At 41.2% G+C, this 115,343-nt stretch carries 91 protein-coding genes and 1 pseudogene; 49 read left to right on the forward strand and 43 right to left on the reverse strand.

Annotated features, from left to right (window positions below; genetic code table 11):
• Positions 1-150: 150 nt before the first annotated feature.
• The 3 genes from VB620_RS09155 to VB620_RS09165 all read right to left on the reverse strand — a co-directional run bounded on the left by VB620_RS09155 (position 151) and on the right by VB620_RS09165 (position 3,218).
• Complete coding sequence (locus VB620_RS09155; RefSeq protein ID WP_323195840.1) at positions 151-1,566, reverse strand: RNA polymerase sigma factor; 1,416 nt, start codon at positions 1,564-1,566, stop codon at positions 151-153.
• A gap of 154 nt (positions 1,567-1,720) precedes the next feature.
• Complete coding sequence (rsmG, locus tag VB620_RS09160; protein WP_323195841.1) at positions 1,721-2,470, reverse strand: 16S rRNA (guanine(527)-N(7))-methyltransferase RsmG; 750 nt, start codon at positions 2,468-2,470, stop codon at positions 1,721-1,723.
• Between the two features lie 73 nt (positions 2,471-2,543).
• On the reverse strand, positions 2,544-3,218 hold the full coding sequence (locus tag VB620_RS09165) for an ABC transporter ATP-binding protein (protein ID WP_323195842.1): 675 nt from the start codon (positions 3,216-3,218) through the stop codon (positions 2,544-2,546).
• Positions 3,219-3,517: 299 nt separating this feature from the next.
• Between VB620_RS09165 and VB620_RS09170 the strand changes: the two genes are divergently transcribed.
• The 3 genes from VB620_RS09170 to VB620_RS09180 all read left to right on the forward strand — a co-directional run bounded on the left by VB620_RS09170 (position 3,518) and on the right by VB620_RS09180 (position 5,539).
• Positions 3,518-4,456: a Sll0314/Alr1548 family TPR repeat-containing protein gene (locus VB620_RS09170; protein WP_323195843.1), complete on the forward strand. Its 939-nt coding sequence runs from the start codon at positions 3,518-3,520 to the stop codon at positions 4,454-4,456.
• A 144-nt stretch (positions 4,457-4,600) separates the two neighbouring features.
• Positions 4,601-5,053 (forward strand): DUF3531 family protein, encoded by a 453-nt coding sequence (locus VB620_RS09175; protein WP_323195844.1) that lies wholly within the window; start codon positions 4,601-4,603, stop codon positions 5,051-5,053.
• Between the two features lie 54 nt (positions 5,054-5,107).
• A complete protein-coding gene (locus VB620_RS09180) occupies positions 5,108-5,539 on the forward strand; it encodes an NUDIX hydrolase (protein ID WP_323195845.1) in 432 nt (143 codons plus the stop codon).
• 156 nt (positions 5,540-5,695) lie between these two features.
• On the opposite strand, the gene VB620_RS09185 is transcribed toward VB620_RS09180, so the two are convergent.
• The 6 genes from VB620_RS09185 to dnaJ form a co-directional block, all read right to left on the reverse strand.
• Positions 5,696-6,028, reverse strand: a complete 333-nt coding sequence (locus VB620_RS09185; protein WP_323195846.1) for a hypothetical protein — start codon at positions 6,026-6,028, stop codon at positions 5,696-5,698.
• Entirely contained in the window at positions 6,028-6,414 is a 387-nt protein-coding gene (locus tag VB620_RS09190) for a hypothetical protein (RefSeq protein WP_323195847.1), read from the reverse strand. Before VB620_RS09190 ends, VB620_RS09185 begins: the two co-directional genes overlap by 1 nt.
• Positions 6,415-6,688: 274 nt before the next feature.
• On the reverse strand, positions 6,689-8,281 hold the full coding sequence (locus VB620_RS09195; protein ID WP_323195848.1) for a glycoside hydrolase family 57 protein: 1,593 nt from the start codon (positions 8,279-8,281) through the stop codon (positions 6,689-6,691).
• A 225-nt stretch (positions 8,282-8,506) separates the two neighbouring features.
• Positions 8,507-9,571 carry a small ribosomal subunit biogenesis GTPase RsgA gene (rsgA, locus tag VB620_RS09200; RefSeq protein ID WP_407674189.1) on the reverse strand — a complete coding sequence of 355 codons (1,065 nt, stop codon included), beginning with the start codon at positions 9,569-9,571 and terminating at the stop codon, positions 8,507-8,509.
• 20 nt (positions 9,572-9,591) lie between these two features.
• On the reverse strand, positions 9,592-9,849 hold the full coding sequence (locus VB620_RS09205; protein WP_323195850.1) for a sulfurtransferase TusA family protein: 258 nt from the start codon (positions 9,847-9,849) through the stop codon (positions 9,592-9,594).
• Positions 9,849-10,985 (reverse strand): molecular chaperone DnaJ, encoded by a 1,137-nt coding sequence (gene dnaJ, locus VB620_RS09210; protein WP_323195851.1) that lies wholly within the window; start codon positions 10,983-10,985, stop codon positions 9,849-9,851. The genes VB620_RS09205 and dnaJ overlap by 1 nt, the downstream gene beginning before the upstream one ends.
• A gap of 169 nt (positions 10,986-11,154) precedes the next feature.
• Between dnaJ and VB620_RS09215 the strand changes: the two genes are divergently transcribed.
• Complete coding sequence (locus VB620_RS09215) at positions 11,155-11,307, forward strand: hypothetical protein (protein ID WP_323195852.1); 153 nt, start codon at positions 11,155-11,157, stop codon at positions 11,305-11,307.
• Between the two features lie 108 nt (positions 11,308-11,415).
• Here VB620_RS09215 and dnaK read toward each other — a convergent pair whose 3' ends face one another.
• Positions 11,416-13,389, reverse strand: a complete 1,974-nt coding sequence (gene dnaK, locus VB620_RS09220; protein WP_323195853.1) for a molecular chaperone DnaK — start codon at positions 13,387-13,389, stop codon at positions 11,416-11,418.
• Positions 13,390-13,681: 292 nt separating this feature from the next.
• The gene (gene grpE / locus VB620_RS09225) at positions 13,682-14,431 is read right to left on the reverse strand and encodes a nucleotide exchange factor GrpE (RefSeq protein WP_323195854.1); all 750 of its coding nucleotides are present in this window, start codon (positions 14,429-14,431) and stop codon (positions 13,682-13,684) included.
• 395 nt (positions 14,432-14,826) lie between these two features.
• On the opposite strand from grpE, the gene VB620_RS09230 reads away from it, so the two are divergent.
• The 4 genes from VB620_RS09230 to VB620_RS09245 all read left to right on the forward strand — a co-directional run bounded on the left by VB620_RS09230 (position 14,827) and on the right by VB620_RS09245 (position 20,021).
• Complete coding sequence (locus tag VB620_RS09230) at positions 14,827-16,842, forward strand: GspE/PulE family protein (RefSeq protein WP_323195855.1); 2,016 nt, start codon at positions 14,827-14,829, stop codon at positions 16,840-16,842.
• 63 nt (positions 16,843-16,905) lie between these two features.
• Positions 16,906-18,024: a type IV pilus twitching motility protein PilT gene (locus VB620_RS09235; protein WP_323195856.1), complete on the forward strand. Its 1,119-nt coding sequence runs from the start codon at positions 16,906-16,908 to the stop codon at positions 18,022-18,024.
• Positions 18,025-18,066: 42 nt separating this feature from the next.
• The gene (locus tag VB620_RS09240) at positions 18,067-19,281 is read left to right on the forward strand and encodes a type II secretion system F family protein (RefSeq protein ID WP_323195857.1); all 1,215 of its coding nucleotides are present in this window, start codon (positions 18,067-18,069) and stop codon (positions 19,279-19,281) included.
• A gap of 188 nt (positions 19,282-19,469) precedes the next feature.
• Positions 19,470-20,021 (forward strand): hypothetical protein, encoded by a 552-nt coding sequence (locus VB620_RS09245; RefSeq protein WP_323195858.1) that lies wholly within the window; start codon positions 19,470-19,472, stop codon positions 20,019-20,021.
• A 4-nt stretch (positions 20,022-20,025) separates the two neighbouring features.
• Here VB620_RS09245 and bioU read toward each other — a convergent pair whose 3' ends face one another.
• Entirely contained in the window at positions 20,026-21,030 is a 1,005-nt protein-coding gene (gene bioU / locus VB620_RS09250; RefSeq protein ID WP_323195859.1) for a (S)-8-amino-7-oxononanoate synthase BioU, read from the reverse strand.
• A 495-nt stretch (positions 21,031-21,525) separates the two neighbouring features.
• Between bioU and VB620_RS09255 the strand changes: the two genes are divergently transcribed.
• From VB620_RS09255 to VB620_RS09265, 3 genes are read left to right on the forward strand one after another with little or no spacing between them, the layout of a single operon-like run.
• Positions 21,526-21,795 carry a hypothetical protein gene (locus tag VB620_RS09255; RefSeq protein WP_323195860.1) on the forward strand — a complete coding sequence of 90 codons (270 nt, stop codon included), beginning with the start codon at positions 21,526-21,528 and terminating at the stop codon, positions 21,793-21,795.
• 37 nt (positions 21,796-21,832) lie between these two features.
• A complete protein-coding gene (locus tag VB620_RS09260) occupies positions 21,833-22,210 on the forward strand; it encodes a type II toxin-antitoxin system VapC family toxin (RefSeq protein ID WP_323195861.1) in 378 nt (125 codons plus the stop codon).
• A gap of 54 nt (positions 22,211-22,264) precedes the next feature.
• Positions 22,265-23,212: a hypothetical protein gene (locus tag VB620_RS09265; RefSeq protein WP_323195862.1), complete on the forward strand. Its 948-nt coding sequence runs from the start codon at positions 22,265-22,267 to the stop codon at positions 23,210-23,212.
• A gap of 7 nt (positions 23,213-23,219) precedes the next feature.
• Here the strand turns inward: VB620_RS09265 and VB620_RS09270 are convergent, their stop codons facing one another.
• From VB620_RS09270 to VB620_RS09280, 3 genes are all read right to left on the reverse strand, one after another.
• Positions 23,220-23,492 carry a DUF2442 domain-containing protein gene (locus VB620_RS09270; protein ID WP_323195863.1) on the reverse strand — a complete coding sequence of 91 codons (273 nt, stop codon included), beginning with the start codon at positions 23,490-23,492 and terminating at the stop codon, positions 23,220-23,222.
• Positions 23,464-23,727: a DUF4160 domain-containing protein gene (locus tag VB620_RS09275; RefSeq protein WP_323195864.1), complete on the reverse strand. Its 264-nt coding sequence runs from the start codon at positions 23,725-23,727 to the stop codon at positions 23,464-23,466. The genes VB620_RS09270 and VB620_RS09275 overlap by 29 nt, the downstream gene beginning before the upstream one ends.
• Positions 23,728-23,828: 101 nt before the next feature.
• Positions 23,829-24,074: a UPF0175 family protein gene (locus tag VB620_RS09280; RefSeq protein WP_323195865.1), complete on the reverse strand. Its 246-nt coding sequence runs from the start codon at positions 24,072-24,074 to the stop codon at positions 23,829-23,831.
• Positions 24,075-24,172: 98 nt separating this feature from the next.
• Here VB620_RS09280 and VB620_RS09285 point away from each other — a divergent pair, with 98 nt between their 5' ends.
• The 5 genes from VB620_RS09285 (at position 24,173) to VB620_RS09305 (ending at position 26,777) form a co-directional block, all read left to right on the forward strand.
• On the forward strand, positions 24,173-24,637 hold the full coding sequence (locus tag VB620_RS09285) for a hypothetical protein (RefSeq protein WP_323195866.1): 465 nt from the start codon (positions 24,173-24,175) through the stop codon (positions 24,635-24,637).
• Positions 24,637-25,248, forward strand: coding sequence for a PIN domain-containing protein (locus VB620_RS09290; RefSeq protein ID WP_323195867.1), 612 nt, complete (start codon positions 24,637-24,639; stop codon positions 25,246-25,248). Before VB620_RS09285 ends, VB620_RS09290 begins: the two co-directional genes overlap by 1 nt.
• Positions 25,249-25,683: 435 nt before the next feature.
• Positions 25,684-25,893, forward strand: coding sequence for a DUF2997 domain-containing protein (locus tag VB620_RS09295; protein ID WP_323195868.1), 210 nt, complete (start codon positions 25,684-25,686; stop codon positions 25,891-25,893).
• 39 nt (positions 25,894-25,932) lie between these two features.
• Positions 25,933-26,319: a DUF1257 domain-containing protein gene (locus VB620_RS09300; protein ID WP_323195869.1), complete on the forward strand. Its 387-nt coding sequence runs from the start codon at positions 25,933-25,935 to the stop codon at positions 26,317-26,319.
• Positions 26,319-26,777: a ferredoxin gene (locus tag VB620_RS09305; RefSeq protein ID WP_323195870.1), complete on the forward strand. Its 459-nt coding sequence runs from the start codon at positions 26,319-26,321 to the stop codon at positions 26,775-26,777. Before VB620_RS09300 ends, VB620_RS09305 begins: the two co-directional genes overlap by 1 nt.
• 72 nt (positions 26,778-26,849) lie before the next feature.
• On the opposite strand, the gene VB620_RS09310 is transcribed toward VB620_RS09305, so the two are convergent.
• From VB620_RS09310 to polA, 4 genes are all read right to left on the reverse strand, one after another.
• The gene (locus VB620_RS09310) at positions 26,850-28,454 is read right to left on the reverse strand and encodes a DUF4335 domain-containing protein (protein WP_323195871.1); all 1,605 of its coding nucleotides are present in this window, start codon (positions 28,452-28,454) and stop codon (positions 26,850-26,852) included.
• 27 nt (positions 28,455-28,481) lie between these two features.
• Positions 28,482-29,087, reverse strand: a complete 606-nt coding sequence (locus VB620_RS09315; RefSeq protein WP_323195872.1) for a DUF3038 domain-containing protein — start codon at positions 29,085-29,087, stop codon at positions 28,482-28,484.
• A 242-nt stretch (positions 29,088-29,329) separates the two neighbouring features.
• Positions 29,330-31,777 carry an endonuclease MutS2 gene (locus VB620_RS09320; RefSeq protein WP_323195873.1) on the reverse strand — a complete coding sequence of 816 codons (2,448 nt, stop codon included), beginning with the start codon at positions 31,775-31,777 and terminating at the stop codon, positions 29,330-29,332.
• A gap of 345 nt (positions 31,778-32,122) precedes the next feature.
• Positions 32,123-35,026 carry a DNA polymerase I gene (gene polA, locus VB620_RS09325; protein WP_323195874.1) on the reverse strand — a complete coding sequence of 968 codons (2,904 nt, stop codon included), beginning with the start codon at positions 35,024-35,026 and terminating at the stop codon, positions 32,123-32,125.
• A gap of 81 nt (positions 35,027-35,107) precedes the next feature.
• On the opposite strand from polA, the gene VB620_RS09330 reads away from it, so the two are divergent.
• Positions 35,108-35,968, forward strand: coding sequence for a Cof-type HAD-IIB family hydrolase (locus VB620_RS09330; RefSeq protein WP_323195875.1), 861 nt, complete (start codon positions 35,108-35,110; stop codon positions 35,966-35,968).
• Positions 35,969-36,103: 135 nt separating this feature from the next.
• Here VB620_RS09330 and VB620_RS09335 read toward each other — a convergent pair whose 3' ends face one another.
• On the reverse strand, positions 36,104-36,973 hold the full coding sequence (locus VB620_RS09335) for a glutamate acetyltransferase (protein WP_323195876.1): 870 nt from the start codon (positions 36,971-36,973) through the stop codon (positions 36,104-36,106).
• A gap of 332 nt (positions 36,974-37,305) precedes the next feature.
• On the opposite strand from VB620_RS09335, the gene VB620_RS09340 reads away from it, so the two are divergent.
• Positions 37,306-38,025, forward strand: coding sequence for a Crp/Fnr family transcriptional regulator (locus VB620_RS09340; RefSeq protein WP_323195928.1), 720 nt, complete (start codon positions 37,306-37,308; stop codon positions 38,023-38,025).
• 271 nt (positions 38,026-38,296) lie between these two features.
• Here VB620_RS09340 and VB620_RS09345 read toward each other — a convergent pair whose 3' ends face one another.
• The 3 genes from VB620_RS09345 to VB620_RS09355 all read right to left on the reverse strand — a co-directional run bounded on the left by VB620_RS09345 (position 38,297) and on the right by VB620_RS09355 (position 42,478).
• Complete coding sequence (locus VB620_RS09345) at positions 38,297-39,685, reverse strand: ABC transporter substrate-binding protein (RefSeq protein WP_323195877.1); 1,389 nt, start codon at positions 39,683-39,685, stop codon at positions 38,297-38,299.
• Between the two features lie 112 nt (positions 39,686-39,797).
• Positions 39,798-41,240: a serine/threonine-protein kinase gene (locus tag VB620_RS09350; protein ID WP_323195878.1), complete on the reverse strand. Its 1,443-nt coding sequence runs from the start codon at positions 41,238-41,240 to the stop codon at positions 39,798-39,800.
• A 224-nt stretch (positions 41,241-41,464) separates the two neighbouring features.
• Positions 41,465-42,478, reverse strand: coding sequence for a LysR family transcriptional regulator (locus tag VB620_RS09355; RefSeq protein WP_323195879.1), 1,014 nt, complete (start codon positions 42,476-42,478; stop codon positions 41,465-41,467).
• Positions 42,479-42,745: 267 nt separating this feature from the next.
• Between VB620_RS09355 and VB620_RS09360 the strand changes: the two genes are divergently transcribed.
• The 4 genes from VB620_RS09360 (at position 42,746) to VB620_RS09375 (ending at position 48,295) form a co-directional block, all read left to right on the forward strand.
• Positions 42,746-43,459: an NnrU family protein gene (locus VB620_RS09360; RefSeq protein ID WP_323195880.1), complete on the forward strand. Its 714-nt coding sequence runs from the start codon at positions 42,746-42,748 to the stop codon at positions 43,457-43,459.
• A 402-nt stretch (positions 43,460-43,861) separates the two neighbouring features.
• Positions 43,862-44,248: a thioredoxin family protein gene (locus VB620_RS09365; protein ID WP_323195881.1), complete on the forward strand. Its 387-nt coding sequence runs from the start codon at positions 43,862-43,864 to the stop codon at positions 44,246-44,248.
• A gap of 203 nt (positions 44,249-44,451) precedes the next feature.
• Complete coding sequence (locus VB620_RS09370) at positions 44,452-46,497, forward strand: NAD(P)H-quinone oxidoreductase subunit 5 (protein ID WP_323195882.1); 2,046 nt, start codon at positions 44,452-44,454, stop codon at positions 46,495-46,497.
• A 223-nt stretch (positions 46,498-46,720) separates the two neighbouring features.
• On the forward strand, positions 46,721-48,295 hold the full coding sequence (locus VB620_RS09375; protein WP_323195883.1) for an NAD(P)H-quinone oxidoreductase subunit 4: 1,575 nt from the start codon (positions 46,721-46,723) through the stop codon (positions 48,293-48,295).
• Positions 48,296-48,474: 179 nt separating this feature from the next.
• Here the strand turns inward: VB620_RS09375 and VB620_RS09380 are convergent, their stop codons facing one another.
• On the reverse strand, positions 48,475-51,840 hold the full coding sequence (locus VB620_RS09380) for a HEAT repeat domain-containing protein (RefSeq protein WP_323195884.1): 3,366 nt from the start codon (positions 51,838-51,840) through the stop codon (positions 48,475-48,477).
• 170 nt (positions 51,841-52,010) lie between these two features.
• On the opposite strand from VB620_RS09380, the gene VB620_RS09385 reads away from it, so the two are divergent.
• A complete protein-coding gene (locus tag VB620_RS09385) occupies positions 52,011-52,244 on the forward strand; it encodes a hypothetical protein (RefSeq protein ID WP_323195885.1) in 234 nt (77 codons plus the stop codon).
• A gap of 54 nt (positions 52,245-52,298) precedes the next feature.
• Here VB620_RS09385 and VB620_RS09390 read toward each other — a convergent pair whose 3' ends face one another.
• Both VB620_RS09390 and VB620_RS09395 read right to left on the reverse strand, forming a co-directional pair.
• Entirely contained in the window at positions 52,299-52,808 is a 510-nt protein-coding gene (locus VB620_RS09390; RefSeq protein ID WP_323195886.1) for a phosphate-starvation-inducible PsiE family protein, read from the reverse strand.
• A 90-nt stretch (positions 52,809-52,898) separates the two neighbouring features.
• Positions 52,899-53,846 (reverse strand): tetratricopeptide repeat protein, encoded by a 948-nt coding sequence (locus tag VB620_RS09395; protein ID WP_407674190.1) that lies wholly within the window; start codon positions 53,844-53,846, stop codon positions 52,899-52,901.
• A gap of 213 nt (positions 53,847-54,059) precedes the next feature.
• On the opposite strand from VB620_RS09395, the gene VB620_RS09400 reads away from it, so the two are divergent.
• The 3 genes from VB620_RS09400 (at position 54,060) to VB620_RS09410 (ending at position 60,927) form a co-directional block, all read left to right on the forward strand.
• A complete protein-coding gene (locus VB620_RS09400) occupies positions 54,060-55,304 on the forward strand; it encodes a hypothetical protein (RefSeq protein ID WP_323195888.1) in 1,245 nt (414 codons plus the stop codon).
• A 908-nt stretch (positions 55,305-56,212) separates the two neighbouring features.
• Positions 56,213-59,680: a response regulator gene (locus tag VB620_RS09405; protein ID WP_323195889.1), complete on the forward strand. Its 3,468-nt coding sequence runs from the start codon at positions 56,213-56,215 to the stop codon at positions 59,678-59,680.
• Between the two features lie 29 nt (positions 59,681-59,709).
• Positions 59,710-60,927 (forward strand): hypothetical protein, encoded by a 1,218-nt coding sequence (locus tag VB620_RS09410; RefSeq protein ID WP_323195890.1) that lies wholly within the window; start codon positions 59,710-59,712, stop codon positions 60,925-60,927.
• 200 nt (positions 60,928-61,127) lie between these two features.
• Here VB620_RS09410 and radC read toward each other — a convergent pair whose 3' ends face one another.
• On the reverse strand, positions 61,128-61,859 hold the full coding sequence (radC, locus tag VB620_RS09415; RefSeq protein WP_323195891.1) for a RadC family protein: 732 nt from the start codon (positions 61,857-61,859) through the stop codon (positions 61,128-61,130).
• A 178-nt stretch (positions 61,860-62,037) separates the two neighbouring features.
• Here radC and VB620_RS09420 point away from each other — a divergent pair, with 178 nt between their 5' ends.
• A complete protein-coding gene (locus VB620_RS09420; RefSeq protein ID WP_323195892.1) occupies positions 62,038-62,514 on the forward strand; it encodes a hypothetical protein in 477 nt (158 codons plus the stop codon).
• A 42-nt stretch (positions 62,515-62,556) separates the two neighbouring features.
• Here VB620_RS09420 and thrC read toward each other — a convergent pair whose 3' ends face one another.
• A complete protein-coding gene (gene thrC, locus VB620_RS09425; protein ID WP_323195893.1) occupies positions 62,557-63,648 on the reverse strand; it encodes a threonine synthase in 1,092 nt (363 codons plus the stop codon).
• 397 nt (positions 63,649-64,045) lie between these two features.
• Here thrC and VB620_RS09430 point away from each other — a divergent pair, with 397 nt between their 5' ends.
• Positions 64,046-64,231 (forward strand): hypothetical protein, encoded by a 186-nt coding sequence (locus tag VB620_RS09430; protein WP_323195894.1) that lies wholly within the window; start codon positions 64,046-64,048, stop codon positions 64,229-64,231.
• Positions 64,232-64,389: 158 nt separating this feature from the next.
• On the opposite strand, the gene VB620_RS09435 is transcribed toward VB620_RS09430, so the two are convergent.
• From VB620_RS09435 to VB620_RS09445, 3 genes are all read right to left on the reverse strand, one after another.
• Positions 64,390-66,729 carry a hypothetical protein gene (locus VB620_RS09435; protein WP_323195895.1) on the reverse strand — a complete coding sequence of 780 codons (2,340 nt, stop codon included), beginning with the start codon at positions 66,727-66,729 and terminating at the stop codon, positions 64,390-64,392.
• 1,002 nt (positions 66,730-67,731) lie between these two features.
• Positions 67,732-68,640 carry a glycerate kinase gene (locus tag VB620_RS09440; protein WP_323195896.1) on the reverse strand — a complete coding sequence of 303 codons (909 nt, stop codon included), beginning with the start codon at positions 68,638-68,640 and terminating at the stop codon, positions 67,732-67,734.
• A complete protein-coding gene (locus VB620_RS09445; RefSeq protein ID WP_323195929.1) occupies positions 68,640-68,972 on the reverse strand; it encodes a DUF565 domain-containing protein in 333 nt (110 codons plus the stop codon). The genes VB620_RS09440 and VB620_RS09445 overlap by 1 nt, the downstream gene beginning before the upstream one ends.
• Before the next feature lie 478 nt (positions 68,973-69,450).
• On the opposite strand from VB620_RS09445, the gene VB620_RS09450 reads away from it, so the two are divergent.
• Together VB620_RS09450 and VB620_RS09455 are read left to right on the forward strand one after the other, a co-directional pair.
• Positions 69,451-70,044 (forward strand): hypothetical protein, encoded by a 594-nt coding sequence (locus tag VB620_RS09450; RefSeq protein WP_323195897.1) that lies wholly within the window; start codon positions 69,451-69,453, stop codon positions 70,042-70,044.
• Positions 70,045-70,195: 151 nt separating this feature from the next.
• Positions 70,196-72,025, forward strand: a complete 1,830-nt coding sequence (locus VB620_RS09455) for an ArnT family glycosyltransferase (protein WP_323195898.1) — start codon at positions 70,196-70,198, stop codon at positions 72,023-72,025.
• Positions 72,026-72,035: 10 nt separating this feature from the next.
• On the opposite strand, the gene VB620_RS09460 is transcribed toward VB620_RS09455, so the two are convergent.
• Complete coding sequence (locus VB620_RS09460; RefSeq protein ID WP_323195899.1) at positions 72,036-75,515, reverse strand: ATP-binding response regulator; 3,480 nt, start codon at positions 75,513-75,515, stop codon at positions 72,036-72,038.
• A 950-nt stretch (positions 75,516-76,465) separates the two neighbouring features.
• On the opposite strand from VB620_RS09460, the pseudogene VB620_RS09465 reads away from it, so the two are divergent.
• The 6 genes and pseudogenes from VB620_RS09465 to VB620_RS09490 form a co-directional block, all read left to right on the forward strand.
• A pseudogene (locus VB620_RS09465) lies at positions 76,466-76,801 on the forward strand (KaiA family protein); the annotation flags it as partial.
• Positions 76,802-76,803: 2 nt separating this feature from the next.
• On the forward strand, positions 76,804-77,121 hold the full coding sequence (gene kaiB, locus VB620_RS09470) for a circadian clock protein KaiB (protein WP_323195900.1): 318 nt from the start codon (positions 76,804-76,806) through the stop codon (positions 77,119-77,121).
• Between the two features lie 86 nt (positions 77,122-77,207).
• Positions 77,208-78,767, forward strand: a complete 1,560-nt coding sequence (gene kaiC, locus VB620_RS09475) for a circadian clock protein KaiC (protein ID WP_323195901.1) — start codon at positions 77,208-77,210, stop codon at positions 78,765-78,767.
• A gap of 105 nt (positions 78,768-78,872) precedes the next feature.
• Positions 78,873-80,945, forward strand: a complete 2,073-nt coding sequence (locus VB620_RS09480; RefSeq protein WP_323195902.1) for a TolC family protein — start codon at positions 78,873-78,875, stop codon at positions 80,943-80,945.
• 143 nt (positions 80,946-81,088) lie between these two features.
• Positions 81,089-81,769, forward strand: coding sequence for a HEAT repeat domain-containing protein (locus VB620_RS09485; RefSeq protein ID WP_323195903.1), 681 nt, complete (start codon positions 81,089-81,091; stop codon positions 81,767-81,769).
• A 61-nt stretch (positions 81,770-81,830) separates the two neighbouring features.
• Entirely contained in the window at positions 81,831-82,397 is a 567-nt protein-coding gene (locus VB620_RS09490) for a phycobiliprotein lyase (protein ID WP_323195904.1), read from the forward strand.
• 222 nt (positions 82,398-82,619) lie between these two features.
• Here the strand turns inward: VB620_RS09490 and VB620_RS09495 are convergent, their stop codons facing one another.
• The gene (locus VB620_RS09495) at positions 82,620-84,095 is read right to left on the reverse strand and encodes a site-2 protease family protein (RefSeq protein WP_323195930.1); all 1,476 of its coding nucleotides are present in this window, start codon (positions 84,093-84,095) and stop codon (positions 82,620-82,622) included.
• Positions 84,096-84,273: 178 nt separating this feature from the next.
• Here VB620_RS09495 and VB620_RS09500 point away from each other — a divergent pair, with 178 nt between their 5' ends.
• Positions 84,274-84,927: an MBL fold metallo-hydrolase gene (locus VB620_RS09500; protein ID WP_323195905.1), complete on the forward strand. Its 654-nt coding sequence runs from the start codon at positions 84,274-84,276 to the stop codon at positions 84,925-84,927.
• Here the strand turns inward: VB620_RS09500 and ctpA are convergent.
• Positions 84,917-86,227, reverse strand: a complete 1,311-nt coding sequence (gene ctpA, locus VB620_RS09505; RefSeq protein ID WP_323195906.1) for a carboxyl-terminal processing protease CtpA — start codon at positions 86,225-86,227, stop codon at positions 84,917-84,919. The genes VB620_RS09500 and ctpA overlap by 11 nt on opposite strands.
• A gap of 380 nt (positions 86,228-86,607) precedes the next feature.
• Between ctpA and petB the strand changes: the two genes are divergently transcribed.
• The 5 genes from petB to VB620_RS09530 all read left to right on the forward strand — a co-directional run bounded on the left by petB (position 86,608) and on the right by VB620_RS09530 (position 90,492).
• Positions 86,608-87,255 carry a cytochrome b6 gene (gene petB, locus VB620_RS09510; protein ID WP_323195907.1) on the forward strand — a complete coding sequence of 216 codons (648 nt, stop codon included), beginning with the start codon at positions 86,608-86,610 and terminating at the stop codon, positions 87,253-87,255.
• 290 nt (positions 87,256-87,545) lie between these two features.
• Positions 87,546-88,028 (forward strand): cytochrome b6-f complex subunit IV, encoded by a 483-nt coding sequence (petD, locus tag VB620_RS09515; RefSeq protein ID WP_323195908.1) that lies wholly within the window; start codon positions 87,546-87,548, stop codon positions 88,026-88,028.
• 312 nt (positions 88,029-88,340) lie between these two features.
• Entirely contained in the window at positions 88,341-88,784 is a 444-nt protein-coding gene (locus VB620_RS09520) for an ATP-binding protein (protein ID WP_323195909.1), read from the forward strand.
• 39 nt (positions 88,785-88,823) lie between these two features.
• On the forward strand, positions 88,824-89,993 hold the full coding sequence (locus tag VB620_RS09525; protein ID WP_323195910.1) for a glycosyltransferase: 1,170 nt from the start codon (positions 88,824-88,826) through the stop codon (positions 89,991-89,993).
• A gap of 115 nt (positions 89,994-90,108) precedes the next feature.
• Entirely contained in the window at positions 90,109-90,492 is a 384-nt protein-coding gene (locus VB620_RS09530; RefSeq protein WP_323195911.1) for a hypothetical protein, read from the forward strand.
• A gap of 292 nt (positions 90,493-90,784) precedes the next feature.
• Here VB620_RS09530 and VB620_RS09535 read toward each other — a convergent pair whose 3' ends face one another.
• From VB620_RS09535 to petM, 7 genes are all read right to left on the reverse strand, one after another.
• On the reverse strand, positions 90,785-93,415 hold the full coding sequence (locus VB620_RS09535) for a DNA polymerase III subunit alpha (protein WP_323195912.1): 2,631 nt from the start codon (positions 93,413-93,415) through the stop codon (positions 90,785-90,787).
• A gap of 325 nt (positions 93,416-93,740) precedes the next feature.
• Positions 93,741-97,592, reverse strand: a complete 3,852-nt coding sequence (locus VB620_RS09540) for an ATP-binding protein (protein ID WP_323195913.1) — start codon at positions 97,590-97,592, stop codon at positions 93,741-93,743.
• Between the two features lie 307 nt (positions 97,593-97,899).
• Positions 97,900-98,265, reverse strand: a complete 366-nt coding sequence (locus VB620_RS09545) for a DUF2237 family protein (protein ID WP_323195914.1) — start codon at positions 98,263-98,265, stop codon at positions 97,900-97,902.
• Positions 98,266-98,292: 27 nt separating this feature from the next.
• Entirely contained in the window at positions 98,293-98,979 is a 687-nt protein-coding gene (nblR, locus tag VB620_RS09550; protein ID WP_323195931.1) for a response regulator transcription factor NblR, read from the reverse strand.
• 201 nt (positions 98,980-99,180) lie between these two features.
• A complete protein-coding gene (locus VB620_RS09555; RefSeq protein ID WP_323195915.1) occupies positions 99,181-100,098 on the reverse strand; it encodes an NAD(+) kinase in 918 nt (305 codons plus the stop codon).
• 401 nt (positions 100,099-100,499) lie between these two features.
• On the reverse strand, positions 100,500-101,504 hold the full coding sequence (locus VB620_RS09560; protein WP_323195916.1) for an SDR family oxidoreductase: 1,005 nt from the start codon (positions 101,502-101,504) through the stop codon (positions 100,500-100,502).
• Positions 101,505-101,789: 285 nt separating this feature from the next.
• Positions 101,790-101,894 (reverse strand): cytochrome b6-f complex subunit PetM, encoded by a 105-nt coding sequence (gene petM, locus VB620_RS09565; RefSeq protein ID WP_063872377.1) that lies wholly within the window; start codon positions 101,892-101,894, stop codon positions 101,790-101,792.
• 310 nt (positions 101,895-102,204) lie between these two features.
• Here petM and pdxA point away from each other — a divergent pair, with 310 nt between their 5' ends.
• From pdxA to VB620_RS09600, 7 genes are all read left to right on the forward strand, one after another.
• A complete protein-coding gene (pdxA, locus tag VB620_RS09570; protein WP_323195917.1) occupies positions 102,205-103,287 on the forward strand; it encodes a 4-hydroxythreonine-4-phosphate dehydrogenase PdxA in 1,083 nt (360 codons plus the stop codon).
• A gap of 236 nt (positions 103,288-103,523) precedes the next feature.
• Positions 103,524-105,251 carry a diflavin flavoprotein gene (locus VB620_RS09575; RefSeq protein WP_323195918.1) on the forward strand — a complete coding sequence of 576 codons (1,728 nt, stop codon included), beginning with the start codon at positions 103,524-103,526 and terminating at the stop codon, positions 105,249-105,251.
• Between the two features lie 46 nt (positions 105,252-105,297).
• A complete protein-coding gene (locus VB620_RS09580; RefSeq protein ID WP_323195919.1) occupies positions 105,298-105,807 on the forward strand; it encodes a phosphate-starvation-inducible PsiE family protein in 510 nt (169 codons plus the stop codon).
• 165 nt (positions 105,808-105,972) lie between these two features.
• Positions 105,973-107,703, forward strand: a complete 1,731-nt coding sequence (locus tag VB620_RS09585) for a diflavin flavoprotein (RefSeq protein ID WP_323195920.1) — start codon at positions 105,973-105,975, stop codon at positions 107,701-107,703.
• Between the two features lie 607 nt (positions 107,704-108,310).
• Positions 108,311-110,170, forward strand: a complete 1,860-nt coding sequence (locus VB620_RS09590) for an NAD(P)H-quinone oxidoreductase subunit F (protein WP_323195921.1) — start codon at positions 108,311-108,313, stop codon at positions 110,168-110,170.
• A 121-nt stretch (positions 110,171-110,291) separates the two neighbouring features.
• Complete coding sequence (locus tag VB620_RS09595; RefSeq protein WP_323195922.1) at positions 110,292-111,794, forward strand: NADH-quinone oxidoreductase subunit M; 1,503 nt, start codon at positions 110,292-110,294, stop codon at positions 111,792-111,794.
• A 92-nt stretch (positions 111,795-111,886) separates the two neighbouring features.
• Entirely contained in the window at positions 111,887-113,200 is a 1,314-nt protein-coding gene (locus VB620_RS09600) for a CO2 hydration protein (RefSeq protein WP_323195923.1), read from the forward strand.
• A gap of 135 nt (positions 113,201-113,335) precedes the next feature.
• On the opposite strand, the gene VB620_RS09605 is transcribed toward VB620_RS09600, so the two are convergent.
• Both VB620_RS09605 and VB620_RS09610 read right to left on the reverse strand, forming a co-directional pair.
• On the reverse strand, positions 113,336-113,965 hold the full coding sequence (locus tag VB620_RS09605; protein ID WP_323195924.1) for a ribonuclease H-like domain-containing protein: 630 nt from the start codon (positions 113,963-113,965) through the stop codon (positions 113,336-113,338).
• A gap of 87 nt (positions 113,966-114,052) precedes the next feature.
• Positions 114,053-114,601 (reverse strand): CAP domain-containing protein, encoded by a 549-nt coding sequence (locus VB620_RS09610; protein ID WP_323195925.1) that lies wholly within the window; start codon positions 114,599-114,601, stop codon positions 114,053-114,055.
• Positions 114,602-115,343 lie beyond the last annotated feature (742 nt).

The following is a 115,343-nucleotide window of genomic DNA, read 5'->3' on the forward strand; positions in this document are numbered from 1 at the left end:
TTAGCTACTTTCCTAATTGAGATGTTTTTCTCAAGATGTGCTGCAACTATTTTTTCTCTAAGATCGACAGAGTATGACTTCATTTAAAAATATTTATATTTTAATCTAGTGTACCTCATTACAGACGTAAGTGCTGTATTCTAAGTTATATCACTGAGGTGTTAAGTTAAGTCTAAGACGAACTTTGTAAGTTCCCGCAGGTAATACACTATTCAAGTTGGCAATGGTCAGATCAACCTGATAATCTTGATTAACTACTGGTGTTTGAACTTCACTTGGTGTCCCCAAGGGAGAAACTACATCTGCTGTTCCACTAGGTGAAGTATCAGCCTGAACAACTATATTATTACTATCCTTAATTTCAGCCCCGACAAAATCCAGATCGTTGTATGTTTGATTGCCTGATAAGATAGTACCGTTGTCAATAATATTGGTGATGCTGAAAACTATACTGGTGTTAGCAGTTACGGTCAGGATTTCAGATAAACGAATCTGACGCTCACTGACAATATCTAAGCTAGTGGGGTTATTGGAACTTCTATTGCTTTCAATGGTGATAACAGGTTCTATATTGCCAGAGAAGTCAACGTTAGCATTCTGGGCTTGGGCTGTGGAAGTGTAAGCAAAACCACTGAGAACAGCAAAACTGCTAACTAAAGCAAGAGGAAGAGGATTCATTATTTTTAATAATATGTAATTAATTCTTGTGGCGTGGGTAGATAATTGATTTTTTGCTATTTTACAAAACTCGAAAACATCCGGTAAAGACAGATACTGATCATTGGCATCAGAGATTTTACCAACCTCTTCAACTTCGCCATCACATTGATTATCCACCACAACAAGCGGCAATACAATAACCGTTTCTTCCTGATGCAAAATTTGTTCTGGTTTTAACTCATCAGATAACGCCAAAGTCTCACTAATAGGGGCTTCTGCTAGCAAAGTATTTTGAGGTTTACTAATTTCTAGAGACTGGGAAGAAGTCTGAGATTGACACTGGTTTAAATCTGTTGAGTATCCATCCTCTCCACCAATAAAATCTTGATGATATTGCTGTTTTAAAATCGCCCGTGTTTGGGAAATACGCTTACGGACATTAGCATAAGAAATATTCAGTTTTTCCGCAATTTCTTGATATGAAAATTCTTCCTGAAAGTGCAGAGTAAAAGTTTCTCGCAGTCTGGGTGGTAATTCATCAATAGCAAGGGAAAACATTTGTTTCAGTTCTTTTTGTGTAGCATAAAGAACTGGGTTTTCTTCCTGACTCACTAATTCTTGCTCAAGTTGTATTACTTCCCAACTCTGAATGTTTTTTCTAGCTCGGTGACGTTCTCTATGGATATCCATGCAGAGATTATAAGTTAATCGGCTCACCCAACTTTTAAAGTTTTGAATTTGTACCGTAGAATTACGTATTTTATCCCAGGCTTTGAGCATGGCTCGACTAAGGGCATCTTCTGCATCAATGGCATTATACATCCATTTGACACAACAATGGGACAGATAGCTCTGATACTCTTGCCATAGCTGCCAAAAGTTCGATCTGATATCGGTATAATGCACGGATATTAAAGAATAAACGTAAGATGATATATACAGATAGTAGCTTAATCAACCTGGGGTAATTTTGTAACAGTATAAATACCAAAAAGCTGGTGTAGTTATATTTACGGAAACTTTACAAAAATGACTCCGTAACAGTTATTGGAGAAGGTTTTTACAAAGGATTTTGAGTGGGTATACCAATAGCACGAGGAAAATTAGGTGGGGTATTGACGACTTTACGTAACTGAATACAATGACGAATGCTTTGAGTTAAAGGTGTGGTAAATTCATCAATTAATTCAATTACACCACCTAGTTGGTTTACAGGATTTTGCAAAGATTTAGTTTCTTCCTGTGTCCAATTACCACGATAAATTATGGCTAAACCACCAGTTTTTAGTAATGGTAAAGTATATTCGGCGCAGACAGCAGCATTACCAACAGCGCGAATTAAGGCGATATCGTAGGTTTTGCGGTGCTGGGGATGATGTCCGATTTCTTCGGCTCTATCAATGCAAGTTTTAGCATTAATCAGAGTTAATTCCTTCAAGCTTTCGTTAATAAAATTAATTTTTTTACGAGTTGAATCTACGAGAGTAATTGTAGAATTAGGGATGGCTATTCCTACGGGTAAACCGGGAAAACCCGCACCTGTGCCAATATCAATTATAGCAGCATTTTCTGAGAGAGATGGGATAAATTTTCCTTGTGGTGCTATTCCTCTCAGTGAGTCCCACAGATGTTTTTCCCAAAATTCTTGGGGTTCGGTAATGCGAGTTAAGTTTAACTGTTGATTACCTAGCAAAATTAATTCATACAACTGCTGAAATTGTTGCTGCTGTTGTTGGTTGGGTTGCCAATTTAGGGTTTCTTGCCAAATTTCTGTCATTTCTGGCAATATGGGAATTGTGGAGTTTGTCATTAGTTATTGGTGATGGTGGGTTACGCTGTCGCTAACCCACCCTACGTTTTTGGGGTAATTGATTATTTATCTGTTATCGCTCTGACACAGGTTCTTGAATTTTCGCTTTCAGTATGGCTGGGTCTACTGATTGTAGTTCACCGTGGTTAAGTGTCCAACATTGGTCTGCGATCGCTAGCATATCTCCAGCATCATGTGTCACTACCAACAGTGTCCAATCTTTTTTCAGCTTCGCTAATAAATTTACCAGTTGCCGACGCATTGACCAATCTAATCCCGCCGTCGGTTCATCTAATAACAATAAATTTGGCTGACGAATCAATTGTACAGCCAAAGCCAAACGCCTCTGCTGTCCACCACTCAAAGCATTAGGTGCAGCCGAAAGTGATAAATGCTCTAATCCTACTTCGTTTAATGCTCCCCAAACTCGTTCTGACCCTAATTCCGGATGTCCTAAGCGCAATTCTTCTAAAACACTACCACCGCAAAAGTGCCGTTCTGGGAACTGAAATACTAACCCAGCCAATTGTTGTAGTTGTTCCGCTATCAGTTGCTGTTCCCGCCAAAAGAGTGCGCCGGAAGTAGGTTCGGCTAATCCAGACAACAGTTCTAGTAGGGTACTTTTACCGGAACCACTAGGACCAATAATCATACCTAGCTGCTGGGGTACTAATTCCAGATTAATTGATTTGAGAATCGCTGTTGGGCTGGCTGTGGGATGATAAGTTAAATTTCGGAGAGTGAGCATTTTTAGGGACTACTGAAAAGTTGGCGGATAATTTGTTAACTTAGATTAACTAGAAAATGAAGTTTCTCAAATTACAAGTTTGTTGGGAAAAAATTTGCTGAGTATATACCTGTTGTTAGATTTTAGGGGATTTTATTTTACCTTGAACACAAGGTGCAGAAATGGGAACCTGTCTACATAAACCTAGTTAACCCCTGTAAAATATTTGGGCGGAAACTAGGACAAATTATAGTTAACTGTTTTTGCCATTCTGAGTAACAGATACAACAATTTTAACCACAACTTTTATAAGGGTGACAATGAATAAACGGTTTTCCAGTTTGAAATCTATCGGGTTGGGTCAATTTTCTAAGCTGACTCAGACTAGTTTTGCATCTGTAATTGCACTGACTTGTTGGGTAAATCCCTCTCTCGCTGGCGATCCCTTCCGGACTAATGAACTGCGTAATATTGGGGATAATACAGAAGCGGCTTTTAAGGCGATTTTCCAACAAGGTGATTATCCCACCGCCGCCAGTTACCTAGAAAAAGCCGTCTCTAATGAACCTAATGAGCCTTTAGCTTATGCATTGAAGGCTTCTTTAGCTTATGTGAATAAGGATGTGGCTAAACTTGATACTTACAGCAAAAAAACTCTCGCAATGGGAGAAAAACTAATTGCTACAGACGAATTACGTGGTAATATATACACGGCAGTAGGTCATTTTTTTGAAGGTGCAACCATTCTCACCCGTGAAGGAACACTGAAAGGAGCGCCCCAAGCTTTAACTCGGCTGCGTCAAGTTTATCAACATTTAGACAAGGCGGAAGCGATCGCACCTCGAGATCCAGAATTAAATTTACTCAAGGGTTATATGGATTTAATGCTATCTGTGAATTTACCCTTTGCAAATCCTAATGATGCGATCGCCAGATTAAAAGCCAATGCTGGTCCCCAATACTTAGCAGATAGAGGTATAGCCCTCGCTTATCGGGATTTAAAACAGTATTCTCAAGCTTTAGAATATGTCAACAGTGCGTTAAAATCCACATCCGAACACCCAGAGTTATATTATCTCAAGGCTCAAATTCTCAGAGAACAAGGACAAAAAGCCAAAAGTCGGTCAATGATTGAAGAGGCGATCGCGCATTTCGATAAAGCCTTAACTAAAAGATCCCAACTTCCCAGCGATTTAGTCAGACAAATTGAAAAGGAACGCAACAGCACCGTTAATAACCTGAATAATTTAGGTCGTTAATTCAGATTAATTTTTCTAGAGGCGTTCCATGTAACGTCTCTACTGAGTCGGAGATATTTCTCTGATCTAGAGTTTATCTCGTCTCTCCATTAACTATGCTAGTATGCTTATTTCTATAGATAGTAATTAAGATATTTTCACCCAATGCAAATTCAGTTCCGTGAAATTAACCCTTTTGATTTGTGGATTTGGCTGAAATTCACTACAATTCCTTCTGGACGGGAAAAACAATATGTAGAAGAAGTCTTTAATTCCTGGTTTTATTTAGGAAAATTGGGTGCATTTAATGCTGAAAATCTGCAAGTTCAAGAAACCGGACTAGAAATCAGCTATATGAGTTATGACCCAGAAGGTTATGATAAAAGCTTATTAGCACTCATGCATAACATGGGCGAGTTTGAGTATGAAGGACAGTGGGCGCGTTGTTGGTTAGATACGGGAACTGCTGATGCGATCGCACTTGACATTCTCATCAACGCCTTAAAACAATTAAATCAGGAATACGTCACCATTGAAGAATTATATATTGGTGGTGAAAACGAAGATTGGCCTGTAGAAGATAGTGACAATCCAAATCATTCCATGTACGATAATTAACTAGATTACTCGAACTTAAAAACAGAGACTTTCCACAGTCCCGGAGATTTTGAAATGAGCAAACTAGGAAAAATTTGGGTATTAGCTTTAGGATTGATCCGGGATGACGGACGTATTTTTGTTTCTGAAGGTTACGATTCTGTCAAGGAAGAAACTTATTATCGGGCTTTAGGTGGTGGAGTTGACTTTGGTGAAACTAGCCAAGCTGCTTTACAAAGAGAATTTCAGGAAGAAATCCAAGCAGAATTAACCAATATTAAGTATCTAGGTTCCATAGAAAATATTTTTACATTTAATGGTCAGCAAGGACACGAAATTATTCAAACTTATGAATGTGATTTTGTGGATTCCAAATTTTATGAATTGGAAAGCTTAATATTTTCAGAGTCAAAAAAACACCAGCATAAAGCAATATGGTTAGATATTGCTGACTTTAAATCAGGGAAGTTAAAATTAGTCCCTGAAGCATTTTTAGTCTACTTGTAAATTCCCAACCCAGTAACTTAGTAAATATTACGAACTACGAACTACGAATTACGAACTACGAATTACAAACTACGAATTACGAATTACGAATTACGAACTACGAATTACGAATTACGAACTACGAATTACGAACTACGAACTACGAATTACGAATTATCACTCATACCTATCTTTCTTAGATTTAATCACTTTAATCACATCATCATGTTGTTGACCTTCGATGATATCTTTTAAATGTATTTTGCCTTCAATATATTGAATATGAATCCGCCATCCTGATATTTTATCAATATCCGCTCTGTATATTGCTTGTTTAATCCCTGTGACTTTATGCAGTCTGGTTTTAGGAAAACTTCTGGTTCTATGACACTCATTATCTTCTAATTCGGCTAAAGCTTGCAGAAAATCAACTTTTAACTCTTCTGGTAAAATCTGAATAGCTTCATGGATGACACCATATTCATCCAAAAGAGGTTTGATTTGTGCCATTATTTGGAATGAACCTCGCATTCTTGATTTTCAACAGTAAAATCTTGGTAAATAGTTTCCGCAACTGAATTATATGCTTTCGCTGCATCTTCAGGCTTGACAGCTCTAAATAAAGTGATTACTGTTCGGTCAAAAATGGGATCATCATCTATTGTGAGAATTATTCTAATTTGTTGATTAATTCTCAGGGAATATATCGAAGAATCATAGTTTTCATTAAGTCTAATATTTCTTAACTGTGTGCTGTTTTTGTAAAAAAGTTTTGTATCTATTCCCAGCAACTCCACATATCTATTAAGTTTTTTAATAATCTTAAACTTTTCTGTATTACTAAATTGCTCTAAATCTTGCTCAAAATCTTTTGTAGATTCAATCAGTATATCCATCGTCATCGCTCCTGGGATTAAATCCCCAACTTACTTCAAATTTAACGTAGAGAATAAATAATTGAAGTTTCTGACTATGGTAATTTAAAGAAAGCAAATTCTGTTAACATTTCTGTGGCGACCTAGCAAAAGTAATATAGATTATTTATGGCTTTTCTGAGTTGAGTAAGATACCAGAAATCTACCCCAAAACCCCTCCCCGGAAACACCAAACAGGAAGGGGCTATCATATACCTGATATCGAAGTTGATTTATAGCCAACTTTCCAAAAAGACTAGGATAAAGGACGGTAAACCCGATAGTTAATTTCCGGGAAAATATTATCCATTAATTCCACTTTTTCTAGCCAACCACTATCGACTTTGCCGATTTTAACATCTTCATAGAGTTTATTAAACCGCATGAGGTGCGATCGCGTTCTTCTCACAGCATAAGGAACCATTGTTCCCGTCCGCATAATAAAAGCCCAGTCAGAAGATTGGGCGAGTAACAGTTCCCGCGCTGCTTGGTTAAGTGCTTTTTCTTGCAATTGGTCTTCCGCTTCCAGGTGGGATATTTCAATCATCCGTTCGGTTGCTTTGTGTAAATGTGGATAAATCCAAGCATTTGTTTCATTCAACCAATACTCATGGAAACCTTTATAGCCCCAACTTGACTGGGAAGGGCGACAAACTTGTTGGTTAGGTTCAGACCGCAAATAATCAGCCAAATGAGCCATTTGATATGTGCCTTGGTCATGCCATGATTTCCGGAACAGGTAATCAATAAACCAAGGGCCTTCATACCACCAGTGACCAAATAACTCTGCATCGTAGGGCGAAACAATAATAGGCGGGCGACCCATAATACCGTGTAAATGCTCGGTTTGGCGTTCACGGTTATACATAAAGTTAGCAGCGTGTTCTGCTGCTTTTTCCCGCGCCCAATAGGGGTCATACAGTGCTTTATCGGAAAGCCCTAAACCACGTCCAGTAATTTTATGATATTTAATGCCCGTATTTTTTCTTTGACCATTGGGCATAATGTAGGGCTTAATGTACTCATATTCGGCTTCCCAGCCCAAATCTTTGTAAAATTCCCGATATTCTGCTGCACCGGGATAGCCTACTTCAGAAGACCACACCTGCTGCGAAGATTCATGGTCTCTACCAAAAGCCGCAACACCAGGTTCTGTAAAAATCGGTGCATAAGTACCAAAGCGGGGGCGAGGACGAGCGTATAAAATCCCATGTCCATCAGTGAGAAAATAGCGTAAACCAGCATCAGCTAGCATTCGCTCCACACCTTCATAATAAGCGCATTCCGGCAACCAAATACCTCTGGGAGCTTGACCAAAGGTTTGCTCGTAATGTTCGCAAGCTACCTGAATTTGCGCCCACACAGCTTGGGGATACATTTTCATTAGTGGTAGATAGCCGTGAGTAGCACCACAGGTAATAATTTCTAAGTTGTTGCTATCTTGAAATTTCTTAAAACCTGTGATCAAGTCACCTTTGTAGTGTTCCCAGACCTGACGCGCTTCATTAAACTCACTAGCATAATGTTCGGCTAAATAACGAAGATGTCCATCTTTGGCATTACGCTCAATTTCCAGTTCTATCAGTTCTTCTAGTTGAGTGAGGTGCGCGTCATAGCGTTCTTGTAGTAGAGGATCACGGAGCATCGACACTAGGGGCGGTGTCATACTCATAGTAATTTTAAAGTCGATGCCGTCTCGCTTTAAGCCCTCAAATACTTTTAATAAGGGAATGTAGGTTTCGGTGATGGCTTCATAAAGCCATTCTTCTTCCAACACATAGTCACTTTCTGGGTGACGAACAAAGGGTAGATGTGCGTGAAGTACCAGCGCGACGTAGCCTATAGCCATAGTAATTTAAGGGTAATCGTAAATTTAAGCAGGAAAGTTGAGAGAAATTAAAAATATTTTAAGACTTTATGGGGATCGTGAGGGCAGTTTTATGATCTGCTCTGTTATTAAGATATTTATCAGTTATCAGTTATCAGTTATCAGTTATCAGTCCAGAGACATAATTGGGCAGAAATCCCTGACTCAATCGGCCTGTTTACTGTTCACTGTTCACTGTTCCCTGATTTATTCTTCTGCTTCTTTATACAGTTGTTCTAACTCTTGCAACTGTGTTTTCCTGGAGACGCGACGATATTTTTTACTCTCTAACTTGGGTTCGTACTGCTGCTTTCCCTTACCTTTGCTTTTGATTTTCATGGTGGATTCGGGATCTGCTTGTTGATGTAGCTGAGTTTGACGGGCGATCGCCTGATCTAAAAATTCCAAGTAATGTTCATACCTTTCCCAGTCGCCTTGGACTACACAATCAGGCTCGTCTCGATGCACACAATCACTAAAACGACAGCTACCCACTGCTAACCGTTCTCTACCCTCTGGGAAATAATAGATTAGTTGTTCGGGGCTACAATCTAAATCAGGTTGATTAAAGCCGGGAGTATCTGCCAGTAAACCACCCCCAGGTAAGTCAAATAATTCTGTATGGCGCGTTGTATGACGACCTCGAGCTAATTTGCCGGAAACTTCCCCCACTCGCAGATTGACAGTGGGAATCAGCACATTAATTAGGCTAGATTTTCCCACGCCGGAAGGCCCAGCAATTACAGTAATTTTATTATTCAGATGGGTTGTTAATGCGTCAATATTGATGCCGTTTTGGACGCTGATAAATAGAGGTTTATAGCCCCATCCCCACAGGCGATCGCTAATTTCTTGTTGTACCTGTGGTGAGACTAAATCACTTTTATTCAGACACAGAAGCACATCCACATCAGCAGACTCAGCTTTTACCAGAAATCGACTTAATTGATAAGGTTCCAGGGGTGGATCTGTGACAGCAAATGCTAAGAGTATTTGGTCAACATTGGCGATCGCGGGTCTGTCTAAGACACTTTTCCGGGGGAGAACATCAGAAATTGCCCCCCTACCACCAGACCAATCCGGCTCAGAAACAACGACGCGATCGCCCACCATCACCTGTTGACCGATTTTTTTCAACCGAGTTCTCCGGGTACAGAGAAGAATACAAGGAGTAGGGATTGGATCAAAACCTTCCTGATCATCTACATCCAGCTGTACGCGATAAAAATTTGCCTGCACAGCCAGCACCGTACCGAGTAACTGTCCAGTCATAGAAATCGTTTCCACTATTTTCATTGAGAAGTAGCCGGACGGCGTACCAGCAAAGAAAAATAGCCCATGCAATCTGTAATTTGCTCAACCTGATAACCTGCCATTGTCAGACTATCAGGGACTTGCTCAATAGGTTCTCCAGCATCTAGCCATACTTCCAACAAACCACCGGGCAGCATTTTCTCCAAATATAACTTTGTCCGCACAAAATTAATCGGGCAAGGAGTACCGCGTAAATCAAGTTGAGCATCAGGAGTCGAAAGGTGAGAAGACTTCATTACTTAAACAGATTTCCCAAGAATCCTTCTAGACCACCTTTACCAGTGCGATCGCCCTTAATTTTAGCCAACTTCTCCAGCAACTCTCTTTCCTCAACAGTCACCTTCGTCGGAATATCAATTAATATTGTCAGCAAATGGTCCCCGCGACTCACAGGATTTCCCAAACGAGGTACACCGCGATTTTCCAGTTTCATCACCGTATTCGGCTGAGTACCAGCAGGGATAATCAATTCTACAGGACCGTCTACCGTTTCTACTTCCAAACGGCAACCTAAAATAGCTTGCAAGTAGCTAACTTTAATTTCCGAAAGAACATTAATCCCATCCCGTTGGAATTCTTCGTCTTCATTGACAAATAAATAGACATATAAATCACCCGGAGGTCCACCACGTTGACCAGCATCCCCCTCTTGGGAAATCCGCAACCGCGTACCATTATCCACACCAGCCGGAATCGTAATTTTCAGCTTCTTAGGTACTTGATTTGTCCCCTTACCATCACAAGCATCACATTTATCCTCAATCACCATCCCTGTACCATTACAGGTAGGACAACTGGAAACTTGAGTAAAGCTACCAAAAGGCGTTCTAGTCACGCGACGTACTTGACCAGAACCACCACAAGTTGCACAAGTACGAGGGCGAGTACCAGCTTTCGCACCAGAACCACCACAAACATCACAAACTTCTAAATGGGAAATGCGAATTTCTTTTTCGCCGCCAAATACCGCCTCTCGAAAATCTAACTTCAGGTCGAGCCGTAAGTCGTCACCGCGCACCGGGCCACTGCGCCGGCGTTGTTGCGTTTGACCGCCCATACCACCACCAGCGAAGCCACTGAAAATGCTTTCAAAGATATCGGCAAAGCCGCTCATATCGCTCATGTCTTGGAAGCCTCCGCCAGCAGCAGCACCAGAAACACCAGCTTCACCAAAACGGTTATAACGCTCTCGAACGTCTGGCTCCGAAAGCACTTCATACGCGCGGTTAATTTCCTTAAACCGATCTTCCGCTCCCGGTTCTTTGTTCACATCTGGGTGATACTTCCGGGCTAAACGGCGGTAGGCTTGTTTGATGTCTTCTTTGTCGGCGTCACGAGAGACACCCAGAATTTCATAATAGTCGCGGGCCATATAGCAAAGGTAAAAGTTAGGAGGAAGAAATCAGAAGGCAATACACGCCATAAACACTTGCTATCTTACGGTAAGTCATATCCTTGAGGAGCGGCTACTCATTCAAGTATGCCAGTCAGGACTATAAAATCTACTCCTGTGGTTCGCCCAAGGGCGAAAACTGCCTCAGATGACTTCTTTCAGTAATGCAGCGTCTTTAGAAGGCGACTTGCAGGAAACTAGACAGAAAGAAAAAGTTAATTTTTATGAATATATCGATTTTACCTTTTATCTTTCACAAAAATTACCAGGAAGTTTCGTAAAAGCAGGGGAGCAAGGATAATAATTTTGTCATAATCCATGTATTCCCCTCTCCACTGTTCCTTAGACTAAGCTGATGGCAAGACTCTGCGCCGGATAATGAGCAAAGCCGAAGTGCAGTCCCCAATCGTTAATCTATGGCTTCATAATCAGCCGGTACGGTACTTTCATCATCAAAATCAAAGTTGAATTGTGGTTCTAGTGTTCCACTTACAGGTTCCTCTAATTCTTCTGATGTCAGAGTTTGATCTGAGACTTCGACTTCTTCCACTGAATCACTATCTGTTGAGTCATTAGCTCGACTGTACACATCAGCACCAATAGCAAACACAGTTTGTTGGAAGTCATCTAAATACTGTTGAAATTCTGTCAGCGAAATCCCAGGATTAGTCATGACAGCTTTGAGTTGCATAACTTTTTCTTGAGCTAAAGCTTTCATCTCCTGACCAATAAACTCACTATTCTCTTTGAGACTTGATTCATAACTAAACAACAAATTATCTGCTTGGTTTTTGAGATTAACCAGTTCTTTGCGTTTTTTATCTTCTTCAGCAAATGCTTCGGCTTCTTGCTGCATCCTTGCTACTTCGCCGCTATCCAAACCACCAGTGTTGGTAATCCGAATACTCTGCTCTCGACCAGTACCTTTATCTTGGGCTGCAACCTTAAGGATACCGTTAACATCAATTTCAAAAGATACTTCTATTTGTGGGACTCCACGGGGAGATGGCGGAATCCCTGTCAGCAGAAATTTCCCCAGACTTTTGTTATCCCTCGCCATTGCCCTTTCCCCTTGGAGGATGTGAATTTCCACAGAGGTTTGTCCATCCACAGCTGTAGAAAAGACTTGGAATTTACTGGTAGGAATTGTAGTATTACGTTCAATAATTTTGGTAAATACTTCTCCCAAAGTTTCAATTCCCAAAGATAAGGAAGTTACATCCAAGAGCAGAAGATTATCAACCTCACCACTCATTACCCCAGCTTGAATAGCTGCACCCAGTCCGACTGCTTCATCAGGGTTGATAGAACGGTCGGGAGTTTTACCCTCAAAAAACTTGATTAGGGCATTCTGCACTGCTGGAATGCGGGTGGAACCACCTACCAAAATAATTCTGTCTATGTCTTTGGTTTGGAGATTTGCATCTTTAAGAGCCTGACTCATTGGATCGATGGTACCTTGAATTAAAAGCTTTGCCATTTCTTCAAATTGAGCGCGATTCAGTTCCATCTCCAGATGTTTTGGACCAGTCTCATCGGCAGTTATGAAGGGTAGGTTAATGGAGGTACTGGCCAGATGAGAAAGTTCAATTTTTGCTTTTTCTGCTGCTTCCCTTAGACGTTGTAGAGCCATATTATCGAGGGACAGGTCGATATTTTCTTGTTCCTGAAAACGTTCAACCATCCAGGTGACTATAGTGTTATCAAAGTCATCTCCGCCCAGGTGGTTGTTACCACAAGTTGCCTTGACTTCAAAAACGCCATCTCCAAGTTGGAGAATGGAGACATCGAAAGTTCCGCCCCCTAAGTCAAACACTAAAATCAACTGTTCTTGGTCTTGCTTTTCTAGACCAAAGGCTAAAGCCGCAGCAGTTGGCTCGTTGATAATCCGCAGAACTTCCAATCCAGCAATAGTACCGGCATCTTTAGTTGCTTGTCTTTGGGCATCTGTGAAATATGCTGGTACGGTAATTACTGCCTTAGTTACTTCTTCACCTAAAAAAACTTCTGCATCCTGCTTGAGTTTTTGCAAAACCATAGCAGAGATTTCTTGGGGTGTGTAGTTATCACCACGAATTTCAACATCAACTGTATCATCTCGACCTTTGATACAGTTATAAGGTACGCGACTACGTTCAGTTTGAGTATCTTCCCAACGACGACCGATAAAGCGTTTAATGCTATAGATTGTGTTTTCAGCGTTAGTTACGGCTTGGCGCTTTGCCATCTGACCGACTAAGCGAACACCACCCTTTCCAAATCCCACAATGCTTGGTGTAGTACGTCCCCCTTCAGTGTTGGAAATGACAAGTGGTTTACCACCTTCTAAAACTGCGACGCAACTATTAGTAGTGCCTAGATCGATGCCAATAACTTTTCCCATAATTAAAGTATTTTTATTGCGTGTTTCTACTGTGCTTTTCCGCGCATTATTGTTTTTATCGGCTAAAGCTTAAGGTAACGTCCGTGAAACTTCTCTGTTAAGTAGTTGAAACACTGACATTTTTTGAGGGTAGCCTTGTGGTGTTCAAGTCTCTCCGCTTATGCAAAATGCTATCAAAAGACGGGCTGAGAAAGTCGGGAAAACTATTAACAGCCCTATCCTTTGTGAGATATGTGATGCCTATGCTTGATAGGATGCAGCCATTGTAGTCAATAAGACGAGCAACTATAGTTTAGCTGTCAGATGAACTCGACTGATCTTCGGGTACAGATGGTGATGTATCTGCTGGAGGAGCGGCTACTTTAACCATGGAATGGCGTAGGATGCGATCGCCCAAATAATATCCCCGGACTAACTCTTCTAACACTGTTCCTTCGGGATGTTCGTCCGTCGGTTCGCGCATGACTGCTTCATGGAGATTGGGATCAAATTCTTGACCTTCAGGACGCATTGGTGATACTCCTATGCGTTTGAGGCAATCCACAAGTTGTTTGTAAACACCTTGATAACTTTTGTGAATTGTCATCTCGCCATCACTTTGTGGCTTCAGGAGCGATCGCGCCCGCTCAAAATTATCGACTATAGGTAACAATTCCAAAATAGTGTTACGTTTAACTTGCAAATCCAGTTCTTCTTTTTCTTTACTGGTGCGTTTGCGGTAGTTCTCAAAATCCGCCCCAATCCTCATATATTGAGTATTGCGTTCTTCTAGTTGTACTTTGAGAGACTCAATTTCTTGAGTCAATTCTGCTAAAGCAGCCGTTGCTTTTTCATTATTATCAGTGGCAGCAGCACCATTTTCCGGTGAAAATGTTGTATCTTCAGATACATTTTCTGGTGTGATCACTTGCTCTGTAACCTCGCTGCCAGATTCATGAGAGTTAGTTTCGGCTGGAGAGTCGCTCTTCATTGATTGCTTTACCTCTGTTGGTTCACCCAATTGCTGGCTGGTATTGTTTACCTGTTTATTTTCATCCATCATTACTTTACCCGTCTCAGCTTGTTTTTATGGCAGTAAGTCACCACAGCTTACAACTGAGGTTAATTTTCTTGTCCTCATTTTCCTAGATAATGATGCCACCGTCCCTTTATTGTGACAAATAGTGAACACCTTAGCGTAGAGACCCTGGGGACGGTATCCCGAACGAGGAGGTTAATACTTTATTTTTTATTGCCTGTGTGTAAGGGAATTTCCACACAATATCCCAGTCCAGAGTAGTCCAGATAGCCCGTTAATCCTGGGTTTTGACCTCTTCTTTCCCCCACAAAAAAGAACTAGGAAAAACTTTGACCTAAATTTACTCAGTATAAATGAAAATTATTGACTCCAGGCTGGGAATAATGTAAATAGAGGTTTTCCCTACTCATTCCTGATCTATGACTTACTCCTCACCACAACGGCGCAGTACCGCTCTAACGACAAGAACAGAGTTTTCGCCCTTTGGCAACAAGCTAGTACAATCTGGCTATGTCAACAGCGAACAGATGAGGCTAGCGCTGATTGAAAGCCGCAAATCTGGCAGACCCTTAACGGAAGTCTTAGAGTCTATTACTGGAAAAGAACTATCGCCTGAGTTTCTCAGACAATATAAAAAACAACAGCTATTTGAACTAAAAATACTATACGGTGTTGAGTTCCTAGATCCAGAAGTCAACCAAATTGGCAACCCCAAGACAGTCAACCTGATTCACACTCTCATACCTGCGGATATTTGTCGTCGTCATCGCTTGGTGCCATTATCCAGAAATGACACAGACACCCCTCCCAGTGTCTTGGTGGCAATGGTTGATCCAGATAATCTCGAAGCTTGCGATGACCTTAACCGCATCCTGCGCCCCCAAGGTTTAGCATTACAGCGTATGGTAATTACCCAAGAAGATTACCAACAGCTAATTCACCAATATTTGGATGATTTAGCTGTGCGCCAAAAGCAGCAGGCAAAAGAAAAGTTTACGGATATTAATCAAGATTTAGAAAATCTGAGTGATATCGACATTGATGATAATTCAGAAGAGAGCGAGGATGATTTAGGGGTTGTCATGAAGGGTGCAGAAGATGCCCCAGTGATTAACCTTGTCAATAGAGTCCTAGCTAAAGCTCTCCATGAAGGGGTTTCTGATATTCATATTGAACCACAGGAGGAAAATTTACGGATACGCTTTCGTAAGGATGGGGTATTGAGTGAAGCTTTTGATCCTCTACCCAAAAAAATCGTGATGGCGGTGACAGCGCGATTTAAAATTATCTCTAATCTAGACATTGCAGAGCGACGCTTACCTCAAGATGGACGTATCCGCCGATTGTTTGAGGGACGTAAGGTGGATTTCCGTGTTAATACGTTGCCTAGTCGCTATGGGGAAAAGGTAGTACTGCGGATTTTAGATAACTCTTCCACCCAATTAGGATTGGATAAGTTAATTACTGATCCGGAAACTTTGCATATTGTTCAGGATATGGTCAGTCGTCCTTTTGGATTGATTCTGGTCACTGGTCCGACTGGTTCTGGTAAAACTACATCGTTATATTCAGCATTAGCAGAAAAGAACTCTCCTGGCATCAATATCAGTACAGTAGAAGACCCCATTGAGTACAGCTTGCCAGGGATTACTCAAGTACAAGTAATTCGAGAAAAAGGGTTAGACTTTTCTACTGCTTTACGGGCATTTTTACGCCAAGACCCGGATGTGCTGCTAGTGGGTGAAACACGGGACAAAGAAACAGCAAAAACAGCGATTGAGGCGGCTTTAACTGGTCACTTAGTATTAACTACTTTACACACTAACGATGCTCCTGGTGCGATCGCTCGTCTGGGAGAAATGGAGATTGAGCCTTTTATGGTTTCTAGTTCCCTGATTGGTGTATTAGCCCAACGTTTAGTGCGCCGTGTCTGTTCTAATTGCCGTATTTCCTATACTCCTACCACTGAGGAACTCGCTCGCTACGGCTTATCAGCATCCCAAGATGCAAGTGTAACTTTTTACAAAGCTAATACCTTAACCTTAGACGAAATTACTGAAGCAAAAGCCAAAAATCAGGAAGTTTGTCCCAAGTGTAACGGCTCTGGCTACAAAGGACGTTGTGGTGTTTATGAAGTGATGCGAGTCACGGAAAACCTACAAACCCTGATTAACCAAGCAGCCCCAACAGAACGCATTAAGGAAGTCGCTGTGGAAGAAGGCATGAAAACCTTACTAGCTTACAGTCTAGACTTAGTGCGTGAAGGTGCTACAACTCTAGAAGAAGTAGAACGGGTAACCTTTACTGATACAGGCTTGGAAGCAGAGTTAAAAGCCAAACGTAAGAGTGGTCTGACTTGTGTAACTTGTAGCGCAATATTACAGCCGGAATGGTTAGATTGTCCCTACTGCATGACACCTCGTTTCCCAGATTAGGTATTAGTCATTCGTAATTGCTCTCAACTCACAAATTCAATAAATAAACAAGGAATCAGAACTATGGAAATGATGATTGAAGACTTGATGGAACAAATGATTGAAATGGGTGGCTCGGATATGCATTTATCAGCAGGTCTACCTCCCTATTTTCGCATCAGTGGCAAACTGACTCCTATCGGTGACGAGGTATTAACTGCAGACCAGTGTCAAAGACTGATTTTCAGTATGCTCAATAATACCCAGCGTAAAACCTTAGAACAAACTTGGGAGTTGGATTGTTCTTATGGTGTCAAGGGTTTAGCTCGTTTCCGGGTGAATGTATATAAAGAACGTGGTGCTTATGCTGCTTGTTTACGGGCGCTCAGTTCCAAAATTCCTAACTTTGAAAAATTAGGTCTGCCAGATATCGTGCGGGAAATGTCCGATAAGCCCAGAGGATTAATTCTGGTGACAGGCCCCACAGGTTCCGGAAAGACAACCACCCTAGCGGCCATGATTGACTTAATTAACCGCACCAAAGCCGAACACATTCTCACAGTAGAAGATCCCATTGAATTTGTTTACGAACCCATTAAAAGCCTAGTCCACCAACGACAACTCAACGAAGATACTAAGAGTTTTTCTAATGCCTTGAGAGCTGCTTTACGGGAAGATCCAGATATTATTCTGGTGGGGGAAATGCGTGATTTGGAAACCATTTCTTTGGCTATTTCGGCGGCGGAAACAGGACACCTAGTATTTGGAACTCTACACACCAGTTCGGCTGCACAGACTGTTGACCGGATTATTGACGTGTTTCCCCATGAAAAACAAACTCAAGTGCGGGTGCAATTATCTAACTCTTTAGTAGCGATATTTAGCCAAACTTTAGTAACAAAGAAAAACCCTAAACCAGGTGAATTTGGTCGGGTCATGGCGCAAGAAATTCTCGTGGTTACTCCTGCTATTTCTAACTTGATTCGAGAAGGAAAAACAGCCCAAATTTACTCGACTATCCAAACTGGTGGTAAATTGGGAATGCAAACTTTAGAAAAGGTTTTAGCTGATTTATATAAAGCTGGAACTATTTCTTTTGAGGCAGCAATGTCTAAAACTTCCAAACCTGATGAAGTTCAACGTCTTATCGGTAGTGCTACACCCCAAGCAGGTGCAAGACCTGGTGCTGTTAGAGCGCGTTAAGTTTTTACGTTTTCCATCATCCTATTTTAAATTACTGAATCCATGCCAACTTATGTAGCCAGTATTCGGGATGCTCAAGGACAATCCCGAAAGGAAAAAATCGTTGCCGAATCCTTGTCCGATGCTCGCACTAATCTCAGACAGCAAGGTTTTGTTGTCCAAGACTTAAAGCAGTCTCAGAATTTCAGCTTTGATTTTAAGAAAATTGAGATGGCAATGACGAAAGTCAGTGTTAAAGATAAAGCTGTCTTTTCCCGTCAATTTGCTGTTTTGATGAATGCTGGTGTCGCTATTGTCAGAAGTTTAGGTGTGCTAGCTGAACAGTGTAGCAATCCTAAATTAAAACAAGCACTTATAGAAATCAGTGATGATGTACAAACTGGGGTGAATCTTTCCGAGTCAATGGAGAAACATCCTGAATGCTTTGATGGTTTGTACGTCAGTATGGTCCAAGCTGGTGAAATTGGTGGTGTTTTGGATGATGTGCTGAATCGTTTGGCTAAGTTGTTAGAAGATGTCGCCCGATTACAAAACCAAATTAAATCGGCACTTTCTTATCCAGTAGTTGTGGGTATTTTAGCAACCGCTATCTTTGTGGGTATGACTGTTTTTCTGATTCCCATTTTTGCTGACATTTTTGAAGATATCGGGGTGGAATTACCAGCCCTAACTAAATTTCTGATGCTGTGTAGTAAAATCTTGAGAAGTTGGTGGTCTTTAGCTCTTATTGGTTTTTTGATCGCATTGCGTATTGCTTTTCAGCAATACTACAAAACACCTGTTGGTCGGATTACCATTGACCGCCTTTCTCTAAAAATGCCTTTGTTTGGTGATTTGATTCAAAAATCAGCAGTGGCTCGCTTTAGTCGGACTTTCGGCGCTCTGACTCGTTCAGGTGTACCCATTCTCACTTGCTTGGAAATTGTCCGGGATACATCAGGAAACCAAGTGATTGCTAATGCTATTGATGCAGCCCGTCTAGACATTCAACAAGGCGGTGTGATTAGCTTGGCTTTACAAAAAGATGGCGTATTTCCGATTATGGCAATTCAGATGATGAGCATTGGTGAAGAAACAGGTGAATTAGATTCGATGTTGATGAAAGTTGCCGATTTCTATGAAGATGAAGTGGAACAAGCAGTTAAAGCACTAACCAGTGTTTTAGAACCAGTGATGATTGTGGTTTTAGGGGGTATGGTGGGAACAATTTTGCTGGCGATGTATTTGCCGATGTTTAAGGTCTTTGAGAGTCTTTGAAACCTTGGGGTAAGTAGTGATGAGACTTGATGAGTTAGGAGTTAAAATTTTTATTCCTAACTCTACAAAATGTGGGGTTTTGCTGAAAATATCAACTGGAATATTGAGTTACGAATTATGTTTGCGTAGCGTTTCCCGTAGCTGGCGTGGTTTAACCAGAGGAAATATGACGAATTAGTAAATAAATTATGGTTGTCAAAAAATCTCATTATGAAGCTAGTTTGGCAGAGTATAGCAATAATTTAGCGGCGATCGCATTACTCAAGGAACATCGACCATATTTAGAAATGATTCCCAGTCTGCGTCGTCCCGATGAAAGCGTAATTACTATCCCTCTGCCTATTGTGCGCTTCCGTGGCGTTGAAACAACAGATACACAGATAACTTGCTTACCCTGTGACATAGCAATTATTATGTGTGACCCAGAGTGGAAAATTAAAACAGGAGTCGAAATTGTACTGTTTATTCATCGTCCCCATGAAGACTTTTCTGATTTATTGAGGCGCTGGCGAAACACTCAAGTCTTACTGGATAAAGATTATGAGTGGCTAATGCCTTTGCGTCACAGTCATATTTTAAGTGATGGTGCAAATACCATATATCCGCTATTTGTGGTTTTTAGTGAAACCTCAGAACGCATTCAGAGGGGTCTGATAGGGGCAGAACTCCCATTTATTATACAAACACCTTCTTTTCCGCTAGAAGAGGAGATTGAGAAGGGGCTAGAGGCTAGCCCATAGTTACTTATTTGACAAATTGAGGCATAATTTCAGCAGCAGTGAAGATGCCATAAATACCGCGCTGGTGTAACTGTTTACCAGCTTTGAGATAGCCAAAAGCAGGTCCACAAACATTGGCTGCCATGCTGGTTTCATCTCCTAAAGTAAAGGTATGGGTAGAAATTTTACCTTCAAAGGTGCGTCCTGTGACTTTAACGTTGGTGCTGAGGGGTTTTTTCGGATTGCGAGTATCCACTACTCCACCAACTGTAACGCGATCGCGTGAACAAATGCCGGCAAATTCTAACATCACATCATCAGCGTGTTCCATGTTCTCTAAAGTCAGCACGCCATTGGTTTTATCTAGTAAGGCTTCCACTTCTGCATCAGTCATCGCCCTCGCAGTTTCTACACTATAACCGGGCATATGTCCAATATCTTCCCGAACAGTGGCGCGGTAAGCTTCCCAATTAGCAATACCGACACCAAAGGTAATTTCTACCTTGTGAATTTCCGCGTAGCTTTGGGCGGCTAAAGCGGCGGCGGCTGTTAATAGTCCTGGTGTCGCACCACATCCAGACATATAGGTAATTCCGGCGGCTTGCAGTTCGTCTTTCATCGCCAAAAGTTGTTCTACAGCACTGGTGCGTTTAATCGCATCCACTAGCACACCCCGCCAACCCGATTTAATGAATTGTTGGGCGACGGAGGGGATAAAGTCATTGGGGAGGTTGGGTAAGGCGAGGAAATACCCATCTACAGGCTGATTAGTAGCGATTAAATCTGGAATGCTGTTATTGCTTAATCTGCCGACTGGTTCCAAATAACCCACGGAACCTTGAGATTGATAGGTTTTAATGCATTGTTGAGTATTTAAACCTTCAGTAGAGTAAGCGTAGCCTTTTTGGTCTGCGGCTGCGACTAAGATCATTTCCCTTTTGCTGGAGAGGAGTTTAGCGGCTGCTTGTCCCAGTCCACCGAAACCCAGGACTCCGACGCGGATAGGTTGGTTTGTTGGTTGTGTATTCATAGTAAATTTACCGTGTTGGCTGATCGTTATAAAGGTTAATTATGCTCCATTATCCTTGGTTCGTTAGCTGAGTGATGATTTTTTTTACCAGAATATTTTTCCAATTTGAACTTGACTACAAAGCCAGTGATGTTTAGATTCTAATTATTATGGAACTTATGACTTGACAGAAAATACTAAATATGGATAGGTTGCTCAGGTTTGAAAACCTGATTTTTTTATCAAACCTTTCAGATGTTCGGACTGTCAAAAAGTCTGTAAATTGTCTGATGTTCTACTCAGAAATTAGTGCAAAAGTTCGCGGTTTTGTTCATCGGCTAATGTTGCTAAAATTTCCCTCTTCTCTTTTAAATCATTTTCTGGAAAAAGGATAAGTTCGTATTTGGGCGATAGTGCAATACAAGCTCAAAGTATTCTATGAAAGTAGGCGAAAGAGTAGTTTTATAATATAAAAGATATAATTGTTATAACGTTATTTAAGGTAGCTTAAAAATCGTGAGCCAAATATTGACCCTGGAACTAAGCGATGAAGTTTATACAGCTTTGCATCAACAAGCTAGTGCTGTTGGACTTTCAGTCGCAGAATTAGTTGCTACGTCCCTAAATCGTCAGTATAGCTTGTCAGTTAGTCCTAAATCCGATGCAGAGGAAGCACGTCAGCGTTTGCTTGGTTTTGCTGGTGTAATTAGTATGGGTTATGCGACAGGTACGGATAATGAAAGCATTGATGCTGATCTGGCTAAAGCTTATGATAATGACTTATAAGGTATAAATTATAATCGTGTTACTTGACACATCAGGGTTGCTCTGTTTTCTCCATCAAGATGAAGCTCAACACAAAACGGCTGTTGAGTTAATTTCTAATTGTAATGGTCGTTTTCTCACACATAACTATGTTCTAGCTGAGTTGATAGCTTTGGCATTAGTTCGACGTTTTCCACGTTCAACGGTGTTAATGTATACGTTAGAATTAATGGAAAATCCGAATGTAGACATGGTTTGGGTTGATGAGGTTTTACATCGGGAAGCAATGGATTTATTGTTGACTCGACAAGATAAAACTTATTCTTTATGTGACTCTGTTAGTTTTGTGCTAATGCGTAAAAAAGGGATTACAGAAGCTTTGACGACTGATAAACATTTCGATCAAGAAGGGTTTACTCGTTTATTGCAATCTTAAACTTAAATAGATTCTTTAAACAATTTCAGGGTTTCACATTATATCTATAGGTTCATGAAAGTTAAATATAAGTTCCGGGTTACAGGAAAGTTAAAGCCTTCTGCTGTTTATCCAATTCGTATCAGAGGTAATACCTATGAGTTAGAAACTAATGAAAACGGTATAGTGACCTATATTGTTGTAAGCCAAAAAATAGATAGTCCAAATTTGTATCCACAAGTAACACAAAATCCAGTACCAGGAGTGAAGCTTTCTCTGCAAATATCTTCCCTTCCACTCTCACTTATTCAAAAAGAATTGAAAGTTATAGAAGGATTGCTTTCAATTTATGGACTTGAATCAATTGAACTAACATATCCCAAAACCCAGTGGATAGCAGAAACTGAGGAAGATCACCAACATCTTAAGATATTCAAATTTAAAGAGAGTATATCTAAGATAGATGATGCTCAAATACCTCATATACCTTTTGATCTAATTGCTCGATCTTTTATAGGTGCTGTCAATGGTTTTGATATTGAAATACCACTCAGCTTCTTTAGAAAGGGTAGAATTGATTTCTGTGAACATAGATATATTGAAGCAATTTACGACTTTTATTTTTTGATAGAAACACTTTACGCAGATGGTAAGTATGATACATCAGGAGTTCTTAAGAAATTTGAAAGTTCTAACGATCTAATAGAAGCTATACAGAAAGTTATTGATAATCCTGAGCAGATGTTTATTACTGAAAAACAGCAAGTTCTAGAATTTAATAAAAATTATCAAGGAAAAAGTATGCGAGAGATTCTTAAAAGAATTGTTGAACTGAGAGGTTTTCTCCATCACCACACCTTAAAAAGAAAAGATATTTGGCATCCAGAAGATCATAATAGATATGAAACAGATGCTTATTTTCTTCAAGCTGTAGCTTTCAATATAGTTATAGACTTGTCTCACTGTTGTGTTTTTTCCCAGGAGGTAGTTGAGGAATATAAGAAAAGCTTTCTAAATAAATAAGAGCTTGCTATGGACTGACCATTTTAGCCCTTGGTGCAGGTGCGCCACGTAACATACCTTCTGTGCTGAGGTCTTCGTCAATTTCTTCCCAATGAATACCGTAACCACCCCCGCAGGTTTCCCATTTTAATCGCTGTTCAGAAGTAGCATTAAGCAGCTTGGGATACCATACCAATGGTACTGTAATTGTGCGTCCATCCATTAAATCAACACTGATGCTTTCTTCAGTAAAGGATACATTCTTAACTCTTTCATCCGCTCTGACTGCCAAAATACCCATCCCAAGCCTCCAAAAGTTTTGTTTGATTTTCTTGTACTAACTCTTCTAATTTTCGCAGTTCTTTTGCACTAAAGCCAATACTACTTGCTAAACTAATCGGCTTTAGCCAAAATTTAGCTGTTGAGTCATCCCTATCAATATGGATATGTGGTGGTTCATTAGGTTCATGACTGTAAAAATAGAAGCGGTAAGCACCTATTCTTAAAATTGTTGGCATATTTATAAATATAACCATAACTGTTATTTATTATATTTTCATTTGCGTAAATATTTTTAATAGATCAAGTTGATTAATTGCTGCTACGTTATTGATAGGTGAAGTATCGCTAATAATGATCACAGTCTACCCATTTCCCGCAAATTCTTGATATCTTGTTCAAAATCTTCAACGCCATAATTAACTGGGATTTCACGACTTGCGAGTAAATGCTGAAATGCTATACGATTCATACCAGCAAAGCGACTTGCTTGAGCAAGAGTTAACTTTTCTTTCTGAAAGAGCATCACCGCAATTTCTCGCTTCATTTCCTCTTCATTCATGCGAGTTGTAGTTAATATTTCGTTAGGAATAACGACGCTCATAGTTACAATCCTCTTTATCACTATTATTGTAACTGATTTATTCGCTCATCCTTTACAATAAAGGTGTTGCAATCGTCAATGTCACGAGGACTAAAAAAATGGACGTTGAAAAACTCAGTAGCCCAACAATAGAAGTATCTGATATTACAGCTTGGGATAAAAACGGACAAAAGCTTTTAGTATCGAAAATTAGAGCCAGAGACATTGAGGAAGATATTAAAGGAAAAGTAGCAGAAATTCTCAAATTTGAGTATGAACATAATCATCTCATAGTTCCTTATGGGATGACCGCTACTCCTGAATACATTAATATTTTTCAATGGGATGGTAAAAATCTAGCAACTGTCTACACCTTCCCAACTCATGAAGTGATGACTGAATACGATTCCGAATTTGCAACCAAGAGAATTTTTGAATATTATCTAGAAACATTAGTCGAGAGTTGGTTAAGAGATTTAGCTGACAATTGGAAAACAGATAATCCCCCTAAATTACAAGAATTAACACAAATAGGTTTTGTAGATAAGCTAGCTGATGCACAGACTACCGGGGATAAATTTTAGTGATTACACTTTATATTGAAACTAATTTTTTTATTGCTTTTGCTAAAAATCAAGACAAAGAATCTGAGCAATTGCTGAGTGATAGCGGTTCTGATACAATTTCATCAATGAAAATTGTGTCTCCGACAATTTGCTTTATGGAAGCTCTTTCTGTACTAGAAAATGAACGTCAAAGAAGTAATAGTTTTAAAGTACGTATGGTGGATGAAATCAGTAGAGTCAAAGGAGATGTACATTCTGAATATTCTAAAGAAATTCAAAGATACCTAGAACAAGCGAAACTTCAAAGTGACCGACGAATCAATGATATTAATATTCGCCTATTTGAAGTGTTAACATGGGCTGCCAATAATGTAGATTTAATAAATCTAGAACCATCTATATTTATAGACAGCCTTAATCAAAAATTTATTCCTGATCCCACAGATAATTTAATTTTACATTCTATTCTTAATCATGCTAAAACCTATTCAGATGCTCAGAAAATTCTGTTAACTGGAAACTCTAAGGACTTTGGGACAAAAGAGATTAAACAAATATTGGGCGCAGCAGGAATACAAAAATATTTCGCCAGTACAAAAGATTTTTTAGGGTGGTTGCAGTCTATTTAGCTATTTTCTGAAAAAACTAGTAGCGCGATCGCATGACTGAGCGCAGACATGAAAGCCATTGAAACTATCCAGAGCCATAATAGTGGATATTCAATGGTAATGATAGAGATATGCAATAAAAAGTATATTTTTGTGAAGCACCGAACTGATAACACTATTGCTATACCTTGTTTTCAACGCTTTTATTGCTACCTCTGCCAAAAAAAATATCAGCTTGACTAATTTATTAGGTTAAGAGAAACTAACTAATAAGTGATGTATGTGCTTATAATATTAATAAAATTTGTAAAGATTCTGAGATATATATTTTGAGAGATGGAACATTAGTTAACAAATGGCAAGTTTGTATCTAAGTCACTATGTTCCCTGGGCTATATATTTAGCCAGCTGCTCCGGCAGTAAAGTTCAAAAGTACTATCATGGTTGGGCAAAAGCATGGAAACACTAGAGTTTATCATCTATCCAGATGGTCGGGTACAAGAAACAGTCACTGGGATTGTGGGTAATTCTTGCGCTGAGGTTACAGCAGCAATAGAAGCACAACTAGGGCTAGTACTCAGTCATGAGCCAACCTCAGAATTTTTTGCTAATCAGGTGGAACAATCCTCCGTGGTGAATACCCAAGCCACATACAGCGATTGGTAAGTTTTCTCAACAGTTTCATGTCATTTATCAGCAACCGCCATGTCACACTTTAGCCAAATTAAGACTCAAATCCGTAACCTTGACTCTTTAAAAGATGCTCTCAGCGAATTGGGCATAGACTGGAAACCTGGCCCCCGCGAAGTACGCGGCTATCGCGGTCAAACTCATCCGGCCGAAGTAACCATTGAACAGGAAAATGGCTATGACATCGGTTTTAGATGGAATGGCAAAGAATATGAGTTGGTCGCTGATTTACAATATTGGCAACAAGGCTTGTCTGTGGACGGGTTCTTACGCCAAGTAACTCAACGCTATGCTTTCCAAACAGTGGTGAAAGAATCCGCTCGCGCAGGTTTTGAAGTTGCTGAACAAGAAAAAAATTCCGATGGTTCAATTCGCTTAGTTGTACAACGCTGGAGTGCGTAATGGCTGATTTTCTGCCGTCGCCGTCAGAAGAAGAAAATAATCGTTCCGGTGTGGAACCAGAGTTAGGCGGTTTCTTACGAGATGACCCAGAACGCTCTGGTTTAGAGCCGGAATTAGGTGGTATTGAACGCCAAAATGGTGTTTATGTAGATGAAATCACCTGTATTGGCTGCTTACACTGCGCTCATGTGGCGCGTAACACCTTCTACATTGAACCAGATTATGGGCGATCGCGCGTGATTCGCCAAGATGGTGATGGAGAAGAGATCATCCAAGAAGCGATTGATACTTGTCCAGTCAATTGCATCCATTGGGTTGATTACACTGAACTGAAGAACTTAGAAGAAGAACGCAAATATCAGGTAATACCCGTTGTGGGCTACCCAGTTGAACCAGCTGTCTCGACTGCTGGACGGCGACGTAAAAAGCAAAAGTTAAAAAACCCAAAAACCAGTTAATAAAAAACCTTGATAAGTCCTCCCGTATCAGGTGGAGATCAGAATCCCTACCTGATACAAAATTAACATTACTTATTTACTTTCCGGGAATGTTTGAACTTTGCCATCAGGACTCAGAACCACCCTAATTCTGACATTTTCTGCATTTTGATTGGCAGAAACAAAGGGTTGACCAATTTCCGGTATACCAGCACCATCGAAAAATATTCTCGCAGCTTGATTGAGGGGATAAATCCGCTCAATTGTACCATCAGCAGCAACTATCAAACTATACTCTAATGTTTGTGTAAGTCCACTAGGTGGTTGCCAGCTTTTTTTGAATATTTCTCTAGCTTCTGCTACTTGGGGTGTATCAAACAAGCTGCTACCAGCCGCCAAGGTTTCAGATGTAGCAGTTCCAGGTTGCACTGTGGTTCTACCCACTAAGGAATTATTACTATCTGCCTCAGTAGCATTATTTATAGAAGGATTCCTGCTTTCTTCAGTGAGAGGCTGTTTGAGGAATGACTCAGAAGGGAAAGAACTCTGATTAAGATTGTTATTCGGACTAGTAGGCGCAGACAAGGGATCTGATGAAAGATTAGATAATGAGTCTTTGCTACTAGATAGGCGCGGTGGTAAAGAGCGCCTTTGGGGTATGCTTTCACTCCCCGGAATTGAGGCTGTCAAGTCTGGCTGAATCGCAAATGTTTGGGGAATTCTAGTAGAGGCTGAAGTTTGCCTATTATTTTGGATTTCTGGAATCTTAGACTCCGAGATAAACAATGGATCTTCCAGAGATGGCGGCGGCGAGGAGGAACGAGTCAAAAGGCTGGAATTAGATGTTCCTATAGGCTGTTCTGGGAAAGTAGCAATGGGCGTTTGAGACCCAGATTCTAAAGGTTGTAGCGGTGTAAAATTATCCGGGGGTGTACCGGGCTGCAATGAGGGAGTTTCCAGGGAAGGTGAAGGTTTTAAAGCAGTTTCCACCTGTTCTGGTTCTGATGTTGTGGCTATTTGTGATTGATTTTCTTGGTTATTTTTAGCAAGATGCCAAGTCGCTGGGAGTAAACCTACACCTAGAACCATGACTGCGGCAATGGGGGCCCAAGTGGGAAATCGGAGAACTTTATGTTCTTGATGAAGATTTGGTAACGCCATGACATCGGTAGAGTATTCATCTAAAGCAGTTGCTAAATCGAATATTTGCAGCAGACTGAGTTGAATTACAGTACCAGATGTGGGGTTAGCGAGGGGACCAAGAAAGAGATTATGAGTTAAACAATTCCCTGGTTGTAGGTATATTTTGCTCTGTGATGTTTGGGGGCTAAAAGATTGGAGGTTGTGTGGGCTGGGTAGTGAAGTTTGCTGAAAATCTGTGAATTGGGAATCATGGGATACTTTACTAGAATCCTGGGGTTCCGAAAGAGTCAGCCAAAAGTTATCAGGTGGTTGTTGCAGAAAGTCTTGCACATAGCTGCTGACAACATCACACAGAATTTCTAGTTGATCACGATCGCCCCGAATAGTGATTTTACTGTCTTCGGGTAGCTGAGGTGCGTCAAAGTAGAGTTCAAAGGTTAGCTGCTTGATCACAGTTTTTCCCATCAAATGAGATAACGGTGAACTTTGCGCCCAGATTTCTAAAGTACAGGTTGGAGGTGTGTAGCGTCTAATAACAGAATTCAATGGTGGCATAGCAGAAACGGCGAAAGAGACGATTATCTAAAATTTGGCAGAACTGTCGATAAGTGCTAACCAGAGGCGGCGATGTCCACCAGGCGCACTGTAAAACAGCAAATCTACAAGCAGTTTTAGTGCTAAGTGAGTGAGTAGATCCGTGGTTATTTCGTCGTCTTCTTCCATCCGTTCTTGGTAGGTATTGCAGAAAGCATCGATATAATCTCCAAGTAAGGCAGACTGATGAGGTTCCCGCTTCTTTTCCGCCATTTGTTCTAGTAGACCAACAGCACGGCGAATTAATTCCTGATGCTGTTTGGCGAGGTAACAGGTAATGAGAACCAGCGATCGCGCTTCTTCTACATCTAGCTTTTTTCGCCCACCTTGTCCTTTCCGTAAGGGATTTGACTGACGCAATCGCCATAAAGCTACCCGGTCTGGCACTCTTGACTCTAAATTCAGATTAGTTGCCGCAGACAGCATGGCCTCGGAACCAATACCTGTTAAAGTTTCTAACACCAACAGCACCAAGTCTAATTGGGTTTTGATGTTCTCCCACTCAACTGTGTTGGGGGCTGGAAGATTAATTAAATCCGCCCATTGGGGATTGGGTGTGGCTGAATCGGCGGCCGAGTGCATAACTTTTAGCATAGGTGATCAGGCTGTAGGGGCTGTTGCTGTTACCCATTTTGAAACCAGACTCTGAAAAATTTAGGTTGGTTTCCCATCGCTATTAGCTAGAAGCTGCCGCAAGCTTTGCTTATTTTGGTCAACAGCAATAGTCTTTGTCTTACTCTACAAGATGAAAATAAATTTTCAACCAATTTACTTGACAAAATTGCGGCAGTTCTGATCAAATTTTTGCTTTTCTCGGTATATTTGTCCCTGCTAAATCATTTCACATGGGCAATGGTTACACCAGTCCCTCCATCTGCTTGTTCTGCTGGTTCATGGTTGTTAACTCTGGGGTGGTGGCGCAAAAACTCGTGGACTCCTTGGCGTAACTTGCCGGTTCCATGTCCGTGAATAATCCATAGTGGCCCTGTGGCTTCAGAAATGGCTTTATCTAAAATAATTTCGGAATCAGCTACCCGTTTACCACGCAAATCTATTGTATTGCGAGAGGTACGAATAGCGGGGACACTTTGTTCGGGTGGAGTTACTGGGGCTGGCTTTTGTTTGACAACTGGTTCCGGTTTTTGACCATCCAAAGATTCGATGTCTGCTAGCTTGACTGTCATTTTCATGATGCCAAACCGGACACTAAATTCACCATCAGGATCGGGGGCGGTTAAAACTTCTGCTGTTTGCCCAAACTGAGAAATCCGGACGCGATCGCCTACTTTGGGCATAAACCCGACTTTTGGCTTCGGTGCTACTACCGGCTGATATTTTTGGGAAATTTTATTTAACGACTCCGTGGCTGTTTGGGCATCCTGGGCTTTCGGTGTACCTTTTTGTAAACGCCGAATTACTTGGGCAATTTCCCCTTTAGCGGCGGCGATCGCTTGTTGTACTGCTACTTCCTGATCAGCCCGCAAAGATTTTTCCCGTTCCTGCAAAGCTTGAGATTTTGCCGACACTTCCTGATATAACCGTTCCGCTTGCTGTAACAAACTTTGAGCTTCCGCAGCTTTAGTTTCTTGGCGACGGCGTTGTGCTTCTAACCCAGCAATCACCTGATTAACTTCGTCTGTGGCTCCCCCCACTTCAGTTTTTGCTTGTTCTACCACTTCTGGCTTTAAACCCAAACGCCGCGCAATTGTCAAAGCGTTAGAACGTCCAGGAATCCCCCACAGTAAACGATAGGTAGGCGAAAGTGTACTTTCATCAAATTCTACAGAAGCATTTTCAAATCGCTCATCTTCATATTTCAGGGCTTTTAATTCCCCAAAGTGAGTTGTAGCAATGGTTAGTTGGGCATGATTAGCGAGATATTGCAGCAAGGCGATCGCCAAAGCACTACCTTCTACTGGATCAGTTCCCGCACCCACTTCATCAAGTAATACCAGTGCTGAGGAGGGAGTTACTTCGACTTCGCTCAGTAACCGGGGGAGTGGGGAGTCGGGAGATAAGGAAGTATTTTCTGACTCTTCACCCTGATCCAAAGCATTTAAAATCCGACTAATCCGGCGAATATGTCCCGAAAAAGTCGATAAACTTTGCTGTAAAGATTGTTCATCCCCAATATCAGCCAACACCTGGTCAAACCAAGGTATTTCCACAGGTTCACGGGCGGGAATAAATAACCCGACCTTAGCCATTAACGCTGCTAAAGCTAAGGTTTTTAAGCTAACCGTTTTCCCCCCAGTATTCGGCCCTGTAATCGTCACTACCCGAATATGGGGACTGATTAATAAATCCACCGGTACTACGGGTTGACCATGTTCATGCTGCTCTTGCCAAACTAACAGAGGATGGCGTAATTTCCGCAGAGTAATGATTTCATTGTCTTCACGGTTGATAAATCTGGGCGGATTTGCTCCTAACCAAAAACTATACCTAGCTCTGGCGGTGGCTAAATCCAAAGTCGTGACAATTGCTAACAACCGTTCCAAATCTGGCTTGACTTCTGCGACTTGCTGTGTGAGTTTCCGGCGAATCGCTTCCTCTTCTACTTGTTCTTTTCTCAGAGTCTGCCGGAGTTGATTACCCCAAGGCACGATAGAATTAGGTTCTACGTACAGAGTCGCGCCACTGGTAGAAGTATCATGGACAATGCCAGGGATCGCATCTTTTTGGGGTGCTTTTACAGGGATGACATAGCGATCGCCCCGTTGAGTAATTAACTGTTCTTGAACTGCATTCGATTTAACTTGTAAAATATTTTGCAGTTTTTGGGTAATCTGACTGCGGATTTTACGTAATTCAGTACGAATTTCTCCCAGTTTTTGGCTAGAACGGTCGGTAACTCGACCTCGTTCATCAATACATCGGTGTATTTCTTGCTCAAGTTCAGGATAAGTCCGCAAATCAGCGACTAACTCAGTTAGCACCTTTAAATTTTCTTGGTTATCAATAACACGGCGTAAATTTCTCGCCCCAGCCAAAGTTGTGGCGATCGCCAGGAGTTCATCCCCTGCTAAAATACCACTAAGTTCCGCCCGTTCTAAAGCATCACCAATATCTTGGATTCCCTCAAATGACAGTCCCGTGGTCAATTGAGTTTCCAGTTGGTAAACTTCCTTAGTCTGAGCTAACAAATGGGTACTTGCTGCTTGAGATGCAGGGATGTTGAGGTGAAGTGATGCGATCGCCCCTAGCTTAGTTGCCGCAAATGTGGAAAGATGCTGGCAAAGGCGATGCCATTCGAGTAGTTCTAACGTCTCAGATTGGATCAAGGCTTCAATGTCAAATCTGAAGGAATTGTAACAATTCTAGCTCCTGAATGGTTAAAACTTAAAGGATAAAATTTTCCCGACTCCTTGTCCCTGCTGTATGTCTTTGGGAAATCAAACCATAACTGATAGCTGTTGATTTCCTCTTCACCTGAATCTGAATATTTCACTTATAGCTATTCGACTTACTTCGACGGCGGTCAGTACAAGTCGCTCAGGAACCCAACCAATAAAAGTATGAAAGTTAATATACAGCATTTTGCCAGTAGATGAAGTAGACATTTTAATATTACAAATCTTGATGGTTTGACATCTTGTCCACTTTTATAACCCTCACAAACTATGTAATTATTTTGTCTCCATCCAATTATCACCGGCGCGGACATCTACCAGTAATGGAACACTCAAAGATACAGCATTTTCCATAACTGATTTAATCTGTGGTTGCAATTCTTCCCATTCCTGGGGAGGAACTTCAAACACTAATTCGTCATGAACTTGTAATAATAATCGTGCTTGATATTTCTGCAAAACTTCATGCATTTTAATCATGGCTATCTTGATAATATCAGCGCTGGAACCTTGAATTGGCGCATTAGCCGCAGAACGTAATAATCCCGCATCTTCAGGACCGAGATTTTTTAATTTACTTAGGTCAATATCTTCGGGGTTGCTATTTCTTAATTTTCTTAAACTATCATTTTTAAAGTCAACATAACGCCGCCGACCGAGTATAGTTTCCACATAACCTTGGGAAATTGCTTGTTTTTTTACCCCTTCCAAATATGCAAAAACTTGGGGATAACGTTCATTAAACCGTTTAATAAATTCGTTGGCTACAGTCTTATCTATCCCGGTGGAACGGGAAAACTTCAGGGAACCCATACCATAAATTACCCCAAAATTGATAGTTTTAGCTATGCGGCGTTCATCTGAGGTAATATCTGATTTTTCAAAGACTAAACGCGCTGTTACGGTGTGAATGTCTTCATTTTCCTGATAAGCTTTTAATAATATCGGTTCTTGACTTAAATGAGCCAATATTCGTAACTCTATTTGTGAGTAATCAGCCGCTACCATTAAATATCCTGATTCTGGTAAAAATGCTTTGCGAATCTGGCGACTAAAAGCTGTGCGAATGGGAATATTTTGTAAGTTGGGATTAGAGGAAGATAATCTACCCGTTGCTGTGACTGTTTGATTAAAATTAGTGTGGAGTCGCTGAGTATCGGGACGGACTAATGCTGGTAACGCATCTACATAAGTAGACTTTAATTTAGATAAAGTACGATACTCCATCATGGCATCAACAAACCCAGTTTCATCAACTTCTTGGAGTTTTTCTAATGTTCCTACATCTGTAGAGTAACCTGTTTTGATTTTGCGAGAATATTTGGTACTTAATCCCAATTTCTCAAACAAGATAACGCTCAATTGTTTAGGAGAACCTAAGTTAAAGTTTTCTCCAGCTATTGTAGTTGCTGTTTCCTGCAATTTGGCTAAATCTATCTCTAACTGCTGGGATAGTTCGTGCAAATATGCTGAATTAATGCAAACACCTGTATATTCCATTTCCGCTAATACTCTTTCTAGCGGTTGTTCTACTTCTAATAATAATTTGTGCAAAAGGGGAAACTTTTCTAGTTCCTGAGTTAATGTCTGCGCTAGTTGAAATGTGGCGTGTACTTGCAAACAGCAATAATATCCCACAGATGCAATATTGATATCAGCAATGGTTTGTCCTTTGGGAACTAATTCTTGATAACTTTTGAGAATTAATTCTAAGTAACGCAGTGATATATCATTTAGATTGTGGGGAGTATCTGGATTGAGAACATAACTGGCTAACATGGTGTCGAAGACAATTCCCGCCAGTTTAATTCCTTGACAGCGAAAAACTAAGCGGTCAAATTTGCCATTTTGGAAGGTTTTGGGATAATCGGTACTGGTGAGAATGGGACTGAGTTCTGCAAATACGATATCTTGATTTAAATTTTCGCCGGTTTTATGCGCCAGAGGAATATAGGCTGATTCATCTGGTTTTGTTCCCCAACAGCAGCCAATTCCGACTAAGGTTGCGTCTCTTGGTTCTAAGTCGGTGGTTTCTGTGTCCCACGCGACGGGGAAAGCTGGGTTAGTGAATGTTTTTAATAGGTTGACTAATTCTGTGAGTTTTTCGGGGTTGTTAATAATTCTGGTTTGAATTGGTGAGGCGGTTTGCTGTGAGGCTGTTTCAGCAGCAGTGAAAAATGATATATCTTCATCTTCATTATTGCTGGAATTTGCTGTGGATATTTCGGCAATTTCTCCGCCAAAACGTTGCTGAAGTTGGTTAATTTTATTTAAAAAAGTTTTAAATTCTAATTTCTCTAAAATAGGTGTGAGAATGCTGGTGTCAAATCCAGTTAATTGACAATTTTCTAAGTTAATTTCTAGGGGAACGTCTAAGACGATTTTGGCTAAGTATTGCGATTTTTCTGCGTCGGCTTTTCCTGCTTGCAGTTTTTTCTGAGTTGCGCCTTTAATTTGATCTATAGATTCATAAATATCAGTTAGAGAATTGTAGGTATTAAGTAGTTGTACGGCGGTTTTTTCACCGATTCCTTTGACACCGGGAATGTTATCTGATTTGTCACCACAGAGGGCTTTGTAATCAACTATTTGTGTGGGGAGTACGCCTAATTTGGCTTTAACTTCTTCTGTACTAAATTCGGTGATGTTATTTGTGGAGCGTTTGAGAGCGTCGGGACTAAAGTTTAAAACGGTGATTTGTTGTTCAGGGTTGATGAGTTGAAATAAGTCTTTATCACCTGACAAAATTTTAACTTTATAGCCGGCGGTGGTGGCTATTTGGGCTAGGGTTCCTAAGACATCATCGGCTTCATAACCGGGAGCGGTGAAAATGGGTAGGTTAAGACCTTGTAGCAATTCTTGGAGATTTTTTAGGTCGGGTAAAAAGTCTTCTGGTGTTCCGGGACGATCTGCTTTATAGGTGTCGTCGGCTTCATGACGAAAGGTGGGTAATCCTAAATCAAAGGCGATCGCCATTGCTTGGGGTTGTTCTGTGGCTATGACTTCTAAGAGACATTTGAGAAAGCCAAAACATACACTAGTAGGTATTCCCTCTTTAGTCCGCAATCCACCATCTCTTCCTTTGGCGAATGCGAAATAAGAACGATAGGCTAAGGAGTGTCCATCGACAAGGATGAAGGTGGGACGTGTGGGTGTGACAGCAGGGGAATTTTTAGACATAAATTTATTTTAGCCTAAGTACTCCCCACGACTCCCTAGAGACTGCTAACCTCTTACTGGGAGTTGAAATCTAGGAAATTTATGCACGAAGTATCTGGGTTGGGTAATCAGGATATGGCTGGAAATGAGATTAAATTACTGGTTTTAGATATAGATGGGACGATTTCTGGTGAGTCTAATACGGTAAGCGCAGCTGTGAAGGAGGCGATCGCGGCGGTACAGGCTAAGGGGATTCAGGTGGCGATCGCTACTGGTCGGATGTATTGTTCGGCTTTACGCTTCCACGAGGAAGTTAACTCTACGCTACCACTGTCAGCCTATCAGGGCGCTTGGATTCAAGACCCAGCTAATCAGAAAATTCACCGCCATTGGTCTCTTTCCAAAGATATGGCGCACCAACTACTAGATTATTTTGAACAACCACATTTGCGATCGCTCCTATCCGTCCACTTTTATATCAATGATCAGCTTTATGTGCGGGATTTGAGCCAAGAAACTCAAGTTTATGCTCAACGTTCCGGTATTACTCCCATTCCCGTGGGTGATTTGCGCCAAGTCCTCACCAATCAACCCACAAAAATATTAGCTTTATGCGACGATGCGGAAGCAATTAACGATTTATTGGGGAATTTGCGCCGCCAATACACACCTGCGGAACTGTATTTAACAACATCTGTGGCGACCTTTTTTGAAGCGGCTAATCCCCTAGTTAATAAAGGAACTGCTGTACGTTATATAGCTGAAGAATTACTAGGCTTAGAAAGCAGTAATGTCATGACTATTGGTGATAACTTTAATGATGTGGAAATGCTGCAATACGCTGGTATTGGTGTAGCTATGGGAAATGCACCAGATGGAGTGCAAGCGATCGCTCAATGGATAGCACCATCTATAGAGAATGATGGAGTTGCAACTGCGATCGAAAAATTTTTACTGTCCTAATGCCATGAAATCAGAAAAGACACCGACGACTGGCCGTGTTTCGTCTCGGTGCCTTCGCTGGTTCGCTCCTCACACACCAGATAATATAGTCGAGGTAATGCCATCAGTCAAGAGTTACGACAAAACGGCTCATATTCATAAGGAAATAGGAGCCACAGCACCCAATTTGTCTACTAATAAACACCTCAAAACTGACTGAGTAACAATCATCAATCCCAGTCTCGCTTGAGCTAATTCTGGGGTAGAAATCTTCACCTTTCCCCAAATCCGACACTGACACCAAAAACTCTCAAAGGCCTGACTTAAATCCAGTGCAAATTTTTCCCAATTGACCCTAGCAGTCAAATCAGCAAATTCTAAATAGTCAACCACTTTTACCAATTCACTGATCAGACAACCCTCGGCTGGATGAATGAGGCGGAGTTTTTGATCATCATTGAGCCAAGGTATTTCCTCAGCTGACAACAAACTAGCAAAACTTGTCTGATAAAAACCAGAGTTATCATTGATCTCTGCTATTGCTTCTGTGAGTTTAATTAATCCTTCGCGGTGAGCTAGCAGCAGCAGTGAGTAGCAACGTGCATGAGCGTATTGAATAGAAAATAAGCGAGATTGATTCTGTCTGGTAATTTTGCTGGTTCCCATTTCCTTATCTGTGGCGACATTACTCACCACCAAGCTTTGTAACCAAGTCGCTAAAAATCCATGAGTTAATTCCAGGTGAATCCATCCAGGAGAAACTATTTGTAATCTAAAAGCGCCCTCACCCTTGGTTAACAAGTGAGACACAATATGATTAGCTATCTCCAGAGTTGGTTGATTATGAGATTTGCTCAATTGTAGGGCTATACCTGAAATATATAAAATTCGACTATTGTCGCTACCTTGGTATAGAGGAAATTTTCCCGATTCCCTGTCGTTTAGTCCTGTAGATAAAGCCTCAAAACTCAGTGCATCTACTAGATAACTGTATACTAACCTTTTGATTGCTATATATTTGCCCACTAGTAGATATTTGTATCATAGGAGTGATCTAAAAAGGTATCCTTTAGTGATTTGTATATTTTCTTTAGGTATCTTAAGATATAAATCTAAACTTGATGAAGAAAAATGAGAGTAGCATAAAATTTGATGAATATTTGATGAATAGTAAGTAAACTTTACTACAATCATTGTACAGTAGGATGTATAACAAAAGAGTAGAGTGCAAAATAACTGCTTTTCTACTCTTTAAATGGCTGGCGCTGTTAGGCGTTAAGCCGACTCCGCCAACACAAAGACACTCCTTGCACCTTTTTATTACGTCTTTGTCTTCAGCCGAACGCTCTTTGTTACCTATGCAATCTCCATCTTCTTTTTCTGAGGCATCACGGCCTTTTTTGACTTGGCAACGCATTCTTGACTGGGCTCAAGAACACTATCGCTGCCGCACCTTTAGCAAAGATGAACGCATTCCAGCCCGGCCTGGTTTGCTGTACTTGGTACAGAGGGGTGCAATTCGTATGGTAGGAACAGCACAAGTTAGTGCTACTGCCAGTCAGCTAACGTCTCGACGAATTAACCGAACTCCAGAAGAAGCCTTCTTGGGTTTTGTCGGTGCGGGACAGCCGTTTGAAATTGTCGCTCAGTCACCATTCACGCTCCAATCATACGCCCACGTAGATCAAACTGCGGTGCTGTGGATGTACTGGCATGACTTAGATAACTGGCCTCATTTTCGGCGTGAAGTGATGGATGCCTTTAGGTATCAGCACCAGCGTAAATTGCTGTGGTTGAGTGCCTTAGGACAACGACGCACAATTGACCGTTTATTAGGATTCCTCACACTGTTAATTGAGGAATATGGAGAACCATCAATGAGCGAAACCGATCCCGATGTGATTCGCGGCTATGCTCTACCATTCCCCTTGACTCATGCCCAAATCGGCAGCGCTATCGGTTCGACTCGTGTAACTGTAACTCGCTTGATGGGTAAGTTGCGTCAACGCGGCTTAATTCTCACCCAAGGAGATAATCTCATTTGTTTGCCAGCAGATTCGATTAATCGAGTCAACTAAAATCTAGTTGATATCTGATAACGAATAGCCAAAGTAAGTTAGAGTCAGCAACACCTACTTGCTTTTTGGTTCAAGCAATCTGTTTGACCACCACAAACAGATTTAGCTTAATTGGGTGATATGTGGATGAAACAATCTCAATGCTCGATTTGTTCGGTTTACCAAAACATTGAAAAGGGAGAATAAATGTTATTGGTAAAAGAGCAGTTTATGGCCCTTGCGTCCGCTCCAACGGCAAGGGCTAACGACTGTTCTGGTTTCTACTTTGCGATTATGGTACTGGTTCAAAATCATAGCCAGTACGCGATCGCTCACCCTTGACTATTTTCACTAACTGTACAGCAGCGCGGCGATCGCCTGAAGGTAAAAATTTAACTGCACCAGCGACTCCAGTTGCGGAAAAATCAGACGCAGACAGTGCTTGTTGTACCCCCGAACGAGTAGGATTTTTTTCTAAAGCCGCAATCAAGGCGACAGTAGCATCATAAGCCATCGCAGTTCGCCAACTGACATCCGCACCCCACAACTGCCGAGATGTTTGGGGAAAATCTGAATTGGTTTCTCCTAAAATATGCCAGGGAACTGCTACTACCATTCCCGATGCTTGTTCTCTACCAACTTCTAAAGTTTTGATATTGTAAACATCATCTCCACCCAGCAGGTTTAAGCGTTTCTGGTTAACTTGAACGACCTGCAAGCCTTTGTCTAAAGTTGCAGTATTAGTTGCTAACATGACAACTTCTGCGCCTTCCTGAATTGCTTGTTCTAGACTTTTCGCCGCACTAAAATTAGGTTGTGACAAATCAAATTCACGTAATACTCCCCCTCCTTCTAGAGACAAAGATGAAACAAATTCAGTTTTCAAAGACTGACTGTAGTTACTCTGGGAATTAAAGAAAACAGCAGCCTGGGTTTTCTGCAAATCCTTCACCATATAATTAGCCAAGCTTCTCGCCGCCATAAAATCACTAGGGACTGTGCGGAAAACGTAGGGGCTAAAGTTAGTAATTTTCACAGAAGTGCTAGTGGGAGAAATCGCCACTAATTTGCCAGTATTATAAACAGTACCTGCGGCTAAAGTCGTATCGCTAGCATTGGGACCAACTACGCCCAAGACATCGGGATTTTTGACTAAGCTGGTAGCGATTTGTTGAGAGATTTCGGGATTATCATTATCATTAGCTATCCCTACCTTTAAAGGTACTCCTTTAATACCTCCAGAACTATTCACAGCATCTTGAGCTTGGGCGATACCTCGTAAAATTTCTAAAGCAGAGTTGGGAGCATTACCTAATGGTATAGATGCCACAATGCTATAGCTTTTATCAGAACCAATCCGAGCATTATTCAGATATATCAGGGCTTCTGGGTTATTACGCTGCTGTTTTAAAGTAGTTTCTAAACTAGAAATTGCTGCGGGATAATCTTTATTAGCTAAAGCTTGTACACCTGCTGTTTTATCTGGATTAACATCTCCTGGTGTTAAAATCTTTTCGCCAAAACTAATGCGATCGCTGACAGACTTATTACTGGGTGTTTTTTCACCAGCAGGATTTTCGGGAAATATTTCGTCTTTAAATAACAACAAACCACCACCAACTAATCCCAATGTAACCATGAGGGACAACAAAAGTATAGTAGTTTCTTTTTTGTGTGACATAGGATATTACTAACTTGTAAACTATAGTGCTTCTCTGATGAAAGCAAAAAAATATTGGTGTTTATCTATTATTAGATATTGATTTATAGCAGATTTTTGTAATTTTATATCATTAAAGTATAAGAGATATGATTTTATAAATTAAGCGAAATATAGATGTGACTGAAATAGCTACTAACCCAGCAGCTACTGCTAGAAATATTATTATCTGAATGTCAATTTCAGCCTGTAAAAAGGGAATAAAAAAGATAATTGCAAAAGTGATGCTTGGAATAATTAATAAATCAAATTTTTCAATCCAGCGCCTAGTTTGGGCAAAAATTAGTATCCCTAAAATCACAGCAGCAGCTGATCCGGAAATTATAACTGATCCAAATAAACTGTAAATAGCGATCGCAATTAATGCCCCTTCAAATCCACTAAAAGCAGATCCACCTAATAATTCCCAAGTAGAAAAGGCTGGCTGTGATGATACTCGCTGAGGTTTTGGCTGAGGTTGAGGCTGAGGTTGAGGTTGAGGTTGAGGTTTTAGTTTTGACTGAGATTTAGGTTGAGACTGCGCTTGAGGCTGAGATTGATGCTGTGGTTGAGGCTGTGGTAAGACCGTGGGGGAAATTAATGGTTCAAACAGAGCAACTCGTACCTCATCAGCCGATTGAAACCGTTGACTTGCAGCAGCCAGAAGCATTTTATCTAAAACATCAGCCAACTTAGAACTGACCGTGACTTGATTCCGCCATTTCCATTGATTCGTATAAGCATCAAACAGCTGAGTTGCTTCCTCTCCTGTGAGCAAATTAAGAATAGTCACAGCCAAAGCGTATAAATCTGTAGATGGAAAGACTTGATTCCCAGACATTTGCTCAGGGGGGGCAAATCCCATAGAATAGATGCCGGTGGAAGAAACCGCGCCGCCGGAGGCAGCATTTGTTATCTGCTTAACAGCGCCAAAATCCAGTAAAAACAGTTTACCATCACGACGACGCATGATATTGGAAGGTTTAATATCTCTGTGAATGATATTTTTATTATGGACAAATTGTAAAACCTGGAGAATTTCTTGTAGTACCTCTAAAACTTGCTGTTCTGAAAATTTGCCTTGATCAAATAATTCTTCCTCCAGATTCTGACCATCAATATATTCTTGTACTAAGTAAAAAAACTGCTCTTTCTCCCCTGCTGTTATGGGAAAGAAGGCAAATAAATCAGGTATTTGATCGTGTTGGCTACCAATTTGGGCTAACACTTCCGCCTCGCGCTCAAACAGTTTTTGTGCTTGTTCCATTTGACTGGGGGACAAACTCCCCGTAGGTTGGAACTGCTTGACTACACATTTACGCATTCCGGGTATACGGCGATCGCGGGCTAAAAATGCCGTACCAAAGCCACCCTTTCCTAGCAACTTAGTTGGAACATATCGACCATCTAGTATTAGGGGCATACCACAACTAGTACAGTATTTTTGCTCTATGGTTTTCAGGGTTGTGACATCATCTAAATCTGTAAAATAGTTTTCTGGCCGAGAGCAGCTAGGACGAGTGCAGTAAACTTTCATTTTATGTATTAGTCAGAATAATTCGTAATTTATAATTCGTAATTCGTAATTGTTCTGCCATGAATAAATTGATTTACTCGCAATCAGGAAGAAATTTTATTTTGCCCACCAATAAATTAAGGATATTGTATCCGGAACTTATTAACTACGAATTACGAACTACGAATTAGTAATTATTTAGTCATTGGTCATGAGCTAATAAACACAAGACGAATGACTATATATTAGCGTGCTTCAGAGGAGTTAGTAGTAGCTGTATCCAGTGTATTTACTACTAACTTTTGTTGTGATAATTTTAACACATCTTCATTCCATTCTGGGGTAGCAAACTGAGGTAAAATTTCCTGACTAAAGGCTTCTGCCGCCTTAGAACGATAGCGATTAGGATTAAAAATCATCCACAGGGTACGCTTAACGACCACACCTTCAATCGGGGTACATCGTAGTACGCCCATTTGTAATTCCTTAGCGATGGCTGAAGTAGAGACAAAGGCAGCCCCCAAGCCTGACTGCACAGCATTTTTGATGGCTTCTATAGAATTGAGTTCCATCTCAAATTTAAACCGCCTGGTATCAATATCAGATCGTGTTAACACCTGATCAATCACTTTGCGGATAGTTGATTGGGAGTCCAGACCAATGAATTGTAGTTTGTATAGGTCTTCTTTTTGAATTTTGTCTAGTTTGGCAAAAGGATGGAATATGGGTAAAATCAGGGCTAATTCATCCTCGGCGTAGGGTACAACTTCCAATGATTCTGCGAGTTCTGTAGGAATTTCACCACCGATAATCGCCAGATCAATTTGCCCATTAGCAACACTCCAAGCAGTGCGGCGGGTGGAGTGGACGTGTAATTGCACTGCCACATCGGGGTATTTTTGCCGAAACATCCCAATCATTTTCGGTAACAGGTAAGTGCCAGTGGTTTGAGAAGCCCCGACAATTAGAGTCCCGCCTTGGAGATTTTGTAGATCTTCGATGGCGCGGCAGGTTTCCTGACATAGACTCAGGATTTTTTCACCGTAGCTTAAGAGCAAATGTCCAGCTTCGGTTAATTGGGCGCGACGACCCCCACGGTCGAATAAAGGTACATCCAGCTGTCGTTCTAAATTTTGGACTTGTAAACTCACAGCTGGTTGGGAGACGTAAAGACTATCAGCAGCACGTTTGAAACTCCCTTCGGCGGCGATCGCCTTGAGGATACGTAACTGATCTAAAGTAAAAGGAAGGTCAGACATAAGGCTCAACCCACAAATTTTGAAAGGAGCAGCTTGGGTAACAAATCAATCCGCTATGCGGAGTCATGAGTCGTGAGTGAACCACACCCAGTCAGGGCAGATATACAGCCCAAATAACTAATGACGAATGAGTTACATATTCAACTTGGAGGCTTGACTCGAAAAAGACAGTAACACAACATCTTGATCAAAGTCTCCTGGTGAAAACTTTATGGTATTGGTTGTACCGAGTTAAATTTTTGTTCAATAACTTCACTTATGTATACTATGCTGAATTCTTGGCTTACCCCCAGTCATTTTGTCATGTTGGGGTTGCAATTAGCTTTTGCGATCGCCCACAGTGGAGGAGCCGCCCTACGTCCCTGGGCAGAAAAACACATAGGAGCAAGGCTTTATCGCATTTGCTTTGCATTAGTTAGTTTACCTTTAGCCGTAATCTTAATTATTTACTTTTTCAATCATCGTTATGATGGTTTGCAACTGTGGCTAGTACAGGGAGTGCCGGGAGTCAGGGAAGTAGTTTGGGTATTATCAGCGATTTCCTTTATATTTTTGTATCCTGCTACCTTCAATTTACTAGAAATTGCCGCCATTCAAAAGCCTCAAGTTTACCTGTTTGAGACAGGAATTATTCGTATTACTCGCCATCCTCAGATGGTAGGACAAATAATTTGGTGTTTAGCCCATACCCTCTGGATAGGAACTAGCTTTACTTTGGTTACTTCCGTGGGCTTAATATTACATCATTTATTTGGAGTTTGGCATGGCGATCGCCGTTTAGCAGCCCGCTATGGTGAAGCCTTTGAAATGGTGAAACAGAGAACATCAATTATTCCTTTCCAAGCAATTATTGACGGTCGTCAATCTATCAAATGGCAGGAATTTCTTCGCCCTGCTTACTTAGGAGTGGCAGTTTTTGTAGGTCTGCTGTCTTGGGCGCACCCCCTGTTACTTGTAGCAACTAGTAGGATACAATGGTAGTTTGAGACGATCCCCACTATGAAAAGAAAATATCAGTGGGTAGAAATTTCTGCTTTTCAACTGCTGCCAAATCAATGTAGTATGAGTTGAAATAGCTGTCAGTGGGAGTGCGCTCAGTCAGTTTGATATTTTATCTTCCTTAGTTTGTTACCAGTCAAATGCTTCAACCGGGGAAGTGATAACACAGTAATCTAATTTCCTTTAAGACAGCAGCAATCAAGAGTTGAAAAGCTGAAATAGCACCAGCATAAATCCCCCTGGTTTTTGATGACAGTGAAAATCAACACTGGAATTGTTGCATAATTATGGTTTATCGAAAACTGATGTAGTCAATGACTGGCATACCATTTCCCAATACTGATAGCTACTTTAATATAAAAACCTTATAAATCTAGAGGCATCATGGCGTTGTCGGTTAGTGAGCGGACATTTACACAAGAAGTTTTACAATCTCCCATTCCTGTTTTAGTTAATTTTGAAGCACCCTGGTGTGGTTTGTGTCGCCTGATTCACCCTCTGTTGTTTCAATTTCAGGCTCAATGTAGTGAGCAAATTAAGTTAGTAGGAGTGAATGCTGATGATAATTTCAAATTGGCTAATACTTACCGACTAAAGTCACTGCCAACTTTATTATTGGTGGAAAATGGCATAGTTCGGCATCGCCTAGAAGGTTTCCGGGGCAAAGAAGATTTACGTTTGGCTTTAGAAGAAATTAAACTTACTTACAACAATCGTTCTCAAACATACAGTAATTTGAGAGCAGTAGAGCAGGAATGCCGGTCAGCATAAATTGGGTTGGCGGGACTAGTTACTGGTGATTAGTAAGACCATTACACAGTTCCCATTCCCTTGTAACTAGTTCCTAAAATATAAAACCATGCTTAATTACCCCGCCCCATAAGCTTTGGGTGGGGTATTTTATCCTCAAGGGTGTGTGTCACAATTATTAAAAGTTCAGCCTTAGTCAAGAATTCTAAAAGTAAGCATCAGTGATGGAAGTAATTTATGAGTATGCCTGGCTGATTCCAGTATTTCCGCTTTTAGGAGCATTACTGGTTGGTCTAGGGTTAATTTCTTTAAATCAGGTGACAAACCGCCTCCGACAACTTAATGCTGTGGTGATCATCTCCCTGATGGGAACAGCTATGAGTTTCTCGTTGGCCTTGCTGTGGAGTCAAATTCAAGGCCACGCGCCTTATCTCCGCACCCTAGAATGGGCAGCAGCAGGTAATTTTCACCTGAGCATGGGCTACACTATCGACCACTTAACAGCCCTGATGCTGGTGATTGTCACCACGGTAGCCTTATTAGTCATGATCTACACAGATGGCTATATGGCTCATGACCCAGGATATGTCAGGTTTTACGCCTATCTCAGTTTATTTGGTTCCTCAATGCTGGGTCTGGTGCTTAGTCCCAACCTGGTGCAGATTTACATCTTCTGGGAACTAGTGGGGATGTGTTCTTACTTGCTGGTCGGCTTTTGGTACGATCGCAAAGCCGCAGCAGATGCTTGCCAAAAGGCATTTGTAACTAACCGCGTGGGTGACTTTGGGCTGCTATTGGGTATCCTGGGCTTGTTCTGGGCTACCGGCAGCTTTGATTTCGGAATCATGGGCGATCGCCTAGCGCAACTAGTAGAAACAGGTTCTATCAGCAACTTTCTCGCCATCGTCTTGGCTATTTTGGTGTTCTTAGGACCAGTGGCGAAATCCGCTCAATTTCCTCTCCACGTCTGGCTACCAGATGCGATGGAAGGCCCTACCCCCATTTCTGCGCTGATTCACGCCGCCACAATGGTAGCCGCCGGGGTATTCTTAATTGCCCGGATGTACCCAGTATTTGAACACGTACCAGCCGCCATGAACGTCATTGCCTTCACCGGGGCATTTACGGCGTTTTTAGGGGCGAGTATTGCCATGACCCAAAATGACATCAAAAAGGGTCTAGCTTACTCCACCATCTCCCAATTAGGCTACATGGTGATGGCGATGGGCTTAGGCTCATACAGTGCGGGATTGTTCCACCTAATGACCCATGCCTACTTTAAGGCCATGTTGTTCTTAGGTTCCGGTTCCGTAATTCACGGTATGGAAGGCGTTGTTGGTCATGACCCAGCTTTAGCGCAGGATATGCGCTTAATGGGAGGAATGCGAAAGTATATGCCAGTTACCGGGATTACCTTCTTGATTGGTTGCTTGGCAATTTCTGGTGTGCCACCTTTTGCCGGTTTTTGGTCAAAAGATGAAATTCTGGGCAACGCTTTTGAGATTAACCCCCTACTATGGTTGATTGGCTGGTTAACCGCCGGGATTACCGCTTTCTATATGTTCAGAATGTACTTCATGACATTTGAAGGCAAATTCCGGGGTACTGACGAAAAAATCAAGACTCAACTCAAAACAGCCGCAGCAGTGCCTAACTTTGGCCCTGGGGCGATGAAACAAGGTGAATTAGCAGCAAATGACCACGGACACCACAGTGATACTCCCCATGAATCACCGTGGACTATGACTTTGCCTTTGGCATTGTTGGCTATACCTTCAATTTTGATTGGTTTGGTGGGAACACCTTATGCTAATTACTTCGAGGAGTTTATTTTTCCCCCCAGCGAAACCCTCTCCGAAGTTTTAGAAAAAGCTGCTGAGTTCAACTCCACGGAATTTTACGTCATGGCGGGGGCTTCAGTGGGTATCTCTTTAATTGGGATTACCTTTGCTTCCTTGATGTATTTGCGGCGTAAAATTGATCCAGCTGCGATCGCCTCTCAAATCAAACCACTTTACGAACTATCCCTCAACAAGTGGTATTTCGATGACATTTACCATCGTGTCTTTGTCCTGGGTTTACGTCGTCTCGCCAGACAAGTCATGGAAGTTGACTTCCGCGTTGTCGATGGTGCTGTTAACCTTACAGGCTTTTTCACCCTTGTCAGTGGTGAAGGTTTGAAATACTTAGAAAACGGTCGCGCTCAATTCTATGCCTTAATTATCTTTGGGGCTGTTTTGGGCTTAGTGATTGTCTTCGGTGTCACCTAACTTCAGAACAGAGGCGAATATTCACCTCTAGCAACTTAGCGGTCAATGATGAACCACGAAGTTACCTCCTGTAAAGATGAAGGCAGGGTTTACCTCTACTCACCTTCATCTTTCTTTGTTTTTATTAAATCAACCTAACAAGGCAGACGAATTACCGAAAAAACTGTTAGTTAATAACTAGTGACTTTTTGCCAAACATGACTCTGATTGCAGACTAATTGCGATGAATACAGCTAATTTCCCGTGGCTGACAATAATTATTTTGTTACCTGTAGCCGCGTCTCTACTGATTCCCATCATCCCAGATAAAGAAGGCAAAACAGTGCGCTGGTATTCCCTGATTGTGGGGCTAATAGATTTTGCACTCATTGTTTACGCTTTTTCTACTGGTTACGATTTCTCGAATCCAGATTTGCAGATGGTGGAGAGTTACCCCTGGGTTCCTCAACTCGATTTGAATTGGTCAGTAGGGGCCGATGGCTTGTCCATGCCTCTGATTATTTTGACTGGGTTTATTTCCACCCTGGCGATTTTAGCCGCTTGGCCAGTGACCTTTAAGCCCAAGCTATTTTATTTCTTGATTCTGGCGATGTATGGCGGCCAAATTGCCGTGTTCGCCGTTCAGGATATGCTGTTATTTTTCTTGGTGTGGGAACTGGAACTTGTACCCATATACTTTCTGCTGTCGATTTGGGGAGGCAAAAAGCGACAATATGCAGCGACTAAATTTATTTTATACACCGCCGGTGGGTCGTTGTTTATTTTGCTGTCTGCCCTGACAATGGGATTTTATGGCGATACGGTGACCTTCGATATGCGCGCCCTCGCCTTGAAAGATTTCGCCCTCAATTTTCAGTTAGCATTATATGCTGGCTTCCTGATTGCCTATGCGGTCAAATTACCAATCATTCCCCTGCATACGTGGCTACCAGATGCCCACGGTGAGGCTACAGCCCCAGTGCATATGTTGTTAGCCGGGATTCTCTTGAAAATGGGCGGTTACGCCTTAATTCGCATGAATGCCCAAATGCTACCCGATGCCCATGCTTATTTTGCCCCTGTGTTAGTGGTTTTGGGGGTTGTGAATATCATCTACGCCGCCCTGACATCCTTCGCCCAGCGCAACCTGAAACGGAAAATTGCCTACTCTTCAATTTCTCACATGGGCTTTGTTCTCATTGGTATTGCTTCCTTCACCGATTTAGGATTGAGTGGGGCAGTTTTACAAATGGTTTCTCACGGGTTGATTGGGGCGAGTTTATTCTTCCTTGTGGGCGCGACCTATGACCGGACACACACCCTGATGTTGGATGAAATGGGTGGTGTTGGGAAGAGGATGAAAAAGATTTTCGCTCTGTTCACCACTTGTTCTATGGCTTCTTTAGCATTGCCAGGAATGAGCGGTTTCGTTGCAGAATTAATGATCTTTGTCGGCTTTGCCACCAGCGATGCTTATAGCTCCACTTTTAAAGTTATCGTGGTGTTCTTGATGGCTGTGGGAGTAATTTTAACTCCGATTTATTTGCTGTCGATGTTACGCGAAATTTTCTACGGGGAAGAAAACGAAGAATTAGTTTCTCACCAAGCTTTGATTGATGCTGAACCCCGTGAAGTGTTTATTGTTGTTTGTTTGTTAATACCAATTATTGGTATTGGGTTTTATCCCAAGTTACTAACTCAGATGTATGACGCGACAACTGTGCAGTTAACAGCAAGGTTGCGTAATTCTGTGCCGACTTTAGCCCAGCAAAAAGAAGTGCCTCAGATTTCTTTGAAAGCGCCGGAACTTGTTCGTTAATTAACCTAGTTTAAATTAATGTTTCTTTGGGAGTGGGTTTTTTAACCCGCTCTTTTTTTTGTGACTTAACATCTTTCACCTAGCCCTGTAACCCTTAGAAATCGCGGCTATACATAAGATAAAATCAAGGCTTTGAAGCTGTTACCTGCTACAAGTACAACTTTTTGATTTTTGATTTTTTACTTCCGCTTTGCGGCGCGATGCCAAGCTTTATAAAAGGCTGGATAAGTCATGGTTTGGGTGCAGTGCCAGATAACTTTGTAAGCCTCTTTTGATAAGTGATTTTTCAAAGTGGTGACAACTGCTGCCATATTCTCCGATTCTGTTAACAACTTTTGTAAAGTTAATGCTGCTTGGTAACGGGTAAATTCAGATTGAGAATTACGAATTAACTCCACAAATACATTGATAATAGTGGGATTATATGGAGCTATTTCCACTAAACTTTTTGCTGCTTGCCTGCGGGTTTCTTCAGATTTAGAATTTTCGATTAACTCTACTAATACATTGATAGCAGTGGGATTATGTGGAGCTATTTTCCCTAAACTATCTGCCGCTTGCCTGCGGGTTTCTTCAGATTTAGAATTTCCGATTAACTCCACTAATACATTGATAGCAGTGGGATTATGTGGAGCTATTTTCCCTAAACTATCCGCCAGTTGCCAACGTGTATATTCATCTTTAAAAACATGAATTAAATCCTCTAATGCTGTGATAGCAGTGGGATTACCTGGATCTATTTTCCCTAGACTATTTGCTACTTGCCAACGGGTATATTCAGAGTTAGAATTCCCAATAAACTCTTCTAATGTAGTGATAGTAGTGGGATTATTTGAAGCTATTTCCCCTAAAATAGATGACGCGATTATACGGGTTTCTTCAGATTTAGAATCACGAATTAATTCCTCTAATGCAGTAATAGCAGTGGAATTATATGGAGCTATTTTCTCTAAACTCTCTGCTGTTACCCCACGGATTTCTTCATCTTGAGAATCACGAATTAGCTCCACTAATACAGTGATAGCAATGCAATTATCTCGATCTATTTTCCCTAAAACAGATGACGTGATCATACGGATATGTTCATCTTTAGAATTACGAATTAATTCCACTAATGCAGTGATAGCAGTATCATTATTGGGATCTATTTTCTCTAAACTCTCTGCCGCACGCCAATGGGTATATACATCTTGAGAATCACGAATTAACGACAGTAATGCAGTGATAGCAGTATCATTATTGGGAGCTATTTTGACTAAACTGTCTGCCGCTTGTATCCGGGTAAATTCATTTTGAGAATCACGAGTTAATTCCTCTAATGCAGTGATTGCAGTGGGATTACTCGGAGCTATTTTTTCTAAACTCCAGACCCCTTGAATCAGTGTAATTTCATTTTGAGAAGAACGAATTAAATCAACTAATGTAGTAATAGCATTGAAATTATTTGGCGCTATTTCTCCTAACCTCTCCGCCGCTTGCCTACGGGTATCTTCATCTTGAGAATCACAAATTAACTCTTCTAATACAGTGATAGCACTAGGATTTTCTGGAGCTATTTTCGCTAAAATATCTACCCCTTTCAAACTAGTAAATTTATTTTGAGAATCACGAACTAACTCCACTAAAGCAGTGGTCGCTTGTTTGTGATTTGTTTCTAGCAATACAGCCATAGCATTATGTGTTTGAATATTGGAATAATCAAATACCCATGTGACGATTTGCTGCACAATTGCATCTGCAAAACTACAATCTTTAAACTCGGCAATTCCGGCTGCGGCTAGAAAGTAGGCACGGTATTCATAAAATCCTTTCCAGTCAGGAATTTGACTCTGACTTTTACAGCCATCCTCAAATGCTACCAACGCCTGAATAAATTCTTCCTTCTGCTCTTTTTTTATATCCTCTCGTCCCAACCACAGCAAAATTACCTCTTTCCACTGTGGTTCAAATATGCGATAGGTTCCTTGTTCTGGGTTTTCAGGAACGTGATTGAGAAAATCGTGCCAATCGTCAACAGCTAAGGCTGCAAAATATTCCTCAAAGGTGGCATGGTAGAAAGCATAAACTTTTTCTTGGCTAGAAGATTCAGCCGCAATTCCTACATGATTTAGCCAGCCAAGTTTTAATGCTTTGGAAAACAGTGAAGTTTCATCATCTGGATATCCCAATTCCTCAATGATAAAACTTTCCCGCAACCGGAAGCGTGAACTCCCTTCGTTGATATCCCGCAGGGCTAAACGTCTTAAAGCTTGGTTTAACTCTAGTTGTTCTTGTTTGGTGGTGGGGAAACGGTTTGGTTTCCAAATGTAAAACTTCTGTACATACTGATAATACAGTCCCGCCTTGGTCTGTGGTAAATTCCCCTCTTCATTGTGCCAGATATTACATAACAGCGTTAACCGCAGGGGAGTTTGCACCAAATCCCGCAAGCGCAACTGTTCAGCTGACTCTAATTTTGTTTTTAACCGTTCTCCTTTTTCAATATCTTTCACAAACCATTTATTAATAAACTTATGTACTTCTTGGGGATAGTCAAAGTCCAGTAGGCGATAGGTTTCAAAGGTTTCTAGGGCATTACGATCTGCTTGCCAAACATTCAGCCGAGAAGTTAACACTACCCGCGATGAACGCCCTACCCATCCAGTTAACTGATGAGAAATTTCTTCTAATGCCTGGTGAGATGCTGAACCTGCTGATATTTCATCCACCCCATCCAACAGCAGCCACACTCGCCCTTGCTGAATTTGGTTTGTCAAGTCATCCTGTATTTCTTGAGTTAGTTCTGTGGGCGGAATTGCTTTCTGAAGCCAACTCTCATATATATAGGTTTGAATTTCTGTAAAATTACCGTTTCGCGCCAAGTCTGCTAGAGAAATCCAGATTGGTAAGCCTAAATTTTGCTCTAATACCCAAAAAGCGATGGTTTGCAGTAGAGTTGTTTTCCCTGCACCCGGTTCTCCAATTACTGCTATCTGCTGACCTTTGGTTTTACCTTCGCCCTGTTCTAGAATTTGACTGAAAAAAGCTTCATGTTCAAATCGCTGCTGGGTTTCATACTCCGGTTCATAAAGACGTGTTCCCGCATCTGGGGAAAAGTCTTCTTTGTCGCGTTTCTCTGTTTTCTTCCTTTCCACCAGTGCTAGGGGAACATAAATCTGCTGTCTTTCTTTTTTGGCAGATTCATCTTGCATAAAGGCGTTGCTGGTTATCCGGCGCTGCGGTTCCAGCATTGTGTTACATACTTCGCGCCAGTTGATGAGAGTCGCTGTAGTTTCAGGTGGCGGAGTCGTGGGTATTTCATCTATTAAGTCTGTTAGTTCTAAATCTAAGGCTTTGGCGATACTAATTGCAGAGTCATAATCAACATTTTCTTGACCGCCAAAAAAGCGTTTAACAGTTTTTTCTGCTACTTTTGCACATCCCGCAATGTCCAAATAAGTGAAACGCTTACCATCATAATCACGTTTCGCTGCTTTAGCAGTTTTTAGTTTTTCTTTTCCTTTTGCATTGACTCGAACACTATCACGGTTCCGTGTTTCTCCCATCTGTAATGTATTTTCGCTGATCAGGATATTTCTATTTTAGGCAGATTGGTTAATTTTTGAGGGTCAGAAAAGGACATTTAATCTCTGTCCCTGTCCTGTCCTTAAATGTCCAGCGCTGCACTTATCACTCACAGTAACTTGGTCTCATCAAGCAAAACGGTGTGATAGCAATGACAAACATTAACCAAAAGAACGCGACCCCCGAAACAAGAATTGAAGTGGAGGAACTGAATATGAAGCCCCAGGAAGCTACATCATTAGTTGGGTCTGTTGAAATGCCATATCAAATTGATGTTACACCTGTGTTGCGCGAACAGCCTAATAGTCCCTTTGCGATCGCCCTTAGTATTGCTGTTGTTCTCGGTGCGATCGCCACCCTACTGAAAACGATAAAATCTCAGTGAATATCTGGGTGAGGGAATATTTTCTCAGTCGATGCACCCTCATGGTGGAAAATCCTAGCATCCATGCTCATTTCGCCTTTCCAGACCCCCTTGATCAGTAATAGGGCAAAATTTGGTGTTAGCACTCATGCAATCCATGTGGGGTGTTTTGGCACATACCAGTAGCAGAGAACCCAAAACAAGTAATAAACCACAAATTGCGGCTGTTTGAATCCAAGAAATCTCCAACGCGCCGTGAACTACAACTTCCCGCAGTAGAGATACAATTGTCACTTCAACTGCGACTCCCACGGAAATACTATGTTCTTGCAAGTAAACCATGAGTAGTCGAAATAACTCCACCAAAATCAACACAAATAGTATTTTTGCCGTCACCTGTTGATATTCTACTGACTGGATAATGGCTATAAATATGCCCCACAACTGAATCAGCATCACAGCGAACAAACCTAAACATAAGACGATCACAATTAAGTCTTGGAAAGCTTCCATGTTGCGAACAATTGTGTGTCTATCTAGCCAGCGATCGCAAAATAAAAATCGACTCTTGAAGCGCTTATACATTTACTTTTCCATTCTCATCTGGTCAACTTCAGACCACACCAGCGAATCCACTAACTAATTTAATTTTATGTAATTTTCAGTGATTACGCCTCAGCGAGGTTGGTAATTTAAATTTGGTAATTCTTGCAACAATTGTGTGGCATTATTAGCCCATTGGGGATTACCTTGAGCATTATATAAATCTCTGGCATATTGTAATACTTGTACCGCTTCTGCATATTGCTTTTGTTCTCTAAAAACTAATCCCGCACCATAATAAGCATGGGCATAATTAGGGTTAGCTTCGGCGGCTTTTCTAAAAGCTGTTAACGCTTCTTTGAGTTTACCTTGATTCAGCCAAATTGTGCCGAGATTATAGTGAGCTTCGGGATATTTAGGATTAATTCTGATGGATTGGTGGAAAGAATCTCTAGCTTGATTTATTTTACCTTGCTGAAGATAAGATATTCCCAGATGGTAATGAGGTTCCGGGGCATTTTTACTATATTCTATTGCTTTTTTAAAAGATGCGATCGCACTATCCCAATCTCGTTGCTGCTGTCGCACTAAACCCAAGTTATAGTGAGCAAAACCTAGCCTGGGGTCGAGTTCTAAAGCTCTTTCTAAATAATCACTGGCTTGCTGCAAATTATTTCCTTCTAATAAAGCTCCCCCTAAATTCGCAAAGGCTGGCGCAAAATTGGGATCTGCTTGTGTGGCTTGGTAGAAAGCATCAGCCGCAGGTTTTAATTGTCCGGTTTGGCGCAGTGCTAAACCTAAGTTATAATGGGCTGCTGCTAAATTTGGGTCTAGCTGAATTGCTTGCTGAAAAGCGGCGATCGCATCTTCAAATCTTCCCGCCTGAATAGCCTGTAAACCTTGATTTAACAAATTTGTGGATATTGGTAAACTATATTGCGCCACTAAGGGATTCGAGTAACTGGGTGATGGAAAAAACAGACTTTCACCGACTATAACTAAACTAACTATGGAAAATATATGATATTTCAACACTGTTTTTCTCCTTTGGGTTGATTCCTCACACAAGGATAAAAGCATTTCTCCCTATTTGTGCGAACTTTTTTTTAGAAGTCACGTCATCTATAAAATAATGCGAAAGTTACCTGCTTTTCATCTCTTTTGATTGAATATGCAGTGCCATACTTTTATAAGTATTTTATCAGATAGAAAGATAGTATTTTCACCATAGTTTTCATTTTCAACCCATTTTCGCATTATATACATTCAGTTATCATCTATTGAAAACCTAATATGTTCAGTAAAATTCGCGCCCTCTGGAATCAATTCTTCAGAAAATCTCGAAAAATCAATAATGAACCATTAAACAAAGCCAGTTTATTTGTGATTATTGTGATTGATATTTTTATATTAATCAATGTTTTCACAGGATTAGTTGATATTAGTAGATGGCATATTAGTCCACAACAGGCTTATCCATGTTATACCCAATGGGATAATTATAGAAAACAAACTACTACTAATAAAGACTATGAAATTATCCAGAATTCATTGTTTATATTTGATCCTTATCGCAGTCGGCAAGAATCTTACACACAAGTAGAAGATAGACAATTGGGTAAAGTTTCAGAAACTTGCTTGCAGTATGCTAAATATCAAGACCAGATTAACATTCCCGAAAATAATCAAATCTTAGAAAATATTCAGCAGAAAGAAACACAGGTTACTCAGTTTCAACAAAAAAATCAGAGCATTCGATCTGAATATGACTCTACACTTTTAGAAAAAATTGCTGGTCAGTCTCCAGACCAATCAATTAATGTAGTTGGTGCAGAAAAAGCTAAACAAGAGTTAGCACAAAATAACCAAAAAATTTCTACTCTGAAACAGGAAATTACTAATTTAAAAAATCAATTAGTCACCACACCGGAAAGTATTAATTTTTTAAGTTTTTTGCAAGAAGAGAGTAACTTTAATCCCTTAGCTGCAAATTATCAAACAGCTTTATTTTGGTATCCTAGTATTCAATTAGCTTTTCAGTGTCTGTTTCTCCTCCCCCTGATTGTTGTCGCTTTATTAGTTCATAATTTTGCTCAACGTCGAGAATATGGACTTATTTCGCTGATTAGCTGGCATTTATTGGTAATCTTTTTTATACCACTGCTCCTGAAAATCTGTGAATTTCTGCAATTCGGAATATTGTTTTCATTCCTTGTGGATATTGTCAGCAAAATTCTGGGTGGTTTGCTGTTCCTGATTAGTTACGTTTATATTTTGTTGATTCCAGTTGTTGGGTTTGGAATTATTCAGCTTTTCCAGAAAGTGATTTTGAATACTAAAGCTCAAGCAGTGAGGAGAGTTCAAAATTCACGCTGTACTCACTGTGCTAAAAAAATTCGCCAACATGATACATACTGTCCCCACTGTGGTTCTTATCAATATGTTGAATGTCCCAGCTGTCATCTGCTGACTTACAAGTATTTATCTTACTGTCATCATTGTGGCACTAGCCAAGATTCTACTCATAATCATGCCTAACTGGGCGATCGCCAGAATTACGGTTAGTTACTCAAGGGATACTTCCTCAAGCGTTGGAGCCACTTTGCTACCGTTATATCCCTGATTCCGAACCCAGGGGGTTGACGCATCAAGTATCCTCAATAAAAAATATTAAATAGTGTAAGGTAATTTACATGAGAAGATAGTGGAAGCTAAATTACTGACTATCAACGTTTAATCACTAACGTTGTATCATTTAACCGACTACAAAATGATCGTTTTTAGTAGGATGCTGAATACATACTTAAGCTTTATTGTCAAGCATATTACTGGTAGGTGCGAATTTGTCCTGAGTGAGCATTTTGCCAAGAAATATCAGGAAAATACAGAGCAGAGGAAGATTTTTTCTCCCAGAGCCTCCCATCCAGGATCAATTAGATATGGTAAGTGCTAACCCCAATCAAGTAAAAATTAATATATACTTGTGAGAAATTATATGTGTCATAGTCTACTTAGCCCATAAATGCTAATTGGTGCTGACATGAGTAGCTGACCATGCCAGATATAAATAAAGTTAACCTGCAATTGTTATTGCAAGTGCTAGAACGGGAAGACTTATAAATATGTGACTACATCTGGTTTCCATAACCAGTTATGAGCGCTATATCGACTATTAAACAGTTCCTCAAGGAGATATAAAAACATTTGGTAAAGCAAAATTAACTCTCTCGTACTACAAATGACTCTATAGAATTGCAAGATATGAGAGCAATTGGTAATCTGTACAAGATATAGAGGACAAGATCAAAAAATATTCTATGACTCAGCACTCATGTAACCAGCTAGATAGCCTAATTTGTCAAAATGCTCTGCTATTTAAATCTAAAACTTTCCCACTTGATTAAATTATTCTTTATCCGACTGCCGTTGCTGCAGGAAAGCAGTGCATGAAATCTCCAATAAACAGTAAGCCTAAAATTTTGGTTGTTGACGATGAACCCGACAACCTTGACTTGCTTTACCGCACCTTTTACCGCGATTATCAGGTGCTGCGAGCAATCTCTGGGCCTGCGGCACTGGAACTGTTAGCGCAAGAAGGAGAGGTGTCAGTAATCATCTCTGACCAGCGAATGCCGATTATGAGCGGTACAGAGTTCTTGAGCGTGACAGCAACTCAATATCCAGACACGATTCGCATTATTTTAACTGGTTACACTGATGTGGAAGACCTAGTGGAAGCAATCAATGCTGGTAAGGTCTTTAAATATGTCACTAAGCCCTGGGAATCAGAAAAACTTAAAGCCGTAGTCCGACAGGCCTTAGATACTCACAACGTCCTCAAAGCCCGTACTCATGAGCTGACACGCACCCTGCGTCAGGAGTCACTACTAAACACAGTGACCAATACTATCCGCAGCGCTCTGGACTATCGACAAATTCTACATACAATTGTCGATACAGTGGGACATATGTTGGAAGTGGATGTTTGTCTGTTACGTCCGTTCCAAGATGGACAGTTGATGGATGAAGGGTTCATTTACGAGAAAGTGGCTTCCCCTTCGACTTCTTCAGTTTTGGCTGATACTGTTTGGGAGACTCGTGAAGTTCAAATAATTTATGATGTAGCAAATGATGAGCGGATTCAGGGAGAGGAAACTGAATTATCTCAACGAGCAGCAGCTTTTGCTAGGGCTAACATCTGTTCGAGTTTAGTTGTACCCCTGATTTGTCAGCAGGAATTAATGGCAGTGCTGGCAGTACACCAGTGTTCTAAATCCCGGTTTTGGGAAAATGATGAAGTAAAACTAGTGTCGATGGTTGTCGATCAAGCAGCTTTAGCTTTGTCTCAAGCCTATGCCTATGAGCAGGTACGCGCCCTTGCTAAGAGAGAAACTTTAATTAATACTATAACCACAGCGATTCGCTCTAGTTTAGACCCAGAAGATATATTTGCAGCTATTACTCAACAATTAGGACAAGCCTTAGAAGTGAATGGCTGTGTGCTGTCTTTATGGGGAGAGAATAATGAGTTAGTCTATTCTGTGGGTTTATATGACAGTTCGGAAAATTCGGAAAACTCGTCATCGATCTCGAATACTGATATTCTTGTTGACCAGGAATCACCAGCAGCACAAGCACTGATTCAAAATATTCCCATTCTGCAAGAAATTTTGCGGACACAGCAACCAGTGGTAATCACTGATATGAGTGATTATGATTCAGATATTCAGGGTATTGATTTACCGGGAAAAATGCCAGCGCGATCGCTCATGGTTGTTCCCCTATTAGCTGATGATAAATGTATTGGTAGTATTACCTTGCGAGAAGGTGATAAAGTACGTCAGTGGTTACCATCAGAAATTGAATTAGCTCAAGCCGTAGCAGTTCAAGCGGCGATCGCAGTGCAGCAGTCGCGCTTGTATCAGACAACTCGTGAGCAAGCCGAGCGCTTGTTACAGCTAGACAAACAAAAAACTGAATTTTTCCAAAATATCTCCCATGAGTTTCGGACTCCCATCACCTTAATTCAAGGGCCTTTAGAATCTGCGGTGAATGCAGGTGAAGGATTATCTCATAAACAAAGTACGATCGCTCTACGTAACTCCCGCCGCCTATTACGACTGGTAAACCAACTACTAGACTTGCAACGCTTAGATGCAGGTAGAATGCAGCCTAGTTTCCGACCCTGTAATTTAGTCGAATTCGTTAGTCAAATTGTGGAATCATTCCGCCCCTACTGCGAAAAGAAACGACTACATCTAGTTACCGAAATGAGTGAATGTCCTGAAGTCTACTTGGACATGGAAAAATTCGACAAAGTGGTTTATAACCTCTTGTCCAATGCCATGAAGTTCACTCCTGAAAATGGCACAATCACCGTCATCTTACAATCTGATCAGAAACAGTGCAAATTGCAAGTCAAAGATACAGGAATTGGCATTTTTCCCGAACAAATTCCCCAACTCTTTCAGCGCTTTCGCCAAGCAGAAGGCTCAGAAAACCGTTCTTATGAAGGGAGTGGTTTGGGTTTAGCTTTAGTCAAAGAATTAGTAGAAATGCACGGCGGTAAGGTGAAAGTAGACTCAACTTATGGACAAGGTACAACCTTTACTTTATCCCTACTTACAGGCAATTCTCACCTACCCACAGGGCAAGTTATAGAAACCCCAACGGAATTAAACAGAAGCCGCGCTAGTGTGGAATTAGCTGATTTAGAACTAGTAGAACTATCCACAGATAATATTGAAAATATTACAGAAAACTTATTATCCGATGCTAATACACATGATTTAGAACTTGCTGGCACAGAGAATATTAATAATGGTTCTACTCAGCACCATATTTTAGTTGTAGATGATAATCCCGATTTACGAACCTATGTATCGGATATTCTCCGCCGCAATGGTTATCAAGTACAAACCGCTCGTAACGGTTATGAAGGATTTAGCAAAACTCAACAAACTTCACCTAGCTTGATCATTACTGATTTAATGATGCCTATGGTGACAGGGTTAGAAATGATCGGCATGATCCGGAATGAGGAGAATGTCAAAGGCATACCAATCATTTTACTCACAGCGAAAGTAGATGAAGAAACCCGCATTGAAAGTACAGAACATGGTGCGGATGCTTATTTAGCAAAACCATTTAATGACCGGGAACTGCTCGCAGAAGTTAAAAATCTCTTAGCATTAAAAGCCAATGAACGTCGGGTTTTAGAGCTAAATACTTATCTCACCGAATCGGTACTAAAACGGTTTTTACCGGCTGTGTTGGTGAAAAAAGCCGCAGCAGGAACTTTAACCCTTGATTTGCGACCAGAACCGCGTTTGATCACAGTTTTATTTAGTGACATAGTTGGTTTCACTCAGCTAGCAAATACCCTCAGATCCCGGAGAGTTGCAGAGTTGCTCAATGAATATTTAGAAAGCATGACCAAAGTTGTGTTTGAGAATGGCGGCACTGTGGATAAGTTTATGGGAGATGCTATTTTAGCCTTATACGGAGCGCCGGAAGAACTCACCCCCAATGAGCAAGTACGCCGGGCTATCAGTACCGCCAGAGCGATGCAATCTTCACTAGCTAAGTTAAACCAGCACTGGCATGAGCAGGGTATATTTGAAAATCATGGCTATGGCGGCGTACAGTTTCGCTGTGGTATCCATCAAGGAACGGCTGTTGTGGGGATGTTTGGTAGCGCTGAACGTGCAGACTATACAGCTATTGGTCCGAGTGTAAATATTGCTGCTAGGTTACAGGCTGCGGCTGTTCCTGGTACTATTTTGGTTTCTGCTGCTGTGGCAGATTATTTACAAGATGATGAAATTACTAAGGGTAGTCCGTTACAACTGAAAGGTATTGATGAAACAGTTCTTACCTTTGCTGTCAGACCAGAAATCATGGCTAATCGCTAAGATAGGAAGTGGATTTGGCAGGATTAGTAATGAGCAAAATTGACGAATCATTATCGGTTACGGACAACAAGCTAATTCCAGCCCATGAACGAAGAAGGGACACAGATACACCGGGTTTATGGATAGCGATCGCCATAGGTTCATTTTCCTTGCATTTACTGGTTTTCTGGTTTATGCGCTCATCTAACGTCTTTAAACCCTGGTTTCCACAGCAAAGCCAAACATTTGTCCCCATTGAATTTATAGAAATTTCTCCCGCAGCAGAATTACCAGCTAAATCTAACTTAGAAGCGGAAACAGTCTCACCGAAATCACCCATATCTCCTCAAGATTCTGTATCAGATGCACCCATTACACCAAGTAATCAGCAGACTGCGGCGATAAATTCTGATGCTAGTCTTCTGACTGAAAGCACAAGAAAAGCTTCTCAACCCAATACACAACCTTTTCCTCAAAAGACAGTTTCGACACCGACACCAACACCGACCCCAACCCCAACACCAACCCCAACCCCAACCCCAACCCCAACACCAACAATTCCAGTGGGTGATCTCCCTTGGAATAGTCGTGAAGAAGTTGTATTAGGAGAAGGACAGCCACTACCCACAGGTATTCCATCAGAATCACCAAAAGTTGCAGAAACTGAACAAGATGAAACTGCAAATGTCCCAGATGAGGAAACAACACCCACTGGGGAAACTGCAAATATCTCAGATGAGGAAACAACACCCACTGGGGAAACTGCAAATATCTCAGATGAGGAAACAGCACCCACTGGGGAAACTGCTAATATCCCAGAGGAGGAAACAGCACCCACTGGGGAAACTGCTAATACTCCAGCCGAATCAGGTGTCAAAGTGACATTTACTGCAATCAATAAAACTGAAATAGATAAATTAGTTCAAGAGGGTAGATTAAGTCCTGATGGTATACCCGATGTTATAGCTGAACGCATAAATAAGGGAAGTAACACTAAAAATATTGCCTCAACTGGTGATTCTCTACTTGAGCCTGCACAGTTTTTGGCTAGCTTAATTATTGATAATAATGGCAACTTTCAACAAGCTGTAGTTTTAGAAATAGCACCAGCGACACTACAAAGTAAAAAAAGTTTGTATGAGCAAATTGTCAACGAGATATTCATCAATGATAGGTTTTTGCCGGGAGAAAATAACGATGGTACAAAACCAGAGTTGAGTAATTTTTTTATACGTATTTCAATTCAGCCTCTGAGCAGCCAGAAATAGATGCAATGATTTTATAGCAACCGCCAAGGAGGTTAGGACAGAAACAGATAATGAAACCCTCACAATTAAAGAGTTTCGAGCCTGTTCCCGGACACTGAGCGGCTTGTACTGAGCGAAGTCGAAGTAAGCCGAAGTGCTGTTCCCTGTTCCCTGCTATATATTGGAGAAGATAGAGAGAACTTAGTCCTCTCTACAGACTTTTAATCATCTTGGGGATATTCATCCCATAAAGTTGTAATTTCACGTAAACTTTGGTGATTACCATTGCCCAAAATTAAGTGATCTAGTAGGGGAATGCTTAAAAGCTGCGCTCCGGATAATAGTTGACGGGTTAATTCTATGTCTTCTGGGCTGGGTTCTGTGTTACCTGAAGGATGATTGTGAGCAATAATTGCCCTAGTTGCACCTTGACGAATGATCTCTCTAAAAATGTCACGGGGAGAGGCTAAGGTTTCTGTGGCTGTACCGATGGTAATTACTTTGGTTCCCAATAACTTGTTTTTGACATCTAATAGCAACACTGCAAAACGTTCTTGTGTTTGCCACATCAGGTCTTGACTGAGTGCAGCCGCAGCTACTATGGGGTTATCAATGGGTGTACTATCTGAGGGGCGAAATTGAAAGGTTCGTTTACCCAATTCAATGGCTGCTAATATGGTTGTGGCTTTTGCTGGCCCAATACCAGGAATTTGCATTAATTCTGCTGGGGTGACTTCTCGCAAAACAGCTAAGGGGTCACGTTGGTGTTTACTCAGTTCTTGTAGTATATACTGCCCTAGGCCTACGGCTGAGAGTTTTCCCGGTCCTTGACCAGTGCCTAACAGAATTGCTATTAATTCGGCTGTGGCTAAAATTTTGGGGCCGTGGGTAATTAAACGCTCACGCGGACGCTCATCTGTGGGGATATCGGCAATTCTGAGACAGTAAGTCATAGAATAACTAACATAATGGTCACTTATATCGCACTATCTTTAGTTATCCCTTGTTTACTCTGTAAGTCATCCCTAAATGCAACAATCTTTAATTTTTCGCAGTTTGCGGATGGATGCGATCGCCTAGCCAGATTATACTGAAACTGAGTATATTTCGAGTATATAAAAGAGTATTATTATGATGGATAATATTGAGAAAAACACTGATCTAACCCAACAGTGGCTAGGGGAAATTCAGGGACTCAAGGAACAAATAGCAGAACAAAAACGCGATCGTGATGCCGCTTGGGAAACCGCACAAAAATGGCGTAAACTTTATAACACTGAAGCCGAACAACGCCGCACAGATACAAATTTGGCTCAACAGGCGATCGCCTCTTTGAAAGCAGAGATACATAAACTCAAGGGACTAGACCCCGGTATCCTGGCAGATCAGGAAGCCAGCACCGTTGTAGAAGCGGAAATTCAACAAATCGAATCTTTAGCAGAATTACGCAGCCAACTGATCACAATTATGAAGGAACGCGATCGCCTCCTGCAAGCCTTAAAAACCGAGCAAGAAAACCACGCCCAAACCCGTAAAAGCCTGACCACCGCTTTAGGTGATGCTATTGATGGCTTAACCAGAGAACGCGATGGTACGACTAGCAAGTAGAAGTCAGCTAAACAGTAGGCGGCGCTGTTGATTACCGGAGGATTAAAATCCCATTGCTTTGGCTACTGCTTCTAATTCAGCGTCAATGCCTTGTTTAAAGTGGCTGTGACTGTGTTTAATTGCTGTGTCTGGGTCTTTTAAACCATTTCCGGTGAGGACACATACAACTGTCGCCCCTGTGGGAACTTGGTCTTTAACTTGCAATAAACCGGCGACAGATGCAGCGCTGGCGGGTTCGCAGAAAATTCCTTCTGAGGATGCCAAAAGTCGATAAGCATCCAAAATTTCCTCGTCGGTAACTGCTTTAAAGCTACCTTGACTGGCTGATTGGGCGGCTATGGCTTTATCCCAACTAGCGGGATTACCAATTCGGATTGCTGTGGCGATGGTTTCTGGATGAGAAACAGGTTTTCCATTCACTAGGGGGGCTGCACCTGCGGCTTGGAATCCCATCATTCGGGGGAGGCGATCGCACTTTCCAGCTTGATGATATTGACAAAACCCCATCCAATATGCTGTGATATTTCCGGCATTACCAACGGGGATACATAACCAATCTGGGGCATTACCCAAGGCATCCACAACTTCAAATGCTCCCGTTTTTTGCCCTTCCAAACGGTAGGGGTTGACGGAATTAACTAAGGTAACAGGATAGCTTTCTGCCATTTCGCGGACAATTTCCAGCGCCCTGTCAAAGTTGCCTTTAATAGCTAAAACTTCTGCACCATATAATAATGCCTGTGCCAATTTACCCAGGGCAACGTAGCCATCAGGTATCAACACGAAAGGCTTCATACCTCCACGTTTCGCATAAGCCGCCGCCGCCGCCGAGGTATTCCCTGTACTGGCGCAAATTACCGCTTTTGCCCCGGCTTCCTTCGCTTTGGTGATTGCCATAGTCATTCCCCGGTCTTTGAAGCTACCAGTAGGATTCAGACCATCATATTTAACAAACACCTTTACCTGTCTGCCAATGCGTTCTGCGATCGCCGGCACTGGAATCAAGGGAGTGTTACCCTCTAATAAAGTGACAACAGGCGTTGTTTCGCTGACAGGCAAGTATTCACGATAGGCTTCTATCAGTCCAGGCCAGGGTTGGCGATAAGATTTAGCAACAGACAAACTCACAGTCACAGGCTTTATAAAGTTTTTAACTAAGGATGGGGAATGAGGCAACGCTCCATTGGCAAAGGAAAAAAGTTAATTTCTCCTTTTTAGTTGATAGTCTCTTGATTTCTCATTCTAGAAGAATATTATCTATCTTTAACACTAATATCTCACTGCTGATTGATATTTTATCTGCAATGCCCTGTGTTACTACTCGCCATTCGTTGTCTACACAGTACTGTGAGGGGTGGCGTAGATAAACTTACTGTGGAACAAAGTCTAGATAATTACTATCACTTATAGATACACAATTAAGTTATGATATTTTATGATGTAAAATATACAAGTGTTTAACAAACCTTAAACTTACATTATTATAGTATTTACTAAATGGTGTGAGTCGAGTTGTGAATTTTATTTAACAATGCCTACCTATTCATCAAGTGTTTCCGAACGTCCTTCCTCCACCCTCTGGGTTAGCGATGTCACCAAGTCTTATTATCCAGAAGATCAGCAAGCAAAACTGCAACATCTGCAAGCAGAGGTAGATTCCCTATTGCAGCAATTAAAAAACCTGAAAGAACAACGGCTATCAGATCAGCCAGAATAAATATAGCAGGGAGCAGGGGAGCAGGGAGCAGGGGGAAGCCTTGAAACTCTTTAATTACAATGGTTTTATGATCCGTTTGGGTCCTAACCACCTTGGCGGTTGCTATAACTCAATTCAGATCACAGCGATCGCCTATAGCTGATAATTGATTCAGACTACTACTCAAAACGTTGATTTTTATCTGACCAACGCTTGAGGCTGTAACTGTTGGCATTCTCTACTAACAATGCCAGAGACTGACTACGGGACAATTTGGCGATCGCTGTTAATACTTGCTGAGAATTATTTTGGAAATCTGTATAGATCAACTGACCATTTGGGGAGAAGATCAGAGTCCGGGGGCGAGACTGATTTTTCTCTAATTTTGTGTCACCCAAATTCGTAGCGGCTAAGGATGCGATCGCATCAGCTGAGATAGTCAGCACAAATTCTGGCTGGGTATCATTAGTCAAATCAATAATTTGTAACGGCCAATTACCCACTTGTGCTTGAATTTCCTCAAAGCTAGGAACATCACTAAGGGGAAGTTGACCAGTTTGTTGTAAAGACAGCCACATCATCGGCAACATTGCCTTTACTGCTTGCGGATTTTCCTCATAGAGTTTCGTGAGATTAATCGGAGTTGATTGCACCCATTCCAGGGCGGCTTCCGTCAGGGCTAAAGGTTGAGGTTGTAGAGGAGAATTTTGCTGAGTACCAATTTTTACTCCCGCCGCCAATAACTGTAAAACCCCATTTTGCCAGCGAACACCTTTAATAGTGGCCAAATTAATCTGCTGTTGTCCTTGAGAGTCCCAGACAATCATTTGAATAACTGGGTTGACATTAATCCCCAAAGTTGACCAAAAAAACCGGGCTAGGGAAGTTTGTGGAGGTTGCAAAGACTGAAAAGGCCAACTCAGCCAACTTTTACCATTATAAAAAGCACTAACCTCCACCTCATACCACATTTGCTGATCTGTAAGTTTAAGTTCTGCCTTGCTATCTGGTCGCAACCATTCCGCAGCATTAATTTCAGCAACTGGTTTTACCGCACCGATAATTTGACTAGGATGATTAATAATTGATATTTCCGGCGGCTTCACCACCTCACCCTTCAGCTTTGGTAACAAACCTTGAACATAACTCAGATGGGATGGCGTAATTTTCGGCTGGGACTTTAACCAAGAATTAGCCCGTTGTTCTCCCTGCTGGGCAGCTAAAATTAAACTCGCCCAAACTTGCACATCTTGTCTGTGAGGATTAACTCGCAACGCCGCCACTGTACGATTCCACAAACGCCCCTTATCTGCTTTCAATAGAGTAGCGATTTCTTGGGCATTCTGCGGTGATGCTTCAAATACCTCTAAAGCTTTTGCCCAACGACCATCAATCAATTCTGCTAAGACTTCTTGAGTCGGGCTAGCCCAACTGATATCTGCTTGGGCTTTGGTTAATTGAGAATGCAAGCGAATCATATCCACTTGTGCTTGGGCGGCTGGGGGAAAATCTCCTTGATGCTGTTTTTGGATAAATTGCAACCATTCATAAGCTGGTGTCCACAATCCACTACGAGCAATTGATAAAGCGTCTTTATAAGCCGAATCCGCAACTGTTGCTGATTGTAGCGATATGCCAGTCAGTTGAATGGGATTAAGATAAAAATTAGTAGGTTCAACTTGGTATATCTTTAACTGGGGTTCTAAACCTATTGTTTGATCAATTACTAGCTCTTTCGCACCGCCACCAGTCACTTGCTGCCATTGCGGTAGTTTTCCCTGGGGATTTTGCCAAGACAATAACTGCTGTAGATTATGATGTTGGGGATTGTAATAGATAATATAACCGTAGGCGATCGCATTAGTTTCTTCTTGACCCTTACCCCATAAAGCCAACCAGACCCCAGGGGATATTGAATCCGAACCCAAAGACTTAATAGCTGTTAAAGGTAAACGACTATTATCATCTCGATATTTTAATGCTGCATTAATCAATGATTCATCTGGCGCAGTTATGGATAACTGAGTCGCTAGATAATATAATTTTTCCGAGCCTGATGGAGATTCTCGGTCTTCTGCGACCTGGTAAACCCTCAGTTCCACAATTTCTTGACAATCAGACTGACAATTGGGGCGCTGCTGCAAAATTGGTAATAAAAATGAGCCTTTCTCCTCATCTAAACGAATAACTTCCCCAGCTATTTGTCCTTGATTCACAGTATCCTGAATCTGTTTGAGACTTTGGGGAACCTCTATGTTATTTAAAGGAATTTGTCCCCATTCCGGTAAAAATTCATTCACCCAGCCTAATTTTTCTGGATTGAATATAAACAGAACGCTAAACCAGATAAAAGTAGACATTAATCCCACGCTACCCAACAACATAGAGATAGCTAGAGTTGACCATAGCCAACCTAATTGAGATTTTTGCCGTGGTTTCGGGGAGACTCGTTGATCAGCAGCATCAGACGGATTTCCTTGAGAAGATTGTGGCGTTAGCTTGCGGGAGCGATTTGCCATTTTAGTTCTTAGTTAAGCCAAAAAGTAGGTTTGTATAGAATATTTTTTCTTTTATACTCTGGTTTTAACAATCTTGCCCAGAAGTTTTTTAAATTAAGTTTTTATCACTGGATTTAGTTAACTCAACTGACAAAAAAATACTATGCTCTTGAGTCCTGATGATTGGGCAGTTTATCAGCCAAAAGAGAGAATTAGATTATACCTGTTGAATTAGGAAATTCTGACAAGTCTTTCCTATTCTCAAGTGTAAGGTGATGATTACCTGATAAAGTAAATGGGGCAAGTAATGATGTTAAATAAAATTACTTCATGACATTTATACTGTCTATTATAAATATGTGATTCAGTTGAGGAATAGTTGTGTATCAATGCTTATTTATAGGTAGTAGCAACAAGTCATTTTAAACATCCTCTTAGAGCAATATCTCTTTTGTCGCGCAGAAAGGATGATTATTTGGCGAATAGAGACATTGATAATCAAACAATTCCAATTATTTACTTTAAGCATCATAGGATTTAGCAGACTGTTGGTTAAATCAAATGTCCATCTGCTATATTTTCTTTAACCGAAAAACCATATTTTTTTAGCTAAAAATAAAAGAGGCTTGGCTGATTACCAAACCTCATTATAAATCCAGTGCATAACAACATCCCGCCTTAATTTACCTATTATTTTCATACTTAGTCATCTTCCTATAGGATGTGTCCAAATTTCATAAAAGCTGATAAGGATTAATATTTATATATAGCAACCGCGAAGGTGGTTAGGAGACAAAAGGATCATAAAACCATTGTCATTAAAGAGTTTCAAGACTTCCCCCTGCTCCCTGCTCCCCTGCTCCCTGCTATATATATAGCAACCGCGAAGGTGGTTAGGAGACAAAAGGATCATAAAACTATTGTCATTAAAGAGTTTCAAGGCTGCTCCCTGCTATATATCTAGACTAAAATGCTCGATCTGTACAGAAGATGATCAACCACAATCAGGCGATCGCGTTAAATTTAGCTGAGTAGGCGCATACTATGATCAGGATTAATTGTAATTACTAAATCAACGGCTGTAGCTGATTTTACCAACGGTTTAATAAATAATTCCGGGTGTAGCGATCGCCAAAAATAGTTGACAAATTCTTCAATCTGTGAGTCTGACATTCCCGATTTCCCCTCAGCGATCATTTGTTGTTCTGCTTGTTTCCTCCAAGTCATAGAACAACGGTAATCAGTAGGATACAGCACAATTAAACTATCCAATCTTTCCCAGAGTGGGAGATAATCCTGGAGTCGCTGATTCAGATCACGAGCAAATAAACGATCCTCTGCTGTGATAATTGGTGGCGGTGTTGTATCAAATATATCGGGATGAATGGGTCTTACCCCCACAAACCAACCTTCAAAAAGAACAATATCAATATCTGTAACAACTTCTGGATTAGTGCGATCGCCAGCCCCATTATATGCAGATTTATCAAACCGGGGAACCATAACTGGACTTTCCCCCCTACGAATTTGATCTAACAGTTTTAAACCTAAATCTAGATCATGAGTTCCCGGTGGCCCCCGCCAAATTAACCGGGGATCTTGCTGAGTTAAAATTAAGCGATCGCCATAAGTTTTATACAAATCATCTAGTGATAAACTCAGAGTCCGATATCCCAACTCTTCCAGCAGCAGACCTAGAACCTGGCACATTGTAGTTTTACCAGTCCCCTGTCCACCTAAAATCCCCTGAATTAGTGGTCTACCCAATTCTTGACGACGAGACGCTAACTTTTTACTCAGTGGTAGCCATAACTCCCGCAACACCGCCAACATTTCTTCTGGAGGTTGATGTAGGTGAGTTTGGCAGAATTGGTTAAAACTGGGCAATACAGAATTGAGTAAATCTGCATCACTAGCCCCACAATCTATCATTAAGAACCCAGCTTAAAAGCTTCCACAAACATACTATAAATAAAACCAACTTTGAGAATATTTAGTGATTCTACCAACAGCGTGCGCTTGGAAAACAAGTAACCACTATAAAATATTCGGCTAGTCACCTCCGTCACTATCACCAGCACAGCAGCTATGAGAATATCTGACACACCCCTTTGTCCAGCTATAGTAGAAATTGCTGTTCCCAGAAAAAACCCAAAAAAGAAATTAATCAACAATAACGATAACCTGCGCCAAGGATTTAAAAACCATTGTCCCAAACGACTAGCAATGGCCTCAAATAAGTTAGTCAGACGAGTATTTTGCATGAATGTAGGTAGGAAGCTGGTGCGAAACAGTAACATTTTCCCAACTCTGATGGTAACAAGAGTATCTCGCACCTCAACTTATGCCAAAATATTAAGATATATAAATGATTTTCCCCAGTTCCTATGAGAACTACAGAAAAATCCCCTTGTTCGTCAGAATACCTCCTGCTGAATAGCTAATTTTGCTATTCCTACAAATAAACTTCTGACGGATGTATCATACTTTGCCTATTTTTTGCGCTGATGCTGATTATTTTTACCTTTAATTAGGCTTTTCCACCTTTTTTTCAAGGAGAACTAATGTAATTATTTATCCCAAAGTTTTCTGATGAAAATGATATTTTCGATACATGGCATCTTCTGAATTATCCCAGAGTCTAGAAACATTTAGTCTCCAAATCCCGATAATTACCGCTTCGGATTATAGGCTAGTATTTGCTCAAGCCTAGAGAAAATATTATTGCTAACAATTATCGGAATGAAAAGTAAACAATATCGCCACGCTGCTATTGCTGTTTTTACTTTAGGGTTACTGGGGGTAATGGTCGGATGTTGGGACATCAGTGTGTCTTTTGAGTCAGTAGATCCAGAAACATCCTTACCCACATCTTCTGATACTTTAGAACAGAATGTCACACCAGTACCAGTTACCAATGCTACAGTTAGTTATACTACCCAAACTAACAAAATTGGGCTGAACGATCCTCACATTTTGATCGCTCGTCAAAACTCCACAGCAAATGACAATCATCAAGGGAGTTTACGGATGAGTAATCAAACTAATCAGCCTGTGCGTCTAGCTTTACTAGCACGACAGCCTCAAGTAAAAGACTCTGGACAAACTCATCATGATGTTCCAGCGCACTGGGATTTTGATCCCCAAGAAGGTAGTGAGCAGGGGTTGATTCTGTCCTTACCTCAGGGGAACCTCAAATTGGAAACGGGAGATGTCATAGTCGCTTTCGCCCAAGATGGTTCTCGGCGTTACTGGGGTCCCTATGTAGTGGGGGAAACTTCTGTACCTGAATGGAATAGCAAAAATCGAGAATGGTTATTGATACTGAGTCCTTGAAGAATCAGCAAGATTGGGGCTAAGGAGTAGGGGAGAATAGGAACGAATGACTTGCTGCTGTGATTCCCAATTCTCCATCCAAGAACAAAATTTAGCTAGTCAACGACTAATGATTAGTTATGTTTAAATATTGAGTATTGACTAATAAATAATGAGGATAAAACTAAGTTTCCCGGTTACTGTGAGTAAGTATTACCACAATCTATCAAAAAGTCCAGTGTTTGCACTGACAATATTAATTTTGATTGCTTGGCTGGCTTATGGGTGGAATTTGGGTAGTATCAGCTTGATTGATGAAACTGAGCCATTGTTTGCTGAAGCTTCCCGTCAAATGTTAATTACAGGTGATTGGATTACTCCGTTTTTTAATGGCGAAACTCGTTTTGATAAACCGGCTTTAATTTATTGGTGTCAAGCGATCGCCTACGCAATTATCGGAGTTAATGAATGGTCAGTACGAATACCTTCAGCGATCGCCGCCATAGCAGTCATCGGTTTGACATTTTATACTTTGCAGTGGTATTTCGGCAAAAAAGACCAAATAGAACAAACTGCACACCCGATTAAGCGCAACTTAACAGCCTTAATTGGCGCAGCCATGCTAGCACTCAACCCAGAAATGATTGTTTGGGGACGAACCGGTGTCTCAGATATGATGCTAACTGGGTGCATGGCCTCAGCCTTATTATGTTTTTTTATCGGCTATGGGACTCAGGAAGAAAAACAGGCTAAACTCCTCGAATCTCCATTCCCCAACAAATGGTATTTGGCTTGTTACGTCCTAATTGCGGGAGCGATTTTGACCAAAGGACCTGTAGGAATTGTCCTACCCATCATTATTATCGGCGCATTTATCATTTACGTCGGCAAGTTCCGAGAAGTATTAAAAGAAATGCGGATATTCATTGGGATGCTGATTATTTTCACATTATCAGCCCCTTGGTATTTCCTCGTAACTTGGCGGAATGGTTGGAATTATATTAATGCTTTTTTTGGCTACCATAACTTAGAACGGTTCACAGAAGTAGTCAATGGTCACTCAGCCCCTTGGTATTTCTATTTTGCAGTAGTATTACTAGGATTTGCCCCATATTCCGTGTATTTACCCTTAGCAATAGTTAAACAGAAATTTTGGCAGCGATCACTATGGCGATCGCAACAACGCTCCCAACAATTGGGTTTATTCGCCGCTATCTGGTTTATTGCTATCTTTAGTTTCTTTAGTATTGCCCTCACCAAACTTCCCAGCTACGTATTACCTCTCATGCCCGCCGTAGCAATTTTAATAGCCTTGCTATGGAGTGACTTTTTCCCCGAAACCAGCCGAGAGATGCCCTCAGCCGACTCTGCTATCAAAATCAGTGCTTGGATCAACGTCATCTTTGCCACAATTTTGGCAGTAGCAATGTTTCAAATTAACAACCTGATCAATGATTATTCTGTTGCACCAGGCTTTCCCCTACTGATTCAAAACGCAGGTTTACCAGAACGTGGCGGATTCCTGTGGTTTTTAGCAGCCCTGATCATCGCTGCTTTAATCATCAATCGTAGTTGGCACAGTATTATTAGCATCAACCTAGTAACATTTACAGCATTTTTGATTATTGTTTTAATGCCGGCTTTGTTTTTCATGGATCAGCTGCGTCAGCAACCATTAAAGGATTTATCAGCATTTGTCGTCACAACCCAGCAATCAAATGAGGAATTAGTCATGGTCGGCTTCAAAAAACCCAGCGTCGCCTTCTACACAGAACAGCCAGTCAATTATATTAAACTCACAAACGATGCTGTAGAGTATATTCAAAATCGTACTGCTGAAGTCGCCGAACCGCCTTCCTTACTGATGATCGCCCAACCCAAAGCCTTGGTAAAAATGGACTTAAAACCCGGTACTTACGATATTTTAGAAACCAGAGATACTTACCAATTAATTCGAGTTTCTTTGAAAAAGACAAACCAAGAAATACTCAAAATATCCTAATCAATTAGCCTCAAATACCTAAAGTATGATTAATCTGAGTTAATAAATCTTCCATTGATATGGAACGAGGAAAAATCTGGGCGGCCATATCTTCTCTTCCAGAAGAGATGCGAACCACAACTTCCGCCAACTCATTCATCCGGTTTGCAGATCCATCCACACCCTGGCTAGGTTCATGACTTTCTGTCTCAGACACAGATGAGGTAAGAGTGTTATGGAATCGCTGATCAATGATCAAAATTGGGGGTAACTCAAAAGGTAAATCTGCCAAAGTATTTAGCTTTCTAAGTACCTCTGGATACACTGAATAATCTTCTAAACAAATTAGTAATAAATCAACGCTTTGGTGGCGAATTTGTTCGATGACTTCCGCCCAAAAACGTCCCATTGCTGCTTTCAAACCAGCAGTTTGTAAATACTGAATTAAAGCTTGGAACCACTCAGATCCCCGTTGGCTATTGTTGTTATTCAGTGCAGATGTTTTCACCGGAGGCTGATCCTTTAGTGGTGAATCATCCAGCATCATTAAATCTACCACAAGGATACTAGGTGGGCAGCAGACACCAGAGGCAATTTGTAGCACAGACAATAAAGGATCTGTTTTTCCGCCCCGGTAATCCTGATCTCTAGAAAATGGTGTTAAGTAAGGATACACAGACAACCCAGGGATCTGAGAAGCGGCTAGACTAGTGGCGACATCGCAAGTCACCAGTGGAATATCAGCCAAAATAGGATGTTTAGTTAACTGTTTTAAGTAAGTTTGTGCTAGCGAACCTTGTGCATCTAGTAAAATTACATCGAATTGCCAAACCCCTGCCAAAAGTTCTGCTTGATCTAAATCATCTACTTCGATCACCCGGTGTTCTCGTAATGCAGGGTGGGGATTAATTAATTCTAAATTCTGTTCTACCAACCTGAGAATTCTGAGGGGAATTGTTTTTGGGGTGATTTCGTGATCATCTAACCTTGATTGGGGAATTTCCGACTCAGTAACTAACTTTTCTAAGACTGGTATTAAAGCCTGATGTTGGACTGGTAAATTCAGGAAACCATCGGCATGATAAGCATAAGCCTGTTCTTTTTCCGCCCCCGTTGCTGTCACCATTACGGGAATGTGTTTAGTCACAGCATCAGATTTCAATAAAGTCAGGACATCCCAACCAGAAAGTAAAGGTAGTAAAGGATTTAAAAAAATAGCTTTCGGTTGTAAGCGGCGGGCTTTTTCTACTGCTTCTGTTCCTGAACGAGCGATGACTACGCGGTAACCTAAACCTTTGAGCTGATCAGTCAAATCTTCGATATATCTGGCTACGGCTTCCACTATTAGGACTAACCGTTTTGAGCTAGTGGGTGAATGTGGGCTAGTTGTGGCTAGGTGCTGACGTGCAGAGGTTGTGATTTCTGGTGTGGGAGGAATTGGGATTTTGCTATCTTCTCGGATTCCCATATCTGGGTTTATTAAGCCTGTGCTGGGGGGACTAGGTGGTAGGAGTAATGTAAATTGGCTACCTTTGCCTTCACGGGATAAAAAGCTGACATCACCGCCGTGGAGACGAGCTAAAGCCCTAGTTAAAACTAACCCCAAGCCAGTACCTTCAAATTGCCGAGTCAGGGGATTTTCTAGCTGTTGGAATTTCTGAAAGATTAAATGTTGCTGATGTTCAGGAATACCAATACCAGTATCCCAAACTGTAAAAGCGATCCAGCCTTCCCAGCGATTGATCCGTAAACCAATTTCCCCAGAGTTTTGTGTGAATTTAAAGGCGTTGGAAAGTAGGTGTACTAACATCTGACGCAAGCGCAATTCATCAGCTACTATCTCTTCTAAGCCTGGTTCAATTGATAGGGCAAATTCTGAACTCTCTTCGGCTGTTGGGGCGATGGTGGCGCTACCTTTGGTAGTTTGAGTGTGAATTGCTTTTGCTTCTGTGACGGCGCGATCGCAAACTGTCCGAATGTTCACAGGTACGAGGGCTAAATCCATCTGTCCCGTTTCCATGCGCGTCAAATCTAAAATATCATTGACCACACTCATTAAATGTCGTCCGCTTTGATGAATCAGTCCCGCATAACGGGCTTGGCGCTCGTTGAGTTCACCCAACTGTTGATCCACAAGCAACCGTGATAGTCCTAAAACCGCCGTCAGAGGAGTCTTCAGTTCATGACTAATACAAGCTAAAAATTCATCCTTCAAACGATTTAATTGAATTAAATCAGCATTTTTGGCTGATAGTTCTTTATATATCTGCTGCTGTTCTGTGATATCAGTGGCTAATACTAACCAGAGGTCATTATTTCCGCGATTCCTGGGAGTCTGTGCCGTATGCTCAAAGCTAAATTCCCCAGGAAACATTTCCTGGAATAGAAGTTCTGATTGCGGGCTATCTAAAGCAATTTTGGCAAACTGCCAAATTCGCTCCTGACCATTCTGTACTTCCACAACACAAGTACAAGTACCTTTGAGGCTATCCAAAAAGCAGCGATTAGATGTAGTTTTTGTGACTATTGACTGGTGATGCAAACTTTGTGCAGGTGGTTCATCTCTCACCACATAGCTCTGGGATGGTAGTCTGGATTGTCCCTCGCCGACATCATGACCTCTACCGTGAGGATGGGATTTACTGACTGCTTCGCTGGTGTCTTCTGTCGCTGTTTTCCTCTGGGCAGGGGCTAATATTGCTTCCACTTGTTCTCGGATGCCTTCTGGATCTTTGAATCCTCCTAATTGCTGCCACCAAGCCGCATTTTTGGCTATTACTTCACCTGTTTCTGTTTGCAGCATTAGTGGCCAAGGCATGAGTTCTAATAGCTGCACCAGTGATTTATGTGCCGATTTGCGTTGATAGATTTTCCGCGATCGCGTATTCTGTCCTTGATAATCAGCACGACTATAACCAGATTGCGTCAGTCCTGACTTGTCAGAACGCCAGTGAGTTTTGGCTCTTTTCGTGGAACTGTTAACCTGATCTGAAAAAATATTTTTAGCAGTTCTCTCTGTAGGAGGTGAGTAGAGACTTTTAGCCCGATTAACTGCCAAATTTTCTTGAGCTAATGCTCTTAACAGACCTGCGCTATTCAGCAGCCCTAAAAATTTACCCTCCCCATCAGTCAGCGCCCAATCTAAGTTACTGTTGCTTTGAGTCTGAATCCCGGCTGCGTCCCATTCACATTGATCACGCAGAAGTAGTTGAAACTCTTCTACAGAACAATTTGCTGGTAATGTTTTCAATGGCTCAATAATACTTTTATCCCAACTTGACAGTGACTTCTCCCAATCCAAACTTTGATTTTCACCAGATACTGTCAATATTTTTTGGGTTAAACGAGCAGACTGCACTATTCCTAAAGGACATTGTTGCTGATTTACTACTACCAAGCGATCGCACTGCTCTTGCTCAAAAATCTCCAGCATCATAGCCAGAGTAATTGTTTCTACGCAGTTTGGTACCGTTGCTAGAAAGTCATAAAGCGGGTACTGTAGCATTGACATAAGGAACCTTAAGGGTCATTCTTTGTGGAAACTTACAACTTCACCATCAGCACTTTGGCAAATAGTGTTCGAGCCGCAAAGCAATATTCTTTCAGAAGACTCATTTCAGTGATTTTGGTACAGCTTCAACGCCATTCAAACAATGAGTTTGCCGTTCGACTCCTCTCACGGCCATATTCTTCAGAGACACGACTTATGGGATTTACTCGTTGCTTTTTTGCCACTGAGAATTTTAGGGGAATCTCCTTGTCAATCTCCTACTAGTGTTGAAACTCCTTCTTAATCGTCACAACTAAAACAATTATCAGGCCAAAGATTCGCTAATAAACCTTGAGGAATTATAATGATTTAGAACGCGACGATACTTTAAGTTATTTTACGTATCTTAACCAAGGAGTGAAATCAGAATACCTATACCTGGACAAATATACATACGTGAATCATCCATTAAGTAACGTAGCTTCATTTACCACATATCCTTAATCAACCACTGACTAAAGTCTAGGGTTGATCACACTACATCTAGTGCTTCAACAACCAGACCTTGACTATATGTTGAAACGAACCTTTATCTCACAGACAAATTGCAACTTTCATAGACAAGTGGACATAAACACCAAAGTATACTTGACATCTAATATAGATAGTCCACCAATATGGGTCAGGGTGATTAATTAAGATATACAAGTATACACCGTGTTACTACTCGTATTTATTTCTCCACCCACACCCCAACATATTTAGAGCCTCCAGCTTAAGTAGCCACTCCAATGCAATGGAGCGGGCATATATATTGTTGTAGGCATGACATGATCTACCAATTGAGAATTTCTCTGATCATTACTGCTACTACTGTTAAAATCTACTACCTACTTTAGTGGTATCAACAATATCTTAATAAAAATTTCACGAATCCATATTCTTATGTATTTTCATGCCAAAAGCAAAAACTACAGCAGTTCTTTCAGCAAATGACTCAAGTTGATCGGCAGATATTATTACAACAACTCAAATCAGATTATCGCCATATTCTTATAAATTACTTTACCGCAGACAAAACTATCAAGGAAAAAATTGATACATTTATCAATGAGGTATTTTGTGCTAATATTCCTGTGCCACAAATCATTGAATTTCATATGGAATTAATAGAAGACTTTTCCATACAGCTAAAATTAGAAGGCAGGAGTGATGAAGCATTACTAGATTATCGCCTAGCACTGATAGATATCCTCGCTCACCTCTGCGAATGTTATCGGTCTTCACTCAATAGATTAAATTCATAAGAATGAATCATCCAGCAAAAAAAACATACGTTCTAAAACTGTATGTAGCAGGTAACACACCTAATTCGGTGAGAGCGTTGAAAATACTGAAAAATATTTTAGAACAAGAATTTCAAGGTGTCTATGCCTTGAAAGTAATTGACGTGCTGAAAAATCCCCAACTAGCAGAAGAAGATAAAATACTAGCCACACCCACATTATCTAAAATTTTACCCCCACCAGTCCGCAAAATAATTGGTGACCTATCAGACAGAGAAAGAGTGTTGATTGGACTAGACTTACTCTATGAAGAACTGAATGAAGAATATTGGGAAGATTAAACAGTATTTAATCAAACAAATTGGATAATAAATTACCGAATTTAGTCATATAAAAACCGGGTTTAGTACCCATTTCTTAATAAGCAATGAGCGAAAAAGACCAAGCAGAGCCAAAGAATATCCCCATGACTGGGGTAGAAAAAATTCGCACGATGATAGAGGGCCTTGATGATATTAGCCACGGAGGTTTACCCATCGCCCGAACTACATTAGTAAGTGGTACATCTGGAACAGGAAAAACTTTATTATCACTGCAATTTCTCTACAATGGGATTACCCGCTTTGATGAAGCGGGTGTATTTGTCACCTTTGAAGAATCACCCAGTGATATTATTAAAAATGCCCAAATCTTTGGGTGGAATTTACAACGCCTTATTGAAGAAGGTAAATTATTTATTCTTGATGCTTCACCTGATCCGGAAGGTCAAGATATTGTGGGTAACTTTGACTTATCAGCACTGATTGAGCGCTTGCAATATGCAATTCGCAAATATAAAGCTCAAAGAGTATCCATTGACTCTATCACAGCAGTGTTTCAGCAGTATGAAGCAATGGGAGTGGTGCGGCGGGAAATTTTCCGCCTTGTAGCTCGTCTCAAGCAACTACACGTCACCACTATCATTACTACCGAACGCAGCGAAGAATACGGTTCTGTGGCTTCATTTGGAGTCGAAGAATTTGTTTCGGATAATGTGGTAATTGTGCGTAACGTTTTAGAAGGAGAACGCCGCCGGCGCACAATTGAAATTCTCAAATTGCGTGGTACAACTCACATGAAAGGTGAGTATCCTTTTACAATTACTAATGCAGGAATCAACATTTTTCCCTTGGGAGCAATGCGGTTAACTCAACGTTCTTCTAATGTCAGGGTGTCTTCTGGAGTGAAAACCCTCGATGAAATGTGCGGGGGTGGTTTCTTTAAAGATTCTATTATTTTGGCGACAGGCGCTACTGGGACTGGTAAAACTCTATTGGTGAGTAAATTTTTGCAAGAGGGCTGCGTCAATGGTGAAAAAGCAATATTATTTGCTTATGAAGAATCACGCGCTCAATTATCTCGCAATGCTTACTCGTGGGGAATTGACTTTGAGGAATTAGAACGTCAAGGGTTACTTAAAATAATTTGTACCTATCCTGAATCAACTGGTTTAGAAGACCATTTGCAAATTATTAAATCAGAAATCGAAGTGTTTAAACCATCTCGCATTGCTATTGACTCTCTCTCCGCACTCGCTAGAGGAGTTAGCAATAATGCCTTCCGTCAGTTTGTAATTGGTGTGACTGGTTATGCGAAACAAGAAGAAATAACTGGGTTTTTTACTAACACAACTGACCAATTTTTGGGTTTACATTCCATTACTGATTCTCATATTTCCACAATTACCGATACAATTTTGATGTTGCAATATGTGGAAATTCGTGGGGAAATGTCACGGGCAATTAATGTATTTAAAATGCGTGGTTCTTGGCATGATAAAGGCATCCGTGAGTACAATATTACTGCTGATGGTCCAGAAATTAAGGATTCTTTCCGTAACTACGAAAGAATTATTAGCGGTGCGCCTACCCGCGTTAGTATCGATGAAAAGGCAGAACTATCTCGCATAGTCCAGCGTTTTGAAAGAAAACCTAGTTCCGATTCCTAAATTTAGTATCGTAGTATATTAATCTCTAAACTTAGGATCGTGCTATATTCTGTGGAGAAGAAGGGTTTTCTACCGCTAGTATTGATTGTCGTGTGAGGGGATGCGGTGAAAGGACAATACTTATTCTATGGTTTCTTACCGAGTGTTACAGCAGCAGTATTAACAAGCCAGCCAGCCTTGGCTAGGATAGTAAGTAATGTTAAACTTACGTCTTCTCCTAGTGTCTTGACTTTTACTAATAGTCGAACCTGGTTGGCAAACAATATTAATACTAAACTGCCTAATAATAAGACACAGATTTTTCCAGATATATTACCTGAATCTGGGTTAACATCACTTGATTTGCAATTGTCAAATAGTCAGAGTAACTCAGTTATCTTGACAGGAAATACTGATATACCCAAAGAAACAAATGTTCAACAAAATGAACGTAAATTTCCCAGTTTTTCACTTTCGTTAACTTCTGGTCAAAATTCCGAACAGGATGCTTTTAAAACATCATCTGAACAGGAATTAAAGAAAACATCTGTTCAACCAGTTTCTGTCCAGCCAGCTATTTTTTCTTTGTCTGGTTTACAGCCATTAGCAACTTCTACTAAACAACCAGAAACTCAGTTATCGACAATTTTACCAACTGAGTTTGGAGGTAGAGAAGCAGTACAGTTACTGGTGGTGGATGGTTGTTCTAGTATCTGCCCACCTCAAAATTTGATAGATTCCACTACATCTGAGGGAAATAGTACTTGGGAGTTAACTGGTGCGCCACCAGACACTGGAGCTTTTCCACCTGCTGAGACTGGTCAAATTTCTCCACAACCACTAGGCACTCAGGAATTTGCGCCTACTAATAGTGAGGAAATTCCTGATAATCTGAATCCCAGTACCAATCCTCTAGAATTGCCCACTACTCCAGAGGAAGTGAGACTAGAAAGTAATCAGCCGATTACTTTGGCACAGGCTTTAGAACTGGCAAAGCGGAATAATCGAGATTTACAGGTATCAATATTGGAGCTAGAACGCTCTCAAGCGGCTCTGCGCCAGGCTGAAGCTGCATTTTTACCCAATGTTAGTTTGAATGCTGATGTGACTCGTAGTCGCTCTGCGGAGGAACAGCGACAGAGGAACCTCAATCCCATATCATCACAGGCTGAATCTAATACAGTTTTTAGAGGTGAGGCTCAACTGACTTATCCGCTTTTTACTTCTGGTAGAAGGACGGCTAATGTTAAGCAAGCCCAGGAAGAGGTGAGGTTGAGTGAGTTGGCTGTAGAGCGCCAATCTGAGGAGATTCGGCTAAGTGTATCCACCGAATACTACGATTTGCAACAAGCAGATGAACGAGTGGCTATTGCTCTGTCGGCTGTGGAAAATGCTCGGGCTAGTTTACAAGATGCACAATCTTTAGAAAGGGCTGGAGTTGGTACACGATTTGATGTTTTGCAAGCGCAAGTAAATTTGGCGAATTCCCAGCAAGAACTTACTAATAATCTCTCGCAGCAACAAATTTCCCGTCGTCGCTTGGCTACTCGCCTAAGTGTGCCATCGTCTGTAAATCTGAGTGCAGCAGATCCTGTGGAATTAGCTGGTTTATGGAACCAGGACCTAGAAAGCAGCATTATTTTAGCGTTTCAAAATCGACCAGAACTGCAACAGTTGTTGGCGCAGCGTAACATCAATGAACAGCAACGCCGAGCCGAACTTGCAGCCCTGGGACCTCAAGTCAACTTGGTCGCCAGTTATGGTGTGCAAGATCAGTTTGATGATGGAACCAGTATTACTGATGGTTATTCTGTGGGAGTCAGGGCGAGCCTGAATTTGTTCGATGGGGGAGCCGCCAGAGCTAGCGCCGCCCAAGCTGAAAGTAATGTGGCGATCGCTGAAACTAGATTTAGTGAACAGCGTAACCAAATCCGCTTTCAGGTAGAGCAAGCTTTTTCCACTCAGATAGCTAATTTGGAAAATGTGCAAACTGCTAATACTGCTTTAGAACAGGCTAGGGAAGCTCTCCGTTTGGCGCGATTGCGATTCAAAGCCGGTGTAGGTACTCAAACTGATGTGATTAATTCTGAAAACGACTTAACCAGAGCAGAAGGTAATCGGATTACAGCGATCTTAGATTACAATCGTGCTTTGGCTCAGTTACAACGAGCCGTCACCACTAGGGCATTAGTCGAGTAAATTCATCTTAAAATTTAGTGCATCTCAGCTACCAGCCCCCTGATTTATCTGTGGGGCTTTAGCCGTTATGAGTAACATCTTCAAAAACGAATCAGTTAAAGTAAAGATAAGTAAAGATAAATTAAAAAAGCGCTGGAAAATAAATGGCTACTCTACCCTTAGAGGAAATATCTGCTCAGTTAGAAAGTCCAAATTTGCGCGATCGCATGGTAGCGCTTGCTAGTTTGCGTCATATATCTCCAGAAGAAGCCGTACCTTTAATTAAAAAGGTATTGCATGATGAATCGCTACAACTACGCTCAATGGCCATATTTGCCCTGGGAGTCAAGCCTACAGCAGAATCATACCCAATTTTAGTCAAAATTCTCGAAAATGACCCAGATTATGGCATTCGTGCCGATGCTGCCGGAGCTTTAGGATATTTGGGTGATGCTAGAGCCTTTGAGATCCTCTCCAGAACATTTTATGAAGATACTGATTGGCTAGTGCGCTTTAGTGCAGCCGTTTCCCTGGGTAATATTAAAGATCCACGGGCCCATGATGTGTTAATTCAAGCATTAGACAGTAACGAAACAGTTTTACAAGAAGCGGCAATTTCGGCACTAGGGGAAATCAAAGATATTGATTCTGTGGATAGTATTCTGCGCTTTGCGGAATCAGATGATTGGTTAGTCCGCCAACGTTTGGCAGAAGCCTTGGGAAATCTTCCTACTACTAAGAGTGTTTCAGCTCTAAAATACTTAGAAAAAGATCAGCATCCCAACGTAGCGGAAGCGGCGAGGATTTCTTTGGTAAGGCTGGAAAAACAAGACAATCAAGCCTAATCTCCATCCTTTATGCTAACTAGTAGGATATTGATCATTTGCTTTCAGGGTAATTTTATTCATGAATATTGAAGAATTTTTTGAGTTGAGTGCTGGTAAATGGTTTTCCCATCGGACTAGTCACCATTTGGCTTTTAAACAATCTGAAGACGGTAAATCTGAGCTAGTAATTGAGAGTTTACCCGCAGATCATCCAGAGGTAATTAAACTATGTGAACAATACGAAATTTCTCCTAGTGCAGCTTCCTGTGGCGCAAGAGTTACCTGGAATGGCACGATGGAATGGGATGAAGAAAAACATACTGGCTCCACTGTGTTAGCGACTATCCCAGATGCCAATAACCCCCATGAAGGTAAGTTACTGCGAGAAATGGGTTATGCGGAGAAAGCCCCCGTTGCTGGTAGTTACAAAATGGGTAGTGATGGTGCTTTGACTCTAATTACAGAGTACGAAACTATGTCTTCTGAAGAACGCCTATGGTTTGCTAGTCCTAATTTACGGATGCGGGTTAGTGTCCTCAAGCGTTTTGGCGGCTTTAGTATGGCTTCCTTTACTTCGGAAATCCGCATGGGTGTTACTTCAGCAGCTGCGAAAGCATCAGAGACGGCTGATTCCACCTCTAGTTAGTCAAAAAAGAGGCAGGGGAGCAGGGAGCAGGGAGCAGAGGAGAAAAGAGACCGTTCCAGGCATAAATTCGGGGGCTTGTGACCAGATTCCTTTCTATCAGGGGACAATAATTTCCGAGTTTTTGCTTTTCCCCTTGCCTCTTGCCCCCTGCTTGATGTCAGATATGAGAAACTAGGAGGATAAAATTAGTTGAGAGTTACTCCCCCTCAAGCAAAATTAGAGTTAAATTTGCAATAAATTAGCGATCGCCTGGGGTAATGGTAGAACAATGACGATTAACAATGCCATTGCCATTAGTCCTAAAATGTCACGTTTATTATCAAGTTCAGTGACATCATTCAAGGCAGGTTCATCAATCAAGGGGATAAATAATAAAATAATCGCCCACAGTAAAAATCCTGACTGCACTAAAGAAAGTAGTAGCAGTAATAACCGAGAAATTTGACCAATGACTAAGGCGGTTTTCTGCCCAAACATGGCATGAACAATGTGACCACCGTCTAGTTGTCCTACGGGCATTAAATTTAAAGCTGTGACAATTAGCCCCAGAAAACCCGCTATGGCTACAGGATGAAGGTTAATTGCTGATGTTGCAGTTAACTGGCTCCCTAATGCTAATTTAGAGATCAATGCCAATAAAATAGAAGATTTGGGATTGAGAGCTTCCGGGTTCAAAAGTCCAGCTTGTTCACTGATAGCAACCACTTGGGAATTCATTAAACCCCAGATTAATAAGGGTAAAGTGATCACAAAACCGGCCAATGGCCCGGCAATGCTGACATCAAATAAAGCTTTGCGGTGAGGAATGGGACTACGCATTTGAATAAATGCCCCAAAAGTGCCTAGAAACACAGGCAGAGGAATAAAATAAGGCAACGTCGCCCGAATTTTGTAGTACCGAGCGGTTAAATAATGACCAAGTTCGTGTGTACCCAAAACAGCCATTAGCCCTAAAGCATAGGGTAATCCTTGTAACAACATACTGGGGTCAGATGCCAGTTTTTCTGGTTCCACCCCGGCGATGCTCGCGCCTACTATGGTGGTGGTAAGTAGAGTAGCTAATAGCAAAAATAAGGCTAATCCTGGACGTGTAATTTGTTCTCGTTCTCTGCTCGTTTTCGCTGCTTGAGTATTGGGGACAAGGACAAAAAATGGCTTGCCATTAAAACCTTCTTGAAAAATTACGAGAAAGCGATCGCCAAATTCAGCTTCAACATTGTCTTTAATTCGTTGATAAGCCTCAGTAGGTGTTGTTCTGATCTGACCCCGACAAATCACCGCTTGGGGTCTGTACTCAATGTTGTGGATGTAGTAAACAGACCAGGGAAAACAATTTCTCAGTTGAGTTTCTTCGGTTGGTTCGATGGGACGCACTGGTACTGGTTCTGCGGTAGGATGGATAACCGATTGTGATGCAATATCTTGGGGTTGATTTTGTGGATTTTTGGGGGTGCTACGTCCCCACTGAAACAACAGCCAGTATAACAGAAGGCAGATAAGAGATGGCCAAATAACCAGTACTGATGGTGGAGGTTGTTCAGTACCATATATCAGTGTCCATCCGCCCAAGATCAACGCTGGAGTCATTAACACCAGCCAAAGTAACCAAACTGGTGTCTGAGTGATTTCAGCGATGCTGCGCTGCAAGATTAGATAAGTAGCTATTCCCAATAGGAGGATAAACCAAAATGTCGTCATTTGCTCTTCAGTAATTTGGGCAAAACGTCTCACTAGTGTTTCAGTAACACTGTCGGCACTGCTATACAGACTCTATTTCCCCCCAATTCATAAAATTGATTAATTCTTAAGTGTTAATTCTTAAGAAATTCAATTCTTTCACCTAATTTTTACCACTCCTCAGTTTCGGTTTTTGCTCATGTGTCCCTTACCTCAACAGTCAAGTCAGACAGCTAAACAACCTCGTCCTGTGTTAGATACCATCTTTGCCTTTCCACCAAATCGGGACACATTAGGGGGAACCTCTTATCTTATTGTAGGAAACGAAGGCAATATCCTGATAGATTCTCCGGCTCACGAACCCAACAATCTTGAGTTTTTGCGATCGCATGGTGGAGTGCGTTGGTTATTTCTGACTCATCGGGGTGCGATTGGTAAAACAGCTAAAATTCAGCAAACCTTTGGTTGTGAAGTCCTGATTCAAGAGCAAGAAGCTTATTTACTACCTGGATTAACTGTCACCAGCTTTAGCCAAGAATTCACACTTAATTCCACAGCCCAAGTAATTTGGACAACTGGACATTCTCCTGGTTCATCTTGCCTTTACTACAATTATTTGGGAGGAGTGCTATTTTCTGGTCGTCATTTAGTTCCCAACCCAGAAGGGGAGCCAGTAGGGTTTCGCACTACCAAAACCTTTCACTGGCCCAGACAACTTAAAAGTGTGGAATTACTCCGAGAACGTTTCACACCCGAAACACTCCAGTATATTTGTCCCGGTGCTAACACAGGTTTCCTCAGAGGCAAACGAGTAATAGATAATGCATATCAACGGCTTATGATTAGTCATTAGTCATTGGGAAATTACCATCTTCTCCCCCCTGCTCCCTGCTCCCTGCCCCCCTGCCTCTTCCTACTCCCGCCACTACGGAATTAGTCTTCAATAATTCCAGAGCTGCTTGATATTGCAAATCAGCTTCCGTAGCAATCTCTGTGCGAGAAATTGATGCTTGGGGAATGACTTGATCGGGTTTAATTCCTAATTTGTTAATATCCCGATGTAATGGTGTTTCGTACTTAGCAATGGTGACAGCCAAGCCAGAACCATCGGATAATTCAAACAGAGACTGAATTAAGCCTTTACCAAAGGTAGTTTCGCCGACCAAAGTAGCACGACCGTTATCCTGTAACGCACCGGCGAGAATCTCACTGGCGCTGGCGGTTCCTTGATTAACTAAAATTACCAGAGGATCGTCTGTCAAAGCTGGGCCAAATGATTCAAAATTGCCCTGAATACCTTGGCGATTTACTGTGTAGACAATAGTACCGGAATTTAACCAGAGACGAGCAATTTCGATTCCTGATTGTAATAAACCACCGGGATTATTTCGTAAATCTAAAATATAGGCAGCAGCGCCTTTTTTCTCTAGACTAGAAATAGCGTGTGCTAATTCCATGGAAGCGTTAGCATTAAATTGAGTGAGGCGCAAGTATCCAATGGGAGTCCCTTGAGGAGAAGAACGGAGGTCTGCTATCACAGGGTTAAGCTCAATGCGATCGCGCACTATTCTCACTTCTTGATCGCCTATGCCATCTCGTGAAATCACAAGTGTGACGGAACTACCAACCGGACCACGCATTCTGGCGGCGGCTTCGTCCAGAGTTAAATTATCTGTGGTGATGCCTTCAATTTTCAAAATGCGATCGCGGGGTTTAATTCCAGCTATATCTGCTGGTGAATCTATTATGGGAGTCACTACCTCCAACTGTCCCGTTTCGGGATTGAGGGCAATTTGTAAACCCACCCCAGTCAGTTCACCAGAAGTATTCACCTGCAAACTGCGGTACTGTTCTGGGTCTAAAAAGCGGGTAAACGGATCATCCAGAGTTTTAAGCATTTTCTGAATGGCTGCATAAGCTGCTTCATGATTTTTGAGCGGCTTCTTCAGGGCGTTTTGCCTCGCCTGCGACCAATTTTGATGATTAAATGTGTCATCCAAATAAGTGCGGTTGACAATTCGCCAAACTTCTGAAACTAATTTTTGATCATCCGTTAACGCGGTAGCTGGTGCGATGAAAGCTCCCAAGACTAACCAAAAAGCCAATAGCAGTGAAAATCCTAGCCGAAAAACCTGTTTTTGCATGAACCCCATTTCCAAATTCCATCTGCGCTCAAATTGCCAAAAAATGCTGCGTAAAAATGCTTACTTACCTTGTCCTTGATGAAATGTATATCTCAACTATGTTACTTTTTTTATAGAAGTGGTGCATTCTTCTCATCAAGTTATTGAAAAAACTGATGCGGTGCATTCCACTCAGCAAAAGATAAAATCTACTTGGTGACTAGCATTCTTGCTGTTGCCTTGCCAAGAGAACGCAATATATTCCATATTTACAGAGTGTTAAGTTTCTGAAAACTCTTATCACTCTGAAGGCTGAGAAGCCAACGAAAAAACTCCCCTTTGTGAAAATCCCAAGATTCTTAATTGGGAGATTGATCAACCGCAACCGATTTTTAGGAATTTGAGATTGTATGGCCAACGTTTACGACTGGTTTGAGGAGCGCTTAGAACTGGAAGCGCTCGCTGAGGACGTAACTAGCAAATATGTTCCTCCCCACGTCAATATTTTTTATTGCTTGGGCGGAATTACCCTAGTTTGCTTTCTGATCCAGTTCGCCACTGGATTTGCAATGACGTTCTACTATAAGCCAACAGTGGCTGAAGCCTACTCTTCGGTAGAGTACATCATGAATGAGGTGAGCTTCGGTTGGCTAATTCGCTCCATTCATCGCTGGTCTGCCAGCATGATGGTGTTAATGATGATTTTGCACACTTTCCGCGTGTACCTTACAGGTGGCTTCAAAAAGCCCCGCGAGTTGACTTGGGTAAGTGGTGTAATTCTGGCTGTGATCACCGTTTCTTTCGGTGTGACAGGCTATTCCCTACCTTGGGATCAAGTTGGTTACTGGGCTGTGAAAATTGTGAGCGGCGTACCAGAAGCAATTCCGGTAGTTGGCGTGTTCATTTCTGATATGTTACGCGGTGGTTCTAGTGTTGGTCAAGCAACATTGACTCGCTACTACAGCGCTCACACCTTTGTTCTACCTTGGTTAATTGCAGTATTCATGTTGTTCCACTTCTTGATGATCCGCAAACAAGGTATTTCTGGCCCTTTGTAATTTCAATAATTAAGCCAAAATGTAAAAAGGCCACAGCTTTTGGTTCCCAGATGCAAATGTTTGTTTTAAACTTATGAGAAATCGGCAATTCATAACTCATAAGCGACAATAAGAATAAAGATTTGTATTTGCAGCCCAAAGCTGTAGACCCCCCCGCAGGGCAAAAGTTAAAAGTCAAACATGATTTGAGATGGTTGTGCTATTTATGCCGTGCTGTACTGGGGTTGCCTGATAGCTGATGGCTTTGGCAAATGCTTTAACTGAATTTGAGCAGGAGAGCGCATTAAAATATGTCAACACAGAAAAAACCCGATCTGAGTGATCCTCAGTTAAGAGCTAAACTCGCCAAGGGCATGGGTCATAACTACTATGGTGAACCCGCTTGGCCTAATGATTTGCTGTATGTATTCCCCATTGTGATCATGGGTTCCTTTGCTTGTGTTGTGGCTCTAGCTGTACTAGATCCAGCAATGACAGGTGAACCAGCAAATCCTTTCGCTACACCTTTGGAAATTTTACCAGAGTGGTACTTGTACCCTGTATTCCAGATTTTGCGATCGCTTCCTAACAAACTGTTGGGAGTACTAGCAATGGCAGCTGTGCCTCTGGGATTAATCCTGGTTCCCTTCTTGGAAAATGTGAATAAGTTCCAAAATCCTTTCCGTCGTCCTGTGGCGACCACAGTGTTTCTCTTTGGTACACTTGTGACCCTGTGGCTAGGTATTGGTGCTGCTTTACCATTGGATAAATCCTTGACATTGGGATTGTTCTAAACTAAGCAGGGAATAGCCTTTGATGCCTGTAGTTTCAAGAGTATCTACCAAATTTAGCCGTTGATTCTGAAAAGTTTACGTGCTAAAAACTGCTATAGCAATTACCACTGAAGTTTTGTGGATAACCTGCTCATAGTTTTGGCAGATATAATTTTGAATGCTATGGGCATCAATTTTAGCTAGAGATGTCAATAATTTAATTAGAAAGTGGATTTTTTAGTTGGGAATGGAAAATAAATTCTCAACTCAAAATTCACTCTTAAGCCACAAGTATAGGCATTTTTTAGGAAACTTATATTCAAGTCAAGGTCAATGCTTAGCATAGTGCAGCAGGACCATCTGGCGGTGAAGAGCGAACTAAAGCTCCTAAACTACGTACAACAATGGTTTGAGAAATTTTCTCTGGAATATTTGTCTCAATTTGGCTGGTCAGAAAGCCAACTTTATCGCCTCAACTTAGCATTGGCGGAGGGTTTTACTAATGCAGTTCGTCACGCTCACGGTGCTTTACCACCAGAAACAACTATAGAGATTGAAGTTAGTTTGTGGATTGACAGACTGGAAATGAGAATTTGGGATCAGGGAAAACCTTTTAATCCCGATGCGATCGCAGAGCCACAGCCTGGTACTTTGCAAGTGGGGGGGTATGGATGGTTTCTACTGCGGAGATTGGCTGACCATGTTGTATATGAACGCAGTCCAGATGGGCGAAATTGTCTACGGATTCTCAAATATGCCAGAGAAGAAAGAAAGTAGGAGGAGTCGTCAATTTTACCTTAATTTACTGAATTTTAAATGGGGATTCATCCGGTAACAGCCAAGCTCAGTTCAGGTGAGAAAGTTAACAAACAAGCTAATCATGTCTTCGTATTCTTAGAGATTTTTGCTCAAGAAGGCGGGATTCAATCCTATGTCCAGGATATTCTCCGTGGTTATGCGGGCTTGTCTCCTGAATGTAAAGCAGAAGTATTTTTATTGCGAGATAGTATTAAATACTCAAATCCTGTAGAGTCGGAAAATTTAACATTTAATTACTTTCAAGATCACTGGCCTCAATTGGGGAGGCTAAAAATGTCAGGGGCTTTACTGAAGTCGATTTTGCAAACACGCCCCCAGCACGTTTTTTGTGGTCATATTAGACTAGCTGTATTAATTAAAAGCATTTGTCAGCCCTTGGGTATTCCCTACACAGTCCTGACTTATGGTAAAGAAGTTTGGGAACCTCTGAACAATAGGGAAAAACAGGCTCTCGCATCAGCAGATAGCATTTGGACAATTAGCCGTTACAGCCGCGATCGCGCTTGTGCTACCAATGGTATAGATGTGCAGAAAGTCAAGATGTTACCTTGTGCCATTGACGGTAATCAATTTAGTCCCGGTGCTAAACAGCCAGATTTGGTTGAGAAGTATGGTTTAAGTGGTACTAAAGTATTAATGACTGTGGCGCGACTCTGGTCAGGAGATATTTACAAAGGTGTAGATGTGACGATTCGCGCCCTACCCCAAATTGCCGAAGTTTTCCCGGAAGTTAAATATTTGGTAATTGGTCGCGGTGATGACCAACCACGATTAGCCCAGTTAGCCGCAGATTTAGGGGTGAGCGATCGCGTGGTGTTTGCTGGTTTTATTCCCACAGCAGAATTAATCGCCCACTATCGCCTTGCTGATGCCTATATTATGCCCTCCCAAGAAGGCTTTGGTATTGTCTATTTAGAAGCCATGACCTGCGGTGTCCCCGTCCTATCTGGTGATGACGATGGCTCGGCTGACCCCTTGCAAGATGGTAAACTAGGATGGCGAGTCCCCCACCGCGATTCTGAGGCGATCGCCAGCGCTTGTATTGAAATTCTTCAAGGTGACGATCAACGTTGTCAAGGGGAATGGTTAAGGTCACAAGCGATCGCACTGTTTGGCATAGAAGCCTTTCAACAGCGTTTACAACAACTGGTTTTAGCTACATCCTAAGCCGATAGATCCAAAACTCAATTAATTTTTCTTGACTTTTGGTAGTGAAATCTAGGCTTTTGACTGGCAATTAAACTCGTTATCCTAGAGAAAAAGCGAGACCATAATTTTAAACATGAGCCTGAAATTTTTGCAATTGAGTCTGGAAAATCTGCGCCCTTGGCTGACTGTGTTAGCAGTTTTCTGGTTGCTAGCATCATTAGGTTTAGGGTGGCTAGTCAATTCATTATTAATTATCTTTGCTTTACTATTATTTGCACCCGTTGTTGCCTTCTTCGGGTTTCGCTGGTGGCTACAACGTAATTTAGTTAATGACCAGTGTCCTGTCTGTAATTATGAATTTACAGGCTTAAATAACACTCAGTTGCAGTGTCCGAATTGTGGAGAGTCGCTGTCAGTCAAAGAAGGAAATTTTCAGCGCTTCACACCAGAAGGAACAATTGATGTAACTGCAATTGAAGTGGAAGTGCAAGCAAAATCACTGGAAGATAAAAGTTAACATTATTGTATCAGTATAATTATCGAGATAACATCTGGCGATCGCTCTAAGTTTACTTAGAGCAAAAACTCAAACTAGTCTTGATACGTATAAAATGGGAACCAGAAATCAAAAGGCATACTCACTAAATCCAGTAAGTGATAATAGTGAAGACCACGAATATTATTCGCAATTGATAGATTTATTAGCCAAGATAAGTATTCTCAAACAAAGTTGACAGAGCTATAAATACACTCTCTGCTAACTCTTAAAAGCCCCTCCTCGCTTGCGGGGAGGGGTTGGGGTGGGGTTCTTACCCTGGTAAACCATGCACTTGCAGCAAATCTAATTCCTGAGTAAATATTTCGTCAATTGGTAACATTTGCCCGTCAGTGGTCATAAATTTATGGTCTTTCGTCGCCCGAATAGTTGAACCATCGGCTAAAGCATATTCAAATACTTCCTGTTCTCCCCGATTATGCCACTGGGCAATGGGTTGGGTGTAAACATTCCCATTTTGGTCAACACTATAAACATGACATTCCAAAGACTTAGTGACAATTTCTCCAATGGGAATCAAACCATATTCCACTGTTAAAACTTCTGTATCATAGGTTAAACAATATTCGGCAAACTTCAACATTTGCTCAAATAATTCGTCAGCTACTTGTTTTTTTACTCCATTCTTCGCCGCACCATCGACAAATTTTTCTCGCTGCTTTTGCATTTCTGCAACCTTCTTTTTACCCATCGCGCGGCGTAACAAATCGGCTTGTCCTAGAGAATACCCAGCCATATCTTGAGCAATTTTCATGATTTGCTCTTGATAAACCATAATTCCATAGGTTTCATTTAATATCGGTTCTAAAATAGGACTCTGATAATCAATTGCTTCCCGTCCATGTTTGCGGTTAATAAACTTGGGAATTAGTCCTGCATCTAAAGGGCCTGGTCGATAGAGTGCCAAAATAGAGGAAATATCTTCAATATTAGAAGGTTTCAAATCTCTAACTATCTGACGCATTCCTGAAGATTCTAATTGAAATATTCCTTCCAATTCTCCAGCTTCCAGAAGTTCGTAGGATTTTTGCACTTCTTTCGGGAGAGTTTTATGTTCACCTTTAGCTAATATCTTCTGAGATTTTCTTTCATCACCTGTAATGTTATCTGGGTCGATGCGATAACCACGGCTTTGTTCAATTAAATCAATTGTTTTTTGAATTAGGGTGAGGTTACGTAACCCCAGAAAATCCATTTTTAACAAACCCAGCGATTCCAAATCTTCCATAAAATACTGGGTAATCACTGAACCGTCATTGTTCCTCTGAAGTGGGACAATTTCATCTAACGGGTCAGCCGAAATTACTACCCCGGCGGCGTGGACACCAAAGGTTTTGTTAGTCCCTTCAATGCGGATAGCCATATCGAGCCAATGGCGCACATGGGGATTATTGTCATATCTTTCTTTAAACTCTGGGGCTGGAGTTTTATCAGAAATCATGACTTTGAGTTTAGTAGGTTTACCCCGCACTACCGGAATTAGTTTCGCCATTTTATCTGATTCCCCATAGGGAATATTCAAGACTCTGGCGACATCTTTTAATACGGCTTTAGAAGTGAGGCGGTTAAAGGTAATAATTTGCGCGACTCGATCTTTACCATATTTTTGGGTGACATATTCAATGACTTGATCGCGTTTTTCAATGCAGAAATCTGTATCAATATCCGGCATTGATTTACGTTCTGGGTTCAAGAAGCGCTCAAATAGTAACCCATGATGTACTGGGTCAATATTAGTAATCTTCATAGCATAAGCCACCAAAGAACCAGCAGCAGAACCACGACCGGGACCTACAGGAATATTATTATCTCTAGCAAATTTGATGTAATCCCACACCACTAAAAAATAGGTGGAAAAACCCATTTTTTGCAGCATTGTTAATTCATATTCCAATCTTTCTTTATAGACTTTATCTACTTCGCTGCGGGATTTCCGATTTAATCTTTCTAATAGTCCGTTCCAAGCTATTTCTTCGGCGTAAGTGTCGGGGGTGTGACCGGAAGGTATGGTGGGTGTGGGGATTTGCGGCTCGCCCATGATGTTGTAAACTCCCACTTTATCGGCGACTTCTTCCGTGGTGGCGATCGCCTCGGCAATGATATCATCTGGTAAATGGTCACGGAATAGCTGCTTCATCTCATCGGCAGATTTGAGATATTCTGTGCCGCTATAACGCATCCGTTTATCTTCACTAATTAGCTGTCCAGTTTGAATACATAATAAAGCGTCGTGTGCCTCGACATCAAAGCAAGAGATAAAATGAGAATCGTTAGTAGCAATAATTTTAATATTTAATTCCCGCGCAATTTTAACGATTTCGACGTTAACAATCCGGTCTTCTTGGGAACCGTGGTCTTGAATTTCTAAATAATAATCATCACCAAATAATTCTTTATACCATTTAGCAACTTTCCGGGCTGCATCTGGTCGATTACTGAGGATGGCTTGGGGAATTTCTCCACCTAAACAAGCACTGGTGACTATTAAACCTTCGTGATATTGTTGGAGTAAATCTTTATTAATACAAGGACGGGAAAAAATACCTTTACCTTGGACACCTTCGAGGTGAGAAATGGTGGTAATTTTAACTAAGTTTTTGTAACCTTGGGTATTTTTCGCTAAAACGACTTGATGATATTTAGGACGGCGTTCTTGCTTGGTAATATCGCCGTTAATGACATACATTTCATTGCCGATAATTGGCTTAATATTCTTACTGCGGCAAATTTTAATTAATTCTACAGCACCATACATGACACCGTGATCCGTCAGGGCGATCGCTTTCATCCCCAGAGAAATGGCGTGATCTACCAATTCTGGTAGCTGACTGGCTCCATCAAGCAAACTGTAATCACTGTGAATATGTAATGGCACAAAGGACATATACTTCTCTCTGGGAACTGGGGACTGGGGAATATGGTAAAAGTGTTCTAAGAGGGTGTTTGAAAAGTATTAGATGAAACCAATAATCTCCAAAAACCTAACCCCCCTTCCCCCCTTCCCTACCAGGGAATGGGGGTTTCAAAGCCTCTCCAGTAATAAAAGTAATTCCTTTCCCCTCTCCTTGTAGGAGAGGGTTAGGGAGAGGTCGGGGAGAGGTTTGGAGAGGGGTTTATTTATACATTAAAAACTTTTCAAACATCCTCTAAGAACTACGAACTACGAATTACGAATTACGAATTACGAATTACGAATTACGAATTACGAACTACGAATTACGAACTACAAGACTAGCCACTACTGTTACTAACTCAGTCGGCTCTATGGGTTTAGGTAAGTATAACTGATAACCTTCTTGAATAGCCCGTGTCCGATCTTCAGCCCTGGTAGAAGCTGTTAATGCGGCTGCGGGAATTTTACCACCTTGTTCTGGTGGTTGCGATCGCACCTGACGGATCAACGAATTACCATGCTCATCGGCCATAGCCATATCACAGACTAAAACATCTGGTTTCCAATCTAAAATCACCTGCAATGCCTCGGAAACTGATGCGACGGCTTTAACTTCCCCTTGGTACTCTTGTAGTACCTTAGTCATCAAATTAAGAGGCTCAATCTCGTCATCGACAACCAGCACCCGTACACCTAAAAGGGACTGATCAGGAAAATTTGTATTTTGGCTAGTCGGCTCAGAAGTAACACCCTTACCAGGTAACAACAGTGGTAACTTCACAGTAAAGGTTGCGCCTTGGTCTTCACCGTGACTATCGACATAAATAATCCCGCCATGCAATTCCACTAAATGATGTACGATTGCCAAACCTAATCCTAAGCCGCCATAAGAACGAGTGCTAGAACTATCAGCTTGACGAAAGCGGTCAAAAATATAAGGAAGAAACTCAGACTTAATCCCAATACCTGTATCTTTAACTTGGATTTGAGCATAACTAGTCATGGTTTGAGGTAATTCTTGACTATGATCAATGCTCTGGGAAAGTGCAATTTCTACCCTACCGCCTGGAGGTGTGAATTTGATGCCATTAGATAATAAATTCCAGATAATTTGTTGTAAACGCTCAGAATCACCAGTAATTAAATATCTGGAATCATCTGGCTGAATTTCTGGGGAAGGAATCAGAGAAAATCTCAAATCAATTTCTTTGGCTTGGGCGGCTAGATGGACTGTCTCAATAGCTGATTCAATGAGGGGAACCAAATTGCAAGTGGAAACATTGAGATGCAACTGACCTCTAATCATCTGGGAGATATCTAGCAAGTCTTCTATTAGCTGGGTTTGTGACCTAGCATTACGTTCGATACTTTCCATCGCCCTAGCTCTCTGAATCTCGCTCAGTTTGCGGCTTCGCAGCAGTTGCGCCCAGCCGAGAATAGCATTCAGTGGCGATCGCAATTCATGGGATAATATAGCTAGAAATTCATCCTTCATGCGGTTAGCGTCCCGCAGTTGCTGAGTTTGCTGCTGTAAAGAACTAATTAAACTGGCTTTTTCCATAGCGATCGCAATTTGGTCACACACAGCTTGCATCATTCCTCTTTGATTTTCAGTAAAGCTAGAGCAACGAAAGCTACCAAAATAAAGAGTACCGAGAACTCGTTCCGAGGCAATTAATGGAGAACTATAACAAGCTGTAATTCCTAAACTCCGAACCGATGCTACTTTTGGATCAGTTGATTCTTGAACATTTGCCACATAAATAGGATGGCGTTCTTGAGCTACAATACCGCAGATTGATGATCCCAAATCCAGATATTCATATTGTTTAGCAAACTCCTCCGGAAAGCCCTCAAAGGACACCAGGCGCATGACCTGAGAGTCTTCCTCAATTAAATAGTTGACATAAACATCCAAATCAATCTGTTCCGCCAGTCTTTCGTAGAAAATCTGAATCAGTTCTACTGGTTCCTGACTGGATAATAAATCGTTGGCTGTGTTAAATAGCAACTGTAACCTTTTATAGTTTAATGTCTGTGCTTTTTCGATTTCCTTAATCTTAGTAATATCTTGGAACGCCATCACACAGGTAGCTGGATGACCGTGCATCGCTGGTAAAGTATCAGCAAATATCAGTAAAGAGCGCACAAATTCACCCGTATGCCAGTCCATCTCGAATCCATCTATACTTTCTCCACGAGCAACCCGCACCGCAGGCATTTGGTCATTAGGAATGCGATTTCCTGCTGCATCTGTACAGTAGTAAACGTTGTGATACTCCTCGGCTGCGACACCTTTGGGGAAGTTACCTCCAGCTAATTCATCAGCAACTCGATTAGCAAAGGTTACCCGGCTCGTTTCTAGTTCAATAAACAGTAATGGCATAGGAATCATGTTTAACAAATTTTCCAGCCATTTTTGTTGATTTTGGATTGCTGACTCTACCTGCTTACGCTGGGTAATATCAAAAAATACACCAACACTACCTCTGGTCTTACCTTCTTCGTCAAACAACGGAGCCACAGACTCCAGCAAATTTACCACTTTACCGTTGTCATAGATAATATCCACTTCAAAATCTAGAACTTCAACACCATGAGCCGCAGAGTACTGCATGGGTAATTCTTCTGGTAATAATTCTCGACCTTCGCGGCAGACTTTAAAATTTGTCGGTTTTTGGCCAACAGGAGCGCTGAGAGAGGCATTCTCATCTGATGAAATCTCCAAATATTCGGCAAGACAGGGGTTAACTCGAATAGTTTTGCACTCCGCATCTTCAGCAATACCAATACCAATAGGAATTACTTGATATAAAGTTTGGAGTTCAGCGATGCGACGCTGTAAATCCTTGTTTAATTGTATTATTTCTTCTCTGGCTTCCTGGCGATCGCTTAAGTCCAAAATAAATACCACCGACTCTTCGCGGTTTTCACCCAGGAGAACATAACCGACTAAAACCGGAATTCGCCTACCATCTTTGTGAATATATTCTTTTTCATAAGGAGTACAAGTACCATTAGGGCTGGATTGGGCTTCTCTAATTCCTTGCTCATCTAAATGTAGATACTCTGACGGTGTAATATCGCTCCAATTTAACGTCCCAGACTGGATATCCTCTTGTGTATAACCAATTATGTTTAAAAATGCTTGATTCGCTTGGTGGATACCCCCGTACACATCACCAAACTTAATGCCAATAATATTAGAATCTACAAAACTTCTCAGTTTTTGTTCATAAGTTCTGATTTGTTTTTGCGCCTGATCATGTTGAAGATAAAGGCGTAATATAACTGATGAACTTTGCCAAATAAAAATAGCAAAAATCACTATTAAGATCATAGCAAACAACGACATAGCAAAGGCCGGATCGTATTTCCCTGCTAGTTCACCTTGGAGGATTAACCAACCTAAAACGAAGGGAATAGTGATGGCCGCCAGCAATAAACGACGGGTCATTAAGCCGTTGTAGCTATCACTAATGACGACTTCCATTAATCCCCGCTCTGGACGTATCCACAGAATGCCTACAGAAACTACAATAAAGGTTAATCCTGTATGTAATGCCATGGATGTTGTATATGAGGCCATAGGGGAAAAAACTTGTACTTGATAGGCATAGCCGATGACTACTTGTAAAGCAATCACAGCTGCTATGAGTGCGAAAATTTGAGCGTACCAATAACTCCGGCGTTTTTTGGGACGGGTGAAAATTAAAAGAGATATACCCACCAAGACAAAGTTTAAGGCACTATGAAAACCCATGCGCCCTGGATGAGATGTAAATAAAGCATTGGGTTGATCTGCAAATAATAACTCATCAATGCGAAAGTTCCAGCCGAACAAGTATTGACTGAGTGTGACTACACCAATCAAGGTTACGATTCCTGCACAAATTCGAGATGAGCGCCTGTAGAAAATTTTGTCTTTAGTGCTTTTACCTTTTCCCTTCTGTAACATCCATAAGGACACACCAGAGAGTAAGAAGCATAAAGCTTCATTGGGCTTCATTGTGACTAAATCGGCATTACCAAAGCTTTTGATAAATTCGAGGTCAAAAAACCAGCCAAACAACACTAAAACACCGACTAAGAATGCGATCGCACTGGTAATTTGCGGCACTCGTAATCCATCTAAGTCTTGCATTTGCAAGGGTTTGACGTTTAACATTGAATTTTTTACCACCGAACTGTTTAGTATAGTAATATTTAGTAGTTTTTCAGCACCGAGATGAAGATAACTAGATAATTTGTAATTTAAGCTATTGACTAATATTTGATTTTTTCTCTATCTATGTGCAGATTTTTTGATTGTAGAGTCGGGATAAAAAAATAATAAGGATCAATCAATTATCTGCCTATAAATATATTATTTGGAAAATTTTGAGGCGATGTTAATCAGACTTAGGCAATAACTTTGCTTTGACAAACGTGGAGTTCCCGGAAACTGAGGTTCACCGGAGTCTATTGGATGCGCCCTAACTGACGGCGTGTTTTTGCAAATCTTCCAGAGAACAGACTTCTAAGGCTCTAGCATGGGTGGCTGTTAGGACAACTGGTGGTGCAACCCCAGCTTCTAATGCTTCTTGCCAACGGGCGGCACATAAACACCAGCGATCGCCTGGACGTAATCCAGGAAAATCAAATTGGGGAACTGCTGTGCTGAGGTCATTTCCCTGTAATTTGGTATATTCCAAAAATTCTGCTGTGACTTGGGCGCAAACAACGTGCATTCCAAAATCTTGACCACCTGTACGACAAAAGCCATCACGATAATAGCCAGTGAGGGGAGATGTGCAGCAACTCTCCAGGTCTGTCCCTAGTACGTTTTTTGCGTCTGGCATAGTCAATTCCTATTGATAATTTTAAAATTAAGACTCTCGTAATACGTATCCCACACCACGCACTGTTTGAATCAGGCGCTTGTGACTTTCGTCTTCAATTTTCAGGCGTAAGTAACGAATATACACTTCTATCACATTGGACTCGCCCATAAAGTCATAACCCCAGACATTTTCCAAAATTTGTTCGCGGGTTAATACTTCACGGGGGTGTTCCATTAAAAATTTTAACAGTTCAAATTCTTTCATAGTCAAGTCAATTGACCGACCGTTATGTATAGCGCGACGGGTGGCTATATCTAAAACCAAATCCCCAAAGCGTAACTGTTCCGTTGTTTCCACATCTGGTTGGAGATAGAGGCGAATCAACTTTAAAAAGTCCTCTGGGCGATAAGGCTTGAGAAAGTAATCATCAGCCCCAGACTCTAAACAGGCTACCCGGTCATCTACTGTATCTCTAGCCATGAGTACGAGGACAGGGGCGCACATCCCAGCGTTTCTGAGATTTTTGCACAATGAGAGTCCTGATTCTCCTGAGAGCATCCGGTCTACAACTATTAAAGCAGGTTGGCGATCGCGGCAGGATTGTAAACCACTAGCCGCATTATGAGCCAAAATCGCTTCATAACCAGCTTCTCGCAAATCAAAGGACAGCTGATTTGCTAGACTCTCATCGGTTTCAATCACCAGAACACAGGGACTGTGAGCAATTGTCATCATAATTTAGCAATCTTGGATTGGGGATTTGCAATTGTCTAGACTTTCCTGAAAAACTTGATCAAAACATTAATCACCACATATAAACACATATCAGGATAAATACTGTGTTTTTTCATAAATGAGGTGTTATCCAGTAACTTAGATGCAACTTTTCTCCCTGATTCCAAGTTCCAGATTATGCTTAGTAATTTACTATTACTAAGGTAACTCTACTGATGTGGGTTTGGCGATATGTGGTAGACCCCAACCCAGCTTTTCGCGCAAAATGCGGAAAAATTCTGGTGGTTGCAGACGAATGAAACGGACACTGTAGCGCGATCGCTCCAAATATACCCGATCTTCTGGGAAAATATAACATCCCCCATTACCATCTACTACCATCACCAGGCGAGGAATATTAACTGGGTAAATGTTGACTGTCTCCGTATCAGGAAATACCAATGCCCTAGAAGCTAGAGAGTGGGGACAAATGGGGATTAACTGTAACACTGGTACACCAGGAGTTACCACCGGACCCCCAGCACTTAATGAATAAGCTGTTGAACCTGTGGGGGTAGAAACTATCACGCCATCCGCCGCAATATCTACTGGTGCGTGTCGCCCGACGGCAATTTCAAAATGGCACATTGAGGTTAATGGTTCTCGATGTAAAACCATTTCGTTTAAGCACAGGGCCTCCCACAGCACAGACTCACCGCGAAAAACTTTCACGGTCAGCATGGCTTGTTCTTCAATTTCAAATTCACCCGCCATCGCCTGTTCTAGGGCTTCAGGGAGTTGATTTACATAGGTTTCCGTCAAAAATCCCATGTGACCAGTATTCACTGTTAAAAGTGGAATACCTATGGGAGCCACTTGACGAGAAGCTGCTAACACAGTCCCATCTCCCCCTAATACCACAGCAAACTTCATGTCTGAGTCGAAACCAGGGGGAGTCAGTCCTTCAATGGGGGTATGACAAACTGGACTATCTGGATTAGAGTAGCCCAATATGCCACCAAGACTGGTGGTAACAATTACATCCCAACCAGCAGAGGCCAGCTTTTCTTGCAGTTCGATAGCGATGCGAGCCGCTATCGGTTTAACGTCATTGTAAATAATGCCTGCTTTCGGCACACTCAAATATCCAAGTTTCGGCTATGCTTTTTACTTATTTGACATACCTCCTCGTCCTAAAGAAGCGAGGATTCGTTGACACTTCGCTGGAACACGCCATAAGTGGTCTTATCGTCCCTCCATGTCCGTTTAAAGTCTCCCAATGCCCTATGGCGACTATGCCAAAATTTTAACATAAAGCCGTCCTAGAAGGCGATGCACTGAGCAGTTCGACAGGCTCACTGTAACACTTGTCGAAGTGACGGGGCTTGTATCCCATTATTTTCGGGTCAATGTAGTCATTAGTCTCTTAAAAAATCACTAGAGAAAGAGGCAGGGGGAAAGAGGCAAGGGAGCAGGGAGCAGGGGGGAGAAGACGGTAATTTCCTACTGACTAATGACCAATGACCAATGACCAATGACTACTGACCATTAGCTTTGGATGATTGTTTAAAGGGAGTCTTTTTAGGTTTCTGTTTTTTGTTTCTGGATTTAGTTTTTTCGTAGTCTAGTTCTTTCAGCTTCTTCATGATGCGGCTGAAATACTCTTGCAGGTAGCTTTCCAGAGTTGTGGTTTGTCCTTGGTCTAAGCCAAAGACTTGGTAGACTTCATCCATTGGGGCATTTAAGGGTTTACCACTGGCTAAGACTTCTGTAAACTCCAGCCTGTCTGCAATGTTCCATCCCCACTGAAAGAAGCGGATAACTCGCCGCACAGTACGCAGTAAGTTAATGGGCATTCTGGTGATTCTGGCTTCTTTTCCAGACAAACGCTCACAGAGGGAAATGATTTCTTCAGCACTCCAAGCACGAGTACCGACTACAGGAAAAGCTTGTCTCTCGGTTGCTGACACACTTAAACTGCGAATAGCAAATTTAGCGATGTCTTGAGTATCCATATAAGCCACTGGGGAAGACTTACCAGTTACCCAAACTGGTTGATTTTCCAAAATGGGGATACCGTATTGGCCGATTAAGCCTTGCATAAAGCCAGCCAAGCGTAAAATTGTGTAATTTATACCAGATTCAGCTAAAAAATGTTCTGTACACCGCTTAATTTCCATCAGTGGTACTTCTGGATACTTATCGGCATCAAGAATAGAAAAAAATATAAAACGTTCTACACCGGCATTTTTTGCGGCTTGAATTAATGCTAGTTTGCCATCCCAGTCCACTTCCTTGATAGTCAATGAATCTGTAGCGCGAGATGTGGCAGCGTCAATGACTGCGGTGACACCTGACAGCGCTCCGGTAAGGCTTTCGGGGTTACATAAATCTCCCCGCACTAATTCTGCGCCCCATTCTTTGAGAAATGCAGCTCTTTTAGTACTGCGCACAAGACATCTTACTTTATGCCCCTCATCGATAGCACGACGAGCCACTTGTCTTCCTAAGGTGCCAGTGGCACCGACGATTAATAAAGTCATGAGGGTAGTAATAAATTTTTAAGTTTTATGAAATGAATCTTAACAGAATTAGCTCTCTAAACAAAAGTTTACATTATTTTAATAAACTTGATTCATCCAAAAGGGGAAGGAGAAGAGGAAAGGTTGTGAAGCACTAACTGGGATAGGACTTACGCACAAGTCACGGAAGAATGAACCACGAAGGGAAGAAGAACACAAAGGAAAGAGAGTTTGAAAGGTATTTTGCGTAAGTCCTAGTAAAGTAATTTCTAACTCACTCCTGCTCCCCTTCCTCTTCTGTGAGGATTATTCCTCTGCTCCCTGAATTTTCAGTAATAAAGCACCTAAAGCCCAACCTACGAAGATTAAGCTAAAAGATAATAGTGCTGCATTCAAAATTTCGCCGCCCATGAGTGTAATTCTCCTTCAGGAATGGTTGATTAGAAGTCAATCTTGAGGTTTCCCTTGATATTGACTATGTTTTGGACTGTTTCACAAGATGGGAGTGTTAAATCAAATTTGCACACAACCAATTTGCTCGCCTACTGTGATTCTAGGCATTTGAATGTTATGTCTATCAGTTGCCTGATGCAAAGTAAACTGGCTCTACAAAGGCTACTGTTTAATTAGACCTATGTAAATAATTCTAAACCAGTTTGATGATCAATCCCTAATGTTGGGTGATGGAAGTCCTTTGAATATAAGATTATGAAGTAATATTATGTATGAAATCAATCAGAATAAAACCGTAAAATCCTCAGAAAAGAATCGTCCCAGTTTGGCGTTAACATTAGGAGATCCGGCGGGAATTGGTCCAGAAGTGATTTTAAAGGCTTTGGCGGATTCAGCTATTCATGAAAACTGTGACGTAACTGTTGTAGGTAGTAGAGATTTACTGCTGGGAGTTTATCAACAGTTGAATACCACAGATTTGGCTGATCCTGATGATTTACAGGTGATGGATGTGCCGTTAGAGAATAAGGTTGCAGAGAATATTGTGATGGGTAGGGGTAATGCTGCTAGTGGTGCGGCGAGTTTTGCCTATATGGAATCTGCGATCGCCTGTACGTTATCTGGTAAGTTTGATGGGATTGTGACAGCGCCCATTGCTAAATCTGCTTGGAAGTTGGCAGGTTATGATTACCCAGGACAAACGGAACTTTTAGCCGAAAAATCCGGTGTTGACCGCTTTGGAATGTTATTTGTGGCGCGATCGCCTCATACTGGTTGGATACTGCGGACTTTACTAGCCACCACACATATTCCTCTTTCTCAAGTAGCGGTGACATTAACACCGGAATTATTAACGAGAAAATTGGATTTATTAGTGGAGTGTCTAGAAGCAGACTTTGGCTTAAAAAATGGCAAAATTGCGATCGCAGGTTTAAATCCCCACAGTGGCGAACAGGGACAACTGGGACAGGAAGAACAAGATTGGTTAATTCCCTGGTTAGAACAAGAACGCCAAAATCGCCCCCATTGGCAGCTAGATGGACCAATACCACCAGATACTATGTGGGTGAAGCCTGGTCAAGCTTGGTATGGTAATTCTACTGTTAAGAATCCTGCCGATGCTTATTTGGCACTGTACCACGACCAAGGCCTAATTCCGGTGAAGTTGATGGCTTTTGACCGCGCTGTTAATACTTCCATTGGTTTACCTTTTGTGCGGACTTCACCAGATCATGGTACAGCTTTTGATATTGCAGGTCAGGGAATTGCCGACGCTACGAGTATGAAAGCAGCTATAGAGTTGGCGACTGAGTTAGTTAGTCAAAGGCTGAAGGTTTCTAGTGCAAAATAGTCTTATTTTCAGCGCTTTTTATGCGTTTGATTTATTGAACCGCAGAGGCGCAGAGAACGCAGAGTTAATAAATTAGCATCAAACTAATGATTAGTATTGATAAACATCAATGCTACTGTTATGTCAAGACATATAAGTATTACTAATTAATTACTTGAGAAATTGCGACTTTACTAATTATGGATTTTAGTTCAATATAAAAGAATATTAAATCCCCCATAAATAGGTAAAAATCAATGGTCATACTGACAGAAAATACTCCAGCTATTAATGTCGGACGTTTAACTATTGAAACGGTAGAAATTGCTGATCAAACTACTGCTATTCGCTGTCTTGATTGGGATCGGGAGCGTTTTGATGTGGAGTTTGTTTTACGAAATGGCACAACATATAACTCTTTCTTAATTCAAGGTGAAAAAGTTGCTTTAGTTGACACCTCACATCGCAAATTTGAGGAACTATATTTGGAGATAGTTGCGGGATTAATTGACCCCAATAAAATAGACTATTTAATTGTTAGCCATACGGAACCAGACCATAGTGGTTTAGTTAAGAATATTTTAGATTTAGCTCCTGAAATCACAGTTGTTGGTTCTAAGGTAGCAATTCAGTTTCTCGAAAATATGGTTCACCAGCCATTTAAATCACGGGTAGTAAAAAGTGGAGAGCGTTTAGATTTAGGGAATGGTCACAACTTAGAATTTATATCTGCACCTAACTTACACTGGCCTGATACAATTCTTACCTACGATCATCAAACAGGTATTCTCTACACCTGCGATGTATTTGGGATGCATTATTGTGATGACGATACTTATGATGAAAATTTCGCCACCACAGCAGCAGATTTTAAATATTACTATGACTGTCTCATGGGACCAAATTCCCGGTCTGTCTTAGCAGCTTTAAAACGTATTGGCCATTTAGAAATCAAGACAGTAGCTACAGGTCACGGTCCTCTCTTAAAACATCATATTTCTGAATGGTTAAATAAGTATCTCACCTGGAGTTTAGAGCAAGCTAAAACAGAGATATTAGTTGTCTTATTTTATGCTGAAGGTTATGGCTATAGTGAACATTTAGTCCATACCTTGGGCTATGGATGCAATAAAACAGGTGTAGGTGTAGAATTGATCGACATCAATAGTGCTGAACCACAAGAAGTTAGAGAATTAGTATCTCAAGCTTCTGGTATAGTGATTGCCATGCCGTCACAATATTCAGTCACGGCTCAAACTGCTTTAAATACTATTTTGGCGGCTGTGAATCAGAAGCAGACAATTGGTTTATTAGAGTCTGGTGGTGGGGAAGATGAGCCTGTTTACCCTTTAAGAAATAAGTTTCAAGAGTTAGGATTAGTTGAAGCATTCCCCCCTATTTTAATTAAAGAGACTCCGGGAAAAACAGCAGAGCAGTTGTGTGAAGAAGCGGGTACAGATATGGGACAGTGGTTGACGCGCGATCGCACAATTAAAAAAACTAAATCCATCAATAACGAATTAGAAAAAGCTTTAGGAAGAATTAGCACTGGGTTATATATTATCACCACTAAAAAGGGTGAAATTCACAGTGCAATGTTGGCTTCTTGGGTGATTCAAGCCAGCTTAAATCCTTTAGGAATAGCCATTGCAGTCTCTAAAGATAGAGCCATTGAATCTTTAATGCAAAGAGGCGATCGCTTCGTGTTAAATGTCCTCGGAGAAGATAACTATCAAGGATTAGTCAAACATTTTCTCAAGCGTTTTTCTCCCGGTGCAGACCGCTTTGAAGGCATAAAAACCTATCCAGCAAATAATAATTCTCCCATCCTTGTAGATGCTTTAGCCTATATGGAATGCGAAATTACCAGCCGCATGGATTGTGGCGACCATTGGGTAATTTACAGCACTGTCGAAACTGGGAGAGTTGGGGATGTTAATACTCTGACTACCGTTCATCACCGCAAAATCGGCAATCATTACTAAACCTGAGATTTTAGATTGCTACCAAATCCCCAATTCCTTCATTGATATGTACAAACCTGTTCTAGAAAATAAGCAAATCTCTGTTTACGAAATTAATCGGGGTCGCATCGTCCGCAGTTTGGAATTTATCCAAGATGTGATTGTAATTTCCTTGTGTATTGGTTTATTTAGCTTCATGGCTATCGAAGTATGGGATATGTTTCTCTCTCTACTTCCTCCTTTAGATTTCCATGTTGTTACTGCTGATATTTTGTTTTTACTGATTTTAGTGGAGTTGTTTCGGCTGCTGATTATTTACCTGCAAGAACAACGCATATCCATTGGAGTCGCCGTGGAAGTTTCCATTGTTTCCGCCTTACGAGAAGTAATTGTTAAGGGGATATTAGAAACCGATTGGAGTCAAATTTTAGCGACTTGTGCCTTCTTATTAGTGTTAGGAATCCTGTTAATTTTGCGAGTTTGGCTACCTCCTACCTTTGATGGTATTGACCCAGAACAAAAAATATCCCAACACCATCGAAATCGCCATAAACAGGGATTAGCTAATAGGGATTAGCAATTAAACCGAATGATTTCTCTTCACTGATCAGGACTTACGCAAAATTATCAAAAAACAAACCACATCAGATCCAGAGAAAAACAATAAGTTAAGAAGGTTTCACCAGAGTTCTGGCGTAAGTCCTACTGATAACTGATAACTGATAACTGAGAGGAGAATATTATGACCGTTGCTACATTCAGTCGTCCCAGAGATGTACAAGTGGCAAATATTGGTGAACAAACGCTCATGTTGCGATCGCGCACTTGGGAACGTCTAAAATTTGAAGTTGAGTATTCACGTCAAAAAGGGACTACAGCCAATTCTTATCTGATTCAGGGTGACAAAACAGCTGTAATTGACCCTCCTGGTGAATCTTTTACCACTATTTATTTAGAGCAACTAGCCCAACATCTTGATTTCACTACCCTTGATTATATTATTCTCGGTCACGTCAACCCCAACCGCCGAGTTACCCTGGAAAAGTTACTGTCTCTAGCACCCCAAGCTACGTTAATTTGCTCCCGTCCTGCGGCTAATGCTTTAAAAACTGCTTTTCCTGATTGGGAATCATCCATTCAAGCTGTGCGCTTTGAGGATACTTTGGATTTAGGACAAGGACATAAGTTGAAATTTATCACAGTTCCTACTCCTCGTTGGCCTGATGGTCTTTGTACCTACGACCCTGCAACGAAGATTGTCTATACAGACAAATTTTTCGGCGCTCATATTTGCGAAGATACCTTATTTGATGAAGACTGGAAAACATTAGACGCGGAACGTCATTATTACTTCGACTGTCTCCACGCACCCCAAGCCAAACAAGTTGAAACAACTTTAGATAAATTGGCGGTGTTAGGAGCGAAATGTTATGCTCCTGGTCATGGGCCACTGGTGCGTTATAGTCTGAGTCGTTTTACCTATGACTACCATCAATGGTGTCAAGCACAGAAATCTCAAGATTTAAGCGTTGCTTTGCTTTATACTTCTGCTTATGGTAGTACAGCAATTTTAGCTGATGCGATCGCTCAAGGTTTGATTCAAAATGGCGTAAGTGTCGAACCCCTCAACTGTGAACTTGCAGACCCCGCAGACATCACCCGCATCATCGAAGCTAGCGATGGATTTATTATCGGTTCTCCCACTTTAGGCGGTCATGCACCCACACAAATTCAAACAGCTTTAGGTATAGTCCTCTCAACGGCGGCGAAAACTAAGTTAGCTGGGGTGTTTGGTTCCTACGGTTGGAGTGGCGAAGCCATAGATTTAATCGAAGGTAAACTCAAAGATGCTAACTACAGTTTAGGCTTTGAAACAATTCGAGTCCGCTTTAGTCCTACAGCAGAAATTCTCCAACAATGTCAAACCGCAGGGGCGACCTTTGCCCAAACCTTAAAGAAAACAAAGAAACTGCGTACTCCTCGCCAAGTCGTTCCAGAAGCCAAAATCGACCGTACTGAACAAGCCGTAGGCAGAATAATTGGTTCCTTGTGTGTAGTAACCACCCGTGATTTAGAAAATCATAAAGGTATTTTAACCTCATGGGTATCTCAAGCCACATTTAATCCCCCAGGAATTATGATTGCTGTTGCTCAAGAACAGAATGCAGATTTAATGCGCCAACCGGGGGACAGATTTGTGCTGAATATCCTCAAAGAAAATAGAAATTTACGACGTTACTTTTTCCGTCAAAGCACATTAGGAGAAAATCCCTTTAGTAATCTAGAGACTAAAACTGCTGATAATGGTTGTTTAGTCTTAACTGAAGCATTAGCTTATCTAGAATGTACCGTCACCAACTTACTGGAATGTGGTGACAGATGCTTAATTTATGCCGTAGTCAATCAAGGAGAAGTATTAGAACAGGATGGAGTGACTGCCGTTGAACACCGCAAATCAGGTAGCCATTATTAACAGTTATCAGTTAGCAGTTAGCAGTTTTCATGTATTTAGCTCGACTTTATCCATTTTTTTCGCAACGCGATTGCTATCCCTGAAACCTTTGTGCGGTAAGTGTTCTAATTTTTTGATTTCATCGAGAATCAGTGATATGGAAAAAGTATTTGCCAAGAAGCCAGGGTTTTTGCCAGATATGGAAACCGAGTTCTTAATTTTGGATAAAGTCGAGCTTAGACCACACTCTTGATTCCTCTCCGCGCCTCTGCGCACGCCACTTGCTACAAGTCGGGTAACCCGCCCAACGCAGTGGCTCCTCTGCGTGAAATATAGCTGAGTATTTCTACTTAACTAAATCAGCGTGATAACTGTTAACTGATTTTGCTGTATCCATAGACTATACTCTATGATTAAACTTAAACAATGATTATATAAGAATTAATTACAGTAGACATCATTGATTTATTTTGTTAAGTAATTCCTTTTTGGCAAAAATAACGGTATTATTAAAATAATATTAAGCAAAAATAAATTCCATTTATTCACAATCAATTGCTGACTGCGAGCTAGATTAAGTTTGCTCCCAGAATTCCTAATTTATGTTAACAATACAGAGGTTAATTTCATGGCTCAGTTTCTCTTGGAGACTGTTTGGCTAGTTCCTTTCTATGCCTTAACAGGTGGACTTTTGGCAATTCCTTGGTCACCGGGAATTATTCGTAAAACTGGCTCAAGACCAGCAGGATATGTCAATTTAATCATGACCTTTTTGGCATTAGTTCATAGTGTTTTAGCTTTACAATTTACCTGGAACCAACCACCCCAAGAAATATTTATTCCTTGGCTATCTACCGCAGGTTTAAACCTCACCATTAATTTAGAAATTTCTGCGGTCAGCGTGGGTGCAATGGTGATAGTAACTGGCTTAAATTTCTTAGCTCAAATTTTTGCCCTTGGTTACATGGAAATGGATTGGGGTTGGGGTCGCTTCTATTCTTTATTAGGATTATTTGAAGCAGGATTATGTGCCTTAGCTTTGTGCAATAACCTATTTTTCAGCTATGTAATTTTGGAAGTTCTGACATTAGGAACCTATCTATTAGTCGGCTTATGGTTTAGTCAACCTTTGGTAGTTAGTGGCGCGAGAGATGCGTTTTTAACCAAGCGGGTGGGAGACTTATTCTTACTGATGGGAGTCTTGGGTTTATGGACTTTATCAGGAACTTGGAATTATACAGAGTTAGCAGCATGGGCGAATAATACTCAAGTAGATCCCACTGTGATTACATTAGTAGGTTTAGCATTAGTTGCCGGACCGATGGGTAAATGCGCTCAATTTCCTTTGCATTTGTGGTTAGATGAAGCGATGGAAGGCCCTGTTCCCAGTACAATTTTGCGGAACTCGGTAGTAGTTGCGAGTGGTGCTTGGGTATTAATTAAACTGCAACCTGTATTAAGTTTATCGCCTGTAGTTTCATCGTTTATGATTGCTATTGGTGTGGTGACGGCTGTGGGTGCATCTTTAATTGCGATCGCTCAAATTGACGTGAAACGCTGCTTATCTTATTCTGTTAGTGCTTACATGGGCTTAGTGTTTATTGCTGTCGGCACACAACAAAACGAAACAGCATTATTATTAGTACTTACCCATGCTTTAGCATCTGCATTATTAGTCATGAGTACCGGCGGTATTGTTTGGAATAGCGTCACCCAAAATGTCACTCAATTGGGTGGACTGTGGACACGTCGCCCCATTTCTGGTTTAGCTTTCATTGTGGGGATATTGGGATTAATTGCTTTTCCCCCGTTAGGTAGCTTTTGGGCTTTGGTGAAATTAGCTAATGAACTATGGGAAAGTTTCCCTTGGTTAGTGGGAATTATTATTTTAGTCAACGCCTTAACAGCTTTCAGTTTAACCAGAGAATTTGCCTTAATTTTCGGTGGTAAAGCGCAACAAATGAGTGAGCGATCGCCTGAAGTACATTGGCCTATGACCATGCCCATGATGATTTTATTTGGCTTCGTCCTACACTTGCCTTTAGTGTTACAAAGCTTATCAATATTACCTGATTGGGCAAGTCTGAATAAAGATGTCGTGCTATTACTAATTTGGTCAAGTATTTTTGGTTGTAGTATTAGCCTCATCATTTATTTAAGTAATATTCCCAAACCAATTCGCCTCCCTTGGAAACCTCTACAAGACCTATTCGCCTACGATTTTTACACACCAAAACTCTATCGCATCACCATCATTTTCGGCGTTGCCCAACTTTCCAAATTTGCTGATATGGTTGACCGCTTCATAGTTGATGGTATCGTGAATTTAGTCGGATTATTTTCCCTACTAGGTGGCGAAGGATTAAAATACAGCACCACTGGACAAACCCAAACTTATGCCTTCACCGTACTTTTAGGACTAGGCTTTCTCTGTGCTTGGATAACTTGGCCATTCTGGAAAATACAATTTTTAGATTTCATTTTTTAAGACTGCACAAATTACGCAATAACACTCCAAAACCCTCATTCCTCTGTGTCCTCTGCGTCTCTGCGGTTCGTTCTTCCTAACTTTGCATCATTCCTAGTCCATCACCAATTCCCAAATTAATATGTTGAGTTTTCTGATTTGGATACCAATTCTCAGTGCTGTAATTATCGCTTTTTTACCCGGTAAACTCGTTCCAGCTAGTCGCATTCGTTTAGTATCTTTAATCGTAGCAGGCATAGTTTTATTCTGGAACTTGTTCATTTTGCTGAAATTCGATATCAGCACTCCAGGAATGCAATTTGAAGAATATTTGCCTTGGAATGAAACTTTAGGTTTGAGTTATCAAATAGGAGTTGATGGCTTATCAATTTTGATGTTGTTACTCAATAGTTTGCTCACCTGGATTGCTATTTATAGCAGTGAGCGAGAAACTGAACGCCCACGACTTTTTTACTCCCTAATTTTATTCATTAGTGGTGGCGTTGCGGGGGCATTCTTAGCAGAAAACTTGTTGTTATTCTTTCTGTTTTACGAACTAGAATTAATCCCCTTCTATTTATTAATTTCCATTTGGGGAGGAGAAAAACGGGCTTATGCCGGCATCAAATTTTTAATATATACTGCTGTTTCCGGTGCTTTAATTTTAGCTAGCTTCTTAGGTCTGGTATTCCTAACTGGTGCTAACAGTTTTGCCTTCGATGCTATCTCTACCCAAAATATTTCCGCAGGTTTGCAATTAATTCTCCTGATAGGAATTATTATCGGCTTTGGCATTAAAATACCTCTAGTTCCCTTCCATACTTGGCTACCTGATGCTTATGTGGAAGCTTCCGCACCCATTGCAATTTTATTAGGTGGCGTGTTGGCGAAGTTAGGAACCTATGGACTGTTACGCTTTGGAATGGGAATGTTTCCCGAAGCTTGGAGTGTGGTTGCACCAACTTTAGCTATTTGGGGGGCTGTTAGTGCGATTTATGGAGCGGTAATTGCGATCGCGCAAACAGACATCAAGCGCATGGTAGCATATAGTTCTATCGGTCACATGGGTTATGTATTACTAGCTAGCGCCTCTAGCACAGCATTAGCCCTAGTGGGTGCAGTCGCTCAAATGTTCAGCCACGGTTTAATTCTGGCCATTCTCTTCCACCTAGTGGGAATCATAGAATCAAAAGTTGGTACACGGGAATTAGATAAACTCAACGGCTTAATGAGTCCCATTCGCGGCTTACCCTTAATTAGCGCTTTACTGGTTCTCAGTGGGATGGCTAGTGCAGGAATACCTGGTTTAACAGGATTTGTGGCGGAATTTATTGTATTTCAAGGTAGTTTCTCAGTTTTCCCCTTACCCACACTCTTATGTGTCGCCTCTAGTGGCTTAACAGCAGTGTATTTCGTTATCCTCCTCAACCGCACCTGTTTTGGCAAGTTGGATAATAATTTAGCTTACTTCCCCAAAGTTGTCTGGGCGGAAAAAATTCCAGCTTTAGTTTTGGCTATTCTGATTATCTTTTTGGGTATACAACCAACTTGGTTAGTGCGTTGGAGTGAAACCACAACTACAGCTATGGTGGCGACTATTAGCCCTATGGAAAAAACTGTTATTGCTCAAGTTGCTGTGAAGTAATTAGCAGGATATGAAAATGAGCGAACCGCCAAGTCGCCAAGAGCGCCAAGGGAGAAATTAAATTTAAAATATACAATTTAGAGGCAATAGCAATGGTACAAACTCCAGAAAAATCTACTAGCAATTTACCTCCTTCTCAACATGAATTTGCTGATATAATTCATCGCCTAGAAGCTGGTGGTTCGATGTTACCAGATACACCAGAAAATTTAAAACAAATCATTGGTATTTATAAGGCTTATGCTGTACCAATGGATTTTTACTGGCGTAATTTGCTTTATATTGCCGAACGAGAATTTTTAAATCCTTTGCCATTCTTTAAATACTTTTTGCCGAAGGAATATTTAGAACTGCATAATCATTATGCTGGCGATGATGCAGAATTGAGAGTTTGGCGCGGTGAAGCAACTGCACATCCTGAACTTTTGGCATTTATGGAAAAAGGTGAAACCTTAAAAATGCCTAAGTTATTACATCACTTATTCCATGACCGCATCAATATGGAATTTGCTGAAGCTTGTATGCGGGCTATGTTTTGGCACAGGGGAATGGGTGGGAAATTTGACCCTTATTTAGATAGTCCAGAATATAAAGCCAACGCCGACAGAGCCATCAAAGCCTATTTCCAAGGAAACCCAGTCATGTTGGGGCTTTATAAACTGTTCCCAGATATGTTTCTAGAACAGTGCCGCCAAATGTCCTACTATTCTAATTTGGGGCTATTCTGGGAAGTCATGGCTCCGGTATTTTTTGAAATGTCAGATTTATATGACGAAGGGAAAATTACCACTGTCCCAGAAGCTATGGATTTTCTGGTAAATGGCATTTTTGCAGTAGCAAATCGTCCTATTTATCATCATGTTTATATCCGGGGTGAATGTTACGAAATTGTTCCCAAATCTCAAGGTTTTGTCTGGCTTTATGAAGCTGCATTACCTTATGTAGAAGCTGTTTTTTATCGCACAGCACCTTTCCGGGGGACAAAATCTTATAATGCTCAGGCGGGTCAAGTACCAGATAAGCAAGAAGATTTCCACTATGGTATTCTTTACGCTGATGTATTTCCTGTGGGGACAGCAGGTATTCCCCCAACATTATTAATGCAAGATATGCTGCATTTTTTGCCAGAATATCTCATTGAAGACTACAAAAAACATTGCCGAGGTGAAGATGATATCTTGATTCAGTTGGGAATTAGTTTTCAACGGTCGATGTACAACGTTACTTCTGCGGTAATTCAAGCATTACGCACAGCATTACATCATCCTTTAGATGACCCTGACCCTGAACATTTACAAGCTAATAGAGACTTTTATGAGTCGCACTTAAATCGCTTTACTCGGACTGATTACGGTATGCGTGATGCGGCGCGTCTCAGTGATATTCAAAGCCAGGATTATCGCTAAAATTGAGAGAGCATATTTTCTTTAATTCAGGTCGTAAAGGGCGGGAAAATCTCCAGCCCCCTCAAACTTTCGCACAAAAAACATTTCCACTCAAAAATTAGCCTAAGTTTGCTTTGAAAAAGATTGACTATTTTGCTAATGTTCAAATATATCCTTAAACTGTAACAAGTCTAAGGTAACTAAAGTGGGCAAAACTTGAAAGCATTCCTGAGCAATTTGCCACCTGTCTTCTCGTTTGAGCATGGCTGTAAGCTTTTGCTGTATACTGAGTAGGTAGCGGACATCATTGGCAGCATAATTCAGTTGTGTGTCGGATAAATTAGCGGCGTTACCCCAATCTGAACTCTGAGCGCTTTTATCTAATTCTGTATTTTCTAACTCTAGTACTACCTCTTTCAGTCCATGACGATTGGTATAGGTACGAGCCAGTTTACTGGCAATTTTGGTACAAAAAACAGGCTGAACATGAATCCCTAGATAATGGCGTAATGTCGCCACATCGAAACGAGCGAAGTGAAAAACTTTTAGGATATTCGCCGCTTCAAAGAGGGTTTTTAAATTTGGGGCTGTGGTTTGTCCTTTGGCGATGCGAATGGCTGTGACTTTTCCCTCAATATTGCATAGTTGCACTAGACACAAGCGATCGCGGTGTGGTAATAATCCCATAGTTTCGGTATCAACTGCGATCGCATCGGATTTTAAATACTCCGCCAGAACAGCGTCACTTAAATCACCATCGCTTACTTGGAAATCTTCTAATGTCATATTCACTCAATAATAAATGCAGTGTCTTTTTAACGAAAATACCATGAGACACTACATTATGATGCTGCCAAAACCTAGAAAATCATTTTACTTACTACGAATAAAAATTTGCGTCAGGTAAACTTCCCCTTGCTGATTAGTCGCAACACCAATTCCGGTGAGGTCAAAATTACCTTGAATATTATGCAAATGTCCGGGACTTTCTAACCAACCGTTAATTGCCTCGCTAGCAGGATTACTATATCCTTTATTAAGGGCAAGATTCTCAGATGCATTGTTGTATGGGAGCGGAATTGCAGTAACTCGCTGTTCAAATCCCTCATGGCTAAAAGGAACTATACCATTAGCCATATTTTGACTATGAATCCTGGCTTGTTGAGTGATCTCTGCATTCAGTGTCAATTTTGGCAAGTTATGAGCAGATCGATAGCGATTAATATCATCAAAAATTGATTTTTCTAGGGCATTAGTTTCAATGATATTACTTAATGTTGCAGCCTGACTTGCAGGAATTAATAACGGTTGATTACGAGTAGTTTGTTCTGTAGAAGTTTTACCTGTTATGGGAGCATTCATTAATCCACTCGCAATGACAAGCATACTTAAACCCATACCAAAAGCAGGTTGTCGGAACATGGCTAGTCGCGTAATGTGTGTAATTTTGAGACGTATAATCTAACTTCTGATGTTTATAATATAGAACAGGATACTCTGGTAAATTGTTAAAATTCCCGCATTTTGGCAAGTAGTTTACAGAAAAAATATGTGATCTATTATTATTGAAAATATTGGCATAAATCAGCTTGAATTGAGATGCGATCGCTGAACAAAAGTTTGGGCAAATTCCATAATTATTTTAATATTGGAAAACTTTTCTAGGTTCAATTTTCTAAGCACTCAAAGAATTAACGAAAAGTTGCAGAAACAATATATCAGGTCAGTTTTTGATGAAATTTCGTGAACGCATCCGTTATTTCATCGTGTTTATCTCCCGTAAACGTGTGTATTATGATACTTTTTTTGAATAAACAGCCACTTTTTCTCACACGCCTTTTCCATAAAAAAGATCAATAAACCCAGCCAAAGTCCTAATTTATTAGTTTTTTCTCATTATAGGCATTAGAAATAACCTTAAGTGATAACTTGTATTTTATTCATCTCAGTATATTCATGCTACGTATTTGTTTGGGCATCTATTTTACATATTTATTTGGGATTACACAGTTTATTTTGTTCACAATGGCTGACTTGGTTTATACTGGGTTTGTCCGAGGAAAATTAGATTAGTCAGAAATACTGAGTAACATAAGTAAGATGACACTGATGATACAATGCTGATTTTGTGCAGTTTGTAAATAAAAAAGTTCAGTCAACAAAT

The organism is Nodularia harveyana UHCC-0300, assembly GCF_034931085.1.
In the GTDB taxonomy this organism is placed as follows: Bacteria; Cyanobacteriota; Cyanobacteriia; order Cyanobacteriales; family Nostocaceae; genus Nodularia; species Nodularia harveyana.

Coding starts and splice junctions, on each gene's coding strand:
- VB620_RS09455 (WP_323195898.1), top strand. CDS start 70,196: ATGAGGATAAAACTAAGTTTCCCGGTTACTGTGAGTAAGTATTACCAC.
- VB620_RS09460 (WP_323195899.1), bottom strand. CDS start 75,515: ATGTCAATGCTACAGTACCCGCTTTATGACTTTCTAGCAACGGTACCA.
- VB620_RS09350 (WP_323195878.1), bottom strand. CDS start 41,240: ATGAAAGTTTACTGCACTCGTCCTAGCTGCTCTCGGCCAGAAAACTAT.
- VB620_RS09525 (WP_323195910.1), top strand. CDS start 88,824: ATGGGGATTCATCCGGTAACAGCCAAGCTCAGTTCAGGTGAGAAAGTT.
- VB620_RS09285 (WP_323195866.1), top strand. CDS start 24,173: ATGGACGTTGAAAAACTCAGTAGCCCAACAATAGAAGTATCTGATATT.
- VB620_RS09240 (WP_323195857.1), top strand. CDS start 18,067: ATGCCAACTTATGTAGCCAGTATTCGGGATGCTCAAGGACAATCCCGA.
- VB620_RS09185 (WP_323195846.1), bottom strand. CDS start 6,028: ATGGCACAAATCAAACCTCTTTTGGATGAATATGGTGTCATCCATGAA.
- VB620_RS09430 (WP_323195894.1), top strand. CDS start 64,046: ATGCCTACCTATTCATCAAGTGTTTCCGAACGTCCTTCCTCCACCCTC.
- VB620_RS09330 (WP_323195875.1), top strand. CDS start 35,108: ATGCACGAAGTATCTGGGTTGGGTAATCAGGATATGGCTGGAAATGAG.
- VB620_RS09490 (WP_323195904.1), top strand. CDS start 81,831: ATGAATATTGAAGAATTTTTTGAGTTGAGTGCTGGTAAATGGTTTTCC.
- VB620_RS09245 (WP_323195858.1), top strand. CDS start 19,470: ATGGTTGTCAAAAAATCTCATTATGAAGCTAGTTTGGCAGAGTATAGC.
- VB620_RS09435 (WP_323195895.1), bottom strand. CDS start 66,729: ATGGCAAATCGCTCCCGCAAGCTAACGCCACAATCTTCTCAAGGAAAT.
- VB620_RS09345 (WP_323195877.1), bottom strand. CDS start 39,685: ATGTCACACAAAAAAGAAACTACTATACTTTTGTTGTCCCTCATGGTT.
- VB620_RS09375 (WP_323195883.1), top strand. CDS start 46,721: ATGAATACAGCTAATTTCCCGTGGCTGACAATAATTATTTTGTTACCT.
- petD (WP_323195908.1), top strand. CDS start 87,546: ATGTCAACACAGAAAAAACCCGATCTGAGTGATCCTCAGTTAAGAGCT.
- VB620_RS09180 (WP_323195845.1), top strand. CDS start 5,108: ATGAGCAAACTAGGAAAAATTTGGGTATTAGCTTTAGGATTGATCCGG.
- VB620_RS09580 (WP_323195919.1), top strand. CDS start 105,298: ATGTACAAACCTGTTCTAGAAAATAAGCAAATCTCTGTTTACGAAATT.
- VB620_RS09560 (WP_323195916.1), bottom strand. CDS start 101,504: ATGACTTTATTAATCGTCGGTGCCACTGGCACCTTAGGAAGACAAGTG.
- VB620_RS09540 (WP_323195913.1), bottom strand. CDS start 97,592: ATGTTAAACGTCAAACCCTTGCAAATGCAAGACTTAGATGGATTACGA.
- dnaJ (WP_323195851.1), bottom strand. CDS start 10,985: ATGGCCCGCGACTATTATGAAATTCTGGGTGTCTCTCGTGACGCCGAC.
- VB620_RS09300 (WP_323195869.1), top strand. CDS start 25,933: ATGTCACACTTTAGCCAAATTAAGACTCAAATCCGTAACCTTGACTCT.
- VB620_RS09370 (WP_323195882.1), top strand. CDS start 44,452: ATGGAAGTAATTTATGAGTATGCCTGGCTGATTCCAGTATTTCCGCTT.
- VB620_RS09445 (WP_323195929.1), bottom strand. CDS start 68,972: ATGCAAAATACTCGTCTGACTAACTTATTTGAGGCCATTGCTAGTCGT.
- VB620_RS09355 (WP_323195879.1), bottom strand. CDS start 42,478: ATGTCTGACCTTCCTTTTACTTTAGATCAGTTACGTATCCTCAAGGCG.
- ctpA (WP_323195906.1), bottom strand. CDS start 86,227: ATGGGGTTCATGCAAAAACAGGTTTTTCGGCTAGGATTTTCACTGCTA.
- dnaK (WP_323195853.1), bottom strand. CDS start 13,389: ATGGGAAAAGTTATTGGCATCGATCTAGGCACTACTAATAGTTGCGTC.
- pdxA (WP_323195917.1), top strand. CDS start 102,205: ATGTATGAAATCAATCAGAATAAAACCGTAAAATCCTCAGAAAAGAAT.
- VB620_RS09500 (WP_323195905.1), top strand. CDS start 84,274: ATGTGTCCCTTACCTCAACAGTCAAGTCAGACAGCTAAACAACCTCGT.
- bioU (WP_323195859.1), bottom strand. CDS start 21,030: ATGAATACACAACCAACAAACCAACCTATCCGCGTCGGAGTCCTGGGT.
- VB620_RS09310 (WP_323195871.1), bottom strand. CDS start 28,454: ATGCCACCATTGAATTCTGTTATTAGACGCTACACACCTCCAACCTGT.
- VB620_RS09230 (WP_323195855.1), top strand. CDS start 14,827: ATGACTTACTCCTCACCACAACGGCGCAGTACCGCTCTAACGACAAGA.
- VB620_RS09420 (WP_323195892.1), top strand. CDS start 62,038: ATGATGGATAATATTGAGAAAAACACTGATCTAACCCAACAGTGGCTA.
- VB620_RS09405 (WP_323195889.1), top strand. CDS start 56,213: ATGAAATCTCCAATAAACAGTAAGCCTAAAATTTTGGTTGTTGACGAT.
- VB620_RS09195 (WP_323195848.1), bottom strand. CDS start 8,281: ATGGCTATAGGCTACGTCGCGCTGGTACTTCACGCACATCTACCCTTT.
- kaiB (WP_323195900.1), top strand. CDS start 76,804: ATGAATCATCCAGCAAAAAAAACATACGTTCTAAAACTGTATGTAGCA.
- VB620_RS09545 (WP_323195914.1), bottom strand. CDS start 98,265: ATGCCAGACGCAAAAAACGTACTAGGGACAGACCTGGAGAGTTGCTGC.
- grpE (WP_323195854.1), bottom strand. CDS start 14,431: ATGATGGATGAAAATAAACAGGTAAACAATACCAGCCAGCAATTGGGT.
- VB620_RS09495 (WP_323195930.1), bottom strand. CDS start 84,095: ATGACGACATTTTGGTTTATCCTCCTATTGGGAATAGCTACTTATCTA.
- VB620_RS09340 (WP_323195928.1), top strand. CDS start 37,306: ATGCAATCTCCATCTTCTTTTTCTGAGGCATCACGGCCTTTTTTGACT.
- polA (WP_323195874.1), bottom strand. CDS start 35,026: ATGTCTAAAAATTCCCCTGCTGTCACACCCACACGTCCCACCTTCATC.
- VB620_RS09610 (WP_323195925.1), bottom strand. CDS start 114,601: ATGTTCCGACAACCTGCTTTTGGTATGGGTTTAAGTATGCTTGTCATT.
- VB620_RS09600 (WP_323195923.1), top strand. CDS start 111,887: ATGGTACAAACTCCAGAAAAATCTACTAGCAATTTACCTCCTTCTCAA.
- VB620_RS09535 (WP_323195912.1), bottom strand. CDS start 93,415: ATGTCCTTTGTGCCATTACATATTCACAGTGATTACAGTTTGCTTGAT.
- VB620_RS09520 (WP_323195909.1), top strand. CDS start 88,341: ATGCTTAGCATAGTGCAGCAGGACCATCTGGCGGTGAAGAGCGAACTA.
- VB620_RS09595 (WP_323195922.1), top strand. CDS start 110,292: ATGTTGAGTTTTCTGATTTGGATACCAATTCTCAGTGCTGTAATTATC.
- VB620_RS09385 (WP_323195885.1), top strand. CDS start 52,011: ATGACAAACATTAACCAAAAGAACGCGACCCCCGAAACAAGAATTGAA.
- VB620_RS09605 (WP_323195924.1), bottom strand. CDS start 113,965: ATGACATTAGAAGATTTCCAAGTAAGCGATGGTGATTTAAGTGACGCT.
- VB620_RS09530 (WP_323195911.1), top strand. CDS start 90,109: ATGAGCCTGAAATTTTTGCAATTGAGTCTGGAAAATCTGCGCCCTTGG.
- rsmG (WP_323195841.1), bottom strand. CDS start 2,470: ATGACAAACTCCACAATTCCCATATTGCCAGAAATGACAGAAATTTGG.
- VB620_RS09365 (WP_323195881.1), top strand. CDS start 43,862: ATGGCGTTGTCGGTTAGTGAGCGGACATTTACACAAGAAGTTTTACAA.
- VB620_RS09485 (WP_323195903.1), top strand. CDS start 81,089: ATGGCTACTCTACCCTTAGAGGAAATATCTGCTCAGTTAGAAAGTCCA.
- VB620_RS09280 (WP_323195865.1), bottom strand. CDS start 24,074: ATGAGCGTCGTTATTCCTAACGAAATATTAACTACAACTCGCATGAAT.
- VB620_RS09450 (WP_323195897.1), top strand. CDS start 69,451: ATGAAAAGTAAACAATATCGCCACGCTGCTATTGCTGTTTTTACTTTA.
- VB620_RS09360 (WP_323195880.1), top strand. CDS start 42,746: ATGCTGAATTCTTGGCTTACCCCCAGTCATTTTGTCATGTTGGGGTTG.
- VB620_RS09270 (WP_323195863.1), bottom strand. CDS start 23,492: ATGGGTATTTTGGCAGTCAGAGCGGATGAAAGAGTTAAGAATGTATCC.
- VB620_RS09400 (WP_323195888.1), top strand. CDS start 54,060: ATGTTCAGTAAAATTCGCGCCCTCTGGAATCAATTCTTCAGAAAATCT.
- VB620_RS09390 (WP_323195886.1), bottom strand. CDS start 52,808: ATGTATAAGCGCTTCAAGAGTCGATTTTTATTTTGCGATCGCTGGCTA.
- nblR (WP_323195931.1), bottom strand. CDS start 98,979: ATGACAATTGCTCACAGTCCCTGTGTTCTGGTGATTGAAACCGATGAG.
- VB620_RS09190 (WP_323195847.1), bottom strand. CDS start 6,414: ATGGATATACTGATTGAATCTACAAAAGATTTTGAGCAAGATTTAGAG.
- radC (WP_323195891.1), bottom strand. CDS start 61,859: ATGACTTACTGTCTCAGAATTGCCGATATCCCCACAGATGAGCGTCCG.
- VB620_RS09410 (WP_323195890.1), top strand. CDS start 59,710: ATGAGCAAAATTGACGAATCATTATCGGTTACGGACAACAAGCTAATT.
- VB620_RS09265 (WP_323195862.1), top strand. CDS start 22,265: ATGAAAGTTAAATATAAGTTCCGGGTTACAGGAAAGTTAAAGCCTTCT.
- petM (WP_063872377.1), bottom strand. CDS start 101,894: ATGGGCGGCGAAATTTTGAATGCAGCACTATTATCTTTTAGCTTAATC.
- rsgA (WP_407674189.1), bottom strand. CDS start 9,571: ATGACTGGACAGTTACTCGGTACGGTGCTGGCTGTGCAGGCAAATTTT.
- VB620_RS09440 (WP_323195896.1), bottom strand. CDS start 68,640: ATGATAGATTGTGGGGCTAGTGATGCAGATTTACTCAATTCTGTATTG.
- VB620_RS09305 (WP_323195870.1), top strand. CDS start 26,319: ATGGCTGATTTTCTGCCGTCGCCGTCAGAAGAAGAAAATAATCGTTCC.
- VB620_RS09395 (WP_407674190.1), bottom strand. CDS start 53,846: ATGCTTTTATCCTTGTGTGAGGAATCAACCCAAAGGAGAAAAACAGTG.
- VB620_RS09585 (WP_323195920.1), top strand. CDS start 105,973: ATGACCGTTGCTACATTCAGTCGTCCCAGAGATGTACAAGTGGCAAAT.
- VB620_RS09275 (WP_323195864.1), bottom strand. CDS start 23,727: ATGGTTATATTTATAAATATGCCAACAATTTTAAGAATAGGTGCTTAC.
- VB620_RS09590 (WP_323195921.1), top strand. CDS start 108,311: ATGGCTCAGTTTCTCTTGGAGACTGTTTGGCTAGTTCCTTTCTATGCC.
- VB620_RS09205 (WP_323195850.1), bottom strand. CDS start 9,849: ATGAAGTCTTCTCACCTTTCGACTCCTGATGCTCAACTTGATTTACGC.
- VB620_RS09215 (WP_323195852.1), top strand. CDS start 11,155: ATGACTTCTTTCAGTAATGCAGCGTCTTTAGAAGGCGACTTGCAGGAA.
- VB620_RS09175 (WP_323195844.1), top strand. CDS start 4,601: ATGCAAATTCAGTTCCGTGAAATTAACCCTTTTGATTTGTGGATTTGG.
- VB620_RS09575 (WP_323195918.1), top strand. CDS start 103,524: ATGGTCATACTGACAGAAAATACTCCAGCTATTAATGTCGGACGTTTA.
- petB (WP_323195907.1), top strand. CDS start 86,608: ATGGCCAACGTTTACGACTGGTTTGAGGAGCGCTTAGAACTGGAAGCG.
- VB620_RS09380 (WP_323195884.1), bottom strand. CDS start 51,840: ATGGGAGAAACACGGAACCGTGATAGTGTTCGAGTCAATGCAAAAGGA.
- VB620_RS09295 (WP_323195868.1), top strand. CDS start 25,684: ATGGAAACACTAGAGTTTATCATCTATCCAGATGGTCGGGTACAAGAA.
- VB620_RS09235 (WP_323195856.1), top strand. CDS start 16,906: ATGGAAATGATGATTGAAGACTTGATGGAACAAATGATTGAAATGGGT.
- kaiC (WP_323195901.1), top strand. CDS start 77,208: ATGAGCGAAAAAGACCAAGCAGAGCCAAAGAATATCCCCATGACTGGG.
- VB620_RS09170 (WP_323195843.1), top strand. CDS start 3,518: ATGAATAAACGGTTTTCCAGTTTGAAATCTATCGGGTTGGGTCAATTT.
- VB620_RS09165 (WP_323195842.1), bottom strand. CDS start 3,218: ATGCTCACTCTCCGAAATTTAACTTATCATCCCACAGCCAGCCCAACA.
- VB620_RS09315 (WP_323195872.1), bottom strand. CDS start 29,087: ATGCTAAAAGTTATGCACTCGGCCGCCGATTCAGCCACACCCAATCCC.